At 70.0% G+C, this 112,991-nt stretch carries 107 protein-coding genes, 2 tRNA genes, 1 pseudogene and 1 riboswitch (2 of these 111 running past the window's edge); of the genes and pseudogenes, 60 read left to right on the top strand and 50 right to left on the bottom strand.

Going from position 1 to position 112,991, the window contains the following annotated elements; all coding sequences use genetic code 11:
- The 15 genes from sdhC to AB0K73_RS10995 form a co-directional block, all read left to right on the top strand.
- Positions 1-207: the end of a succinate dehydrogenase, cytochrome b556 subunit gene (gene sdhC / locus AB0K73_RS11065; protein ID WP_360512606.1), read on the top strand. 216 nt of this gene lie to the left of the window's left edge; 207 of the gene's 423 nt are visible here — the last part of the coding sequence; the start codon falls outside the window, past its left edge; its stop codon occupies positions 205-207.
- A 13-nt stretch (positions 208-220) separates the two neighbouring features.
- Positions 221-664, top strand: a complete 444-nt coding sequence (locus tag AB0K73_RS11060; RefSeq protein ID WP_360512608.1) for a succinate dehydrogenase hydrophobic membrane anchor subunit — start codon at positions 221-223, stop codon at positions 662-664.
- A 16-nt stretch (positions 665-680) separates the two neighbouring features.
- The gene (gene sdhA, locus AB0K73_RS11055) at positions 681-2,480 is read left to right on the top strand and encodes a succinate dehydrogenase flavoprotein subunit (RefSeq protein WP_360513016.1); all 1,800 of its coding nucleotides are present in this window, start codon (positions 681-683) and stop codon (positions 2,478-2,480) included.
- A gap of 1 nt (position 2,481) precedes the next feature.
- On the top strand, positions 2,482-3,240 hold the full coding sequence (locus AB0K73_RS11050; RefSeq protein ID WP_360512610.1) for a succinate dehydrogenase iron-sulfur subunit: 759 nt from the start codon (positions 2,482-2,484) through the stop codon (positions 3,238-3,240).
- 75 nt (positions 3,241-3,315) lie between these two features.
- Positions 3,316-4,476 carry a YihY/virulence factor BrkB family protein gene (locus AB0K73_RS11045; RefSeq protein ID WP_360512612.1) on the top strand — a complete coding sequence of 387 codons (1,161 nt, stop codon included), beginning with the start codon at positions 3,316-3,318 and terminating at the stop codon, positions 4,474-4,476.
- Between the two features lie 10 nt (positions 4,477-4,486).
- Positions 4,487-5,326, top strand: a complete 840-nt coding sequence (locus AB0K73_RS11040) for an exodeoxyribonuclease III (protein WP_360512614.1) — start codon at positions 4,487-4,489, stop codon at positions 5,324-5,326.
- Between the two features lie 28 nt (positions 5,327-5,354).
- The gene (trpS, locus tag AB0K73_RS11035) at positions 5,355-6,368 is read left to right on the top strand and encodes a tryptophan--tRNA ligase (protein WP_360512616.1); all 1,014 of its coding nucleotides are present in this window, start codon (positions 5,355-5,357) and stop codon (positions 6,366-6,368) included.
- 2 nt (positions 6,369-6,370) lie between these two features.
- On the top strand, positions 6,371-6,949 hold the full coding sequence (locus AB0K73_RS11030; RefSeq protein ID WP_360512618.1) for a GNAT family N-acetyltransferase: 579 nt from the start codon (positions 6,371-6,373) through the stop codon (positions 6,947-6,949).
- The gene (locus AB0K73_RS11025; protein WP_360512620.1) at positions 6,946-7,704 is read left to right on the top strand and encodes an HAD family hydrolase; all 759 of its coding nucleotides are present in this window, start codon (positions 6,946-6,948) and stop codon (positions 7,702-7,704) included. Before AB0K73_RS11030 ends, AB0K73_RS11025 begins: the two co-directional genes overlap by 4 nt.
- A 301-nt stretch (positions 7,705-8,005) precedes the next feature.
- The gene (locus AB0K73_RS11020; protein ID WP_360512623.1) at positions 8,006-9,193 is read left to right on the top strand and encodes a hypothetical protein; all 1,188 of its coding nucleotides are present in this window, start codon (positions 8,006-8,008) and stop codon (positions 9,191-9,193) included.
- 93 nt (positions 9,194-9,286) lie between these two features.
- Positions 9,287-9,432: riboswitch (FMN riboswitch) on the top strand.
- An 89-nt stretch (positions 9,433-9,521) separates the two neighbouring features.
- Complete coding sequence (gene ribD, locus AB0K73_RS11015) at positions 9,522-10,580, top strand: bifunctional diaminohydroxyphosphoribosylaminopyrimidine deaminase/5-amino-6-(5-phosphoribosylamino)uracil reductase RibD (protein WP_360512625.1); 1,059 nt, start codon at positions 9,522-9,524, stop codon at positions 10,578-10,580.
- Between the two features lies 1 nt (position 10,581).
- Positions 10,582-11,247 (top strand): riboflavin synthase, encoded by a 666-nt coding sequence (locus tag AB0K73_RS11010; RefSeq protein WP_360512627.1) that lies wholly within the window; start codon positions 10,582-10,584, stop codon positions 11,245-11,247.
- Positions 11,244-12,545, top strand: a complete 1,302-nt coding sequence (gene ribA / locus AB0K73_RS11005) for a GTP cyclohydrolase II (protein ID WP_360512629.1) — start codon at positions 11,244-11,246, stop codon at positions 12,543-12,545. The genes AB0K73_RS11010 and ribA overlap by 4 nt, the downstream gene beginning before the upstream one ends.
- Positions 12,542-13,012: a 6,7-dimethyl-8-ribityllumazine synthase gene (ribH, locus tag AB0K73_RS11000; protein WP_360512631.1), complete on the top strand. Its 471-nt coding sequence runs from the start codon at positions 12,542-12,544 to the stop codon at positions 13,010-13,012. The genes ribA and ribH overlap by 4 nt, the downstream gene beginning before the upstream one ends.
- Before the next feature lie 86 nt (positions 13,013-13,098).
- The gene (locus AB0K73_RS10995) at positions 13,099-13,455 is read left to right on the top strand and encodes a hypothetical protein (RefSeq protein WP_360512633.1); all 357 of its coding nucleotides are present in this window, start codon (positions 13,099-13,101) and stop codon (positions 13,453-13,455) included.
- A gap of 58 nt (positions 13,456-13,513) precedes the next feature.
- Here the strand turns inward: AB0K73_RS10995 and AB0K73_RS10990 are convergent, their stop codons facing one another.
- Entirely contained in the window at positions 13,514-16,099 is a 2,586-nt protein-coding gene (locus AB0K73_RS10990) for an AMP-binding protein (protein ID WP_360512635.1), read from the bottom strand.
- 284 nt (positions 16,100-16,383) lie between these two features.
- Here AB0K73_RS10990 and AB0K73_RS10985 point away from each other — a divergent pair, with 284 nt between their 5' ends.
- Positions 16,384-16,812 carry an aldehyde dehydrogenase gene (locus AB0K73_RS10985; RefSeq protein WP_360512637.1) on the top strand — a complete coding sequence of 143 codons (429 nt, stop codon included), beginning with the start codon at positions 16,384-16,386 and terminating at the stop codon, positions 16,810-16,812.
- Between the two features lie 6 nt (positions 16,813-16,818).
- On the opposite strand, the gene AB0K73_RS10980 is transcribed toward AB0K73_RS10985, so the two are convergent.
- Positions 16,819-17,205: a hypothetical protein gene (locus AB0K73_RS10980; protein WP_360512639.1), complete on the bottom strand. Its 387-nt coding sequence runs from the start codon at positions 17,203-17,205 to the stop codon at positions 16,819-16,821.
- A gap of 98 nt (positions 17,206-17,303) precedes the next feature.
- Between AB0K73_RS10980 and AB0K73_RS10975 the strand changes: the two genes are divergently transcribed.
- Entirely contained in the window at positions 17,304-17,618 is a 315-nt protein-coding gene (locus AB0K73_RS10975) for a hypothetical protein (protein ID WP_360512641.1), read from the top strand.
- Positions 17,619-17,649: 31 nt separating this feature from the next.
- Here AB0K73_RS10975 and AB0K73_RS10970 read toward each other — a convergent pair whose 3' ends face one another.
- The 3 genes from AB0K73_RS10970 to AB0K73_RS10960 are packed head-to-tail and all read right to left on the bottom strand — an operon-like array spanning position 17,650 to position 20,296.
- Complete coding sequence (locus AB0K73_RS10970; RefSeq protein WP_360512643.1) at positions 17,650-18,480, bottom strand: ABC transporter permease; 831 nt, start codon at positions 18,478-18,480, stop codon at positions 17,650-17,652.
- Complete coding sequence (locus AB0K73_RS10965; RefSeq protein WP_360512645.1) at positions 18,477-19,373, bottom strand: ABC transporter permease; 897 nt, start codon at positions 19,371-19,373, stop codon at positions 18,477-18,479. The genes AB0K73_RS10970 and AB0K73_RS10965 overlap by 4 nt, the downstream gene beginning before the upstream one ends.
- Positions 19,370-20,296 carry an ATP-binding cassette domain-containing protein gene (locus AB0K73_RS10960; protein WP_360512648.1) on the bottom strand — a complete coding sequence of 309 codons (927 nt, stop codon included), beginning with the start codon at positions 20,294-20,296 and terminating at the stop codon, positions 19,370-19,372. The genes AB0K73_RS10965 and AB0K73_RS10960 overlap by 4 nt, the downstream gene beginning before the upstream one ends.
- Before the next feature lie 79 nt (positions 20,297-20,375).
- On the opposite strand from AB0K73_RS10960, the gene AB0K73_RS10955 reads away from it, so the two are divergent.
- From AB0K73_RS10955 to AB0K73_RS10920, 8 genes are all read left to right on the top strand, one after another.
- Positions 20,376-21,293, top strand: a complete 918-nt coding sequence (locus AB0K73_RS10955) for a pseudouridine-5'-phosphate glycosidase (protein WP_360512652.1) — start codon at positions 20,376-20,378, stop codon at positions 21,291-21,293.
- Complete coding sequence (locus AB0K73_RS10950; RefSeq protein WP_360512654.1) at positions 21,277-22,215, top strand: PfkB family carbohydrate kinase; 939 nt, start codon at positions 21,277-21,279, stop codon at positions 22,213-22,215. The genes AB0K73_RS10955 and AB0K73_RS10950 overlap by 17 nt, the downstream gene beginning before the upstream one ends.
- A 40-nt stretch (positions 22,216-22,255) precedes the next feature.
- Positions 22,256-22,516 (top strand): AbrB/MazE/SpoVT family DNA-binding domain-containing protein, encoded by a 261-nt coding sequence (locus tag AB0K73_RS10945; RefSeq protein WP_360512656.1) that lies wholly within the window; start codon positions 22,256-22,258, stop codon positions 22,514-22,516.
- A 38-nt stretch (positions 22,517-22,554) separates the two neighbouring features.
- Positions 22,555-22,971, top strand: a complete 417-nt coding sequence (locus AB0K73_RS10940) for a type II toxin-antitoxin system VapC family toxin (RefSeq protein WP_360512658.1) — start codon at positions 22,555-22,557, stop codon at positions 22,969-22,971.
- Between the two features lie 38 nt (positions 22,972-23,009).
- The gene (locus AB0K73_RS10935) at positions 23,010-23,237 is read left to right on the top strand and encodes a hypothetical protein (RefSeq protein ID WP_360512660.1); all 228 of its coding nucleotides are present in this window, start codon (positions 23,010-23,012) and stop codon (positions 23,235-23,237) included.
- Positions 23,238-23,345: 108 nt separating this feature from the next.
- Positions 23,346-25,229: an ABC transporter ATP-binding protein gene (locus tag AB0K73_RS10930; protein WP_360512662.1), complete on the top strand. Its 1,884-nt coding sequence runs from the start codon at positions 23,346-23,348 to the stop codon at positions 25,227-25,229.
- Between the two features lie 138 nt (positions 25,230-25,367).
- The gene (locus tag AB0K73_RS10925; protein WP_360512664.1) at positions 25,368-26,222 is read left to right on the top strand and encodes a hypothetical protein; all 855 of its coding nucleotides are present in this window, start codon (positions 25,368-25,370) and stop codon (positions 26,220-26,222) included.
- Positions 26,223-26,261: 39 nt separating this feature from the next.
- A complete protein-coding gene (locus AB0K73_RS10920; protein ID WP_360512666.1) occupies positions 26,262-26,747 on the top strand; it encodes a 2'-5' RNA ligase family protein in 486 nt (161 codons plus the stop codon).
- Between the two features lie 17 nt (positions 26,748-26,764).
- On the opposite strand, the gene AB0K73_RS10915 is transcribed toward AB0K73_RS10920, so the two are convergent.
- The 3 genes from AB0K73_RS10915 to AB0K73_RS10905 all read right to left on the bottom strand — a co-directional run bounded on the left by AB0K73_RS10915 (position 26,765) and on the right by AB0K73_RS10905 (position 29,970).
- A complete protein-coding gene (locus AB0K73_RS10915; protein WP_360512668.1) occupies positions 26,765-27,163 on the bottom strand; it encodes a DUF1622 domain-containing protein in 399 nt (132 codons plus the stop codon).
- Positions 27,164-27,297: 134 nt separating this feature from the next.
- Positions 27,298-27,888, bottom strand: coding sequence for a dihydrofolate reductase family protein (locus AB0K73_RS10910; protein ID WP_360512670.1), 591 nt, complete (start codon positions 27,886-27,888; stop codon positions 27,298-27,300).
- A 216-nt stretch (positions 27,889-28,104) separates the two neighbouring features.
- On the bottom strand, positions 28,105-29,970 hold the full coding sequence (locus AB0K73_RS10905; RefSeq protein ID WP_360512672.1) for a phosphoenolpyruvate carboxykinase (GTP): 1,866 nt from the start codon (positions 29,968-29,970) through the stop codon (positions 28,105-28,107).
- A gap of 150 nt (positions 29,971-30,120) precedes the next feature.
- Here AB0K73_RS10905 and AB0K73_RS10900 point away from each other — a divergent pair, with 150 nt between their 5' ends.
- The 3 genes from AB0K73_RS10900 (at position 30,121) to AB0K73_RS10890 (ending at position 32,937) form a co-directional block, all read left to right on the top strand.
- Positions 30,121-31,563, top strand: a complete 1,443-nt coding sequence (locus AB0K73_RS10900) for a helix-turn-helix domain-containing protein (protein WP_360512674.1) — start codon at positions 30,121-30,123, stop codon at positions 31,561-31,563.
- A 70-nt stretch (positions 31,564-31,633) separates the two neighbouring features.
- Positions 31,634-31,975, top strand: a complete 342-nt coding sequence (locus AB0K73_RS10895; RefSeq protein ID WP_360512676.1) for a helix-turn-helix transcriptional regulator — start codon at positions 31,634-31,636, stop codon at positions 31,973-31,975.
- The gene (locus AB0K73_RS10890) at positions 31,972-32,937 is read left to right on the top strand and encodes a hypothetical protein (protein WP_360512678.1); all 966 of its coding nucleotides are present in this window, start codon (positions 31,972-31,974) and stop codon (positions 32,935-32,937) included. The genes AB0K73_RS10895 and AB0K73_RS10890 overlap by 4 nt, the downstream gene beginning before the upstream one ends.
- Positions 32,938-32,999: 62 nt before the next feature.
- Here AB0K73_RS10890 and AB0K73_RS10885 read toward each other — a convergent pair whose 3' ends face one another.
- The 3 genes from AB0K73_RS10885 to AB0K73_RS10875 are packed head-to-tail and all read right to left on the bottom strand — an operon-like array spanning position 33,000 to position 36,535.
- Complete coding sequence (locus tag AB0K73_RS10885; RefSeq protein ID WP_360512680.1) at positions 33,000-33,788, bottom strand: SDR family NAD(P)-dependent oxidoreductase; 789 nt, start codon at positions 33,786-33,788, stop codon at positions 33,000-33,002.
- A gap of 25 nt (positions 33,789-33,813) precedes the next feature.
- On the bottom strand, positions 33,814-34,989 hold the full coding sequence (locus tag AB0K73_RS10880; protein WP_360512682.1) for a thiolase family protein: 1,176 nt from the start codon (positions 34,987-34,989) through the stop codon (positions 33,814-33,816).
- 49 nt (positions 34,990-35,038) lie between these two features.
- Positions 35,039-36,535, bottom strand: coding sequence for a glyceraldehyde-3-phosphate dehydrogenase (locus AB0K73_RS10875; RefSeq protein WP_360512684.1), 1,497 nt, complete (start codon positions 36,533-36,535; stop codon positions 35,039-35,041).
- 175 nt (positions 36,536-36,710) lie between these two features.
- Here AB0K73_RS10875 and AB0K73_RS10870 point away from each other — a divergent pair, with 175 nt between their 5' ends.
- The 4 genes from AB0K73_RS10870 (at position 36,711) to AB0K73_RS10855 (ending at position 41,185) form a co-directional block, all read left to right on the top strand.
- Positions 36,711-37,463 (top strand): IclR family transcriptional regulator, encoded by a 753-nt coding sequence (locus AB0K73_RS10870; protein ID WP_360512687.1) that lies wholly within the window; start codon positions 36,711-36,713, stop codon positions 37,461-37,463.
- Between the two features lie 162 nt (positions 37,464-37,625).
- On the top strand, positions 37,626-37,790 hold the full coding sequence (locus AB0K73_RS10865) for a hypothetical protein (RefSeq protein ID WP_360512689.1): 165 nt from the start codon (positions 37,626-37,628) through the stop codon (positions 37,788-37,790).
- A gap of 108 nt (positions 37,791-37,898) precedes the next feature.
- Positions 37,899-39,332, top strand: a complete 1,434-nt coding sequence (locus AB0K73_RS10860) for an aldehyde dehydrogenase family protein (RefSeq protein ID WP_360512691.1) — start codon at positions 37,899-37,901, stop codon at positions 39,330-39,332.
- A gap of 203 nt (positions 39,333-39,535) precedes the next feature.
- Positions 39,536-41,185, top strand: coding sequence for a thiamine pyrophosphate-binding protein (locus AB0K73_RS10855; protein ID WP_360512693.1), 1,650 nt, complete (start codon positions 39,536-39,538; stop codon positions 41,183-41,185).
- Between the two features lie 105 nt (positions 41,186-41,290).
- Here AB0K73_RS10855 and AB0K73_RS10850 read toward each other — a convergent pair whose 3' ends face one another.
- Positions 41,291-42,670 carry an MFS transporter gene (locus AB0K73_RS10850; protein ID WP_360512695.1) on the bottom strand — a complete coding sequence of 460 codons (1,380 nt, stop codon included), beginning with the start codon at positions 42,668-42,670 and terminating at the stop codon, positions 41,291-41,293.
- A 160-nt stretch (positions 42,671-42,830) separates the two neighbouring features.
- Between AB0K73_RS10850 and hpaH the strand changes: the two genes are divergently transcribed.
- From hpaH to AB0K73_RS10805, 9 genes and pseudogenes are all read left to right on the top strand, one after another.
- On the top strand, positions 42,831-43,616 hold the full coding sequence (hpaH, locus tag AB0K73_RS10845; protein ID WP_360512697.1) for a 2-oxo-hept-4-ene-1,7-dioate hydratase: 786 nt from the start codon (positions 42,831-42,833) through the stop codon (positions 43,614-43,616).
- Positions 43,601-44,452, top strand: a complete 852-nt coding sequence (locus AB0K73_RS10840; RefSeq protein ID WP_360512700.1) for an HpcH/HpaI aldolase/citrate lyase family protein — start codon at positions 43,601-43,603, stop codon at positions 44,450-44,452. The genes hpaH and AB0K73_RS10840 overlap by 16 nt, the downstream gene beginning before the upstream one ends.
- A gap of 65 nt (positions 44,453-44,517) precedes the next feature.
- Positions 44,518-45,984, top strand: a complete 1,467-nt coding sequence (locus AB0K73_RS10835) for a fumarylacetoacetate hydrolase family protein (protein WP_360512702.1) — start codon at positions 44,518-44,520, stop codon at positions 45,982-45,984.
- Positions 45,981-46,715, top strand: coding sequence for a GntR family transcriptional regulator (locus tag AB0K73_RS10830; RefSeq protein ID WP_360512704.1), 735 nt, complete (start codon positions 45,981-45,983; stop codon positions 46,713-46,715). The genes AB0K73_RS10835 and AB0K73_RS10830 overlap by 4 nt, the downstream gene beginning before the upstream one ends.
- Positions 46,716-46,735: 20 nt before the next feature.
- Positions 46,736-48,271: a 5-carboxymethyl-2-hydroxymuconate semialdehyde dehydrogenase gene (gene hpaE, locus AB0K73_RS10825; RefSeq protein WP_360512706.1), complete on the top strand. Its 1,536-nt coding sequence runs from the start codon at positions 46,736-46,738 to the stop codon at positions 48,269-48,271.
- A gap of 67 nt (positions 48,272-48,338) precedes the next feature.
- Entirely contained in the window at positions 48,339-49,505 is a 1,167-nt protein-coding gene (hpaD, locus tag AB0K73_RS10820) for a 3,4-dihydroxyphenylacetate 2,3-dioxygenase (protein ID WP_360512708.1), read from the top strand.
- A gap of 34 nt (positions 49,506-49,539) precedes the next feature.
- Positions 49,540-50,817 (top strand): annotated as a pseudogene (locus tag AB0K73_RS10815) (FAD-dependent oxidoreductase); the annotation flags it as partial.
- Positions 50,818-50,837: 20 nt separating this feature from the next.
- The gene (locus AB0K73_RS10810) at positions 50,838-51,692 is read left to right on the top strand and encodes a glycosyltransferase (RefSeq protein ID WP_364775222.1); all 855 of its coding nucleotides are present in this window, start codon (positions 50,838-50,840) and stop codon (positions 51,690-51,692) included.
- Between the two features lie 74 nt (positions 51,693-51,766).
- Positions 51,767-52,354 carry a TetR/AcrR family transcriptional regulator gene (locus AB0K73_RS10805; RefSeq protein ID WP_360512712.1) on the top strand — a complete coding sequence of 196 codons (588 nt, stop codon included), beginning with the start codon at positions 51,767-51,769 and terminating at the stop codon, positions 52,352-52,354.
- A gap of 116 nt (positions 52,355-52,470) precedes the next feature.
- On the opposite strand, the gene AB0K73_RS10800 is transcribed toward AB0K73_RS10805, so the two are convergent.
- A complete protein-coding gene (locus AB0K73_RS10800; RefSeq protein ID WP_360512714.1) occupies positions 52,471-54,522 on the bottom strand; it encodes a primary-amine oxidase in 2,052 nt (683 codons plus the stop codon).
- Between the two features lie 72 nt (positions 54,523-54,594).
- Here AB0K73_RS10800 and AB0K73_RS10795 point away from each other — a divergent pair, with 72 nt between their 5' ends.
- Positions 54,595-55,131: a hypothetical protein gene (locus tag AB0K73_RS10795; protein ID WP_360512716.1), complete on the top strand. Its 537-nt coding sequence runs from the start codon at positions 54,595-54,597 to the stop codon at positions 55,129-55,131.
- Between the two features lie 18 nt (positions 55,132-55,149).
- Here the strand turns inward: AB0K73_RS10795 and AB0K73_RS10790 are convergent, their stop codons facing one another.
- Positions 55,150-56,685, bottom strand: a complete 1,536-nt coding sequence (locus AB0K73_RS10790) for an APC family permease (RefSeq protein WP_360512718.1) — start codon at positions 56,683-56,685, stop codon at positions 55,150-55,152.
- A gap of 217 nt (positions 56,686-56,902) precedes the next feature.
- Between AB0K73_RS10790 and AB0K73_RS10785 the strand changes: the two genes are divergently transcribed.
- A complete protein-coding gene (locus AB0K73_RS10785) occupies positions 56,903-57,871 on the top strand; it encodes a helix-turn-helix domain-containing protein (protein WP_360512720.1) in 969 nt (322 codons plus the stop codon).
- 17 nt (positions 57,872-57,888) lie between these two features.
- Here AB0K73_RS10785 and AB0K73_RS10780 read toward each other — a convergent pair whose 3' ends face one another.
- From AB0K73_RS10780 to AB0K73_RS10770, 3 genes are all read right to left on the bottom strand, one after another.
- Positions 57,889-58,692 carry an alpha/beta fold hydrolase gene (locus AB0K73_RS10780; RefSeq protein ID WP_360512722.1) on the bottom strand — a complete coding sequence of 268 codons (804 nt, stop codon included), beginning with the start codon at positions 58,690-58,692 and terminating at the stop codon, positions 57,889-57,891.
- On the bottom strand, positions 58,689-59,294 hold the full coding sequence (locus tag AB0K73_RS10775) for an isochorismatase family protein (RefSeq protein ID WP_360512724.1): 606 nt from the start codon (positions 59,292-59,294) through the stop codon (positions 58,689-58,691). Before AB0K73_RS10775 ends, AB0K73_RS10780 begins: the two co-directional genes overlap by 4 nt.
- An 86-nt stretch (positions 59,295-59,380) precedes the next feature.
- Complete coding sequence (locus AB0K73_RS10770) at positions 59,381-60,880, bottom strand: D-alanyl-D-alanine carboxypeptidase (RefSeq protein ID WP_360512726.1); 1,500 nt, start codon at positions 60,878-60,880, stop codon at positions 59,381-59,383.
- Between the two features lie 39 nt (positions 60,881-60,919).
- Here AB0K73_RS10770 and AB0K73_RS10765 point away from each other — a divergent pair, with 39 nt between their 5' ends.
- The gene (locus AB0K73_RS10765) at positions 60,920-61,123 is read left to right on the top strand and encodes a hypothetical protein (RefSeq protein WP_360512728.1); all 204 of its coding nucleotides are present in this window, start codon (positions 60,920-60,922) and stop codon (positions 61,121-61,123) included.
- 1 nt (position 61,124) lies between these two features.
- Here AB0K73_RS10765 and AB0K73_RS10760 read toward each other — a convergent pair whose 3' ends face one another.
- Entirely contained in the window at positions 61,125-62,108 is a 984-nt protein-coding gene (locus tag AB0K73_RS10760) for a Gfo/Idh/MocA family oxidoreductase (protein WP_360512730.1), read from the bottom strand.
- A gap of 123 nt (positions 62,109-62,231) precedes the next feature.
- Here AB0K73_RS10760 and AB0K73_RS10755 point away from each other — a divergent pair, with 123 nt between their 5' ends.
- Positions 62,232-62,585, top strand: a complete 354-nt coding sequence (locus AB0K73_RS10755) for a hypothetical protein (protein ID WP_360512732.1) — start codon at positions 62,232-62,234, stop codon at positions 62,583-62,585.
- A 24-nt stretch (positions 62,586-62,609) separates the two neighbouring features.
- On the opposite strand, the gene AB0K73_RS10750 is transcribed toward AB0K73_RS10755, so the two are convergent.
- Positions 62,610-62,933: a hypothetical protein gene (locus tag AB0K73_RS10750; protein ID WP_360512734.1), complete on the bottom strand. Its 324-nt coding sequence runs from the start codon at positions 62,931-62,933 to the stop codon at positions 62,610-62,612.
- Positions 62,930-63,256, bottom strand: a complete 327-nt coding sequence (locus tag AB0K73_RS10745) for an ATP-dependent DNA ligase (protein WP_360513018.1) — start codon at positions 63,254-63,256, stop codon at positions 62,930-62,932. The genes AB0K73_RS10750 and AB0K73_RS10745 overlap by 4 nt, the downstream gene beginning before the upstream one ends.
- Before the next feature lie 256 nt (positions 63,257-63,512).
- Between AB0K73_RS10745 and AB0K73_RS10740 the strand changes: the two genes are divergently transcribed.
- Positions 63,513-65,189, top strand: coding sequence for a thiamine pyrophosphate-binding protein (locus tag AB0K73_RS10740; RefSeq protein ID WP_360512736.1), 1,677 nt, complete (start codon positions 63,513-63,515; stop codon positions 65,187-65,189).
- 36 nt (positions 65,190-65,225) lie between these two features.
- Here the strand turns inward: AB0K73_RS10740 and AB0K73_RS10735 are convergent, their stop codons facing one another.
- Positions 65,226-66,464, bottom strand: a complete 1,239-nt coding sequence (locus AB0K73_RS10735) for a multidrug effflux MFS transporter (RefSeq protein ID WP_360512739.1) — start codon at positions 66,462-66,464, stop codon at positions 65,226-65,228.
- A 173-nt stretch (positions 66,465-66,637) separates the two neighbouring features.
- Between AB0K73_RS10735 and ilvD the strand changes: the two genes are divergently transcribed.
- Both ilvD and AB0K73_RS10725 read left to right on the top strand, forming a co-directional pair.
- Positions 66,638-68,398, top strand: coding sequence for a dihydroxy-acid dehydratase (ilvD, locus tag AB0K73_RS10730; protein ID WP_360512741.1), 1,761 nt, complete (start codon positions 66,638-66,640; stop codon positions 68,396-68,398).
- On the top strand, positions 68,395-69,762 hold the full coding sequence (locus AB0K73_RS10725) for an FAD-dependent oxidoreductase (RefSeq protein WP_360512743.1): 1,368 nt from the start codon (positions 68,395-68,397) through the stop codon (positions 69,760-69,762). The genes ilvD and AB0K73_RS10725 overlap by 4 nt, the downstream gene beginning before the upstream one ends.
- A 48-nt stretch (positions 69,763-69,810) precedes the next feature.
- Here the strand turns inward: AB0K73_RS10725 and AB0K73_RS10720 are convergent, their stop codons facing one another.
- The 4 genes from AB0K73_RS10720 to AB0K73_RS10705 are packed head-to-tail and all read right to left on the bottom strand — an operon-like array spanning position 69,811 to position 73,586.
- A complete protein-coding gene (locus tag AB0K73_RS10720) occupies positions 69,811-70,608 on the bottom strand; it encodes an IclR family transcriptional regulator C-terminal domain-containing protein (RefSeq protein WP_360512745.1) in 798 nt (265 codons plus the stop codon).
- 39 nt (positions 70,609-70,647) lie between these two features.
- Positions 70,648-71,100, bottom strand: coding sequence for a DUF126 domain-containing protein (locus AB0K73_RS10715; RefSeq protein WP_364775218.1), 453 nt, complete (start codon positions 71,098-71,100; stop codon positions 70,648-70,650).
- Between the two features lie 32 nt (positions 71,101-71,132).
- Entirely contained in the window at positions 71,133-72,413 is a 1,281-nt protein-coding gene (locus tag AB0K73_RS10710) for an aconitase X catalytic domain-containing protein (RefSeq protein WP_360512750.1), read from the bottom strand.
- A 42-nt stretch (positions 72,414-72,455) separates the two neighbouring features.
- Complete coding sequence (locus AB0K73_RS10705; RefSeq protein ID WP_360512752.1) at positions 72,456-73,586, bottom strand: NDMA-dependent alcohol dehydrogenase; 1,131 nt, start codon at positions 73,584-73,586, stop codon at positions 72,456-72,458.
- A 214-nt stretch (positions 73,587-73,800) separates the two neighbouring features.
- Between AB0K73_RS10705 and AB0K73_RS10700 the strand changes: the two genes are divergently transcribed.
- The 4 genes from AB0K73_RS10700 to AB0K73_RS10685 all read left to right on the top strand — a co-directional run bounded on the left by AB0K73_RS10700 (position 73,801) and on the right by AB0K73_RS10685 (position 77,367).
- Positions 73,801-74,808 (top strand): ABC transporter substrate-binding protein, encoded by a 1,008-nt coding sequence (locus AB0K73_RS10700; protein WP_360512754.1) that lies wholly within the window; start codon positions 73,801-73,803, stop codon positions 74,806-74,808.
- Positions 74,809-74,906: 98 nt separating this feature from the next.
- Positions 74,907-75,746: an ABC transporter permease gene (locus AB0K73_RS10695; RefSeq protein ID WP_360512756.1), complete on the top strand. Its 840-nt coding sequence runs from the start codon at positions 74,907-74,909 to the stop codon at positions 75,744-75,746.
- Positions 75,743-76,513, top strand: a complete 771-nt coding sequence (locus AB0K73_RS10690) for an ABC transporter permease (protein ID WP_360512758.1) — start codon at positions 75,743-75,745, stop codon at positions 76,511-76,513. The genes AB0K73_RS10695 and AB0K73_RS10690 overlap by 4 nt, the downstream gene beginning before the upstream one ends.
- Positions 76,510-77,367 carry an ABC transporter ATP-binding protein gene (locus AB0K73_RS10685; RefSeq protein WP_360512761.1) on the top strand — a complete coding sequence of 286 codons (858 nt, stop codon included), beginning with the start codon at positions 76,510-76,512 and terminating at the stop codon, positions 77,365-77,367. The genes AB0K73_RS10690 and AB0K73_RS10685 overlap by 4 nt, the downstream gene beginning before the upstream one ends.
- A 66-nt stretch (positions 77,368-77,433) precedes the next feature.
- On the opposite strand, the gene AB0K73_RS10680 is transcribed toward AB0K73_RS10685, so the two are convergent.
- From AB0K73_RS10680 to AB0K73_RS10670, 3 genes are all read right to left on the bottom strand, one after another.
- A complete protein-coding gene (locus AB0K73_RS10680; RefSeq protein ID WP_360512763.1) occupies positions 77,434-78,888 on the bottom strand; it encodes an aldehyde dehydrogenase in 1,455 nt (484 codons plus the stop codon).
- Positions 78,889-79,043: 155 nt separating this feature from the next.
- A tRNA-Thr gene (locus AB0K73_RS10675) sits at positions 79,044-79,116 on the bottom strand.
- Between the two features lie 48 nt (positions 79,117-79,164).
- Entirely contained in the window at positions 79,165-79,902 is a 738-nt protein-coding gene (locus AB0K73_RS10670) for a hypothetical protein (RefSeq protein ID WP_360512765.1), read from the bottom strand.
- A 168-nt stretch (positions 79,903-80,070) separates the two neighbouring features.
- Here AB0K73_RS10670 and AB0K73_RS10665 point away from each other — a divergent pair, with 168 nt between their 5' ends.
- Both AB0K73_RS10665 and AB0K73_RS10660 read left to right on the top strand, forming a co-directional pair.
- Entirely contained in the window at positions 80,071-81,225 is a 1,155-nt protein-coding gene (locus AB0K73_RS10665) for a sensor histidine kinase (RefSeq protein ID WP_360512767.1), read from the top strand.
- Complete coding sequence (locus AB0K73_RS10660) at positions 81,222-81,908, top strand: response regulator transcription factor (RefSeq protein ID WP_360512769.1); 687 nt, start codon at positions 81,222-81,224, stop codon at positions 81,906-81,908. The genes AB0K73_RS10665 and AB0K73_RS10660 overlap by 4 nt, the downstream gene beginning before the upstream one ends.
- Before the next feature lie 14 nt (positions 81,909-81,922).
- On the opposite strand, the gene AB0K73_RS10655 is transcribed toward AB0K73_RS10660, so the two are convergent.
- Genes AB0K73_RS10655 through topA form a run of 4 tightly spaced genes read right to left on the bottom strand, consistent with a single transcriptional unit; the run spans position 81,923 to position 88,111 of the window.
- Positions 81,923-83,485 carry an alpha/beta hydrolase gene (locus tag AB0K73_RS10655; RefSeq protein ID WP_360512771.1) on the bottom strand — a complete coding sequence of 521 codons (1,563 nt, stop codon included), beginning with the start codon at positions 83,483-83,485 and terminating at the stop codon, positions 81,923-81,925.
- Positions 83,482-84,657, bottom strand: coding sequence for a DNA polymerase III subunit delta' (locus tag AB0K73_RS10650; RefSeq protein WP_360512773.1), 1,176 nt, complete (start codon positions 84,655-84,657; stop codon positions 83,482-83,484). Before AB0K73_RS10650 ends, AB0K73_RS10655 begins: the two co-directional genes overlap by 4 nt.
- Positions 84,658-84,701: 44 nt before the next feature.
- Entirely contained in the window at positions 84,702-85,325 is a 624-nt protein-coding gene (tmk, locus tag AB0K73_RS10645) for a dTMP kinase (RefSeq protein ID WP_360512775.1), read from the bottom strand.
- Positions 85,322-88,111, bottom strand: a complete 2,790-nt coding sequence (gene topA / locus AB0K73_RS10640) for a type I DNA topoisomerase (RefSeq protein ID WP_360512777.1) — start codon at positions 88,109-88,111, stop codon at positions 85,322-85,324. The genes tmk and topA overlap by 4 nt, the downstream gene beginning before the upstream one ends.
- Positions 88,112-88,320: 209 nt before the next feature.
- On the opposite strand from topA, the gene AB0K73_RS10635 reads away from it, so the two are divergent.
- Positions 88,321-88,557: a hypothetical protein gene (locus tag AB0K73_RS10635; RefSeq protein ID WP_360512779.1), complete on the top strand. Its 237-nt coding sequence runs from the start codon at positions 88,321-88,323 to the stop codon at positions 88,555-88,557.
- 33 nt (positions 88,558-88,590) lie between these two features.
- On the opposite strand, the gene AB0K73_RS10630 is transcribed toward AB0K73_RS10635, so the two are convergent.
- From AB0K73_RS10630 to AB0K73_RS10615, 4 genes are all read right to left on the bottom strand, one after another.
- Positions 88,591-89,787, bottom strand: coding sequence for a bifunctional 2-methylcitrate synthase/citrate synthase (locus AB0K73_RS10630; RefSeq protein WP_360512781.1), 1,197 nt, complete (start codon positions 89,785-89,787; stop codon positions 88,591-88,593).
- 22 nt (positions 89,788-89,809) lie between these two features.
- A complete protein-coding gene (gene prpB / locus AB0K73_RS10625; protein WP_360512783.1) occupies positions 89,810-90,709 on the bottom strand; it encodes a methylisocitrate lyase in 900 nt (299 codons plus the stop codon).
- Positions 90,710-90,718: 9 nt separating this feature from the next.
- Positions 90,719-92,281: an MmgE/PrpD family protein gene (locus AB0K73_RS10620; protein WP_360512785.1), complete on the bottom strand. Its 1,563-nt coding sequence runs from the start codon at positions 92,279-92,281 to the stop codon at positions 90,719-90,721.
- 63 nt (positions 92,282-92,344) lie between these two features.
- Complete coding sequence (locus tag AB0K73_RS10615) at positions 92,345-93,046, bottom strand: GntR family transcriptional regulator (protein ID WP_360512788.1); 702 nt, start codon at positions 93,044-93,046, stop codon at positions 92,345-92,347.
- 215 nt (positions 93,047-93,261) lie between these two features.
- On the opposite strand from AB0K73_RS10615, the gene AB0K73_RS10610 reads away from it, so the two are divergent.
- Positions 93,262-95,232 (top strand): AMP-binding protein, encoded by a 1,971-nt coding sequence (locus AB0K73_RS10610; protein ID WP_360512790.1) that lies wholly within the window; start codon positions 93,262-93,264, stop codon positions 95,230-95,232.
- Here the strand turns inward: AB0K73_RS10610 and AB0K73_RS10605 are convergent.
- The 5 genes from AB0K73_RS10605 to AB0K73_RS10585 form a co-directional block, all read right to left on the bottom strand.
- Positions 95,201-95,584 (bottom strand): Rv3654c family TadE-like protein, encoded by a 384-nt coding sequence (locus AB0K73_RS10605; RefSeq protein ID WP_360512792.1) that lies wholly within the window; start codon positions 95,582-95,584, stop codon positions 95,201-95,203. The genes AB0K73_RS10610 and AB0K73_RS10605 overlap by 32 nt on opposite strands.
- Positions 95,584-95,892: a TadE family type IV pilus minor pilin gene (locus AB0K73_RS10600; RefSeq protein ID WP_360512794.1), complete on the bottom strand. Its 309-nt coding sequence runs from the start codon at positions 95,890-95,892 to the stop codon at positions 95,584-95,586. The genes AB0K73_RS10605 and AB0K73_RS10600 overlap by 1 nt, the downstream gene beginning before the upstream one ends.
- A 16-nt stretch (positions 95,893-95,908) precedes the next feature.
- Complete coding sequence (locus AB0K73_RS10595; RefSeq protein ID WP_360512796.1) at positions 95,909-96,166, bottom strand: DUF4244 domain-containing protein; 258 nt, start codon at positions 96,164-96,166, stop codon at positions 95,909-95,911.
- A 61-nt stretch (positions 96,167-96,227) separates the two neighbouring features.
- Positions 96,228-97,244 carry a type II secretion system F family protein gene (locus tag AB0K73_RS10590; protein WP_360512798.1) on the bottom strand — a complete coding sequence of 339 codons (1,017 nt, stop codon included), beginning with the start codon at positions 97,242-97,244 and terminating at the stop codon, positions 96,228-96,230.
- Positions 97,241-98,308: a TadA family conjugal transfer-associated ATPase gene (locus tag AB0K73_RS10585; protein ID WP_360512800.1), complete on the bottom strand. Its 1,068-nt coding sequence runs from the start codon at positions 98,306-98,308 to the stop codon at positions 97,241-97,243. Before AB0K73_RS10585 ends, AB0K73_RS10590 begins: the two co-directional genes overlap by 4 nt.
- 487 nt (positions 98,309-98,795) lie before the next feature.
- Here AB0K73_RS10585 and acs point away from each other — a divergent pair, with 487 nt between their 5' ends.
- Positions 98,796-100,751 (top strand): acetate--CoA ligase, encoded by a 1,956-nt coding sequence (acs, locus tag AB0K73_RS10580; protein WP_360512802.1) that lies wholly within the window; start codon positions 98,796-98,798, stop codon positions 100,749-100,751.
- Positions 100,752-101,019: 268 nt separating this feature from the next.
- Here the strand turns inward: acs and AB0K73_RS10575 are convergent, their stop codons facing one another.
- The 3 genes from AB0K73_RS10575 to AB0K73_RS10565 form a co-directional block, all read right to left on the bottom strand.
- On the bottom strand, positions 101,020-101,418 hold the full coding sequence (locus AB0K73_RS10575) for a DUF559 domain-containing protein (RefSeq protein ID WP_360512804.1): 399 nt from the start codon (positions 101,416-101,418) through the stop codon (positions 101,020-101,022).
- Between the two features lie 625 nt (positions 101,419-102,043).
- Entirely contained in the window at positions 102,044-102,514 is a 471-nt protein-coding gene (locus AB0K73_RS10570) for a RidA family protein (protein WP_360512806.1), read from the bottom strand.
- Entirely contained in the window at positions 102,514-102,741 is a 228-nt protein-coding gene (locus AB0K73_RS10565; protein ID WP_360512808.1) for a hypothetical protein, read from the bottom strand. The genes AB0K73_RS10570 and AB0K73_RS10565 overlap by 1 nt, the downstream gene beginning before the upstream one ends.
- A gap of 158 nt (positions 102,742-102,899) precedes the next feature.
- On the opposite strand from AB0K73_RS10565, the gene AB0K73_RS10560 reads away from it, so the two are divergent.
- The 3 genes from AB0K73_RS10560 (at position 102,900) to AB0K73_RS10550 (ending at position 106,616) form a co-directional block, all read left to right on the top strand.
- Entirely contained in the window at positions 102,900-105,482 is a 2,583-nt protein-coding gene (locus AB0K73_RS10560) for a transglycosylase domain-containing protein (protein WP_360512810.1), read from the top strand.
- Complete coding sequence (locus AB0K73_RS10555) at positions 105,479-106,456, top strand: metallophosphoesterase (protein WP_360512812.1); 978 nt, start codon at positions 105,479-105,481, stop codon at positions 106,454-106,456. Before AB0K73_RS10560 ends, AB0K73_RS10555 begins: the two co-directional genes overlap by 4 nt.
- Positions 106,457-106,539: 83 nt before the next feature.
- Positions 106,540-106,616: transfer RNA gene (locus AB0K73_RS10550), tRNA-Pro, on the top strand.
- A gap of 40 nt (positions 106,617-106,656) precedes the next feature.
- Here AB0K73_RS10550 and AB0K73_RS10545 read toward each other — a convergent pair.
- The 6 genes from AB0K73_RS10545 to AB0K73_RS10520 all read right to left on the bottom strand — a co-directional run.
- The gene (locus AB0K73_RS10545) at positions 106,657-109,326 is read right to left on the bottom strand and encodes a Tat pathway signal sequence domain protein (RefSeq protein WP_360512814.1); all 2,670 of its coding nucleotides are present in this window, start codon (positions 109,324-109,326) and stop codon (positions 106,657-106,659) included.
- A complete protein-coding gene (locus AB0K73_RS10540) occupies positions 109,320-109,958 on the bottom strand; it encodes a DUF1961 family protein (RefSeq protein ID WP_360512816.1) in 639 nt (212 codons plus the stop codon). The genes AB0K73_RS10545 and AB0K73_RS10540 overlap by 7 nt, the downstream gene beginning before the upstream one ends.
- A complete protein-coding gene (locus tag AB0K73_RS10535; RefSeq protein WP_360512818.1) occupies positions 109,955-110,629 on the bottom strand; it encodes a rhamnogalacturonan acetylesterase in 675 nt (224 codons plus the stop codon). The genes AB0K73_RS10540 and AB0K73_RS10535 overlap by 4 nt, the downstream gene beginning before the upstream one ends.
- Before the next feature lie 2 nt (positions 110,630-110,631).
- A complete protein-coding gene (locus AB0K73_RS10530) occupies positions 110,632-111,516 on the bottom strand; it encodes a carbohydrate ABC transporter permease (protein WP_360512820.1) in 885 nt (294 codons plus the stop codon).
- Positions 111,516-112,487 (bottom strand): ABC transporter permease subunit, encoded by a 972-nt coding sequence (locus AB0K73_RS10525; protein ID WP_360512822.1) that lies wholly within the window; start codon positions 112,485-112,487, stop codon positions 111,516-111,518. Before AB0K73_RS10525 ends, AB0K73_RS10530 begins: the two co-directional genes overlap by 1 nt.
- Positions 112,488-112,572: 85 nt before the next feature.
- Positions 112,573-112,991, bottom strand: partial view of an extracellular solute-binding protein gene (locus tag AB0K73_RS10520; protein WP_360512824.1) — the 3' portion only. Its footprint extends 1,105 nt past the window's final position; the window shows 419 of its 1,524 coding nt (coding positions 1,106-1,524); its start codon lies beyond the right edge, outside the window; its stop codon occupies positions 112,573-112,575.

Here is a 112,991-nt window from a genome sequence, read left to right as displayed (position 1 = left end):
CAGACGCCCATCATGGGCCTCGGCGAGGTCGCCCTCGTCGGCGCGATCGTGTTCCACGCCTTCAACGGTCTGCGCATCATCCTCGTCGACTTCTGGTCGTGGGCGACGCGTCACCAGCGCGTGCTGTTCTACATCGTCATCGCCCTCTGGGTCATCACGATGCTGGCCTTCACGCCGCGCCACCTGATCAACGTCTTCAGCCACTGAGGAGGCCCGCGACATGACTGCCATCGAAGCGCCTCGCACCCCGACCCGCCCCGCCCGCAAGCGGGGCGTGAACTGGGAGAAGTGGGGCTGGATCTACATGCGCGCCTCCGGCGTCGTGCTCATCGTGCTGATCTTCGGCCACCTGTTCGTGAACCTCATGGTCGGCGACGGCATCAAGGCGATCGACTTCGGGTTCGTCGGCGGCAAGTGGGCCGACCCGTTCTGGCAGTGGTGGGACGTGCTGATGCTCTGGCTCGCGCTCATCCACGGCGCCAACGGCATGCGGACGCTCGTCAACGACTACACCAACCCCGGCCTCGTGCAGAAGGTGCTGAAGGGCGCGCTCTTCGCCGCCGCGGCGGTGCTCATCGTGCTCGGCACGCTCGTGGTCTTCACCTTCGACCCCTGCCCCACAGGCGCCCCCGCCGACCTGCTTCCCTCGTTCTGCACCGCCTAGGAGAACCGTGAATCCAGTGAGCGCCCCCGTCGAGACGAAGGTCGTCGACGGTGTCCACTACCACCAGTTCGACATCGTCATCGTGGGCGCCGGGGGCGCCGGCATGCGGGCCGCCATCGAAGCGGGTCCCGGTGCGCGCACGGCCGTCATCTCGAAGCTCTACCCGACGCGGTCCCACACGGGCGCGGCACAGGGCGGCATGGCCGCCGCCCTCGCGAACGTCGAGGAGGACAGCTGGGAGTGGCACACCTTCGACACCGTGAAGGGCGGCGACTACCTCGTCGACCAGGACGCGGCCGAGATCCTCGCCAAGGAGGCCATCGACGCGGTCATCGACCTCGAGAACATGGGCCTGCCGTTCAACCGAACGCCCGAGGGCAAGATCGACCAGCGCCGTTTCGGCGGCCACACGCGCGACCACGGCAAGGCGCCCGTTCGCCGGGCGTGCTATGCCGCCGACCGCACGGGCCACATGATCCTGCAGACCCTGTTCCAGAACTGTGTGAAGCTCGGCATCGAGTTCTACAACGAGTTCTACGCGCTCGACCTCGTGATGACCGAGGTGAACGGCGTCCAGCAGCCGTCGGGCATCGTCGCCTACGAGCTCGCCACCGGTGAGCTGCACGTCTTCCAGGCGAAGGCCATCATCTTCGCCACCGGCGGCTTCGGCAAGATCTTCAAGACCACCTCGAATGCGCACACCCTCACGGGCGATGGCGTCGGCATCATCTGGCGCAAGGGCCTGCCGCTCGAGGACATGGAGTTCTTCCAGTTCCACCCGACCGGCCTGGCCGGTCTCGGAATCCTGCTCACCGAGGGCGCCCGCGGCGAGGGCGCGATTCTGCGCAACGCGAGCGGCGAGCGCTTCATGGAGCGGTACGCGCCGACCATCAAGGACCTCGCGCCTCGCGACATCGTCGCACGCTGCATGGTGCAGGAGGTCGCCGAGGGCCGCGGCGCCGGCCCCCACAAGGACTACGTGCTCCTCGACTGCACCCACCTCGGCGCCGAGGTGCTCGAGACGAAGCTGCCCGACATCACGGAGTTCGCGCGCACCTACCTCGGCGTCGACCCGGTGTACGAGCCGGTGCCCGTCATGCCGACCGCGCACTACGCCATGGGCGGCATCCCGACCAACGTGGCCGCCGAGGTGCTCCGCGACAACACGACGGTCGTTCCCGGCCTCTACGCCGCCGGCGAGTGCGCCTGCGTCTCGGTGCACGGCTCGAACCGCCTCGGCACGAACTCGCTGCTCGACATCAACGTCTTCGGCAAGCGCGCCGGCCGCAACGCCGTCGAGTACGTCAAGGGCGTCGACTTCACGCCGCTGCCCGCCGATCCGGCCGCCGCTGTGCGCCGGATGCTCGACGAACTCCGCGACTCCAACGGCACCGAGCGGATCGCCGCGATCCGCAAGGAGCTGCAGGACGAGATGGACAAGAACGCGCAGGTGTTCCGCACCGACGAGTCCCTCGCCCATGTCACCGAGGTCATCGCGGGCCTCCGCGAGCGGTACCGCAACGTCGCAGTGCAGGACAAGGGCAAGCGCTTCAACACCGACCTGCTCGAGGCCGTCGAGCTCGGGTTCCTGCTCGACCTCGCCGAGGTGGTCGTGTTCTCCGCACGCAACCGCAAGGAGAGCCGCGGCGGCCACATGCGCGACGACTTCCCGAACCGCGACGACGAGCAGTACATGCAGCACACCATGGCCTACCTGTCGGGTGACCCGCACTCCTCGCTCGCCGATGATCACATCCGGCTCGACTGGAAACCCGTGACCATCACCCGGTACCAGCCGATGGAAAGGAAGTACTGACGTGTCCACCGCCACGCTCGAGGCCCAGTCGACGGATGCCGCGCTGCAGTCGTTCACCGTCACCTTCCTGATCCGCCGGTTCGATCCCGATGTCGACACCGAGCCGCGCTGGCAGGACTTCGACGTCGAGATGTTCGCCACCGACCGCGTGCTCGACGCCCTGCACAAGATCAAGTGGGAGCAGGACGGCTCGCTCACGTTCCGCCGTTCGTGCGCGCACGGCATCTGCGGCTCCGACGCCATGCGCATCAACGGCCGCAATCGTCTGGCCTGCAAGACGCTCATCAAGGACCTCGACATCTCGAAGCCCATCTACGTCGAGGCGATCAAGGGCCTGCCGCTCGAGAAGGACCTCGTCGTCGACATGGAGCCGTTCTTCGCGAGCTACCGCGAGGTGCAGCCGTTCCTGATCGCGAACTCGCAGCCCGAGGCCGGCAAGGAGCGGGTGCAGTCGATCGCCAAGCGCGAGATCTTCGACGACACCACGAAGTGCATTCTGTGCGCGGCATGCACGTCGTCGTGCCCCGTGTTCTGGACCGACGGCCAGTATTTCGGCCCCGCGGCGATCGTGAACGCGCACCGGTTCATCTTCGACGACCGCGACGACGCCGCGAATGTGCGGCTCGACATCCTCAACGACAAGGAGGGCGTGTGGCGCTGCCGCACGACCTTCAACTGCACCGAGGCGTGCCCGCGCGGCATTGAGGTGACGAAGGCGATCGCCGAGGTCAAGCAGGCGATCATGCGCGGCAAGCCGTAGCGGCGAACCCAGATACGTCGACCCCTCAGCGAGCGAGGCCGCGGGCACTGCCTGCGGCCTCGCTAGTCTTGGGCCGTGAGCGAGCGCCAACGGATCCGCGACCGACTCGAGGAGCCGATCAGCACGGTGACCACGCTCACCCAGCGCACCATGGCGCTTTTCCCGGTGCGGGTGTGGCGCCACTTCCTCGCGCGGAACGGCTTCCTCCTCTCGGCCGGCATGAGCTACCAGGCGCTGTTCGCCATCTTCGCGGCGGTCTACGTGGCGTTCGCCGTCGCGGGCATCTGGCTCACCGGCAGCCGGGAGACGCTCCAGGCGTTCGTCCTGCTCCTCAATACGTACGCCCCCGGCCTCATCGGCGAGGAGGGCGTCATCTCGACCGACGAGCTCGTCGAGATCACCTCCAGCAGCACCAGCCTCTTCGGATGGACCGGGGCGGTCGCCCTCGGCGGCCTGATCTGGACGGCGATCGCGTGGATCACGTACACGCGGATGGCGGTGCGCAGCATCTTCGGCCTCCCGAAGGACACCCGCGCCTACGTCTACCTCAAGGCACGCGACTTCCTCGCGGGCCTCGCGTTCGGCGGGATCGTGCTCGCGGCCACGGTGCTCTCGGTCGTCGCGACGTCGCTGTTCGGGTGGATGCTCGGCCTGCTCGGCCTGGCCGGCGATCGCGGCTGGTCGAGCGGCCTCCTGCAGGCCGGAGCCCTCGTCGTCGTCTTCGTGATCGACACCCTCGCCCTCGCGGTGCTGTTCCGATTCCTCTCGGGGGCCTCGATGCCCTGGCGCCGGATGTGGGCGGGTTCGCTCCTGGGCTCGGCCGCCATCTCGGTGCTGCAGCTCGTGAGCGGCTATGTCGTGTCGGGCGCGAGCGGAAACCCGCTGCTGGCGACGTTCACGGTCTTCATCGCGCTCCTCCTGTGGTTCCGGCTCACGAGCATCGTCATGCTCGTGGCCGCGAGCTGGATCGCCGTGGAGGCGGCCGACAACCAGGAGACGCTCCGGCACGTGACCGCCGAGCAGCTCCTCGCCGAGGAGCGGGAGCGGGAGCGGCGCGCGCTCGTCACGGCGGCGCGAGTCCGGGTGCGCGAGGCGCGACGTGCGCTCGCCGCCGCGAGCTGGATCGAGCGGATGCCGGCGCGACGACGGTTGGCCCGGGCCGAGGAGGAACTCGCCCGCGCCGAGGCATCCGTCGCCGCTCCGCCGAGGCCGGGCGACGTCGGAGGGCTCCCTTAGGATCGAAGGCATGCCCCCCGCGAAACCCCTCCGTGTCGCCACCGTCAACGTGAACGGAGTGCGCGCCGCATTCCGCCGGGGCATGGGTGATTGGGTCGCGGGCCGCGACGTCGACATCCTCGCCATGCAGGAGGTACGGGCCTCCACCGAAGACCTGCAGTCGTTGCTCGGCGAGGACTGGGACATCCTGCACGACCCGGCCACGGCGAAGGGCCGCGCGGGCGTGGCCATCGCGAGCCGCAACCGGGCGAGCATCCACCGCGTCGAGTTCGGCGCCGCCGACTTCGACACGGCGGGCCGCTGGCTCGAGGCCGACTACGAGGTCGGCGACCGAGTGGTCACCGTGGTGAGCGCTTACGTGCACTCCGGCGAGGCCGACACCCAGAAGCAGGTCGAGAAGTACCGGTTCCTCGATGCCATGGAGGCGCGGCTGCCCGATCTGGCAGCCCAGTCCGAGCTCGCCCTCGTGGTCGGCGACCTCAACGTCGGCCACCGCACGCTCGACATCCGCAACTGGAAGGGCAACGTGAAGCGCGCCGGGTTCCTGCCCGACGAACGCGCGTACTTCGATCGCTTCGTCGGCGCCGAAGACGACCCCGAGTACAACCGGGGTGCCGGCCTCGGCTGGGTCGACGTCGGCCGGCGGTTCGCGGGTGAGGTCGACGGGCCGTACGCGTGGTGGTCCTGGCGCGGCAAGGCGTTCGACAACGACACCGGGTGGCGCATCGACTACCAGCTCGCGACGCCGAAGCTGGCCGAGACCGTCGTCGACTACTCGGTCGACCGCGCCGCCACCTACGACACGCGATGGTCCGACCACGCCCCCGTGGTCGTCGACTACGCCATCTGACTCCCCCGCTGACAAGGACTCCCACCGCATGGACACTTCAACCCGCCCCACCGTGTTCTCGGGCATGCAGCCCTCGGGCGACTCGCTCCACCTCGGCAACTACCTCGGCGCGCTCGTGAACTGGGTCGCGCTCCAAGACGAGGCCGACCCCATCTACTGCGTCGTCGACCTGCATGCCATCACGGTCGCCCAGGACCCGAAGGCCCTGCACGAGGCCACGCGACGCACGGCTGCGCAGTACCTGGCCGCCGGCGTCGACCTCGAGCGATCCACGCTGTTCGTGCAGTCCCACGTTCCGGCGCACACCGAGCTCGCCTGGGTGCTCGGTACGATCACGGGCTTCGGCGAGGCGAGCCGCATGACCCAGTTCAAGGACAAGTCGGCCAAGCAGGGCACCGAGGGCACCACGGTGGGCCTCTTCACCTACCCGGTGCTCATGGCGGCCGACATCCTGCTCTACGGCACGCAGCTCGTACCGGTCGGCGACGACCAGCGCCAGCACCTCGAACTCACCCGCGACCTGGCACAGCGCTTCAACGCGCGCTTCGGCGACACCTTCGTCGTGCCCGAGGCGCTCATCCCGAAGGAGTCGGCTCGCATCTACGACCTGCAGGACCCCACTGCGAAGATGTCGAAGTCCGCGGTCTCCGAGACCGGTCTCGTGAAGCTCCTCGACGACCCTGCGGTCACCGCGAAGAAGTTCCGCAGCGCCGTCACCGACACGGGGCGTGAGGTGCGCTACGACCCGGCCGAGAAGCCCGGCATCTCGAACCTCCTCGACATCCTCGCCGCGATCACCGGGCGTCCGATCACCGAGCTCGAGACCGAGTACGAGGGTCGCGGCTACGGCGACTTCAAGAAGGACGTGTCCGACGCGGTCGTCGACCGGGTCGCCCCGATCCGCGCCCGCACGCTCGAACTCATGGAGGACCCGGCCGAGCTCGACCGCCTGCTCGCGATCGGCGCCGAGCGTGCGGCCGAGCGAGCCGAGCGGATGCTCCGAACCGTCTACGAACGCGTCGGCTTCGTTCGCCGGGGCTGACCATGATCCCGGTCGTCATCCGCACGGAACGGCTCATGCTCGACGTGCCGGTGCCGGGCGACGCCGAGCTCGTCACGCACCACTGCCAGGATCCGCTCTTCGAGCAGTACCTCACGACCCCGTGGCCGTACACCCGCGCCGATGCCGACGCCTTCCTCGGCGAGCACGTGCCCGCGTCGTGGGCGAACGGCAGCGAGCTCACCTGGGCGCTCCGTCGCGACACGGGTGCGCCGCTCCTGGGCGTGATCAGCGTGCGCGACATCCAGCACGAGCTCGGCTTCTGGATCGGTGCCGAGCATCGCGGCGCCGGGCTCATGAGCGAGGCTGCGACGGCCGTCGCGGAGTGGACGCTCGCGGGCGGGATCCCCGGTGCCGAGACGGTGTTCTGGCGTGCGGTCGAGGGCAACGTGGCGTCCGCGCGGGTCGCACGAGCGGCGGGGTTCCGGCGCATCCAGCCCGAGCACGCCACCGTTCCGAGGCGAGACGGCACGACGCTTCCGGCGTGGTACGCGGTGCGCGAGGCATCCGTCGATCCGAGGGCCCGCGCCAGCTGGGACGCACTGCTCGGGGCCGCCGCGTGAGCGAGCATGCGTGGCACGACGCGACGCCCGTGGTGCTCTTCGACCTCGACGACACCCTGATGGCGCACCGAGAGGCGGTCGCCGCCGGCATCATGCTGCACATGCGCGCCCGCGACTACCGCGGCGACGAGACCGCGGCCGCCCGGCGGTGGCACGAACTCGAGGAGGAGCACTACCTCGCCTACCTCGACGGCGCGCTGACGTTCGAGGGCCAGCGGCGGGCGCGGGCGGCCGCGTTCGCCCGGTTCTACGGCGAGGAGCTCGACGAGCACGGCGCGAGCCGGTGGTTCGCGGAGTACTTCGAGCGATACCGCGAATCGTGGGCCCTGCACGACGATGTCGCCCCCACGCTCGACGCGCTCGCCGCCCGCTTTCCGGGCGTGCGCTTCGGCATCATCACGAACGGCGAGCTCGACTACCAGTCGGCGAAGATCGCGCGACTCGCGCTCGGCGGTCGTGTCGAGCACGTCATCGCATCCGGGGCCGTGGGCGTCACCAAGCCCGACCCCGCGATCTTCCGGTTCGCCGTCGATCGGTTCAGCGCGACGGCACCGGTCTCGGCCGCGGCCTACGTCGGCGACCGGTTGCACACCGACGCCATCGGCGCCGCGAGCGCGGGCCTCGTGGGCGTCTGGCTGAACCGGCGAGGTGAGACACCGCCGGACGAGGAGGCGGCGGCGGCCCGAGCCGCGGGAGTGATCGAGGTGAGCGGCCTCGCAGAGCTCCCCGACCTGCTCGGCTCGCACTTCCGCTGAGCGACTCGGCGCGGTGACGACACAGCGCAGCCCCGAACGGTCGCCGCGCAGCAGAACGGGCCGGACGCACCCCCATGCGCCCGACCCGTCGTCCAACCGTACCTGCCGTGCGACTCATCACCGACCTCGTCGTCGACGACGGCACCGCCCGCGCCCTCGCCGAGGCGCGACCCGATCGCCGACCCGATCATGGGATTCATCGCGTGACCCGATCGCGTGACCAGATCGAGATCCGGCGGGGCCGCGCGCCCGCTAGCGTGAGATCGACGCGAGTGGCCGAAGAGCAGTGAGGGCGGATGGGATGACGGCAGTGGTCGACGCACCGATGGAGGCACCGGTCGGGGCACCACGGAAGCCGCCGGTCTGGCCGGTCGTGCTGCTGATCCTCACGGTCGGGCTCGTCTCGGTCACGCTCGGCGCGCTCGTGCAGCATGCGCTCTCGTCGTGGGCCTACGAGCGCGCCCACGCCGAGTACGCCGCGGTGCAGGCCGTCGCCACCGATACCGCCGACGACTACGCCGCCCTCCTCGAGCGTGCCGAGCTCGCGAGCACGCAGGTCGAGGAACTCGAACTGGTGGCCGCACCGGCCGACGCCGACCCCATTGCGCTCGCCTCGCTGACGGATGCCTCGGACGCCCTTGCGTCGACCCTCGAGCGCGCGCCCGACGCGGAGCTCACCCCTCGACTCGGCATCGTCGAGCCCGACGAGCACGCCGGGGCGCCCTGGGACCGCTACGCCGACGCCGCACGACTGCTCGAGGTGCGTGAGCTCCGTGACGGCGAGGTGGTCGAGCTCGACTCGGCGAGCAGCGAGCTCTCGGCCGCCCGGGCCTCAGCCGTCGACGCACGGGAAGCGCTCTTCGCCGCCCTCGCGGCCAGCGGTGAGCAGGCGCTCGCCGACCATCCGTCGGCGAGCCACGTCGCGCGCATGGACCTGCGGCATGCGATCGACCAGTCGGGCGGCGCGTGGGGGCATCCCAAGGATTCGGCGGGCGCGTTCACGGCCACGGTGGCGGCCATCGAACAGGTGCGCGCGTCGCACGCCGCCGAGGAGGCGCGCCGGCTGGAGCATCCGCTGCGTGCCGAGATCGAGGCGTTCGCGCGATCGATCGCGGCCGGCGTCGAACTCGAGTTCGTCTGGGCCTACGAAGTCGCCGGGCTCTCGAGCGACGAATGGTACTCGGGAACTGCGGAGTTCATGCCCGACGACGACGACGGCTGGGGCCGCATCTCGCTCACCGAGAGCATCGAGCGCGAGTGGCACGCCGACGAGAACGCGAAGGCCGTGGTGGTGCACGAGGTCGGCCACACCCAGGTGCTCCGCGACGAGTGCTACGCCATCTTCACGGCCGAGCCGTTCGGCGGCGACCACGAGATGTGGGCGACCGCGTGGGCCATCGGCATGGGCTACGACCTTCCCGGTGCAGGCATCGAGGCGTACGGGCGGCCGTCGGACGCGCAGGTCGACGCCGCCGCGGGGTGCCGCTGAGGCATCCGTCGGCCGTCTCATGACCCCCTCATGACGGCCGACGTGACCGGGGAATACCCGACCCGCTCTCGCGTTGTCATAGAATCGACACGACAACGTGCTCCGGGGTCGGTGTAATTCCGAACCGGCGGTGACAGTCCGCGAGCCGCGAGCGCGAGGCCGAAAGGTCTCGGGCGAACGGTTGAACCGGTGGAATTCCGGTACCGACGGTGAAAGTCCGGATGGGAGGCGGCACGTGTCGGCGGCGCAGTGCGTCGCCGACGCCATGGGTGTTTCGGCACCGTGGCATCACCCGACATCCCCGGAGCCTGAGAGAACGGCACTGAGGATGATCACCGGCGAGCACACGATGGCGGATGTCGCCGCGATGCGCCGTGCCCTCGAGCTCGCCACCCGCGGACCGGCGAAGGGCGTGAACCCGCGCGTCGGCTGTGTCATCGTCTCGCCGCACGGCGACGTGCTCGCCGAGGGATGGCATCGCGGCGCCGGAACGGCGCACGCCGAGGTCGACGCGCTCTCCAGGCTCGCGCCCGGCGCTGCCGAGGGCGCCACCGCGATCGTGACGCTCGAGCCCTGCAACCACACCGGACGCACCGGGCCGTGCGCCGTCGCGCTCATCGACGCGGGCATCGCGCGCGTGGTCTACGCCGTAGCCGACCCAGGCGACTACTCCGCGGGCGGTGCCGACCGGCTGCGCGCGGCCGGGATCGAGGTCGTCGCCGGCGTGCTCGTCGACGAGTCCGAGGCATTCCTCGACGACTGGCTCTTCGCCGCGCGGCACCGCCGGCCGCACGTGACCGTCAAGTGGGCGGCGAGCCTCGATGGGCGCGCCGCGGCATCCGACGGCTCCAGCCAGTGGATCACGGGGCCCGCCGCCCGCGCCGACGTGCACCGCCGCCGCGCCGCGGTCGACGCGATCGCCGTGGGCACCGGCACGCTGCTCGCCGACGACCCCTCGCTCACCGCCCGCTCGGCGACCGGCGAACTCCTCGACGCGCAACCCGTGCCCGTGGTGTTCGGACGGCGGCCGATCCCCGACGGCGCCGCGCTCACCCGGCATCCCATCGCCCCCGTCGCGCTCGAGGGTGCCGACCTCGTGCACGACCTGCACGAACTGCAGCGGCGCGGCATCCGCTCGCTCTTCGTCGAAGGCGGTCCGACGCTCGCGAGCGCCTTCCTCGCGGCCGGGCTCGTCGACGAGGTGCTCGTCTACCTCGCGCCGATGCTGCTCGGCGGCCCACGCGTCGCCGTCGGCGACCTCGGCATCTCGGCCATCGCCGAGGCCCTCCACTTCGACTTCGCCGCCGTCGAGCGGCTCGGCGACGACCTGCTCGTCGTCGCCCACCCGGCCTCGAGAGGGCCACACAGCGTCAAGGAAGGGAACTGACATGTTCACCGGAATCATCGAGGAGCTCGGCACGATCACGCGCGTCGAGCGGAGCGCGGATGCCGCGCGCCTCACCGTGCGTGGGCCGAAGGCCGTCCAGGGCGTCCGGCACGGCGACTCCATCGCCGTCTCGGGGGTGTGCCTGACCGTCGTGGACTTCGACGACGAGTCGTTCACCGCCGACATCATGGCGCAGACCCTCGCGATGTCGACCCTCGACGAGGTCAGCGAAGGCCGGCCGGTGAACCTCGAGCGCGCGGCGCTCGTCGGCGACCGCCTCGGCGGGCACATCGTGCAGGGACACATCGACGGCACGTCGCGCGTGCTCGACGTACGCCCGGGCGACGCCTGGCGGGTCATCCGCTTCACGCTCGACGAGGCGCACGCCCCGCTCGTCGTCGACAAGGGCTCGATCACGGTCGATGGCGTGTCGCTCACGGTCAGCGCCCTCGGCGACGAGGCCGACGGTTCGTGGTTCGAGGTGTCGCTCATCCCCGAGACGCTCCAGGCCACGACGCTCGGTCGTCTCGAGGTCGGCGACTCGGTGAACATCGAGACCGACATCCTCGCGCGTCACGTCGAGCGGATGCTCCGACTCGACGCGCACCGTTCGCTGCCGTCGTCGCTCGCCGAACCGGCCGCAATTCCGACCGGGAGCCGTGCATGAGTCTCTCCAGCATCCCCGACGTGCTCGACGCGCTGCGAGCGGGCAAGCCCGTGATCGTCGCCGACGACGAGGCACGTGAGAACGAGGGCGACGCGATCATGGCCGCCGAGTTCGCCACCCAGGAGTGGCTCGCGTGGATGATCCGCCACACGAGCGGGTTCCTCTGCGCGCCGATGCCGAACTCGGTCGCCGACCGGCTCGAGCTGCCGCCCATGGTCGAGCGCAATGAGGACGTGCGCGGCACTGCCTACACGATCTCGGTCGACGCGGCCGACCGGGTGTCCACCGGCATCAGCGCCGCCGACCGCGCCCACACGCTGCGCGTGCTCGCCGATCCCGCATCCACGCCCGAGCAGCTGATCCGACCCGGCCACGTGATCCCGCTCCGCGCGGTCGAGGGCGGCGTGCGCGAGCGCGCGGGCCACACCGAGGCCGCTGTCGACCTCATGCGCCTGGCCGGCCTCGAGCCGGTCGCCGTGATCGGCGAACTCGTGCAGGACGACGGCGACATGATGCGCCTGCCCGGCCTCATCGAGCTCGGGGCACGTGACGGGCTGCCCGTCACGACGGTCGCGGCCCTCATCGAGTGGATGAACGAGTGGCACGCCGGCCAGAGCCTCGAGTCCGGCGAGCGCATCGCCGTGCCCGAGTCGTCGCGCGTCGCGTTCGAGGTCGAGACCTCGCTGCCCACCGACCACGGCGTCTTCCGCGTGCGCGCCTACCGCGACCGCTCCACCGGCGCCGACCACGTGGCGATCATCTCGGGCGAGCCGTCGCTCGACCCCGATGGCGCCATCGTGCGCGTGCACTCGGAGTGCCTGACGGGTGAGGCGTTCGGCTCGCTGAAATGCGAGTGCGGCCCGCAGCTCGACGCCGCGCTCGAGGCGATCGAGGACCGCGGCGGCGTCGTGGTGTACCTGCGCGGCCACGAGGGCCGGGGCATCGGCCTCATCAACAAGCTCCGCGCCTACCGCCTGCAGGAGGACGGCCTCGACACCCTCGACGCCAACCTCGCGCTGGGACTGCCCATCGACGCGCGTGATTACGGCGCCGCGACCGCGATCCTCGCGGACCTCGGCATCACGCGGGTGCGCCTGCTCACCAACAACCCCGAGAAGGTGCGCCAGCTCGAGGCGCGAGGCATCCGCGTGACGGAACGCCTGCCGCTCGTCGTCGGCGTCGGCGCGGGCAATGCCGGGTACCTCGACACCAAGCGGCACCGCATGGGCCACACGATCGATGACCGGCAGCTGACGGATGCCGCGGCCGAAGCACTCCTGAAGGGACACGCATCATGAGCGGACAGGGCTCCCCCGAACTCGATGTGGACGGACGCGGCCTCAGGGTCGTGATCGTGGCCGGCAGCTGGCACGACGAGATCACGAACGGGCTCATCGCCGGAGCGACACGCACCCTCGAGGCATCCGGTGCCGACTTCGACCTCGTGCGAGTACCCGGCAGCTTCGAGCTGCCCGTGGTCGCCAAGGCCGCGCTCGACCTCGGCGCCGACGCGGTGGTGGCCCTCGGGGTCATCATCCGTGGCGGAACGCCGCACTTCGAGTACGTGTCCTCGGCCGCGACCGACGGGCTCACGCGGGTGGCACTCGACACCGGCAAGCCCGTCGGGTTCGGCGTGCTCACCCTCGACGATGAGCAGCAGGGACTCGACCGAGCCGGTCTCCCCGGCTCCAAGGAGGACAAGGGGCGCGAGGCTGCCGAGGCCGCGATCGCGACCGTGCGCGCCATCCGCGCCCTCTCACGCTGACCGCGGCATCCGTCTTTCGATTGGCTTCCGCCGGAACCGCGGTGCTCAGGTGGCGCCGGCAGGGGCCCGACTCCTAGGCTCGTGCCATGGACATCCTCCGCATCATCCTCGTCATCCTGCACTTCGTCGGCCTCTCCATGCTGCTCGGCGGATTCCTCGTCCAGGTGAAGGCGATCGGGCAGGGCAAGGGCACCGTGGTGCGGGCCATGATCGATGGAGCGCTCACCCAGCTGATCACCGGCCTGCTGCTCGTGGCGACCATCGAGATGGGCGATCTCTACGACGTGGACAACTGGAAGATCACGGTCAAGCTCGTCATCGCGATCATCATCACCGTGCTCGTCTTCGTGTACCGCAAGAAGAACCCGGCCCCGAGCTGGGCGCTGTGGGCCGTCGGCGCGCTCACGCTCGTCAACGTCGTGGTGGCGGTTGCCTGGCGCTGATCCCGGCCGCTCATCGCACGGGGCGGATGCTGCGGCTGCGGCATCCGCCCCGCTCGTTTCATGTCCGCTCCCACCGGCGCCCGCATCGCTTCACCGACAGGGACCAGAGGTCGCGGGCACGACGCTCGAGCAGGCCGTAGCCGCGCCACGCGAGGATCCCCACCGCGAACGACGCGAGGATGGCGAGGGCGGGCGAGACCTCCTCGATCGGTGGGTAGACCTGCCAGTGCGTGAGATAGACGAACAGCGACGCCGACGCGATGGTGCCGAGGGCGCCCGCGAGGACGGCGGGCACGGGAATCGTGGGGAGCCAGAGCAGCAGCAGGAGTCCGGCAACGACGATCCCCTCGCGGAGCGGATCCCCGAAGAACCCCGGGGTCGTCGCGAGGATCACGGCGGTCGTGACCAGGCGATGGGCCGTCGTGGAGGAGCGCGCGACGAGCCAGCCGAGGGCGACGAGCCACACCACGACGGGCAGCGCGTATCGCTCAGGCGACCCTGCCGTGACGCCGCCCGCCGCGACGAGGCGCAGCGCGAGGGCGGCCCCGACGACGGCGAGCGCGAAGCTGAAGCGGTGACGCCGCTCCAGGGCGTCGAGCCGCGGCACGAGGAGCAGCACGGCGAGTGCGAGGATGGCCCACACCAGCGCCTCCAGGAACCAGAACTGCCATTGCTCGCCCCAGCGCTCGTGCTGGCCGAAGAGGTTGTTCAGGAGGAAGACCGTCGCCGGATCGTAACTGCGGGCGATGAGCGCGACGCCCCCGATCCAGAGCACGGCGGGAACGCTGATCTGCGCCGCAGCCCGCAGGAGCCCCCGAACGCGATCACGGCGCGGGACCTCGGTGAGCTTGAACCGGGCGAGGTTGAAGCCCGCGACGCCGAGCAGCAGGTGGGCGCCGCCCTTGACGGCGATGAGATCAGCGTGCGTGGCCACGATGAGCAGGATCGCGACGGTGCGGAGAACCACGGATGTCTCGACCCGCCCCACCCACGAGCGCCGCGTTCGGCGAGGCTGCGCGACCGCGACGTCCTCCTCCACCTCAGCATCATCGCCTTCGACCTCGGCCTCGACGTGCGCCAGCATGCGGATGCTCCGACTCGGCCAGTCGGGCGGAAGGCCGCCGATGAGGCGCTCCAGCCGGAGCGACACCTCGATGTAGCTGAGCGAGTCCCCGCCGAGCGTGACGAAGCTGTCGTCGGGGCCCGCATCGGGCCGGCCGAGGAGTTCGGCATAGAGCTCCCGCACCCCTTCGACGGAGATCGAGGCGGTGGCGTCCGCTCCACCCGAACGCTCGAGCAGGGCCGCGTGCCGCACGAGGGCGGCGAGGTCCGACTTGCCGTTGGGGGTACGGGGGAACTCGGCGATCGCGTGCACGGTCACGCCATGGGATGGAAGCCCGGTGGAGTCGGCGATGATCGTCGCGGCCGTACGCACCTCGCGCTCGGTGCGCACGAAGACGGCGAGTCGCTCGTCGTGCCCGACCGCACGCGCGTCGATGCCGTTCTCGATGAGCAGTTGCTCGACGCGGTCGAGATCGATGCGAAGGCCGAAGGCCTTCACGAACCGGCTGCTGCGGCCGACGATCTCGTAGAGCCCGTCGTCGGCCCGTCGTGCCAGGTCACCCGTGTGCAACTCCTCGAGCGTGGCACCAACCGCGAAGTCCTCACTGGTCTCGGCATAGCCCATCATCACGTTCGGACCTGCGTACACCAGCTCGCCGACACCGGGCTCGCCACTGCCCGCGGTCTCGTCGATGCGGAACCGGCCGCCCGGGATGGGGATGCCGATCGAGCTCGGGCGGTCCTCGGCGAGGTCGGGCGGGAGGTAGGCCATGCGAGCGGTCGCCTCGGTCTGGCCGTACATGACCACGAAGTCGAATCCGCGTTCCTGCCCGAGGCGGGCGTAGCGGCGCACCTGATCAGGGGCGAGCCGGCCGCCCGCCTGGGTGACGGTGCGGAGGCGCGGCGGCGTGCGCTCGTCGAAGCCCGAGGCGTCGAGCAGTTCGAAGGTGAAGGGCACCCCTGCGAACGAGGTCGCCTCAGCCTCGTCGAACTCGCGCCAGAAGGCGGGTTCGACGACGGAGCGTTCCGTGAGGAAGAGGCTCGCCCCGGCGAACAGATGACTGTTGATGACCGAGAGCCCGTAGCAGTACTGCATCGGCAGGGCCGTGGCGGCGCGATCGTCGGTCCGGAGTCCGAGATACGTCGCGATGCTCGCCGCATTGCTGAGGAGGTTGTCATGGGACAGGCGAACGAGCTTCGGGGCCCCCGTCGAGCCCGACGTGCTCGACAGCATCGCCAGCTCGGGGTGCAGTTCGTGCCGAGTGCCGTCGCGGCGCTCCTCGAGCGCCCAGCCCTGCTCGCCGCGCCCGAACACCACGTCGGGGTCGTACCGCTCGAGCAGCGCACGACGGCTCGACGCCTGCCCGGCATCACCGTCGACGAGCAGCACGGGGTGTCCACCCTCGCGAGCCGCCAGGTACGTCACGAGCGGCTCCACCTCGTTCGCGCAGGAGACCATGACGAGACGCCGCACGTCACCCAACTGCTCGCGCCGCTCCCGCACCCGCTCATCGAGCTCGCCGTAACTGAGACTCCCGTCGACGGTGCGCACCGCGGGGGCACCGGGGTCGCGTCGGGTCAAGTGGAGCGGACTCGGGATGGCGATCTGGCGCACGGGTCGGGATCTCGAATTCAATCGGCTGGGACTCGGGTAGGTGAGGTGAGGTGAGGTGAGGTGAGGTGAGGTTTACCTTACCTGCCCAGAAGGTTGAGGAAAAATCGCGAAGTGGTGGGCGAGGGTACGCGCCGACCGTCGCGCAACCCCTGTCGGCCCCGGAAGGCCCCGCGTAGCATGACAGCGATCAGGGCCGCCGAGTCATCCGCCGGCACCGTCGGCGCTCGGTCTCCCGGAACGGCGAGGCGCAGATGAACATGACCATGGACATGATGAAGAACGCCATGTCGACGTCGGAGATGCCGATGCAGGGCGTGGATCCGGCGATGATGCAGGAGACCATCGAGGCGCTGTCGGCGTGTATGCAGGCCTGCGTGATGTGCGCCGATGCCGACGCTGCCGAGAACATGGCCCGGTGCGCCGGGCTGTGCTCCAACTGCGCCGACGTGTGCAACACCATGATGCGGATGATGCTCCGCATGAACGGCTGGGACATGCAGGTGATGTCCTCGATGATGCAGAGCACCGTCATCATGATGCGAGCCTGCTCGGCGGAGTGCCAGATGCACGCCGACATGAGCGAGCACTGCCGCATGTGCGCCATGGCGTGCGATCAGGCGGTCATGGCGATGGAGAAGATGATGGGCTCGATGAGCGGGGCGACGCCGACCTCGGCGTAGTCGCGCTCAGGCGTCGGCGACGCTGAAGCGCTGCCGGCCCCGGGCCAGCACACCGTAGAGGGCGTGGATGGCGACCGGCTCACCCGGCGCCAGCGCGCCCTCGAATCCGTCGTGGTGCCAGACGCGTCGGACAGCCGCTTCCGCGTCATCACCGCCGACGTTGCCGTCGCCCGCCGCGAACTCGACCAGCGTGGCGAACCCGAGCTCATCGATGTCGATCACGATCGCGTCGACCCACTTCGACGCCGTCGTCACGGCGAGCCGCTCCTGCATGGCGTGCAACCCGTGCCCCGGGCGGTCGCTCCGGCACTCCGCCGCGCGCTCGCAGCCGCGCATGCCCATGACCGCGCCCGGGCGGGGCTCGGTGGCGGCGTGCGGCTCGCGGTGCGACATGAGGGCTCCTCGGTGTTCGATTCCGCCACGATACGCTCGGCGGTTCCGGATGTCCCGCAGGGTCGTCATACGCGGAAACACTCGCTAGCGTGGGGCGCATGTTCATCCAGATGTCGATCCACGTGCCGAACCCGGGCCACGAACGCGAAGTGCTCGACGCATTGAACCGGATGCGCTTCGCGGCACTCGGCACACCGGGACTCGACCAGGTAGGTCCCTGGCGCGAGGTCGGCGACGGGCGCATCGTGGGGATCGCCATGTGGGAGTCGCGACGTCACTGGGAGGCGGCCATTCCGATGCTGTCCGACGTGACCAGCGCCGACGATCCCGACGGGCTCTGGTACGCCCAGCCGCCCGAACGCCTCCTGCTCGAGGATGTCGGTGTGCTGCCGCCCGACGGCCTGTTCGACTAAGCGGACAACGAGCGCCGAACCCGGCGCCGAGTCAGTCGAGGAACAGCGTTCGCAGCCGCCTCGTGGTGAACACGAGACCCACCGCGATCATCACGGCGTAGTAGAGGACGTGCCAGAGCATGCCCCAGCCGACGTCGCCCGTGGTGAGTCCGCGCACGAGTTCCACGCCGTGCCAGAGCGGCAGTGCCTGGATGACCTGCTGGAGCCACTCGGGATACACCGTGAGCGGGTAGAAGGTGGCCGAGAACAGGAACATCGGCAGCATCACGAAGTTGATCCAGTCCATCTGCTGGAACGTCTTCATGTAGCTCGTGATCGCCATGCCGAGGCTTGCGAAGCCGAACGCGATGAGGAGCACCGCCGGGAGGGCGAGGAGCGCCCACCACGAGAGGTTGAGGCCGAGCGCCTGCATCACCAGCTGGAACCCGGCAGCGTACAGGGCGCCGCGCAACAGGGCGAGGAGGATCTCGCCGAGGGCGACGTCGAGGGGGCCCAGGGAGGTGGAGAGCATGCCCTCGTACAGCTTCGCGAACTGCATCTTGAAGAACACGTTCCACGTGGAGTCGTAGATCGCGCCGTTCATCGCGGCGACGGCGAGCAGGGCGGGGGCGATGAACGCCGCGTACTCGACCTCGCGCCCGCTCGCGGTGGTGACGGTGCCGACGAGGGTGCCGAGTCCGATGCCCATGGCGAGCAGGTAGAAGATCGGCTCGAAGAAGCCGCTCAGCATGACCAGCCAGTTGGTGCTGCGGGTGGCGCGCCAGCCGCGCAGCATCACGGCACGGGCATTGCCGGCGTAGAGCGAGCGCACCGGGCGGGGCCGGGAGCCCGGCTGGGTGCGATCGTGTTGCGTCACGGTCATCGGCCGAGCCTCCGCACCGCGATGCGCCGGGCCCATACCCAGCCCGCCGCGGCGAGCACGACGAGGTAGGCGACGTGCACGACCGTGAGCCAGATGGGCTCGCCGTAGCCGTAGGAGAACACCCGCGCGAGCTCGGTGCTGTGCCAGAGCGGCGAGACCCACCCGATCCACTGCAGCCACACCGGGAACACCGACAACGGGAAGAACGTGCCCGAGAACAGGGTCATCGGCAGCACGACGAAGCGCATCACCATGGCGAGCTGGCCGGTGTCCTCCTCGAGCGTCGAGGTGTACGCCATCAGCACCGTGCCGAAGGCGAGGCCGCCGAGGAGCCCGGCCACCACCATGAGCGCCGCGATGGCCGACGGCGCGGCGCCGAACAGCACGATGAGCGCGAAGAAGAGCACGAGGTTCACAAGCATGCGGATCGCGACCGAGATGACGATGCCGTCGACGATCTGGGTCGGGCGCAGCGGCGACGCGCTCATGCCCGTGAAGGTCGGGTTCCACTTGTAGCCGAGCATGATCGGGTACGTGAACTCCTCGCTCGACACCGTGATCGCCGCACTCGCGAGCAGGGCGGGCGCGACGAACACGAGGTAGCTGACGCCGCCGACCGCCTGGTCGTCGACGTTCGCGTCCACGATGGTCGCGAGCCCGACGCCGAGGGCGTACAGGTAGACGAGCGGGTTGCCGATGCCGGCGACGACGACCGTGCCGGTGTAGCTCTTCATCACTCGGAATCGGTGCAGCGCCACATACCAGGCGCCCCAACGGCGCGGCCGCCGCCCGGCGGCGATCGCGGCGCGGGTGTCGTCGGCCGCGGCATCCGTCGGCCGGGTCACGAGGGGGCCGTTCGGGTCTCCTCGACCCGCTGAGGCGAGGCCGCTCATTCGATGAGGGTCCGTCCGGTGAGGCGGAGGAACACGTCTTCGAGGCTGGAGCGACGCACGAGGCTCGTGATGGGGTGCAGTCCGGCCTCGGTGATCTTCACCAGTTCGGCTTCGCCGTCGCGGCTGTACACGAGGATGCGGTCGGGCAGAACCTCCATGCGGTCGCCGATGCCCTCGAGTCGCGCGGCGACCTCGCTGTTGCGGTCGCTGCCGAAGCGCACCTCGAGCACCTCGCGCGAGGAGTAGCGACGGATGAGCTCGGCCGGAGACCCTTCGGCCATGATCGCGCCCTTGTCGACCACGACGAGCCGGTCGCAGAGCTGCTCGGCCTCGTCCATGTAGTGGGTGGTGAGCAGCAGCGTGGTGCCCTGCTCCTTGAGCCGGAACAGCCGGTCCCACAGGATGTGGCGCGCCTGCGGGTCGAGACCGGTGGTGGGCTCGTCGAGCAGCAGCACCCGCGGGTCGTTGATGAGCGCACGCGCGATGGTGAGCCGGCGCTTCATACCGCCCGAGAGCGAATCGACCTTGGCCTTGCCCTTGTCTTCGAGCTGCGCGAACGCGAGCAGTTCGTCGGCGCGCTTCGCGACCAGCCGGCCGGGAAGCCCGAAGTACCGGCCGTAGACGAGCAGGTTCTCGCGCACCCGGAGCTCGGTGTCGAGGTTGTCGGCCTGCGGCACCACGCCCAGCTGGGAGCGGATCTCGGGCCCGTAGGCATCGGGGTCGAGCCCGAGGATCGAGAGGTCGCCCGCCGTGCGCGTGGAGACCGCGCCCACCATGCGCATCGTGGTCGACTTGCCGGCACCGTTCGGCCCCAGGAGGCCGAACGACTCCCCCGGCGCGACCTCGAACGAGATGCCGTCGACCGCGGCGAACCCCCCGTAGCGCTTCACGAGGTCTCTGGCGACGATCACTGGTTCCGACACAAGGAATCACGATAGACCCGGCCGCCGACATCCGCCTCCGATCCCGGCGACGGACGGCGGAGCCTCCTACGATGGCGGCATGCAGACTCCTCCACCCGGCATTCGCGTCGCCGACGAGGTGCGCGACGCACTCGAGGCCGGCGCACCCGTGCTCGCCCTCGAGTCCACCATCCTGAGCCATGGCCTGCCGAGCCCGCGCAACCTCGAGGTCGGCCTCGAGTCCGAGGAACAGGTGCGGTCGGCGGGCGTCGTGCCGGCCACCATCGGGGTGATCGACGGCGTCGCCACGGTGGGCCTCTCCCCGGCCGAGATCGAGCGGCTCTGCGCATCCGGGGGTGTCGTGAAGGTGAGCGTCCGCGACCTGCCCATCGCCCGGGCCCAGGGGCTCGACGGTGGCACGACCGTCGCGGCGACCGCGTGGCTCGCGCACCGCGCCGGCATCCGCTTCATGTCGACCGGCGGCCTCGGCGGCGTGCACCGCGGCGCGAGCGAGACGTTCGACGAGTCGGCCGACCTCACGACGCTCGCGACGACGCCGATCACGCTCGTGAGTGCGGGCGTGAAGTCGATCCTCGACATCGGCGCCACGCTCGAGCGCCTCGAGACGCTGAACATCCCGGTCGTGGGCTATCGCACGAACCGGTATCCGGGCTTCTACGTCGCGGACTCCGGATTCGCGCTCGACTACCGCATCGAGAGTCCAGCGGATGCCGCGGCGCTCGCGCGTGCCCGCGACGAGTTCGGGTTGACCGCCGCCGTGCTCGTCGCCAACCCGGTCGACGAGGCGCTGCAGCTCGATCCCGCCTTCCACGACCGCGTACTCGACGAGGCGCTGGCCGCGGCATCCGCTGCCGGCATCTCGGGGCACGACACGACGCCGTTCCTGCTCGACTTCGTGCAGCGCGCGACCGAGGGGCGCAGCCTCGAGGTGAACCTCGAGGTCTACCGCGGCAACGTGGCGCTCGGCGCGGAGATCGCACGTGCCGCCGCCGGCTGACCGAGCCGACCTCGCCGCCGGCGCCGGCGGCCACAGCGTGCTCGCGGTCGTCGGCGACCTCGTCGAGGACATCGTCGTGTGGGTGGGCGAATCCGTGCGCACGGCGACCGATACGGCCGCACAGGTCTTCCGGTCGCGCGGCGGCAGCGCGGCGAACGTGGCAGCGCTCGCGGCCCCCCACGTGCCGACCCGGTTCATCGGCCGGGTGGGGCCGGATGCCGCGGGCGCGGCCCTCGCGGCCGAGCTCGCGTCGCACGGCGTCGACGTGCGCCTCCAGCACGAGGGCCGCACGGGCACGGTCGTGCTCCTCGTCGACCCCGACGGCGAGCGCACGATGTTCCCCGATCGCGCCGCCTCCGCCGAGCTCGTCGGAGTCGACCCCGCCTGGCTCGACGGCGTGGCCTGGTTGCACGCGCCGGCGTACGGGTTCGAGCGGGAGCCCATGCGCGGCGAGCTCATCCGGCTCGCTGGGCTCACCCGCACCGCGGGGGCGCGGGCCTCGCTCGACGCGTCCTCGACGGGTCTCATCGCCGGACTCGGGGTCGAGGTCGCGCTCGACCTCATCCGCGCGTTCGCGCCCGACGTGCTGTTCGCGAACGAGGACGAGGCGGCGCTCCTCGGCCTCACGGGCGGCGGCCCGCTCGCGGCATCCGTCGCCCCCATGGTGGTCGTGAAGCACGGGCCGTTGCCGACCGACGTGATCGTTCGCGGGGAGCTCGCGGTTCGTGTCGACGTGCCGGCGGTGTCGGGCATCCGCGATCTCACGGGCGCGGGTGACGCGTTCACTGCGGGTTACCTCGCGGCCACCCTGCAGGGGGCGGATGTCGCGGCGGCGTGCCGAGCCGGGCACGCGAGCGCGGCATCCGTGCTCACCAGCCCGGGAGCGCGAACGCGCTCGCGTTCGCCGTTTCCTTACAGATAGTCATTTGGTAATCTGAGGGCCGGAACGAAAGGATTCCGAAATGCCCGTCGCGACGATGACCAGCAAAGGCCAGATCACCATGCCCAAGGAAGTGCGGGACGACCTGCATCTCACCGCCGGCTCGAAGGTCATGTTCGTCAAGCTCCCGAACGGGCAGTATCGCGTCGTCCCCCGGACGGGAAGCGTCGAGGACTTCATCGGCCTCCTGCATGATCCCCAGCGCAAGCCGATGACGATCGAGGAGATCAACGACGCCATCGCGGAGGGCGGCGCCCAGAGCGGGATCCGAGGCATGGCGTGATCGGGTCCGGCACGCGGCTGGTCGGGATCGATACGAACGTGATCCTGCGTGCTGTCCTCGATGACGACCCCGTCCAGTCGCCCGAAGCCAAACACCTGTTCCGAGAGCTGACCAGCGAGACGCCCGGCTTCATCACCCAGGTGTCACTCGTCGAGACCTACTGGGTGCTCGCGCGGTCGATCCGGATGCCGCGTACGACCTGCCTCGCGGTCATTCGCGCGCTCGTCGAGACCGAGGTCCTCGAGTTCGACGACGGCGAGAGCGTGGTGCGCGCGCTCACCCTCGCCGAGGAAGGCGCCGACTTCGCGGACGCGCTCATCGAGGGCACGATGGATCTCTTCGGCGTCACCGAGACGGTCACGTTCGATCGCTCGGCCGCCGACCGACTCGGCTGGCGGATCCTCGGCGGCCCGATGCCCATGCAGACCTCAGGCGAATCGCAGACGTCAACTTGAGTTGACACTCGGGTCGTGCGTCAACTACGGTTGACGCCATGGACGACCGAACCCTCCGCACCGCCATCGCGGCGGCCGACGGCGACGACCCGTATCGGGCGCTGCGCGACCTGCACCATGCGCGCATCGAGCTCAACCGCGAGCTCGACCGCGCCGAGGCGATCGCCGTGCGCCGGGCGCGCACCGCCGGTGCAAGCTGGCAACTCATCGCCCTCGCCCTCGAGGTGTCGAAGCAGGCGGTGCACAAGAAGTACGGGCGCGGCTAGGCGGCCTCACCTTCGATGCAGGCCCGGCACGTATGCTGCAAGGCGGCGACGGCGCGGCATCCGGGGCGGATGCGGCATCCGCTCACCGCGCGAAAACAGGAAGAGACCATGAGCGACAGCACCACCCGCAGGCGACGGAGCCCCTTCGCACGCCCCGAGGCGACCCCCGGCCCGCGCGCGACGTTCTCGCAACTGCTCCCCTTCATCTTCGAGCACCGTCCGGTGCTCGTCTGGGTGGCTGTGCTCTCGGTCATCGGCGCGCTCGCGAGCCTCGCCCAACCGCTCCTGGTGAGCCAGGTCATCTCGATCGTCGAGGCCGGTGATCCGCTCGGCTGGATCGTGTGGGGCCTCATCGCGCTCGTCGTGGTGAGCGGGGTCATCTCGGGGTACCAGCACTACCTGCTGCAGCGCACGGGCGAGGGCGTCGTGCTGTCGAGTCGCAAGCGGCTCGTGGCCAAGCTCCTGCGCCTGCCGATCGCCGAGTTCGACACGCGTCGCACGGGCGACCTCGTCTCGCGTGTCGGCAGCGACACCACGATGCTGCGTGCCGTGCTCACGCAGGGACTCGTCGAGGCCATCGGCGGCGCCGTCACGTTCTTCGGCGCGCTCATCGCCATGCTCATCATCGACCCGGTGCTGCTCGGGCTCACGGTGCTCGTCGTCGCGATCGCCATCACGACGGTGACGCTGCTCTCCCGGCGGGTGCGCGAGGCGTCGCACCGGGCGCAGGCGAAGATCGGCGACGTGGCTGCCGCGGTCGAGCGTGCGATCAGCTCGGTGCGCACCATTCGGGCCGCCGGGGCGACCGAGCGCGAGATCAGCGCGGTCGAGGGCGAGGCCGAGGGCGCGTGGGAGGCGGGCGTGAAGGTCGCGAAGATCTCGGCGCTCATCGTGCCGATCGCGGGCATCGCCATGCAGGTCTCGTTCCTCGTGGTGCTCGGCGTCGGCGGCTTCCGGGTCGCGAGCGGGGCCATCACGGTCGCGAACCTCGTGGCGTTCATCCTGTTCCTGTTCATGATGATCCTGCCGCTCGGCCAGGCGTTCGGCGCGATCACCTCGGTCAACCAGGCGCTCGGCGCGCTCGGCCGCATCCAGGAGGTCCTCGACCTGCCCGACGAGGACGCGCACGACCGCGAGCTCGCTCCCCTCGCGCTCGTGGTCGGCGAGGCCAACGCGGGCGCGCTCCCGGATGCTCCGGCCATCGAGTTCGACGACGTGCACTTCTCCTACGCGGTCACCCGGCAGGACCCGGCCGATCCCGCGAACGACTCCCCCGACGAGCACCTCCCCGAGCCGAACGTCACCGAGCGCCAGCCGGTGCTGCGGGGTGTCTCGTTCCAGGTGCCCCGCGGGCAGCGCATCGCACTCGTCGGACCGTCGGGCGCCGGCAAGTCCACGATCCTCGCCCTCATCGAGCGCTTCTACGACCCGAGCGTGGGAACCGTGCGCATGGGCGGACTCGACCTGCGCTCCCTCGACCGCACCCGACTTCGCGCCCAGATCGGCTACGTCGAGCAGGACGCGCCCGTCCTCGCCGGCTCGTTGCGCGACAACCTCAAGCTCGGCAGTCCCGACGCCAGTGATGCGCAGTGCGAGCGGGTGCTGCGCGCGGTGAACCTCGGGGACGTGCTCGATCGCGACCCCGCGGGCCTCGACGCGGCCGTCGGCGAGTCCGGCATCATGCTCTCGGGCGGCGAGCGCCAGCGCCTCGCCATCGCCCGGGCCCTCCTCGCCGCGCCGCCGATCCTCCTCCTCGACGAGTCGACGTCGTCGCTCGACGGCGTCAACGAGCGCATGATGCGCGAGGCGATCGACGCGGTGTCCGAGGGGCGCACGCTCATCGTGATCGCGCACCGCCTCTCGACCGTCGTCGACTCCGACCGGATCTTCGTCATCGACGACGGCCGGGTCATCGGCGACGGCACGCACGGTGAGCTCGTGGCATCCGTCCCGCTGTACCGCGACCTCGCGGCGCATCAGCTGCTCGTCTGAGGCCGCGGCGCATTTCAGGGTCGCCATGAGCGAACCTCAGGGTCTGCTCGGATGGCCGCGCCCGGTGCCCTTCGTAGCGTGGGAATTCGCAACCGCTTCCGGATGCCCCGAGAGCACGCCCCGACCGAAGGACCTGTCATGACCATCGCGACCGTCACCCGCGCCCGCGACCTCAGCCGCCTCGACGAGCTGCCCGTCGACCTCATCGACGACCTGCCGAACGCCGCCGAGCGATCGGCGCCGACCGAGTCGGCCACGTCGTCATCGTCGTCCTCTCGGGCCGGCCTCGGCGACTCGTTCGACCGCATCCAGGCCGGCATCCAGGGCTGGCTTCGCCACTGGGAGCCGCAGCGCCTGCCCGCCTTCACGCCCGTGCGCGACGTCGCGCCCGAGGGTGCGTCAGGCCGCGGCGGCCTGCGCTCCGGCGAGCCGCACGCCGACGGCGCCGTGCGCGTCACCGCCGCGCTCTACGACCCGCCGAACCGCGACGGCGGGCCGCTCAGCTGGTCGCGCAACTGGGCGACCATGGCCGTGCTGCCGCCGGCTCGTGAGGCGGGGCGGCTGTACTACCGCTTCCGCGCAGCCAGCCGGCTCGTGCTCGACGGGCAGGCCTCGCTGAGCCTCGTCTCGACGAGCGTCAACTTCGGTGTCGTCGCGGATGCCGCGAAGGCGAGCCCGTTCCACGCTCCCGGCTTCACCACCCCGGTCGCGCGCCCGCTCGTCGGCGTGCAATGCCGCGAGGACCAGGATGCCGAGTCGTCGCACGTCATCGAGGGCTCGATCACCGTACGCCAGGGCGACACCCCCGCGATGGCGTTCGTGGTCGGCACCGACCTGCTCTTCGAAGACGGCTGGGTGCGCGTGCACGAGGGATCGAGCACGTGGATCGGCCCCGCCGGCCCTGGCGCGAGCGGCACCATCGAGTTCCGCTACGCTCCGGCCGCAATGTTGCGGCTACTCGACCGGCTCGACGAGGGGCACCGGGTCGCCTGAGGCACGCGTGGCCCGACGACGCGCGATTAGACTCGCCGGATGGCGCGTTTCGTCGTCGTCCTGCCGCTCGTCCCGCTCGTGGCGGACGACACGTTCACCGTCGCCCAGTGGCCGCTCCACGTCACGCTCGTCGAGCCGTTCGAGACCGAGGTCGACGTCGACGCGCTGCAGGCCGCCATCGCACCGGTCGCCGCCGACGCGGCGCCGATCACCGCCGACGTCGGGGCGGACGCGATGTTCGGCCCTCGGCGGAACATCCTCGTGTCGCTCATCGACGACGACGGCGCCGCACTCCTCGCCCTCCGCGCCGCCGCGATGGCGGCGCTGCGCGAGCGGGCCATCGACCTCGGCCACACCCGAACCGACTATCGCCCGCACGTGACCGCCAAGCAGCACGGGCGCGTGCACGAGGGCGATCGGCTCGTGTTGGACTCCGTCGCCCTGGTGCGGCTGCGGCCGCCCGAGACCTCGCACCACGGCCGCATCGTCGGATCGTGGCCCTTGGGCGCTGCCCGGCCCGCGTAGCAGCGTCAGCGCCCGGGTCAGATTGCGTCGACCCGCGCCGCGTCGGGCGTCACGTCGGGCGTCGGGTCGTCATCGGGAGCGACGCGCTTCTGCCACGGCCAGCGACCCGTGATCTCGAGCTCGAGCGAGAAGCTCAGGAACGTCCGGATGAGCACGATGATGCCGAGCACCACGACGGACTCGAGCGTCGGGGTGACGGCGACCGTCTTGATGATGTCGGCGGCGACGAGGAGTTCGAGCCCGAGGAGGATCGCCCGCCCGAGAACGCGTCGGAATCGCGTGTACACCGGGCTTCTGCGGCGCAGGCCACGCAGCGCCGCGTCCAGCGAGGCGTACAGCACGCCCACGACGATCGCGACGACGCCGAGCACGTCGATGATCTCGCCGACCCGTTCGATGATCGCGCCGAAGTCCATGCCGCCCCCTCGCGGCACAGGCTAGCGCCGCGACACGCTCGGCGAGGCGCGACCTGCCGGTGATGGGGACCTTCGCGGTTCGTGGCGAATCGACCTGTAGCGGGGTGTTCACGCTGCGACGCCCGTCGGCGCGCTCAGATCGGTCGACGGCGCACCGGATAGCGCAGGTGGAGTACCCGGTCGCCCTGTAGCACCACATCAGGATCCTCCAACAGGTGCTGCGCGTGGACCGACCCGAAGTAGCGCTTGCCGGACCCGAACACGACGGGAACGACGTCCATGCGCACTTCGTCGACCAGGCCCGCGGCGAGCGCCTGGCCACCGACGTCGCCGGCGGCGACCTCGACGATGCGGTCACCCGCAAGCTCCTGCGCCTTGGCCACGGCTGCCTCGACGCCGTCGACGAAGTGGAACGGCGCCGCTGCGTCCCAGCCCTCGGGCTCCGGCCGGTGCGTCACGACGACCACGTGGTCGACCCCGCTCGGAGGTTTCCCGTCCCAGCCGTCCGTCATGTCGAAGACGTGGCGACCGGCGATGGTCACCCCGATCTGGTCCCAGTACGTCCGCGTGTAGTCGTAGGACGTCTGCGACACCTTGAGCACTCCGCTCTCGTCCAACGGGACGTCACCGCTGGTCAACCAGTCGAACAGGGGTCCGGGCTGGTCGTTCTCGTCCGCGATGAAGCCGTCCACCGACATCGAGCTGTACATGACCACCTTGCCCATGGGAATCTCCTCACCTTTGGATGCCCCCAAAATTAGCGCCTCTTCGCGTTCTCAGGATCGGCGGTCTCCAGCACACATCCACGGACCTCGAAGGGCCGGTGGTGCGAACGACGGATGCCGCGGGCCGGCGCACCTTCCCGTGCGCGCCGGCTCGCGGCATCCGTCGTCGACATGCCGGGGCGCGCCCCGCCTCGGCGGAGCGCACCTCGGATGGCGCTAGTCGTCCTGGTGCTGCAGGTGGTAACGCAGGCTCGCCAGCTCGGAGTTCAGGGCCGCGGGAACGCGGTCGCCGAACTGCGCGAAGTACTCCTCGGTGAGCTCGCACTCCGCGAGCCACGTCTCGTGGTCGACCTCGAACAGCTGGTCGAGCGTGTCGTCCGAGATGTCGAGGCCCTCGACGTCGAGCGAGCCCGGCGCGGGCAGCAGGCCGATGGGCGTCTCGACGGCATCCGCCTCGTCTTCGACACGACGGACGATCCACTCGAGCACGCGCGAGTTCTCACCGAACCCGGGCCACAGGAACGAGCCGTCGTGCCCCTTGCGGAACCAGTTGACCTGGAAGATCTTCGGCGCCTTCTCACCGAGGATGCGGCCCATCTTGACCCAGTGACCCCAGTAGTCGGCCATGTTGTAGCCGCAGAACGGGAGCATCGCGAACGGGTCGCGCCGGAGCTCGCCCACCGTGCCCTCGGCCGCGGCGGTCTGCTCCGACGAGATCGTCGCACCCATGAACACGCCGTGCTTCCAACTGCGCGCCTCCGCGACCAGCGGGACGTTCGTTGCGCGACGTCCGCCGAAGAGGATGGCGTCGATCGGCACGCCGTCGTGGGCCTCCCAGTCGTCGGCGATCTGCGGGCACTGGGCGGCAGCGACCGTGAAGCGCGAGTTGGGGTGAGCCGCCGGGCGACCGGATGCCGGCGTCCAGTCGTTGCCCTGCCAGTCGATGAGGTGGCCCGGCACGTCGTCGGTGAGGCCCTCCCACCACACGTCGCCGTCGTCGCGAAGCGCGACATTCGTGAAGATCGTGTTGCCCCACAAGGTCTGCACGGCGGTCGGGTTGGTGGTCTCGCCGGTGCCGGGCGCGACGCCGAAGAAGCCGGCCTCGGGGTTGATCGCGTAGAGGCGGCCGTCGTCGCCGGGGCGCATCCAGGCGATGTCGTCGCCGATGGTCTCGACCTTCCAGCCGGGGATGGTCGGACGCAGCATCGCGAGGTTCGTCTTGCCGCACGCCGACGGGAATGCTCCGGCCACGTGGTACGCCTTGCCCTCTGGCGACGTGATCTTGATGAGCAGCATGTGCTCGGCGAGCCAGCCCTCGTCGCGCGCCATCACCGAGGCGATGCGCAGCGCGAACGACTTCTTGGCCAGCAGGGCGTTGCCGCCGTAGCCAGAACCGTACGACCAGATCTCACGCGAGTCGGGGAACTGCACGATGTACTTCGTCTCGTTGCAGGGCCACTCGACGTCGGTGCGCCGATGGCCGACGCCGTCGACGAGCGGATAGCCGACCGAGTGCACGGTGTGCACCCACGGCTCGCCGGCCTCGATGAGGCGGTACACCGCGTCGCCCATGCGGGTCATGATGCCCATCGAGAGCACGACGTACGGCGAGTCGGTGATCTCCACGCCGAGCTGCGAGATGTGGCCGCCGAGCGGGCCCATCGAGAACGGCACGACGTACATCGTGCGGCCCTTCATCGAGCCGTCGAACACGTGGGTGAGCTCCTCGCGCATCGCGTGGGGGTCGCGCCAGTTGTTCGTGGGGCCGGCGTCCTCCTCGTAGGTGGAGCAGATGAACGTGCGGTCCTCGACGCGGGCGACGTCGCCCGGGTCGGTTCGCGCGAGGAAGCTGTTCGGCCGCCACTCGGGGTTCAGTCTGATGAGCTTGCCCTCGGCGAGCATCTGCTTCGTGATGAGATCGGCCTCCTGCTGGGAGCCGTCGCACCAGACGATCTCGTCGGGCTTGGTCAGGGCCGCGATCTCGTGGACCCACGCGATCAGATCGGGGTCGGTGGTGCCGCGCCGGGTGCCGCCAGCCGCAGCGGAGGCGTCGGTGCCGATCGAGAAGTCGGAGATCGTCATCTTCGTCCCTTTCCAGAGTGCTCGACCACCGGTCGGAGATGTTCACGACCGTGGTCGGAGTGGTCGGTACTTCAAGGATGCGCCTCTTTCACGCAGATGTTGAGCCCTCTCGCGTGTTAAGAACGTGAAAACTTTCGGTATTCTTAAGCCATGAAGGCAGGCACCCCCGACCTGGCGATCCTCGGCCAACGCATCCGACATTTCCGCGGCGAACGCGGTCTCACGCTCGACCAGCTCGGCGAGGCGGTGGGACTCGCCGGCAGCCAGCTTTCCCTCATCGAGAACGGCAAGCGGGAGCCGAAGCTGTCGACGCTCGACGCCCTCGCCCTGGCGCTCGACGTCGGCCTGCCCGAACTCCTCGCCCGCGAGGCGCCGAGTCGTCGTGCGGCACTCGAGCTCGAACTCGGACGCGCACAGGCGAGCCCGCTGTACGCGAGCCTGGGCCTTCCGCCGATCCGACCGGGCCGCGGCATCAGCGACGAGTCGTTGGAGGCGATCGTCGGGCTGCACCGGGAGCTGCAGCGGCGAGCGAGCGAGGCCATCGCGACCCCCGAGGAGGCACGGCGCGCGAACACCGACCTGCGCGAACGCATGCGCGAACAGGCCAACTACCTGCCCGACATCGAGGAGCTTGCCGAAGAGCAGGTGCGGGCGTCGGGCCACCGTACGGGCGCCCTCACCCACCGCGAGGTGAGCGTGATGGCCGAACGGCTCGGGTTCCAGCTGATCTACGTGAACGACCTGCCCGACTCGACCCGCTCCATCACCGACTTCGCCACGGGGCGCATCTACCTGCCGCCAGCGTCGATCCCCGGCGGTCACGGCCTGCGGTCGATGGCGCTGCAGGCCATGGCGCACCGGCTCCTCGGCCACACACCCCCGGCGAGTTATGACGAGTTCCTGTGGCAGCGGCTCGAGATCAACTACTTCGCCGCCGCCTGCCTCATGCCGCAGGAGGCATCCGTCGCATTCCTGCAGGCCGCGAAGAAAGAGCGGCGGCTCGCGATCGAGGACTTCCGCGATGCGTTCGGCGTGACGCACGAGGCCGCCGCGCTGCGGTTCACGAACCTGGCGACGAGCCAGCTCGACATGACCGTGCATTTCCTGCGGGTCGCGGGCGACGGCGCCCTGCTGAAGGGCTACGAGAACGACGGGCTGCCCCTGCCGACCGACGTCACCGGGTCGATCGAGGGCCAGTGGGTGTGCAAGAAGTGGAGCGCGCGCCGCGCCTTCGAGCACACCAACCGCACCACGGAGAACTACCAGTACACCGACACTCCGGCGGGCACCTTCTGGGACGCCACGCAGACCGGGCTGACGGATGCCGCGCAGTTCTCGATCACGGTCGGGGTGCCGTTCAATCAGGCCAAGTGGTTCCGCGGGCGCGAGACCACCGTGCGTGCCGTCTCGACGTGTCCCGACGAGGCGTGCTGCCGCCGCGCCCCCGATGAGCTCGCCGAGCGTTGGGCCGGTCAGGCGTGGCCGAGCGCCCGGCTGCACGCCCACGTGCTCTCGCCGCTGCCGTCGGGCACGTTCCCGGGCGTCGATGACGCCGAGGTGTACCAGTTCCTCGAGGCGCACGCCGACCACTGAGCGCCGGTGACCACGTCACCCTATGAAGTGACAGTTGCATTAGTGTGTGTCACACAGTAGCGTGTGTCGCATGAACGATGACGACCTCACCTCGGGGCACGTGCAGGAGTTGCGCCGCGGCACCGTCGTGCTCGCGTGCCTCGTGCGTCTGCGGACGCCCGACTACGGGTATGCGCTGCTCGAGTCGCTCAACGCGATCGGCATCACCGTCGACGCGAACACCCTCTACCCGTTGCTCCGCCGACTCGAGAAGCAGGGCCTGCTCACGAGCGAGTGGAATACCGACGAGGCGCGTCCGCGCAAGTTCTATCGCACGAGCCCGGCCGGCGAGGACCTCGCCGCCGAATTGACCGCCGACTGGCGCCGCATCGACGACGCCCTCACCCGACTCACGACTGGAGACGAACGATGACCACCCTCGCCGACCGCTACGTCTGGGCTGCCGCCCGCAGCGTCCCCGAGGCGCAACGCCCCGAATTCGAACGCGAGTTGCGCGAGCGCATCGGCGACGCGATCGACGGCCACATCGCGCGAGGCGCCGCGCAGGCCGACGCCGAGCACGCCGCCCTCGCCGAACTCGGCGACCCCTGGCAGCTCGCCGCTCGCTACGTCGACCGCCCATTGCAGCTCATCGGTCCCCGATACTTCCCCACCTGGTGGCGACTGCTGAAGCTGCTGCTCGTCATCGTGGTGCCGATCTCGGCAGCGGGCGTGGCGCTGGGCCAGGTGCTCTCGAACGCGCCGATCGGGGAGATCATCGCAGAGCCGATCACCGTCGGCCTCTCGGTGGCGGTGCACCTCGCCTTCTGGACGACGCTCGTCTTCGCCATCGCCGAGCGCACGCCGTCGAGCGTGCCGATCGCCACGTGGACGCCCGAGCAGCTGCCCCAGATCCGCGACGACGCCCGTGCCGGCCGGATCGGCGATCTGATCGCCTCGGTCGTGTTCCTCGTGGTGTTCGCGGGCGCGATCGTCTGGCAGCAGGCGGGCGCCGTGTTCCGCGACGGCGAGCGCCTGCCGATCCCCGTGCTCGACCCGGCGCTCTGGTCGTTCTGGATCCCGTACTTCCTCGTCCTGCTCGCCCTCGAGGTCGTCTTCGCGGTGCTCATCTACCTCCGCGGGTGGACGTGGACGCTCGCCGGCATCAACGTGCTGCTGAACGTCGCCTTCACCGTGCCGGCACTGTGGCTCTTCGCCACCGGGCAGCTGTTCGCGCCCGAGTTCCTCGAGGCCATCCGATGGCCGTGGGAGGGCGCTGACGTGGTCGCCACGGTCATCGCCATCGTCGTCGTCGGCGCGAGCCTGTGGGACGTCATCGACGGATTCCGCAAGGCCGCTGCCAACCGCGGCGCCCCGGTGGTCGTCGCCGCCTGATCACGGAGTCGGATGTCGCGGCGCCCATGTGTCAGAGCATGGGCGGCGCGGCATCCGCTCGGTCACTTCGGCTGCATGCGGATCGCGCCGTCGAGTCGGATCGTCTCCCCGTTCAGCATCGGGTTCGCGATGATCGAGCGCACGAGCGCCGCGTACTCGGTGGGATGGCCGAGGCGCGACGGATGCGGCACCTGCGCCTCGAGCGAGGTGCGCACGTCGTCGGGCATGCCGGCCATCATCGGCGTCTCGAAGATGCCGGGGGCGATCGTCATGACGCGGATGAGGAGCTTCGACAGGTCTCGCGCGATCGGCAGCGTCATGCCGACCACGCCGCCCTTCGACGCCGAGTAGGCGGCCTGGCCGATCTGCCCGTCGAACGCGGCGACCGAGGCGGTGTTGATGATCACCCCACGTTCGGCCGTCTCGGGCCCGCCGGGAACTCGGCCCCGCACCGGCTCGGTCGCGGCCATGGCCGTGGCCGCGAGCCGGATCACGTTGAAGGTGCCGATGAGGTTCACCCGGATCGTGCGCTCGAACGCGTCGAGGGGCCCCGGTCCGTCGCGCCCGACGGTGCGGTTCGCGGTGACGATGCCGGCGCAGTTCACGGCGACGCGGAGTGGCGCCAGCGCGGATGCCGCGTCCACGGCGGCCTGCACCTGCGCCTCGTCCGCGACATCCGCCCCGACGAAGGTCGCGCGATCGCCGAGCTCGGCCGCGGCCTCCTCGCCGCGGGGGCCGGGCAGGTCGACGAGCACGACGGATGCCCCGCCGTCGAGGAGTGCGCGGGCGGTGGCCTTGCCGAGGCCGGATGCCCCGCCCGTGACGATCGCTGCGGCGCCGTCGAGTTCCATGTGTCTCCTCGTGTCGTCGGGTGGGTCAGAGCCGTTCGATGACGGTGGCGTTGGCCATGCCGCCGCCCTCGCACATCGTCTGCAGGCCGAGACGCCCGCCAGTGGCCTCGAGCTGGTTCACGAGCGTTGTGAGCAGGCGCGTGCCGCTCGATCCGAGCGCGTGGCCGAGCGCGATGGCGCCGCCCCGAGGGTTCAGCTTCGCGGCATCCGCCCCCGTCTCGCGGAGCCATGCGAGCGGCACCGACGCGAACGCCTCGTTGACCTCGTAGGTGTCGATGTCGGCGTGCACGAGCCCGGCGCGGGCGAGCACCTTCTCGGTGGCCGGGATCACGCCGGTGAGCATGTAGAGGGGGTCGTCGCCGACGACCGAGAACGCGCGGAACCGGGCACGTGGCGTGAGGCCCAGCTTCTCGGCAGCCTCGGCGCTCATGATCAGCGCAGCGGAAGCCCCGTCGGTGAGCGGTGACGAATTGCCGGGCGTGACCCGCCAATCGAGCTCGGGGAAGCGCTCGGCGAGCGCGTCGGTGCGGAACGCGGGGTTCAGTCCGGCGAGCGATTCGACCGTCGTGGCCGGTCGGACGGTCTCGTCGACGAGCGAGTCGATGCCCGGCACCGGGACGACCTCGGTCGCGAACGCGCCCGTCTCCCCCGCCACCGAGGCGAGCAGGTGCGAGCGCGCCGAGAACGCGTCGAGCTCCTCACGCGAGAATCCCCACTTCGCCGCGATGAGCTCGGCGGAGACACCCTGGTTCACGAGCCCCTCGGGGTATCGGGCGCGCAGGCGCGAGCCGTAGGGGTCGGCGCCGACCGCGCTCGAGCCGAGCGGCACGCGGCTCATCGACTCGACACCGCATGCGATCACGATGTCGGCGTGCCCGGCGAGCACGGCCTGCGCGGCGAACGTCGCTGCCTGCTGGCTCGATCCGCACTGGCGGTCGATGGTGGTGCCCGGAACGGTCTCGGGGAAACCCGCCGCCAGGACGGCGTTGCGGGTGATGTTGTAGCTCTGCTCGCCGATCTGGCTGACGCATCCGCCGATCACGTCGTCGACGAGCGCCGGATCGAGGTCATTGCGCGTGACGAGGGCGTCGAGGACGCCCGCGAGGAGGTCGACGGGGTGGATGCCCGAGAGGAGGCCTCCGGGCTTGCCTCGTCCCACGGGCGTGCGGATGACGTCGACGATGACGGCTTCGGTGCTCATGCGTTCCAGCCTACGACCCACGCGAGCACCCGTGGATCGAACGGACTGGCTACTCGACCAACGTGGAGACGGGCTCGACGACGCGCTCAAGCACGACCGGCTCGCGCTCGGGGAGCACGACCGGGTGGGTTCCGGCCATCGCCTCGATGACGCGCACCACCTGGCAGCTGTAGCCGTACTCGTTGTCGTACCAGACGTAGAGCACGGCGTCGGTGCCGTCGGCGATGGTGGCGAGTCCGTCGACGATACCGGCACGGTTCGAGCCCACGAAGTCGGTGGAGACCACCTCGGGCGACTCGATGTAGTCGACCTGCTGGCGCAGCGGAGACGTGAGCGACACCTGCCGGAGGTACCGGTTGAGCTCGGCCTTCGAGGAGGGCCGCTCGAGCTGCAGGTTCAGGATCGCCAGCGACACGTCGGGGGTGGGCACCCGGATGGCGCTGCCGGTCAGCTTGCCGGTGAGCTCGGGCAACGCCTTCGCGACGGCCTTGGCGGCGCCGGTCTCGGTGATGACCATGTTCAGCGCGGCGGACCGGCCGCGGCGGTCGCCCTTGTGGAAGTTGTCGATGAGGTTCTGGTCGTTGGTGTACGAGTGCACGGTCTCGACGTGCCCCCGCACGACGCCGTAGGCGTCGTTGACGGCCTTGAGCACGGGCGTGATGGCGTTCGTCGTGCACGAGGCGGCCGAGAGGATGCGGTCGTCGTCGGTGATGTCGCCGTGGTTGATGCCGTGCACGATGTTCTTCAGCGGGCCCTTGCCGGGCGCGGTGAGCAGCACCCGTGAAACGCCCTTCGCGCGCAGGTGCTGGCCGAGGCCCTCCTCGTCGCGCCAGCGGCCGGTGTTGTCGACCACGATCGCGTCGTCGATGCCGTAGGCCGTGTAGTCGACCGATGCCGGGTCGTTCGAGTAGATGACCTGGATGAGCGTGCCGTTGGCGAGGATCGTGTTCGCCTGCTCATCGACCTCGATGGTGCCGGCGAACGGGCCGTGCACCGAGTCGCGGCGGAGCAGGCTCGCCCGCTTCACGAGGTCGTTCTCAGCGCCCTTGCGCACGACGATGGCGCGAAGTCGCAGGCCCTCTCCGTGGCCGGCGTGCGCGATGAGGATACGCGCGAGCAGCCGGCCGATGCGTCCGAAGCCGTAGAGCACGACGTCGGTGCCCTGCGTGGGTTCGGCCTCGGGGTCGACGAGGACCGGCGCGAGCTCGCTGCGGAGGAAGTCGACCAGGGGAACCTGCTCGCCCGACGCGCGGTAGCGAGCGACGAGGCGGGCCACGTCGACGGAGGCCGGCCCCGGGGCGAGTTCGCGGAGCGCCTCGAGCACGCGCATCGTGTCGTCGACGGGGAGCTCCTCGTCGCCGGCCTGACGCGCGAACCGGTGCGCCTTCAGCAGTTCGATCGCCGAGCGGTTGATCAGTCGCCGGCCGTGGATCGAGGTCACCACTCCGTGCTCTCGGTAGAGGCCGCCGATGAGCGGGATCATCCGCTCGGCCAGCGCCTCTCGGGCGATCCATTCCTCGCGTCGGGCGTCGAACTCGTGGGTCACGTGGTTCCTCCTCGACCGAGCGCGCCTGGCGTCTTCGGCCTCGATTGGCTGTGGGGGATGCTTCGATTGTACGGAATGCTCGATGCCGTCGCGGGTATGCCGTGTTGCAGGCCCGAACAGTGCCATTCTATTATCGAACATTCAGTTCCATAATTGATCCGTCCGAAAGGGATCGATGATCATCGACGAGGAGCGCGCGGTCACGGCGGCGACGCCTCCGGAGAAGGGACCGTACTCGCAGACCCTCTCCCGCGGCATCCGGATCCTCGAGGTGCTGGCCGAAGCCGACGGACCGCTCACGATCGCGGAGCTCGCCGCCGCCATGGGCGTGCACCGTTCGATCGTCTACCGACTTCTGCGCACCCTCGAGGACCACGGACTCGTCGGACGCACGGCGGCCGGTGGCATCGAGCTCGGAGCACGGCTCGCCGCGCTCGCCCGCAGTGTGTCCCGCGACCTCCAGTCGGCCGCGCTCCCCGAGCTGACCGCCGTCGCGAACGACCTCGGCATGACCGCGTTCGTGGGCATCTTCGATCACGGCGAGGTCGTGACCCTCGTGAGCGTCGAGCCCCGTCATGCGCACGCGACGGTCGCCCAACGACCGGGCACTCGGCATTCGCTCGCGGTCGGCGCCCCCGGAGTCGCGATCCAGACCCTGCTCACGCGCGACCAACGCCGGCGGGCACTTCCTCCCGGGGTGGAGCTCGAACTCGCCGACGACCGCGTCACCGAGGCGCACGAACGCGGCTACGCGGTGAGCCGCGACGAGGTCATTCCCGGCATGGCATCGGTCGCCGTGCCGCTCGCCGTTCCCGGCCAGCCGCTCGCCGCCCTGGCCGTCGTGTACATCGGAATGCCGGCCGAGCTCGACACGATCGGCGCGCGGCTCGACCGTGCCGCCCATGCGGTGCGCGCCGAGTTGAGCTGAGGCAGCCCGCCGACGCGGCCGATCCGCAGCACGGCGCCCATAGCGGAGAGTCGACACGCCACGCAAGCGGTTGTACAGACCGGGGTTTCCGTGGTCGAGTGGCCCCATGATCCCGGCCTGCGAACCCGCAGGACGAAGGGTCATCCGTGGAAGGGAAGATCCGTGAACATCCTCCTGATCATCGTCGCCATCATCGCCGTCATCCTGCTCTTCACGGGCGGGTTCGTCGAGTCGCTCAACTTCCTGTTGTGGGTCGGCATCATCCTGCTCGTCATCGCGGTCATCGTGTGGCTGGTGCGGATGATGTCGGGAAGTCGTCGCGTCTGAAACCGGTGCCGCTTCGTGCGCGGTGGGTCAAGCCCACCGCGCCGACGGGCAAGTGGGCTGTCGCACGGCTGCCTAGCGTTGGAGTCCCAGACTCAACGTGGAGGAGCTATGGACAGCCCAACCCCAGTCCTCGAGGAGACCTACGCGCGTCTTCTCGCCGAGATCACGCCCGACGAAGGCGAACGCCGCGAGATCCTCGACCCGGCGACCGGTGAGGTCGTCGGGCACGCGCCCGTGCACACCGTCGACGACCTGGAGCGTGCCGTCGCGACGGCGAAGGCCGCGCAGCCCGAGTGGGCCGCGCTGGGCCACGAGCGCCGCAGCGAACTCATGATGCAGGCGGCCGACGCCATCGACGCGAACGCCGAGGCGCTCGCCCGGCTCCTCTCCCGCGAGCAGGGCAAGCCGCTCAACGGCCCGAACGCGCGCTTCGAGGTCGGCGGTGCGTCGGGCTGGATGCGAGCGGCAGCCGCGACGCCCCTCGAGGCCGAGGTGGTGTTCGACGACGGGGAGACCCACGCGGAACTCCACTACCGCCCGATCGGCGTCGTCGGCGCGATCGGCCCGTGGAACTGGCCCCAGATGATCACCGTCTGGCAGATCGCCCCGGCGCTGCGCATGGGCAACACCGTGGTGATCAAGCCCTCGGAGTACACGCCGCTCAGCGTCCTCGCGCTCGTCGCCGTGATCAACGAGGTGCTGCCCGAGGGCGTCGTGAACATCGTCTCGGGCGGACGCGACGTGGGCGCCGCCCTGTCGAGCCACCCCGACGTGGGCAAGGTCATGTTCACCGGATCGACGGCGACGGGCAAGGCGATCATCCGCAGCTCCGCCGACACCGTCAAGCGGCTCACCCTCGAACTCGGCGGGAACGACGCCGGCATCGTGCTGCCCGATGTGGATCCGAAGGCGATCGCTGAGAACATCTTCTGGGGCGCGTTCATCAACACCGGGCAGACCTGTGCCGCGCTCAAGCGCCTCTACGTGCACGACGACGTCTACGACGCCGTCTGCGACGCACTCGTCGGGGTTGCGGGCAACGTTCCCATGGGCGTGGGCGTCGACGAGCAGAACGTGCTCGGGCCGCTGCAGAACAAGCAGCAGTTCGACATCGTCGACCGCCTCGTCGAGTCGGCGAAGGCGTCGGGCGCGCGGGTGCTCGTCGGCGGCGAGCCCGACCGCGACCAGCCCGGCTACTTCTACCCGACCACGCTGGTCGCCGACGTCGACAACGACAATCCCCTCGTGGCCGAGGAGCAGTTCGGTCCGGCGCTGCCGATCATCCGCTACCACGACCTCGAGGAGGCCATCGCCATGGCCAACGGCCTCGAGGTCGGTCTCGGGGCATCCGTCTGGTCGAGCGACCGCGACCGCGCACGCGAGATCGCCGCGCGCATCGAGGCGGGCACGGTGTGGATCAACTCGCACGGCGGGGTGCACCCGATGGTGCCGTTCGGCGGCGCGAAGCAGTCGGGCTACGGCCTGGAATTCGGCGTCGAGGGGCTGAAGGCGCTCGGCGTGCCGCAGGTCGTCAACGGCTGACGGGGTGAGCGCTGACGGCGGCCGGGACGGGTCGTGGTCCCGGCCCGGCCGCCGTCGCCGTGCCACACGAGCCGGTAGACTCATCGTGTCCAGGCGCCACGGGCGCCGGTGCTCGAAAAATGGGCACGAAGCCGAGCCGCCACGAGCGGCTCGAGCGAGACACACACGGATCCACTCTCCGTCACCGTCTCGAAGGACTTCGCATGGCCTCGGTCTCCGCGCACGTCGCGCACGCCCTCTCCGCCCGCATCGACCACGTCTTCGGCGTCATGGGCAACGGCAACGCCGCGCTCCTCGATGCCCTCGACCGCACGCCGACCCACTACACCGCGCTCCGGCACGAGGCCGGCGGCGTGGTGGCCGCCGACGCGCACTACCGCGCCTCGGGCCGCATCGCCGCGGCGACGGCGACCTATGGCGCGGGCTTCACGAACACCCTGACCGCACTCGCCGAGTCGGCCCAGGCCCGCGTCCCGGTCGTGCTCGTCGTCGGCGATGCGCCGACCACCGGCGCACGCGCGTGGGACGTCGACCAGGCGGCCATGGCGGCGGCCATGGGCGTGCCGACGCTGACGGTGGACCGAGCGGATGCCGCGGCCACGACCCTGCGCGCGATCGAGCACGCGCTCGCCCACCGCACCGCCGTCGTGCTCGCGATTCCGTACGACCTCGCCACGGCCGACGCCGGTGACCTCCCCCCGATGTCCGAGCTTCCAGCGGTCGTGCTGCCGGCCCCGCTCGAACCCGACGCGGCCCGCCTCGACATGGCGGCCGAGCTGCTCGCCGGCGCCCGCCGGCCGTTCCTCCTCGCCGGCCGCGGCGCGTGGCTGGCGGGGGCGGGCGACGCGCTCGGCCGGCTCGCCGAGCTCACGGGCGCGGTCACCGCGTCGACCGCGCTCGCGCGAGGCGTCTTCCCCGATCAGCGTTTCGACCTCGGGGTCACGGGCGGGTTCGGCCAGGAGGACGCGATGGCGCTCGTGCACGAGGCCGATGTGGCGGTCGTCTTCGGCGCCGGGCTCAACCAGTTCACGATGCGATTCGGGCAGCTGTTCGCGCCCGGCACCCGGGTCATGCAGGTCGACCTCGTCGCCGAGGCGACGAACCCCGTCGTCACGGAGTTCGTTCCGGGCGACGTGCGGCTCGCGGCAACCGGGATCGCCGACCGACTGCAGCGAGCGGGCACGACGCCGAGCGGATGGCGCGAATCGGTCGACTTCGCCCCGCTGCGCCGGCTCCACCCGGGCGACGACGTCGCTCCCGACGGTCGCCTCGACCCGCGCCGGGTCGCCGCGCGGCTCGGTGAGCTCCTGCCCGAGGACCGCGTCGTCGTGTCGGACGGCGGGCACTTCATCGGCTGGGCGAACATGTACTGGCCGGTGGCGTCGCCCGACCGCATGCTCATGGTGGGCACGGCGTTCCAGTCGATCGGGCTCGGGCTGCCGAGCGTGCCGGGCGCAGCAGCGGCGAAGCCCGACGCCGCCATCGTGCTGACCACCGGCGACGGCGGCGGCCTGATGGCCCTCGCCGACCTCGAGAGCGCCGTGCGAACGGCGGGCGGCCGCGGCATCGCCGTCGTGTGGAACGACGCCGCCTACGGCGCCGAGGTGAACCTCTACGGACTGAAGGGCTACGCCGAGGCGCCCATGCTCATTCCCGAGGCGGACTTCGCGGCCCTCGCCGCGGCCGTCGGCGCCGAGGGCGTCGTGGTGCGCGAGCTCGCCGACCTCGAACGACTCGCATCCTGGTCGTCCGAGCCGGTCGCCGAGCGCCGGTTCCTGCTGCTCGACTGCCGCATCTCGGGTCGGGTCATCGCGCCGTACCAGCACGAGGTGATCGCGGTCAACAGCCGCTGAGCGCCGACGCCCTCCGGGCGTCAGCGGCCGCGGGCACGACGACGGGGGCGGATGCCGCGCGCTCGCGACATCCGCCCCCGTCGTTCAGGTCGGCAGGACCCCCGACTACTTCTGCCAGACGAAGTGCTTCGCGGACTGCTCCTGCTCGTGGTCGGGACCGAGCGGGATGCCCGTGCGGTCGCGGAGCAGCAGGGTCGCGGCGAAGGCGATCACCATGACGCCCGCGATGTAGAACGCCACCGACGTCGCGGTGCCCGTGGACTGCACGAGCCACGCGGCGATGGTCGGTGCGAACGCGCCACCGAGGATGGCGCCGATCGCGTAGGTGATCGACACGCCCGAGTAGCGGATGGAGGCCGGGAACAGCTCGGTGAAGTACGCCGCCTGCTGGCCGTACGTGAACCCGTTGCCGATCGCGAAGAGCGAGACGCCGAGGAAGAGCAGCCACGGGTTGCCCGTGGTCGCGAGCGGGAACAGCAGGAACACGGTCGCAAGGAACGCGATCCAGCCGATGATGTAGGTGTTGCGGCGTCCGATACGGTCGGAGACGACGCCGGCCGCGAAGGTGCAGATCAGCCAGATGACGGATGCACCGGCCACGGCGAGCAGCACGGGGGTACGCTCCATGCCCACCAGGCCGCCCTCTTCGATGGGCATCGTCGCGTAGTTCTGCAGATAGCCACCCGTGGTCATGTAGCCGGCGGCGTTGTTGCCCGCGAAGGTCAGCGCCGCGAGCACGACGAGCAGCCAGTGCTTGCGGAACAGCGTGAAGATCGGGGTCTTCGCCTTCTCCTTCTTGGCGGCGATCTCCTTGAAGACCGGGCTCTCGTCGACCGCGCGGCGCACGATGATGCCGACGATGATGAGCACGAAGCTGAGCAGGAACGGAATGCGCCAGCCCCACTCGAGGAACGCGTCGCCGGGCGAGATGACCCCGGTCATGAGCGCCAGGATGCCCGAGGCGAGCAGGAGGCCGATCGGCACGCCGATCTGCGGGAACGCGCCGTAGCGGCCGCGCTTGCCGTCGGGTGCGTGCTCGACGGCCATGAGCACGGCGCCGCCCCACTCACCGCCGGTCGAGAGGCCCTGGAGGATGCGCAGCAGTACCAGCAGCACTGGTGCCGCCATGCCGATCTGCTCGTAGGTCGGCAGGGCGCCGATGAGCGTCGTGGCCGCACCCATGAGGATCAGGGTGACGACCAGCATCGCCTTGCGGCCGATCTTGTCGCCGAAGTGCCCGGCGAGGAACGCGCCGAGCGGGCGGAACAGGAAGCTCACGCCGACCGTGGCGAACGCCAGGATCGTCGCGAACTGCGGCCCTGCCGGCGCGAAGAAGAGCGCGCCGAAGACGAGGCCGGCGGCGCTCGCGTACAGGAAGAAGTCGTACCACTCGATGGTGGTGCCGATCACGGTGGCGAAGGCGACGCGGCGGAGCTCGCGTTGCCTGGCCTGGCTGGGTGGTGCGGTGGTGGACGCCGTCGTCATGGCGCGTCGACTCCTCTGTCGTGTCGCTGGGTGTGGGAGTTCCCGACCGGGATCCGGACGAGGTTCCGAGCTATCATATATGATTTCAAATACCAAGTGTGACACCCGGATCGAATACGATCAGAGGCGTCCCTCCTCGACAACGAAGTGGAGCCCCGGCTTGCTCGACCCAGCACGTATCGCCGCCATCGCCGACGAGCTCGTCGCCGCCGACCGCGATCGATCCACCGTCCCCCTCCTCACTGCTCGGAATCCCGACATGACGGTCGAGGACGCCTACGCCGTGCAGCAGCTCTGGGCCGAGCGCGGCATCGCCGCCGGCCGACGCCTCGTCGGCCGCAAGATCGGCCTCACCTCGAAGGTCATGCAGGTGGCCACGGGCATCACCGAGCCCGACTACGGCGTCATCTTCGACGACATGGTGTTCGAATCGGGTGCGAGCGTCGAGTTCGACCGGTTCTCGAACGTGCGCATCGAGGTGGAGCTCGCGTTCGTGCTCGCCACGCCGCTGCGCGGCCCCGACACGACGATCTTCGACGTGCTGGATGCCACGGCCTACGTCGTGCCGGCACTCGAGATCCTGAACTCGCACATCGAGATGGACGGGCGCACGATCGTCGACACCATCTCCGACAACGCCGCGATGGGCGCCATGGTCGTCGGCGGCAACCCCGTGAAGGCCGACGCCGTCGACCTTCGCTGGATCTCCGCGCTGCTCTACCGCAACCAGACGATCGAGGAGTCGGGCGTGGCGGCGGCCGTCCTCGGCCACCCGGCCATGGGGGTCGCGTGGCTCGCGAACAAGCTCGCGCAGCACGGGCAGTCGCTCGGTGCGGGCGAGATCATCCTCGCCGGGTCGTTCACCCGCCCGATGTGGGTGGAGCGGGGCGACACGGTGCACGCCGACTACGGACAGCTGGGAGCCATCACATGCCGATTCGAATGACGCTTCCGCCGACGTTCGCCGAACGGCTCGCGGCATCCGACCGACCGCTCGCCGGCATGTGGGTGTGCTCCGGCAGCCCGCTCATCGCCGAGATCGCCGCGGGCAGCGGCCTCGACTGGCTGCTCATCGACGGCGAGCACTCCCCCAACTCGCTCGAGTCGATCCTCGCCCAGCTGCAGGCCGTCGCCGCTTACCCGGCCACGTCGCTCGTGCGTCCGCCGTACGGCGACGTCGTGACGATCAAGCAGTACCTCGACCTCGGCGTGCAGAACCTGCTCGTGCCCATGGTCGACTCGGCCGCGCACGCCGCCGAGATGGTGCGCGCGGTGCGCTACCCGCCGGCCGGCGTGCGCGGCGTGGGCAGTGCGCTCGCCCGCGCGTCGCGCTGGAACCGGGTGCCCGAGTACCTGGCGGATGCCGCGAGCACGATCTCCCTCACGGTGCAGATCGAGTCCGCCGCCGCGGTCGAGCACGTCGAGGAGATCCTCGCGGTCGACGGCGTCGACGCGATCTTCGTCGGCCCGTCCGACCTCGCCGCCTCGATGGGCCTGCTCGGGCAGCAGGAGCACCCCGACGTGGTCGCCGCGGCCGAACGCTGCATCCAGGCGGCCGTCGCGGCAGGCAAGCCCGCCGGAGTCAACGCGTTCGCGCCCGCGGTCGCCGACCGCTACCTCGACGCCGGCGCCTCCTTCGTGCTCGTGGGCGCGGATGTCGCGATGCTCGCGCGTGCCTCGGAGGCGCTCGCCGATCGCTTCATCACGGAGCGCTCCGGCGGTGCAGCGGGCTCGGAAGGCTCCGCGCGCGAGGACGCCACGGCGCCGCGCGCGAGCTATTGAATCCGGCGCTTCCGCAGCGCCGCAAGATCGTATATCATTTCAGATACAACGAGACGAGGACGTCAATGAGCCCCACCGACGAGATCGCCACCCCCGGCAAGATCATCGCCGTGCACCTCAACTACCGGTCACGCGCGGCGCAACGCGGCCGCACGCCCGCCGCACCGAGCTACTTCCTGAAACCGGCGTCCTCGGTCGCGGCATCCGACAGCACGCTCGAACGCCCCACCGGCACCGAACTGCTCGCCTTCGAGGGCGAGATCGCGCTCATCATCGGCGAGCCCGCCCGCCGCGTCTCCCCTGAGGACGGCTGGAAGCACGTGGCATCCGTCACCGCGGCGAACGACTTCGGCCTCTACGACCTGCGGGCCGCCGACAAGGGGTCGAACGTGCGCTCCAAGGGCGGCGACGGGTTCACGCCCCTCGGACCCCTGGCCATCTCCGCGACATCCGTCGACCCGGCCGGCCTGCGAGTGCGCACGTGGGTGAACGGCTCCCTCGTGCAGGACGACACCAGCGACACGCTCCTCTTCCCGTTCGGCCAGCTCATCGCCGACCTCTCGCAGCTCATGACCCTCGAGACCGGCGACATCATCCTCACCGGCACGCCCGCCGGGTCGTCGGTCGTCGTGCCCGGCGACGTCGTCGAGGTCGAGGTCGACGCACCGGATGCCCCGGGCGCGCCGTCCACCGGACGACTCATCACCACCATCACCGAGGGCACGGTACCGTTCGGCGACTTCGGCACGAAGCCCGCGGTCGACGACCTGCAGCGTGAGGAGGCCTGGGGTTCTCGCGAAGCCGCCGGCCTGCCGCCGCAGGACGCCGCGTTCGAGCTCACCGACGAACTCCGTCGGCGGTTCGCCGACGTGGCCGTCGCGACCCTGTCGGTCGCGCTGCGCAAACGCGGTTACCACGACATCTTCATTGAAGGCGTCTCGGCGAACCACGAGGGCGACCGCATCGTCGGCCGCGCCAGGACGCTCCGTTTCATCCCCTTCCGCCCCGACCTCTTCACGGCCCACGGCGGCGACTTCAACGCGCAGAAGCGCGCGTTCGATTCCGTCGAGCCCGGCGAGGTACTCGTGGTCGAGGCCCGCGGCGAGCGCGGCACCGGCACGGTCGGCGACGTGCTCGCCCTGCGCGCGCAGGTGCGCGGCGCCGCCGGGATCGTGACCGACGGCGGCGTGCGCGACTACGACGCCGTGCACGGCTTCGAGATCCCCGTGTTCTCGCAGGGCGCCCACCCGTCGGTGCTCGGCCGCCGGCACGTGCCGTGGGAGACCGACGTGACGATCGCGTGCGGCGGGGCCGCGGTGCAGCCCGGCGACGTCATCGTGGGCGACGGCGACGGTGTGATCGTCATCCCGCCCGCGCTCGTCGAGGAGGTGCTGGCCGAGGCCGAGATCCAGGACCGCGAGGACGCATGGGTCGCCGCGCAGGTCGCGGCCGGGGCATCCGTCGACGGGCTGTTCCCCATGAACGCCGAATGGCGCGCCCGGTACGAGGCGGCTCAGGGGTCGACCTCATGACCTCGGCAAGCAAGTCGCAGCAGGCCTACGAGTACCTGCGCGCCCGCATCGACGACGGCCGATTCGTGCCGGGGTACCGGCTCGTGCTCGGCCAGATCGCGCGCGAACTCGACGTCTCGGTCGTTCCCGTGCGCGAGGCGATCCGCCGGCTCGAGGCCGAGGGCTACGTCACGTTCGAGCGCAACGTGGGCGCGCAGGTGGCGCTCATCCAGGAGACCGAGTACCTGCACACCATGCAGACGCTCTCCATCGTCGAGGGCGCGGCGACGTCGCTCTCGGCGCCCTTCCTCACCGCCGAGCAACTGCAGGACGCCCGGCGGATCAACGAGCGGATGCGGCGCGTGCTCGACGACTTCGACCCGCACCGCTTCACCGCGCTGAACATCGAGTTCCACGCGGCGCTCTACGAGGCGTGCCCGAATCCGCACATCCTCGACCTCGTGCACCGCGGCTGGAACCGTCTGAACCTCCTGCGCGACACGTCGTTCAGCTTCGTGCCCGGACGCGCAGCCGAGTCGGTCGCCGAGCACGAGCACATCCTCGAGCTCATCGAGGCGGGCGCCGAGCCGCTCGAGATCGAGCTCACCGCCCGTGCGCACCGCACCGCGACCCTCGACGCCGTGCTCGCCTTCACCGCCGAGCACAAGCACCCCACCGCCGCGGCCCCGGCCGCTCCGGCCGCACCCCCGTCACCGGTCGCCGAGCGCCAGCTCGCCTCCACCACCGACTGACCCAACGAACGAGGAACACCATGACGCATCACATCCCCGAGGGCCTGCCCGACCGCATCCGCCACTACATCGACGGCGAGTTCGTCGACTCGGTCGGCGGCGAGACGTTCGACGTACTCGACCCGGTCTCGAACGAGACCTACGTGCAGGCTGCGGCCGGCCAGAAGGCCGACATCGATCGCGCCGTCGCCGCGGCCACCCGCGCGTTCCGCGAGGGCCCGTGGCCCCGGATGCTGCCGCGCGAGCGCTCGCGGGTGCTGCACCGGATCGCCGACCTCGTCGAGTCGCGCGACGCGCAGCTCGCCGAGCTCGAGTCGTTCGACTCGGGACTGCCCATCACGCAGGCGCTCGGCCAGGCCCGTCGCGCCGCCGAGAACTTCCGGTTCTTCGCCGACCTGATCGTCGCGCAGGCCGACGACACCTACAAGGTGCCCGGTCGCCAGATCAACTACGTGAACCGCAAGCCGATCGGCGTCGCCGGACTCATCACGCCGTGGAACACGCCGTTCATGCTCGAGTCGTGGAAGCTCGGACCCGCCCTCGCCACCGGCAACACCGTGGTCCTGAAGCCCGCCGAATTCACGCCGCTGTCGGCGTCGTTGTGGGCGGGCATCTTCGAGGAGGCCGGCCTGCCGAAGGGCGTGTTCAACCTCGTCAACGGCCTCGGCGAGGAGGCGGGCGACGCGCTGGTGAAGCATCCGGACGTCCCGCTCATCTCCTTCACCGGCGAGAGCCGCACGGGGCAGATCATCTTCGGCAACGCCGCGCCGTTCCTCAAGGGCCTCTCGATGGAGCTCGGCGGCAAGAGCCCGGCGGTCGTCTTCGCCGACGCCGACCTCGACGCGGCCGTCGATGCCACCATCTTCGGCGTGTTCTCGTTGAACGGCGAGCGCTGCACCGCGGGCAGCCGCATCCTCGTCGAGCGGGCGATCTACGACGAGTTCGTCGAGAAGTACGCCGCGCAGGCCAAGCGCGTCATCGTGGGCGACCCGCACGACCCGAAGACCGAGGTCGGCGCGCTCGTGCACCCCGAGCACTACGAGAAGGTCATGAGCTACGTCGAGATCGGCAAGAGCGAGGGCCGCCTCGTCGCCGGCGGCGGCCGCCCCGACGGCTTCCCGACGGGCAACTACGTCGCCCCGACGGTGTTCGCGGATGTCCCGAAGGACGCCCGCATCTTCCAGGAGGAGATCTTCGGCCCGGTCGTCGCGATCACGCCGTTCGACTCCGACGAGGAGGCGCTCGAGCTCGCGAACGGCGTGAAGTACGGCCTCGCCGCCTACATCTGGACCAACGACCTCAAGCGTGCGCACAACTTCTCGCAGGCGGTCGAGGCGGGCATGGTGTGGCTGAACTCGAACAACGTCCGCGACCTGCGCACTCCCTTCGGCGGCGTGAAGGCCTCGGGCCTCGGCCACGAGGGCGGCTACCGCTCGATCGACTTCTACACCGACCAGCAGGCCGTGCACATCACCCTCGGCGCCGTGCACAACCCCACGTTCGGCAAGCAGGACCCCCACGAGGCGACCGACCTCGAGGATCCCGACCCGCGCTGAGCCCTCCGACAGGCTCGGGAACCGACATCCACTTCACTCGAAACCGATACCAGGCAAGGACGCTGACATGACCGCCAAGGAAGACAAGACCCTCACCTCCTCGGGCTTCTACGTTTCGCAGGAGGCCCCGATCCACACCGACAACCCCATCCCGACGCCGTCGGCGCCCGCCCCCGACATCCTGCGCTGCGCGTACATGGAGCTCGTCGTCACCGACCTCGCACGCTCACGCGAGTTCTACGTGGACGTGCTCGGGCTCACCGTGACCGAGGAGGACGAGAACACCGTCTACCTCCGCTCGCTCGAGGAGTTCATCCACCACAACCTCGTGCTGCGCAAGGGTCCGGTGGCCGCGGTCGCCGCATTCTCGTACCGTGTTCGCACCCCTGAGGACCTTGACAAGGCCGTCGCCTTCTACGAGGAACTCGGATGCCGCGTCGAGCGCCGCGCCGAGGGCTTCACCACGGGCATCGGCGAATCGGTGCGCGTCGAGGACCCGCTGGGCTTCCCGTACGAGTTCTTCCACGACGTCGAGCACGTCGAGCGCCTCGCCTGGCGCTACGACCTCTACACCCCCGGTGCGCTCGTGCGGCTCGACCACTTCAACCAGGTCACCCCTGACGTGCCGCGCGCCACGAAGTTCATGCAGGACCTCGGGTTCCGCGTCACGGAGGACATCCAGGACGAGGAGGGCACCGTCTACGCCGCGTGGATGCGTCGCAAGCCGACCGTGCACGACACCGCTATGACCGGTGGTGACGGGCCCCGCATGCATCACGTCGCGTTCTCGACGCACGAGAAGCACAACATCCTCGCGATCTGCGACAAGCTCGGCGCGCTGCGCCAGAGCGACCGCATCGAGCGCGGCCCCGGGCGCCACGGCGTCTCGAACGCGTTCTACCTCTACCTGCGCGACCCCGACGGCCACCGCGTCGAGATCTACACGCAGGACTACTACACGGGCGACCCCGACAACCCCGTGGTCACCTGGGACGTGCACGACAACCAGCGCCGTGACTGGTGGGGCAACCCGGTCGTGCCGTCGTGGTACACCGAGGCCTCGCTCGTGCTCGACCTCGACGGCAACCCCAAGGAGGTCGTCGCCCGCACCGACGCCAGCGAGATGGCCGTGACCATCGGCGCCGACGGGTTCTCGTACACCCGGCCCGAGCAGGGCGAGGAGTCCATGCCCGAGTGGAAGCAGGGCGAGTACAAGCTCGGCCACCAGCTCTGACCCTCGATCGGGAGGTGCACACCGCGCCTCCCGACCGCCGGCGGCAGGCTACAGTGCTGACCATGCCGACCGTCACGCTCGACACCGACGCCACCATGATCACGTCATGAGGAGACGCCGGGTCGCCGTCCTCGGGGCGGGCATCATGGGCAGTTCCGTGGCGATCGAGCTCGCGCGCCGCGGGTGCGACGTGACGCTGATCGACCAGGAGCCGGCGCCGATGGCCGCCACGAGCCGCTGGAACGAGGGCAAGATCCACCTCGGCTACCTGTACGGCGGCGACCCCACCCTCGCGACGGCGCGGCACATCCTCCCCGGCAGCCTGCGGTTCGCCGAGCGGGCACGGGAGCTGATCGGCGACGACCTCGACGGTCACACGACCACCACCGATGACGTCTACCTGATCCACCGCGACTCGGTGGCCTCCCCCGCGCAGCTGCGCGAACGGTTCGCTGCCATCAGCGAGCTGATCCGGGAGCATCCGGATGCCTCCCGCTACCTCGTGGATGTCTCCGATGCACGGGCGACGGAACTCGGGTCGGACGAGTTGCATGCCGTCTCGGGAATGGACATCGTGACCGGCTTCCGGGTGCCCGAGCGCTCGGTCGACACCCGGTGGTTCGCAGGCCGATTGGCCGGTGCCGCGGCATCCGAGCCGGGTGTCGAGCTCAGGATGAGCACGCGGGTGACGGCGGCCGAACCGGTGGAGGCGGTCGACGGACGGTGGCAGGTGCGCGGTGCCGACGGCTACGAGGAGCGTTTCGACCTCGTGGTGAACGCGCTGTGGGGCGGCAGGCTCCCCGTCGACGTCGCCGCGGGCCTCACGCCCGAGCCGCCGTGGACCCATCGCTATCGGTTGTGCGTGTTCATCCGCACCCGCCGCGAGCTCGACGTGCCGAGCGCGATCGTCGCGACCGGGCCGTTCGGCGACGTCAAGAACTACAACGGCCGCGACTTCTACCTGTCCTGGTACCCCGTCGGCCTGCGCGCCGAAGGCGCGGGACTCGAGTTGGAGGCGCCGCCGATGCCGAGCGGCGCCGATGCCGACGCGTTCGTGGAGCGCGTGCGAGCGGCACTGCAACGCGTGATGCCGTGGACCGCAGGGGTGTTCGACGACGCGGAGTCCACCATCGTGCACGGCGGGTTCGTCTTCGCGCGCGGCGCCGGGGCGCTCGACGACCCGGCTTCGGGGCTGCACCGCCGCGACCGCTACGGCGTGGCGCGACGGGGCAGCTACCTCTCGATCGACACCGGCAAGTACTCGACGGCCCCGTGGCTCGCCCGGTCGCTCGCCGACGAGATCGCCGGGTGAGCGCCGGAGGGCGGAGGACCATGGAAGCCGGCGAATCACCCCCCCTCGTGACGGCTTTGGTGCCGACCTACAACGGCTCCCGTTTCATCCAGCGCACGCTCGACAGCCTCGCCGCCCAGACCTGGCCGAACCTCGAGATCCTCATCGGCGACGACCGCTCCACCGATGACACCCTCGATGTCGTGCGCCGCTTCGCCGAGCATCACCCGAACGTGCGCATCGTCGAACGAGAATCCAATCTCGGGTGGCTCCGCAACTCGAACGACCTGATGGCGCGCGCCCGCGGCGAGCTGATGTTCTTCGCGTTCCACGACGACGTCGTCGCACCCACCTACGTCGAGCGACTGGCGGAGGCCCTCCGCACCAACGAGCGCGCCGTGCTCGCGTTCAGCGACATGAACGTATACGAGGTCGACGGTCCGGGCCGCCTGCACGTGTTCGACGAGCTCGAGGGACTCCGGTCGAGCGTCGAGCGAGGCCGCGTGATGGTTCGGCGACCCGGCAACTGGTGGGTGCCCAATCGCGGTCTCTTCCGGTCGTCGGCCTTCGCGACGGTGGGCGGCATCCATCCGAACGAACAGGGCGAGTACTCGGCCGACTGGACCTGGCTCCTCGGTCTCTCCCTCATCGGCGAGTTCGTGCGCGTGCCAGAGATGCTCTGCGAGAAGTACTACACGAGGGGGAGCCTCTCCAAGCGGTGGCCGCACGACGAGACGCAGTTGCTGGCGCTCCGCAAGTCGGGTATCGCCGAGATCAGGCGGAGCAGTCTCGGCCCCATCGCGAAGACCCGCCTGACGGGCCACCTCTGGCGGCGCGTGTACGGGCGGCGACTGCCCGGTTGGGTGAAGCGCGTCTTGCGCCGCCTCGGGCTCTGAAGCGCGGGGGCAGGACGGCCCCGCCCGCCCGCGTATCGTGGAGGTCGACACCGCCCCGACCGCTTGAGGAGACCATGCCGAAGATCGTCGATCACGACGAGCGTCGCCTCTCGATCGTGCACGCGACCTGGCGACTGATCGCCGCCAAGGGGTTCCGTGCGACCACGATGCGCGAGATCGCCAAGGCGTCGGGGGTCGCGAACGGCGGCCTGTTCCCGTACTTCCGCAATAAGGAAGAGCTCATCGGGGCGACGTTCGAGCACGTCTTCACCGCGACGAACGAGCGCTTCGCCGCCGTGCGGGCCGACCTTGAAGGGCTTCCTGCCCTCCGTGAGCTCATGCTGCAGATCTTCCCGCTCGACGAGGAGCGCGTGCTCGAGGCTCGCATCGTCATTCCGTTCTGGGAATATGCCGCGAACGAGCCCGAGCTGAGAACCCTCCACGAGCGCACGATGCTGAGCTGGCACACCGAGTTCACCGCGCACCTCGACGACGCGAAGCGGCTCGGCGAGATCCGCGGGGACGTCGACGTCGCGCGAGCCGCCGACCAGCTCATGGCCATGCTCAACGGCGTCCAGGTCGTCGCGGTGCTCTCCCCCGAGGGCGCGTCGCCGAAGCGACTCACGGCGATGCTCGACGACTACTTCGCCCTGCTGCGCTGAACACGTACGAGGGCGGGTGCCGCGCCTGAGACATCCGGTAGTGCAGGGGAATGGGCGCCATCCCGCCCTGAGAGCGAGGATGGCGCCCATTCTCCTGCACGAGCTGAGGCTCAGTGTCAGTGCCCGTGGCCCGAGCACGTGCAGGCGCCGGGCGCGCAGTGGCACCCGCCGTCGCGGCGTGAGGCATCCGTGTGGCAGGCCATGCCGAGCGACTCCGACGATGGCACGTTGAGGGTGGGGTTGCGCCCGAAGAAGCCGTACGGCTTCAGCGTGAACTTCGCATAGTCGACGGGCATCACGGGCCAGTCCTCGACGCGGGGGAAGTGGGTAGGCCCGAACGTGTGCCAGAGCACGATGTCCTCGCCGTCGATCGAGCGGTCGGCCTCGGTGTAGCGGGGCAGCCCGTCGCCGCCGGGGTTCTGGTTCACGAGGTCGCCGGCCGGGTACCGCTCGGCCTGGTCGTAGCGGGTCACCCAGAGGTGCTTGCGCGTGAAGCCCGCGCGCTTCGCGATCACCGACTCGGGGTCGGCCATGAGGGTCGGCGTGCCCTGCGCGAGGAGCTCGTACGCCACGGGCTGGCCGAGGCGGTTCTGCTTCTCGGTGTTCACGATGTGCCACGCGCGACCGACGTTGAGGTCGGCGTCGCGGGCGCCCTCGGACTCGGTGCGGAGCCGCGTGCGCTGCTTCGTGAACGCGTTGCCGTACTCGTTGCCCTCGCCCATCGGCAGGCGCACCGCGTCGACCTCGTCGACCGCGTTGGCGACGCCGTCGACCATCATGTCGAGGCGGGCGCTGAAGAGGTGCTGGTGATAGGGGGCACCGAGGCCGGGCGCGACCTCGCTGGCGTAGTCGCCGGCCTCGGGGTTGTAGGCCGAGGTGAACAGCACGCCAGTGAGCTTCGCCTCGCACTCGATGGTGCCGTCGAGGTAGAGGTACCAGTAGAAGCCGTAGTCGTAGTTGCCGACGGTCGTGAAGAAGCTGATCACGAGGCGCCGCTGGCGTCGCACCTCGTTCGAGCCCGTGTAGATGTCGGTGTGCTTCCAGAGGGTGCCGTAGTCCTCCTCGTGCATGCAGATCGCGTTCGGGATGACGCGCGGGTTGCCGAGCTCGTCGGCGAGGGTCGCGTCGAAGTATCGGATCTCGCCGAGGCAGTCGCAGCCGAGCACGAGCGAATTGGCGTAGCGCCCGTAGACGTACTCGCCCGTGTCGAAGTAGTTCTGCCAGAAGCGGGCGGGCGAGGGGTCGCCGTAGGGTACGACCATCTCGGCGATCGAGGCCCGGTAGATGATGTCGCGCTCGGCACCGCCCTGGTCGGCGTCGACGTAGCGGAGGCGTCGCAGCACGAGTCCCTCGCGGGCGTCGAACGCGATCGAGAACCGCCAGTTCGCCCATGACACCTCGTCGCCCTCGACCGTGAAGCTCGGGCCCTCGGGCTGCGTGATGGTGATCGGCTTCAGCGTGTCGAGGGGTGCGCCCTGCACCTCTGGGTCGTTGAAGTTGCCGCCCTCGGCCGGGATGTCGAAGACCTGCTCGTCGACGAGCTTGAACATGCGTCCTTCGATCATGTCGACGTACGCGCAGAGGCCGTCGACGGGGTGCGCCCAGCAGTGGTCCTGCGCGAACTGCTGCATGAAGGCGAGCACCCGGATGACGCGGCGGCCGCGTTCCTCCTCGAAGCCGTAGTTGCCCGCCGAGAGCGGCGCGAGCGCGACCTGGTCGTGGGTGATGCCGCGCTTCGCGAGCGCCGCGTGCCACTCTTCCTCACGGCCGAGCATGTCGTAGATCGCCTCGAACTCGAGGTCGAGGATGGGCGCCTGCCCGTTGGCGCCGTCGATGGCGTCGGCGCGCACGACCTCACGTGAGGTCAGCGAGACGCGCACGTCGCGCGAGACGCCCGTGCCCTGGTCGAGGAGGATCGCCCGCACCGCGCGCGGCAGTTCCACGCCTGCCAGCACGTCGGCCTTGGCCGGCTCGTCGACCCCCACGTAGACGAAGCGGGTGGTCTCGGTCACATGGCCGGCCGCCGCGAGGATCTCGCGTGCGGCGGTGATCTCGTCGGCCGTGAGGCCTCGCAGTGGGTCGGCGCTCACGGTCGGTGAAGCGGATGCCGCGGCCGCGGCATCGTGGCCGTGCGCGTGCGTCTCGTCCTGGGCAGACAACGTCGTCATGCTGAGCTCCTCGTTTTTCTCTACAGTTGTTGAGTAATATAGCCCGCGATCTCACGACACGGAAGTCTGGACATGGGCGAACTCGCACACGGCACGATGCTCGTCGGCGCGCTCGCCGGAACCGCGTGCACGATGGCGGGTCTCCGCGGCCGCCAGGCACTCGACCTCGCCGCCGCGGCCGTCATGCTCGCGGCCATGCTCGACATGGGGTTCATCGGATTCCTCCCCTCCCTCGTGTGGGCGATGCTGCTGCTCGTGACCGGCCTCGCGCTCGGCGCCCGACTGCGCGTGCTCCGCGGGGACGCCGGCCGCGGCATCCGCGACCACCGCGCGTCGCGCGAGCTGCACCGCGCGCTGGCCTTCATCGTGGGCGCGTGGGCGTTCGCCGGATCCGCCGTGCCCGGCGCAGCGGCATCCGCCCACCATGGCACCGCCGACGGTCTCGCGTTCGGCGCTGCGGTCGTCGCGATGACGGTGTTCGGCGGATGGCTCGCCATCAGCCACCTGCGCCGGGGACACGGCAACCGGCTCCACGCCGCCGAGGCGGCGAGCACGACCGTCATGCTCGCCGCCATGGCATTGCCGGCGCTGTTGCCGGCGCTCGGCTGAACGAACGGGGCCGGCCGATCAGATCCCGCGGCGCTGCGGCTCGACCTCGACGACGGCCGCCTCGGCCTCCTCGATGCCGTGGCCGATGCGCTCGTACAGCTCGGGGTTGCGCTTGCGGATCGCGAATCCCCAGATCACGCCGAGGATGCCGGGCACGATGAGCAGGGCCGGAAGCACGAAGGTCACGGCGGTGGTCTCAGCCTGTCCGAGGAGCACGTTGAAGTTCAGCACGATGAGCACGAAGACCGTGAACAGCACGACGGCCGAGATGCCCGGCGCGATGAGCGTCGGCCAGGCCCCGAGGCCCCGACGGTCGCGGCGGAAGAACCCGATGACCGCGATGGCGATGATGCACATGAGCAGCACGAGGCCCATCGCGCCCGTGTTCGTGAGCCACGTGAACATGGTCAGCACCGGATAGAGGAACTCGACCGGGGCGAAGTCGTTCTTGAGGCCCATCACCTCGCCCGCGATGACGAAGCCGATGGTGACGACGACCGCGATGACGCTCTGCGTCACCGAACCGGCCCACGGCGCCCGCGAGACGGTACGCACCGACCCCAATCTGCGGTGCAGCACGCCCTCGCGACCGAGCGAGAAGAGGTAGCGCGCCACCGCGTTGTGGAACGACTGCAGCGCGGCGAAGAGGCTCGTGAGGAACAGCACCTGCATGAGGTCGCTGACGATCACGGGTGCGTGCTCGTTCATGAATACGAACATGAGGTCGGGGCCGTAGGCCTGCGACGCCTCGACGATCTGCGAGGGTCCGACGCCGACGGTGAACGCCCATGCGCTGAAGGCGTAGAAGACGCCGATGATGGCGACGGCCGCGAAGGTGGCCCGGGCGACCGTGCGCTTCGGGTCCTTGGACTCCTCGCCGTAGATGGCGGCGGACTCGAAGCCCATGAACGCCGCGATCCCGAAGGACAGCACCGCGCCGATTCCCGGCACGAAGAAGTTGGCGGGATCGACGCCCGCCGTGCTCACGCCCTCGGGCGCCGCGATGAACGAGACGATGTCGAACACGATGACCGCGAGGAACTCGAGGGCCACGAGGGTGCCGAGCACCTTCGCCGAGAGGTCGACGCGGTTCACGCCGAGGACGCCGACGAGCACGATGCAGGCGAGGATCCACACCCACCACGGGGTCACGAGTCCGAACTTCGCCTCGAGGAACATCGACAACTGGAAGCCGAAGAGCCCGTAGATGCCGACCTGCATGGCGTTGTACGCGACCAGGGCGACGAGCGAGGCGCCGACGCCGAACGGTCGGCCGATGCCCTGCGCGATGTAGGCGTAGAAGGCGCCGGCGTTGGTGACGTAACGGCTCATCGCCGCGTAGCCCACCGCGAACACGGCGAGTGCGGCGGCGAGCACGATGAATCCGACCGGTACGCCGATGACTCCGGTCACGGCGAAGGTGGTGGTGACACCGCCGGCGACGACGGTGAGCGGTGCGGATGCCGCGATGATCATGAGGGTGACGGATGGCACGCCCAATCGGCGGTGGCTGAGCTCACCGGTTGCGGGCGACGTCGTCGGCGCTGAGGTCATGGCAGGGGGTCCCTTTGTCTCGACGGGGCGAGCCACAGCGGCGTCGCCCGATTCGGCCCATGTTCGTCGAACGGCCGCTCCGCGGATTGACCCAGAGCGTACGTCAGTTGACCGCGACTGCAGGACTCGACTGTCATTCTTCTCACAACAAGCGTAGAGTTTCCCTCACGCGCGACGGCAACGGTGCTGTCGTGCCCGTGAGAGACGAGGTATCCCCGTGCCCCAGGTCCTCCGAAGGTCCGCCCCCGACATCGACACCGCCGCGCTTCCGCTCGACTTCGCGCAGTTCAGCACGCTCGTGTCGCAGTCGTTCGTGCCGCTGCGCGTGCAGTCCGACCGTCCCGAGCCGTTCCGCGGCGACATCCGGGCGGCGGGCACCGACGACGTGCACCTCTCGGTCGTCACCGCCGACGCGCACGAGATCCAGCGCACCCCCGAGCTCGTCGCCCGAAAGGAGAATCGATGCTTCAAGCTCGGGCTGCAGCTGTCGGGCACCGGGCTGCTCATCCAGGGCAACCGCGAGGCGGTGCTCCGCCCCGGCGACCTCACCATCTACGACACGAACTCGCCCTATTCGCTCGTCTTCGAGGAGCGCTTCAGCACCGTCGTGCTGATGGTGCCGCACCGGCTCGTCGAGCTGCCCACCGACGCGCTCTGCGGCATGACCGCCACCACCGTGCCCGGCATGCACGGCCTCGGCCGCGTCGTCGCGCGCTTCCTGGGCGACCTCGCCGAAGAGCTCGGCCAGCTCGAGGGCCCGGTCGGCGGCCGGCTCGCCCGCAACGCCGTCGACCTCGTGACCACCCTGTACGCCCAGGAGCTCGACGTCACGCGCGACGCCGACAAGCCGCACCGCCCGATGCTCCGACGCGTGCAGGCCTACATCGACGACCACCTCCCGTCGCCCGAGCTCAGCCCGTCGAACATCGCCGCCGCGCACTTCATCTCGACCCGGCACCTGCACGCCATCTTCCACGAGGAGGGGCTCACGGTCTCGAGCTGGATCCGCGCCCGGCGCCTCGACCGTTGCCGCCGGGAGCTCAGCGACCAGCTGTCGGCGCACCGCCCCGTGGGTCAGGTCGCCATGCGGTGGGGATTCACGGATGCCGCGCACTTCAGCCGTGCGTTCCGCGCCGAGTTCGGCGAGCCGCCGACGGCCGTGCGCGCCCGCGCGATCGCCGCCTAGTCTGCGCGGTCGCTGCCTCAGTCCTCGTCGGGCACCGACGTGTCGACGGCCAGGAAGTCGATTGCCGCCTGCTTGAACGCGCGCGACGTGAGCGTCGACACGTGATCGCGACCGGGGATCGTGACGAGGTCGCTGTCCCACTCGAGCGCGAGCTCCTGCACGCCCACGGGCACGGGGTCCTGTTCGCCGACGACGAAGAGCGTGGGGATGCTTCCCGGAATCGACAGCGGTGCGCCCCGCACACCCTCGACGCAGGCGAGCATGGCCTCGCGGTCGACGCCGGCGGCGATCGCCGGACGCAGCACCTGCTCGAGATGCGGGTTGCTCGACGGCTCGTCGCGGAGCAGCACCCCGCGGGCCTCCTCGAGATCCCACGTGGCGAACCACTCCCGCGGCCCCGCGCCGCCGATCACGACGCGCCGGACGCGCTCGGGCGCCAGTTCGGTCAGGCCCGAGATGACGCGGTTGCCCATGGAGTAGCCGATCAGGTCGGCGCGTGCCGCACCCGCCGAGTCGAGCACCGCGACGAGGTCTGCGCCCTGTCGCTCCGGCGTGTACGCGTCGGCGTCGGTCGGCTTGTCGCTCTCGCCATGGCCGCGGAGATCGACCGTGATGACCGTGCGATGCGCTTCCAGCAGTGCTCGCACCCAGCCCGTGCCCTCCCAGGTGTTGCCTGAGTTCGAGGCGAATCCATGCACGAGCAGCACGGGCGGCAGCGAGGCATCCGAGTCGCCGTCATCGTGGACCCGGTAGGCGATGAGCACGCCGTCTGACGACTCCGCGTGGAGCGTTGGGGCCGACGAAGCCGCGGCCCCGATCACGCCTCGTGCTCCGTGCGGGCGCCGGACTCGGTGATGATCGCGCCGGCGTGCCCGACCTCGGCGAGCGCCGTCTCGGACGACTCGGGCGCGACACCGGCGATGAGGTCGGTGAACACGCGCACGTGCTGCCCGTGCTCGAGCGCGTCGAGCACACTCGCCCGCACGCAGTAGTCGGTCGCGATGCCGACGACGTCGACGTCGGTGATGCCGCGTGAGGTGAGCAGTTCGCTCACCGTGGACCCCGAGTCATCCGTGCCCTCGAAGATCGAATAGGCGGGCACGCCCTGCCCCTTGCGCACGTGCACGTCGACGAGGCTCGTGTCGAGCGCAGGATGGTACTCGGCACCCTCGGTGCCCTCGACGCAATGCGGCGGCCAGGAGTTCACGAAGTCGGGCTCCGCGTCGCCCACCGCGAAGTGACCGCCGTTGTCGTTCTCGCCCGAATGCCAGTCGCGGGATGCCACCACCACGCTGTAGTCGTCACGGTGCCCACCGAGGTACTCGGTCACCCCGGCGGCCACGGCCGCTCCCCCGTCGACGCCGAGCGCACCTCCCTCGGTGAAGTCGTTCTGCACGTCGATGATGAACAGCGCCCGGGTCATGGTGTGCTCCTTCGCTCGTCGTTCCTTCGTCGGTCACGCGGTCGCGTGCCGTCGTGCTCCCATTCTTCCAGCCCGCGCGAACGCGGTCACTGGTTGGAGAGGTTGTCGCCGCAGAGGAAGAACCCGGTGGTGAGCGTGTCGATGGCCTGCTTGGCGTCGTCGGAGACGTCGCCGAGGGCGTAGATCGCGAAGGTGAGCGTGGCGCCGTCCTGCGAGCGGATGACGCCCGAGAGCGTGTAGCCCGTCTCGATCCAGCCGGTCTTCGCCGAGACCGCCCCGTCGGCGACCGCGTTGTCGCCGGCGAAGCGATCGCTGTACGAGAGCGACCCTCGCTGTCCGGACACCGGCAGGCCGTCCATGATGACGCCGAGGTGGCTCTCGCGTGCGTTGATCTTCACGAACAGGCGGGTGAGGTACGACGGCGGCACGGCGTTGTCATCGCTCAGGCCCGACCCGTCGACGACGTTGATCCCGGTCGTGTCGAGGCCGTACGCCGCGAGGCCCTGCAGCACGCCCTGGTTGATCGCGCCGAACGTGTTGCCTGCGCCGGTCTCGATCGCGACCAGGCGCGCGAGCATCTCGGCGACGGAGTTGTCGGAGACGACGAGCGCCTTGTCGACGAGTTGGGCGGCCGTCGGCGAGAACACCTGGCCGAGCTGCGCCGCACCTTCGGGCGCCGTGCCCCGTTCGATCACCGAGATGCCGCCGAGTTCGCCGGCGAACGCGTCGCCCGCCCGACCGATCGGGTCGGCACTGCGCCACGACGTCTCATCGCCGGGATCGTCGCGATCGCCGTCGACCTGCAGCGCGGTGATGTTCGACATGTAGCCGAACTCGCGCTCGACGAGGTCCCAGCTCGGCTGCCACTCGTCGCCGCCGAAGAAGCTCGCGTCGAGTACGAGCTTCGTGAGCGGCGGGTTCGCCGGATCGGCCTCCCACGCCTCGCGCACCTGTGCCGCGAGCTCGTCGAGGTGCGCGGCACCCGGGTACACCGTCTCGGTGCCGCTCGGAGTGCGGCTCAGGGTGACGTCGCCGCCGCCCACGAGCACGACCGAGCCTGGTTCAGAGCCCTTCACGACGGTTGTGGCCGCGCGGTACTCGGGTCCGAGCACCTGGAGCGCGGCCGCCGACGTGAGGACCTTCATGACACTGGCGGTGCGCGACGGAGTGGTGCCACCGCGGTCGTAGAGCACCTCGCCCGTGGCGGCGTTCATGACCTGCGCCTGCAGGTTCGCGAGGCGCCCGTCGGCCGCGCGGTCGGCGACCGAGCAGGTGCGGATGCGGCTCGGTGCCACGGCGGCGGCCGGTGCGGGCCTCGCCGGCTCAGCGGTCGGAGTCGGGGTCTGCGTCGAGGTGGCCGCGACGCGCGCCTCGGCGGGAGCGTTCACCGCTGCTCCGGCAGCGAGCGCGCCGGTGCCGAGCAGGGCGACGGCTAGGGCGCCGCCGGTGGCCGCGACCGCGACGCGGTGCTTCCGTGCGAAGGCGGCCACGGATGCTCCGAACCCGCCCTTCGCGGGCGCATTCGCCCCCTGCTCGGGGTCGCCGGGCGTCGTGGGCGAGCCCGCGGCATCCGTCTCATCGATCACCCGGGAATTGTACGCGGCGTGCTGGAGCGGTTCCTGAGGATGCCCCAGCATCGCGCGGCCACGCAGGCGGGCGTGAGCTTCGCCGCCTACCGCGTACTCTTCGCGACCAGGTCGGCCACCAACCGGCGGGAGCACGAGTGGGTGCAGGGACTGGAGCCGGGCGAGCGGATGCTGCTCGTCGAGCTCCTGCGCACCTGGCTGCGATTCCGGCCGGCGACGCGCGCCGCGGCATCCGCCGACTGAATCACTCGCCCGGGTAGCGGAGCCCGATCTCCTCGCGGATCGCGTCGAGCGTGCCCATGATCGCGACGGTCTCGTCGATCGGCAGCACGTCACCCGTGAGGTTGCCCTCGCCGACGAGCCGCTCCACGGCCTCGGCCTGGAAGTGCATGCCGCGGCCGGTCACCTCCGAGCGGAACTCCTCGAGCACCGAGCCGTCGGGCGCGACCACCCGGAACGTTGTCGGCGTGTACCAGACCGCGTCGATCTCGATGCGGCCGTCGGTGCCGAGCACCGACGCGGTGTTGGGGCCGAGGGTGTGGCTCGCCGAGAGCGTCGTGGCGATGCGGTCGCCGTCGTAGCCGAAGATCGTCGCGATCTGGGCGTCGGCGCCGGTCGACTTGAACGTGGCGGTCGTCTGGATGGTGAGCGGGGCGCCGAACAGGTCCCACGCGAACGAGATCGGGTAGATGCCGAGGTCGAGGAGCGCCCCGCCGCCGAGTTCGAGCGCGTTGATCCGGTGCTCGGGGTCGTCGGGAAGCAGTTGGGTGTGGTCCGCGATGAGGGAGCGGAGCTCGCCGAGCGTACCGTCGGCGATGATCTCGCGGATGCGGACCATGTGCGGCAGGTACCGCGTCCACATGGCCTCGAGGAGGAGGACCCCGCGTTCCGCGGCGAGGTCGGCCAGTTCCTGCGCTTCGCGTGCGTTGACCGTGAACGGCTTCTCGACCAGCACGTGCTTGCCCGCCTCGAGCGCGAGGCGGGCGTTCGCCGCGTGCAGGGGATGCGGGGTCGAGACGTAGATCACGTCGACCTCGGGGTCGGCGACGAGCGCCTCGTAGCTGTCGTGCGCGGTCGGGATGTCGAACTTCCGGGCGAACGCCTCGGCCCCGTCTCGCGACCGCGAGCCCACCGCCTGCACCGTGAAGCCGTTGAGCTTGAGGTCGTTCGCGAAGAGTCGGGCGATGCCTCCCGTGGCCAGGATGCCCCAGCGCAGTCGATCCGTCATGTCCGGAAGCCTAGCGTCGGGTCGCCGCCCGGCGTGCTGATGCGACATCCGGTGACAACCGACTCCTCGTCGGCGCCGAGTCAAGGGATTGATCCGAATCGCATCCCACGATTACCTGTGAGGATGGACCGCATCTACTACGCCGGCGATCAGTTCCTCACGGGCACGGAGATCGCGGACGCACTCGTGGCGTACGCCGCCGCCCTCGGCCGTCGTGGCAGCACGAACTCCGTCGAGATCCCCGTTCGGCACCCGGAGGACGGCCGCAGGGGGGTCGTGAACTTCCTGATCGGTCCCGCGAGCCAGCTCGTGACCGAACGCGTCGGCGGGGCCGCCGCCGACGAGATCCGCGACCAAGAGCTCGTCAAGCGCCTGCAGCAGCTCACGGCGGAGCTGGCCCCGATGCATCCCATCACGAACCGAGGCGTACCCGACGCCGAACGCCAGGCCGACTTCGACTGGACCGACGAGGTCTAGCCGGCGAGGCTCACCCGGGGCCGCTCACTCGCGGTTGCTCCCGGACGGGAAGTCGGGCTCGAGGGCGGAGTGGACTTCGGCGTCGGGGGCGTCTGCACCGTGACTCACGGCGTCGTCGGCCTCGTCGGCCGCCGTGGGCGGGTCGTCGGGAATGGGCAGGAGCGCGATCGGGATACCCGGACCGACCAGGATGTCGGCCGGTTGCGGCCGGCCCTCCCCGTAGTTGACGCGCACCCAGACGGAGCGACCGTCGCGATGCGCCGCCTCGACGTCCGACTTCATGCGGTCGAAGTCCTGCTGGCCGATCGAGAACTCCCGGCCGCCGTAGATGATGGCGATGCGCTTCATGGCTCCCGCTCCCCGTTCGTGGCGGTGTCTTCGGGCTCGGGCATGAGGTGCAGCCCGCTCGGCGAGTTCGCCGAGGTCATGAGCAGGTCGATCCATGCGCGATTGATGGAGGGCTGGCGTCCGCCCGCGTACTTGAAGTACAGCGGGATCGTCGGATGTATCCAGAGCGTCGACCGCCCGTCGCCGACGGCCGGGTCGTCGCGCCAACTGAAGTAGAAGGACTCGCCGCGTCGGAGCTTGGCGCCGATCACGAGTTGCAGGTGCGCGAGGACACGGTCGTCGAAGTCCACCGTCAACGTCGAATCGTAGTTGAGTTTGCCCACCACGCCTCCGAAGCTCGAGAGCCCGGCATCCGGGCGCCGGGTCATTGCGCCCAACACTAGCCGCGCCCGGAACCTGCCGCGCCCCCTTGACGAGGGTGCCGCAGCGACCCGCTTCCGGCGTCGGACCCGCGAACCGGGCCGACCTCTTCCACTGGCTGAACAGCTCCTTCCGCCGGATGCCTCACGCGGGTAGCGTGCGCATCGCCGCGCTGCCCGCCCTCGGGCCCGCCGGCGACAGACGAGGAGGTCTGCACGAATGGCACGACGCATCACGGTCGCCGACGCGATCGGACGCACGATCGCCGCACTCGACGCCGCACACATCTTCGGGGTCGTCGGCAGCGGCAACTTCCACGCCACGAACGCGGCGATCGCGGCAGGCGTGCCGTTCACCGCCACACGGCACGAGATGGGAGCCGCCACCATGGCGGACGCGTACAGCCGCGCGACGGGCCGCGTGTCGATCGTCTCGGTGCACCAGGGCTGCGGACTCACGAACGCGCTGACCGGCATCACCGAGGCCGCGAAGTGCCACACGCCGATCCTGGTGCTGACCGGCGACACCGCCGCGGGCGATACCACCTCCAACTTCCACATCGACCAGGACGCCGCAGTGCGTGCGATCGGCGCGACGCCCGCTCGCATCCGCTCGGCGGAGACCGCGATCGCCGACACCGCCGACGCGTTCCGGACGGCCCAGCACGAGCGCCGAACCGTGGTCCTGTCGATGCCGGTCGATCTCCAGGACGAGTTCGTCGAGTGGGATGACGCATCCGTTCCATCCGCGGGAGAGCGGATGCCGCGGACGGCCGACCCCGAATCGATCGCGCGACTCGTCGAGCTCCTCGCTGGGGCCGAACGGCCCGTCATCGTCGGCGGTCGCGGCGCCTGGGGGGCGAAGTCGCAGCTGCGTCGGCTCGGGGCGGCCAGTGGCGCGCTGCTCACGACGTCGGCCGCCGCCCGAGGGCTCTTCGTCGGCGACGAGTGGGCGCTCGACATCATGGGTGGCTTCGCGACCGAGGGTGCGGCGCGGCTCATCGCCGACGCCGACGTCATCGTCGGCTTCGGCGTCGCGTTCAACACCTGGACGACGCGCAACGGCGCCCTCCTCGAGCGTGCGACGGTCGCGCAGGTCGACGACCGTGAGGAGGCGATCGGACTGCATCGGTCGGTCGATCTTGCCGTGCTCGGAGATGTGGCGCTCACGGCCGCGGCCGTGGCCGACGCACTCGAGGCCCGCGGCGCGCAGACGGGCTACCGCAGCCCCGAGATGCACGAACGGGTGCAGGCGGTACGGTACTGGGTCGACCAGCCGTTCGAGCCGCGCGAGGAGCCCGGCCGCATCGACGCGCAGGTGCTCGTGAATGCGCTCGACGCCCTGCTGCCGGTGGAGCGCGTCGTGGTGCCAGACGGCGGCAACGTGAACTGCTACGCGGGAGCGCACCTGCGGGTGCCCGACGAGCGGGGGTACTGCATCCCGCTGTCGTTCCAGGCGATCGGCATGGGCCTCGCGGCGGGCATCGGGGCGGGCGTCGCACAGCCGAACCGGCTCCCGGTGGTCGGCACGGGCGACGGCGCGTTCCTGATGTCGCTCGTCGAGCTCGACACGGCGATCCGGCTCGGACTCGGCATGGTCGTGATCGTCTTCAACGACGAGGCGTACGGCGCCGAGGTGAACCTCTTCCAACGCGACACCGCCCAGCTCGACACGGTGCGATTCCCGGAGACGGATGTCGCCGCCATCGCGCGTGGGTACGGATGCGACGCCGCCACCATACGGAGTCTCGACGACCTCGCACCGGTGGCGTCGTGGCTGGACGGCCCGCGCGACCGTCCGCTGGTCATCGACGCGAAGATCGTCCGCTATCCGTCGTGGATGATGCTGCGGACCCCGAGCATCCGCGAGGGCGCCGAATCGCCGGCCCGCGTGTGACGCGGCTGGGCTGACACCAGGGGTCGGCGTCCGGGCTCAGCGCGGAGCCGCCGACAGGCGACGCTCCCAGTACCGGGCGAAGATGCGCGCGACGAGACTCAGCGCGAAGCAGACGAGCATGGTCGCCGCCATGGGCACCGCCGTGTACGGCCCCCAGAGCCCGCCGATCGGCGAGGCCACCGCACCGGTGGCGAACTGGATGCTGCCCATGAGGGCGGCCCCCGAGCCGGCCGCGAACGCTGCCCGCACGAGGGTGAGGGTGGTCGCGTTGGCCATGATGCCCGTCGCGCTGCCGCAGGAGAGCGCGATGAGCACGAGGTACGACGGGATCGAGAGCCATCCGACGGCACTCAGCACCGTGAGCACCGCGGAGCTCACGATCGCGATCACGAGTTCGATGGCCTGCATCCTGGCGGGGCCGAATCGCGCCGAGAGCGGCGCGTTCGCCATTCCGCCGACGAGCACCGACAGGGCGTAGACCGTGAACATGGCCCAGAAGCCCCAGACGTCGGCGCCGAGGACGTCCTGCGCGACGAACGACGACGCACTCACGTGCGCCATGATCCCGCCCAGGGCGAACGCCATGGTCAGGGCGTTGCCGAGATAGGCGGGGTCTTTCAGAAGGCGCCCGTACGTCGCCACCATCCTGCCCGGCCGCAGCGAGGCGCGCCGTTCGGGGACGAGCGTCTCGGGCACCCGCCAGATTGCGAGCACCAGGAAGAGCGCGCAGATCACGGTGATGCCGACGAGGATGAGCCTCCAACCGCCGACCTGGAGGAGTACGGTGCCGAGGAACGAGGCGACGAGCGGTCCGATGGCGAGCGTGCCCGTCAGCAGGCTGTACGCGCGTGTGACCTGCGGACCGACGCCGACATCGGCGATGATGGCTCGGATCACGACCACTCCGGCCGAAGCGCCGAGCCCCTGGAACACCCGGCCGACGACGAGCAGTTCGAGGTTCGGTGCCGCTGCCACGAGCACGCCGGCCGCGGTGAGCACCGTGAAGCCGATCACGATGATCCTGCGGCGACCGAGTGCATCCGAGAGGGCGCCGACGATGAGCTGACCCACCGCGACCCCGGCGAGGAAGGCCGTGAGGGCCACCTGGATACCGGCGATCGTGGTGCCGAGGTCGTCGGCCATGATGCCGAGCGCCGGCAGGTACATGTTGGCGACGATGGGATTGAGGATCATGATGGCGCACAGCACGACCAGCAGGGCGCTGTTCAGCTCGGGCGCGGCGCCCGTGCCGGCGACGCGGCGCGTGTACACCACCTGCGACCTCCTCGAACCGGGTGGCAAGCCTCCGCACCCGTGTGGGCGGCGCCGCTCCCGCAGATACCCAAGACTACGCATTGCGACATATCGCCCGCAATGCGTACACTGAAGGGGTCGCGACGACGCACCGTGATGACGGGCGCCCGCGGCCGATGAAGACGAGGACGACGATGCCCGAACTGCGCAGCAACCTTCCCCCCACCTCCGCCCTGGCGATCGCACGACGGGCGTACTACACGGCCATGGGCATCCCCAAAGCGGACTGGACGAAGCCCAAGGTGGCCATCGTCAACACGTCCTCCGAGCTCGCGACCTGCTACTCGCACCTCGACGAGATCGCAGCCAGGCTCAAGGACGAGCTGCGTGCGGCCGGACTCCTGCCGTTCGAGATCCGCACCACGGCGCCGTCCGACTTCATCACGAGCGCCGGGCGCGCCGGTCGCTATATCCTGCCCAGCCGCGACCTCATCGTCGACGACATCGAGGCGGCCGTCGAGGGCGCCAAGCTCGACGGCATGATCTGCCTGAGTTCGTGCGACAAGACCACTCCGGGGCACCTCATGGCGGCCGGCCGACTGAACATCCCCACCGTCATCGTGCCGTGCGGCTACCAGCACTCCGGCCTCGCCGAGGGTCGCGAGGCCGACATCGAAGAGATCTTCCTGCGCGCCTCGAAGGCCGCCGTCACGGGCGAGCCGACCGACGAACTGGAGGAGCTCGCCGAAGACGCCATCCTCGGTCCGGGCGTGTGCGCCGGGCTCGCCACCGCGAACTCCATGCACATCCTCGCCGAGGCCATCGGCATGGCCCTTCCGGGCTCCGCGCCGGTGCGAGCGCTGAGCGAGCCGATGTGGGACAACGTTCGCCGCTCGGCCGTCGCGCTCGCCGACCTCATCGAGCGCGACATCCGCCCGCGCAGCATCATCACCGAGGGCTCCGTGCGCAACGCCGCCCGCGCCATGCTCGCGATCGGCGGCTCGATGAACACCATCAAGCACCTGCAGGCGATCGCCGTCGAGTCCGGCCTCGATGTCGACGTCTGGGAGGCGTTCCGGCAGCTCGGCCGTGAGACGCCGCTGCTCTGCTCCGTACGCCCCAACGGGCCGCGCCTCACCGAGGAGTTCGAGGACGCCGGCGGCGGGGCGACGATCATCCGCGAGCTCCTGCCGCTGCTCGACGGCGACCAGCTCACCGTGAGCGGGAAGACGGTCGCCGAGAACGCGGAACTCGCCCCTCCGGCCGACGGCGACATCATCCGCGGCATCCACGACCCGTTCGGCACCGACCCGGCGATCAGCGTGCTCAAGGGTTCGCTCGCACCGGGCGGCGCCGTCGCGAAGCGTCCCGTGCCCGATCCCGGTCCGCGTCGGTTCGTCGGCCCCGCCCGCATCTTCGCCAACCGCGAGGAGGCCATCGCGGGCATCTCGAGCGGGCGCCTGCGCGAGGGCGACGTCGCCGTGATCCGCGGCATCGGCGTCTCGGGCGCGCCCGGAATGGGGCTGACCTCGGCGTTCATCTTCGCCCTGCACGCGCGCGGCCTGGCGGAGAAGGTCGCGTTGGTCACCGACGGCCAGTTCAGCGGCCTCGTCAACCAGGGGATGACGGTGGGCGAGGTCTCCCCCGAGGCCGCCGCGCCCGGCGCGCCGCTCGGCCTCGTGCGCGACGACGACCTCATCGAGATCGACCTCGAGCGTGGGGCGGTCGACCTGCTCGTGGACGCCGCGGAGCTCGCCGCTCGGCCGCCGTACCAGGCGCCCGCCGACCGCGACAGCGGCGGCGGATATCTCGACCAGTACGAGCAGCTCGTGCAGCCCCTCAGCTGCGGCGCCGTGCTCTGCGCGGGCCTGTGCGAACGCGACGACACCCGTCATCCCGAACCTGTCGCAGCAGCCCCGCGGCATCCCGTCACCGCTCCGGAAGGGACCCGATGAGCACCGCAACCGTCCACGAGCCCTCGCGTGAGATCCCCGTCATCGGCGAGTACGACGTCGTCGTCTGCGGCGGAGGGCCGGCGGGCCTGCTCGCCGCCACCGCCGCGTCCCGCGCCGGGCGCTCGACCCTCCTCATCGAGAAGTACGGGTTCCTCGGCGGCGCGGGCACCATGGGCGGGCTCGCAACGTTCTGCGGCGTGCACGCGCGTTCGTACGGCACCGACATCCAGTCGGTGCACGGCTACGTCGACGAGCTGCTCGAGCGCATGGCCGCGATGGACGGCCTGAACCTGCCGCACCTGTCGGTCGACGACCGGATCGCGGCGCTGTCGTACGACATCTCGGCGTTCAAGATCGCCGCCGACGAGCTCGTGCTCGCGGGGGGCGCAGAACTGCTGTTCCACACCTCCGTGGTGGGCGTCGTGAAGGCCGACGATGCCACGATCGACGCCGTCATCGTGGAGTCGAAGTCGGGGCGTGGCGCCATCCGCGGGCGGGTCTTCATCGACGGCACCGGTGACGCCGACCTCGCAGCGTGGTCGGGCGCGCCCTACGAGCGCTCCGAGCGCCTCATGTACCCGTCGCTCATGTTCCGCATCAACGGCGTGCACCCCGACGAGGCCGGCGAGGCGTGGAAGACCGTGCGCCGACTCATGGAGCAGGCGGAGGCGGCCGGCACCCACCGATTCCCCCGAAAGAAGCCGATCGTACGGCCGCAGCGCAACCCGCTCGAATGGCGCTCGAACCTCACCCAGCTCTCCAACGACGACGGCTCGCCCGTCGACGGCACCGACGCCTTCCAGATGACCCACGGCGAGATCCAGGGCCGACGCCAGGTGAAGGACGCGTTCGCGTTCATCAAGGAGCACACGCCGGGCTTCCAGGACTCGTACATCGTCGACATCGCCCCGTCCATCGGCATCCGCGAGACGCGGCGCATCGTGGGGCATTACCAGCTCACCGAGCAGGACGTGCTCGGATGCGCCGACTTCGACGACACCATCGGCGTCAACGGATGGCCCGTCGAGGCCCACGTCGTGGGCGACGTGGAGTTCCGGTTCGCGCCCGAGGACTCGCGGGGCTTCAACCAGCTGCCGTACCGGATGCTCCTGCCGCAACTCGTCGACAACCTGTTCGTCGTGGGTCGCTGTGCCTCGATGACCCAGGGCGGCCAGTCGTCGGGCCGGGTCACGGGTCCGTGCTTCGCCATGGGGCAGGCCGCCGGCACGGCCGCCGACCTCGCGCTCGCGGGCGACGGAACGGCCGCGAACGTCGACGTGCCGACGCTGCAGCGCCGCCTCGAGGCGGACGGCGCCTACCTCGGTACCACGGCTCCCGAGGGCATGGAGATCGCCGTCTCCTGATCGCCTCGCGAGCCGAGGAGGACGCCCGCCTCCGGCTCGGAACCGGTCTCAGCGCGAGCGGAAGATCTGCGGATTGGCGTTGCGGTAGGCCCCCGCGATGCCGGCCGCCGCGCGCTGCAGCACGGGCATGACCGTGTCGCGCAGCGTGGCCTCCGTCTCACGCACGGTCGTCGACGACGCCGCGAGACCGCCGACCGCACGGTCGTCGACGAGGATGGGCACCGCGACGGCGACCCGGCCGGGATGCAGCTCCTCCATCGACACGTCGTAGCCGCGCTCCCGCACGACGTCGAGGCGCTCCCGGAGCAGGGCGGGGTCGGTGAGCGTGTTCGGGGTGTGCTCCTCGAGCCGGGACTTCGTGAGGTACCGCTTGAGCTCGCGTTCCGAGAGGTGCGCGAGCAGCACCTTGCCGATCGCCGTCGCATGGGCCGGCAGCCGCGTGCCGATGCGGATGGCGTCGGGCAGCGGACGGCGGTCCTCGACACGCGCGACATGGATGACCTCGATCCCGTCGAGCACGCCCACGCTGCAGGTCTCGCCGGTCGCCTCGACGACGTCGGCCATGTAGGGGTAGGCGACCTCGGGCAGCGAGGACCGCTGGAAGTACCCGGCGCCGAGTTCGAGGATGCGCGGCGTGAGGCTCCACTGCCCGCTCTGCGAGACGGCATAGCCGAGGTGCTCGTAGGTGAGCAGGATGCGCCGCACCACGGGCCGCGACAACTTCACGCGCGTGGCGATGTCCGCGACACTCAGCGTGGCGTCACGCTCACCGAACGCGCGCAGCACCTCCACTCCGCGCTCGATGCTCTGAATGCGATCGCGCGACCGCTCCGTCGTCACCGCCACCCCCACATTTGTACGCTCTGCGTTCAGGACGTCACCATCCTAGGGGGTGGTCGGCGCGACATCCGACACCGCCCGACGAAGGAGGGTCACGACGCCGGTGTCGCCGTCCACGCGCACGAGGTCGCCCGTGCGGATCACGTCGAGGGGATCGGGAGTGGCCTCGACGACGGTGGGCACGCGGGTGACGATCGCCCCGAGCACGGCCTTCGTCGTGAGCACGTTGAACACCATCGCCGCGGGGCCCGTGCCCATGAGTCGGGTGCTCTGGAAGTAGCCCGACCACCCCGATGAGCCCTTGGCCCCGGGGAAGACGAGCACCTTGCCCGTGAAGCACACGCCGAACAGCTCGTGGCGGGGCTCGATCACGGTGCCCGTCGCGACGTCGATGCCACCGAAGCCCGAGATGGCGTCGTGCGTCACGAGCGCCTCGGCCTCGACGACGCCGGGCACGATGCCCCGGCCGCGCAGCTCGGCGAGCGGCGCGGCGGACAACGGCCCCGGCCGTGGCCCCGGCTCCCCCGGGTTCATCGGAGCCCGCCCCGCCAGGTGCCCGTGACGGCCGCGTCGATGCACTCGTCGAGGGTGCCGAACCACGCCTCGATGCCGAGGATCGCCGGCAGGTAGTGCGCCTGCTTCGCCGAGTCGGTGGCGAACACGCGGGTTCCGGGCGGAGCGGCCTTCGACATGGCCGGACACGAATCGGTGAGCACGCGGCCACCGGCCCGCTCGATGGTGCGGGTGTACCCGTTGCGATCGGCCATGGTGCGCAGCGCCCCCGGGGTCATGACCCAGAGCTCGGTGCCCGGGTGGAGCCGGCGATCCTCCAGGAGGAACGCGATGCGCGCAACCTGGTCGAGCGACGCGTGCGGGCAGCCGAGCAGCACGAAATCGACATCGGTGCTCGTTCCCCGGGCGTTCAGGGTCTCGTAGACCCACTCCCGCTCTCGCCGGCCGTACCGGATCGGCGCGGGCGCCGCACGGCCGCCGAAGGCCGCATCGAGGCTCGGGGCCTCTGGCGTGATGCCGGGGATGTGGTACAACTCCACCCCGCCCGAGGTGGCCGTCGCGGCGCCGAAGTGCTTGAGGTCCGCGAGGTCGGGCTGCCCCAGGTCGCCGATCACGGCCGGGCGCGCCTCCTCCACCTGCTCACCGACGAAGTAGCCGAACATCCCCCACTCCTGGAAGCTGTCGATCGGCACGTCGGCCTGCACCAGGTGGCTGGCGAAGCGATTCTCCGTCAGGTGGTTGCCCCAGTAGGGGATCCTGCCGGTGAGGCTCGCGGCGCCGGTGGATGCGCCGCCCTCGCAGTTGGTGCGGGCGCCGAGCACCGAGTTGGCGTACACCACCGCGGATGACTCCATCCACGCCACGTGCTCGCCGCGCACCGGCAGATTGCCCACCTGATACGGGGTGCACGTCGCCAGGATGTTCACGCCGCGTTCGCTGTAGTACGACTCGGCGCTGCCCTGCAGCTCGATGAACTGCGGCGAGTACCCGGTCAACCCCGCGGCATCCGGACCGAACCCGTGCTGCAGCTGGCAGGTGGGCACCTTCATGCGCGGGATCTCGATGTCGCGGTCGCAGTCGAGGTTGATGACGGCGTAGGCCCTGGCCCATCCGCCCTCCTCGACGAGCTTCTGCTTCGCCGGCGACGGCTGCGTCATGGTGCCCGCGACGTTGCGCGTCTCCACCAGCCGTTCGGCACCGAGGGCCTCGCCGTAACGGATCAGCAGGTCCATCGCGGCGACGACCGCCTCGCCTTCGGCGCCGTCGCGCATCCCCTTCTCCTCGTCGGTCAGGAACATGGCGACCTTCTCTCTTCTCGTGGCACGCTTCTCGTGGCGTATTCAGCGGTGCAGGATGCCGCCGCGAACGTTGCGACCCGCCAGGAGGTCGGTGTACCCCTGGTTGAGGTCGTCGAGGTCGTACGTCGCCGAGATCAGCTCGTCGAGCTTGAGCTGTCCGGCCTTGTACATCGCGTACTGGCGGGGGATGTCGGCACGCGGGTTGCTGCCGCCGTAGATCCCACCCATGATCTTCTTCTGGTAGCGGGTGAGGTCGAGCGGCGGGATCGGGATGCTCCGCTCGCTCTCGGGGGTGATGCCGGTCAGCACCACGGTGCCCGCCTTGCGGATCGAGTAGAACGCGTCCGCGACATCCTGACCCGAGACCACGCCGACCGTGATGATCGCCTTGTCGGCACCCTGGCCGTTGGTGATGCTCTTGGCGAACTCCGTGGCCTCGGCGATGTTGTCGAAGGCGTGCGTGGCCCCCACCTCGAGCGCCGTGGTGCGCTTCAGCTCCACGGGGTCGACCGCGATGATCGTGGTCGCGCCGGCGTGCCTGGCGCCCTGCACCGCGTGGATGCCGACGCCCCCGACACCCATGACGATGATCACGTCGCCGGGCGCGGTCTCGGCGAGGTAGACGGCCGAGCCCCAGCCGGTGCCCACGCCGCATCCGAGCAGCCACGTCTTCTCGAGGTCGGCGTCGTCCGGGAGTTTCACCGCGGAATCGACCGACACCACGGTGCGTTCGGCGAACGTGCCGAGACCGCACATCTGACCCACCGGCGTGCCGTCGGGCAGGGCGAGCCGGTAACTGTCGAGGTCATCGAAGCGGCTGCCCCGCATGAGGTAGGCGCCGAGGTCGCAGAGGTTCTGCATGCCCTCGGCGCACCAGCGGCACTTGCCGCAGCTGGAGATGAACGAGAACACGATCTTCTCGCCGACCTCCCAGTCGGGGGTGTTGGGGCCGACCGCCTCGACGATGCCGGTGCCCTCGTGGCCGCCCACCATCGGCAGGTGGTGCGGGACGCTGTCGCCCGTGAGGAGGTGGTAGTCGGAGTGGCAGAGCCCGCTGGCGACCATCTTCACCAGGATCTCCCCCTGGCGCGGGTCGTCGAGCTCGAGGTCGACGATCTCGAACTCGGTCGCTGGCTGCTGTCGCACGATGGCCGCTCGGGTCTTCACAGGCACTGGGATTCTCCTTTGAATTCGTACCGCACAGCGTACATCTTGCACGCATTGTGACAAGATCACTCTAGACAACAGAACACGGTTGTGGAACTATCGCCAGCGCGGTGCAACGTCGCATCGGACGTGACGAGCGGCCTCCCGGGGCCGCTCGTCCGGCCGGCGACACCACTCGCGCAACAGCGCACAGCAGTGTCAACTGGCAACGGAGGCAGTCATGGCAATCACCCTCACCCGCCCGATCCTGGGCACGATCGGCGCGGTCCTCGCGCTCGGCCTGGTCGCCTGCGGCGGCCAGCCATCCGGTACGACCGAGACCGAGACCGGCGGAGCGCCCGAAGCGTCGGAGCCCCAGGCGGTCGTCGCCGGCGTCATCCCCGTCACCGACATCGGTCCCGTCTTCATGGCGGAGAAGAACGGGATCTTCGAAGAGAACGGCTTCGACCTCACGCTGCAGAAGGCGGGTTCGTCCACCGAGATCATCCAGGCCATGCAATCGGGCCAGGTGCAGATCGGCTACGGCGGCACGACCGGCGTGTTCCAGGCCGTCGAGGGCGGTGTCGACCTCGTGATCATCGCGGCCGCAAGCTCGACCCCCGAAGACCCCGACAACGGCATCAACGACCTGCTGGTCACCGCCGACAGCCCGCTCACGTCGGCCAAGGACCTCGAGGGCAAGAAGGTCGCGGTGAACGCGCCGGGCGGCTACACGCAGCTCCTCGCCGACATCGCCATCAAGGCCGACGGCGGCGACCCCAAGCAGGTCCAGTACGTGCAGATGGCCGTGCCCGACCAGCCCGCCGCGCTCGAGAGCGGCGCGATCGACTCGTTCGTCGCGGGTGAGCCGTTCGGCACGCTGGGTCGCGAGGAGAAGGGCTTCCGCACCCTCGCCAACCCGTTCGAGTACCTCTCCGAGGAGCCGGTCGTGGCGGGTGTCTGGTACGCCCTCCGCTCCGAGGTCGAGGCGAACCCCGAGATGTACGAGAAGCTCGTCGAGACCATCAACGCCGCCAACACGTACGCCCTCGAGAACGACGAGGAGCTTCGCGAGAACATCGCGGAGTTCACGGGCATCGACCCGGCCCTCGCCGAGCGCATCCGCCTCGGGACCTACGGCAAGTACGAGCTCAGCGTCGAGAACGTGGAGCCCATCGCCGAGTGGTCGCTCGAGCTCGGGTACATCAAGAACGAGGTCGACTTCGACACCCTCATCTGGGAGCCGTGAGCGACCAGTTGACCCGGTCCGCCGCGGACCCCGCCACCGGGGTCCGCGGCGACACGGCCGAGAACGACCCTCGACCACCCTGGAAGCGGAGGACGCGCATGGCAGCACTCGCCGCCACACGCCCGGCGGGCTCACGGCGGACGGCGTTCCTCCGCGGACGATGGTCCAACGCCGTGCTGGGTGCCGTGGGCGTGATCGCCATCATCGCGATCTGGGAACTCACGTCCCGGCTCGGCATCGTCAACCCCAGTTACCTCCCGCCGTTCTCGACCGTGATGGTCGAGGTGCTCGACCTCCTCGGCGGGCAGCGCAGCGGCGAGTTCTGGACCGCGCTCGGCATGACCATGTACGGCTGGAGCGTCGGCCTCGTGATCTCGCTGGTGCTCGGCATCGTGCTCGGCGTGCTCATCGGCTCCAGCCGCTGGCTCCGCGAGTACACCAACTCGACCATCGAGTTCCTTCGGCCGATCCCGTCGGTGGGTCTCATCCCGATCGCGATCGTGGTCTTCGGCGTGCGGCCCACCGCCACGATCGCCGTCGTCGTCTGGGCGTGCTTCTGGGTCATCCTGATCCACGTCATCGCGGGCGTCGCCGACGTCGACCCGGTCGCCGATGCCACGGCGCGCAGCTACGGCCTCAAGTTCTTCCGGCGGGCGCGCCATGTCGTCTGGCCCACCGTGCTGCCCTACCTGATGACCGGGTTGCGGCTCTGCGGCACGATCGCCCTCGTCGTCGCGATCACCATCGAGATCGTCGTGCAGGCGCCGGGTATCGGGGCCATGATCGCGACGTACCAGTCGGCCGCGAACGTCACGGTCGTCTACGCGCTCGCCCTCCTCACCGGTGTGCTCGGCCTCGCGATCAACCTGCTCATGCGGCTCCTCGAGAACTCGGTGCTCGCCTGGCACTCGTCGGTGCGAGCGGAGGTGGAGAAATGAGAGCGCTGAAGGTCACCTCCGCGGCGCTCGCGCTGCCCGTCGTCATCGTGATCGTCTGGTGGCTCGGCACGATGAACGAGACCAATCCGTTCGTGCCCAAGCCCGGGCAGATGGTGACCGACCTCTTCACGGTCTGGGTCGGCCCGCTCATGGCCGAGCAGGTGGTCCCCTCCCTCTACCGACTCGCCGTCGGCCTCGGAGCCGCGATCGTGGTCGGCGTCGCGCTCGGCCTGATCATCGGCTCCAGTCGCCTCGCCCGATCCCTCACCGGCCCGGCCTTCGAGTTCGTCCGCGCCGTACCGCCGCCCGTGCTGCTGCCGGTACTGCTGCTCATCCTCGGCATCGACGACAGTTCGAAGATCTTCCTCATCTTCCTCGGCTGCCTGTGGCCCATCCTGCTCAACACGATCGATGGGGTGCGATCGGTCGACTCCGTGCTCGCCGACACGACGAGGACGTACGGAATGCACGGCTGGGCACGATTCCGCTGGTTCGTCTTCCCCGCGGCCCTGCCGCGCATCATGACCGGCATCCGCCTGGCCCTGCCGATCTCGATCATCCTGATGGTCGTGTCGGAGATGTACGCCGCCCTCGACGGGCTCGGCTACCGCATCATGCTGTTCAAGCAGACCTTCCAGATGGGGCCGATGTGGGCCGGCATCCTCATCATCGGCCTCATCGGAATCCTCATGGCCGGGCTCTTCCGCCTCGTCGAACGACGGGTGCTGGCCTGGTACTACGGTCAACGAGAGATGGAGAAGCAGTGAGCACGGATGTCACGGGCGCCACGCCGAAGGGCGACGTACTGCTCTCGGTGCAGGGCGTGCAGAAGGTCTACACGACGTCGGCCGGCCCCGTCGAGGCGGTGCGCGACCTCACGTTCGACCTCGGCAAGGGCGAGTTCGCCTGCCTCGTCGGACCGTCGGGATCGGGCAAGACCACGCTCCTCAAGGTGATCTCCGGCCTCATGCCGGCCACCTCCGGACGCGTCATGCTCGACGGCAAGGTGATCGACGGGCCGCCGCGCGACATGGCGCTCGTCTTCCAGGAGTACGGCCGCTCGCTCTATCCCTGGATGCGTGTCGCCGAGAACGTCGACCTGCCGCTCAGGGCTGCCGGCGTGCCGAAGGCCGAGCGGCATGCACGCGTCGAGGAGGCGCTCGAGCAGGTCGGCCTCTCCCACGTGCCGCGGTCCTACCCCTGGCAGCTCTCGGGCGGCATGCAGCAGCGCGTGGCGATCGCCCGCGCCATCGCGTACCGACCCGAGATCCTGCTCATGGACGAGCCGTTCGCCGCGGTCGACGCGCAGACCCGTGCCGACCTCGAGGATCTCCTGCGCAAGATCTGGAAGGACCTCGGCGTCACGGTGCTCTTCGTCACGCACGACATCGACGAGTCGGTGTACCTCGGCGAGCGCGTCATCATCCTGTCGTCGTCGCCGACGATCATCCTCGAGGACGTGCACATCAACCTGCCCGTCGAGCGGGACCAGCTCGAGACCCGGTCGATGCCCGAATTCGTCGAACAGCGCCATCACGTCTACGAGCAGATCCAGAAGGCCAAGCGCGGCTACAACGCCGACACCGCGAGCATGCCCGCGGTCGCGGCATCCGGGGACTGACTCCCGCGCCTCTGCAGGAGGATGGGGCCCATTCTCCTGCACCAGCTTGAAGTGGAGCCCCAGGGCTCAGCGCCAGATCGACTTGGTCTCCTGGAAGTTGCCGATCGCCTCGGGGCCGAACTCGCGACCGAGCCCGGACTCCTTGTAGCCGCCGTACGGGTGGTTGAGGTCGGGCTTGTAGCCATTGAGGCCGATCGAGCCCGTGCGGATACGGCGGGCGACGGGCAGCACTTCGTCGGGGTCGCCGTAGACCGCGCCGGCGAGCCCGTACCGCGAGTTGTTCGCGATCTCGATCGCCTGCTCCACACCGTCGTACGGGAGGATCGTGACGACCGGGCCGAACACCTCCTCCTGCGCGATGAGGCTGTCGGGCGAGACATCGTCGACGATCGTCGGCGCGAAGTAGTACCCGACGTCGGGCAGCGTGGTGTCGCCCGCGAGGATCGTCGCACCCTGCGACCGGGCCGTGTCGACGAGGCCCGAGACGCGGTCGTGGATGCGCTTCGAGACGAGCGGCCCGAGCTCGGTGGCCTCGTCCTCGGGGTCGCCCACGCGCAGGTCGCGTGCGAGGTCGACGAGCCGGTCGCGCACGGTGCCGTAGAGGCTGCGCGGCACGACCACGCGGGAGAGCAGCGCGCACGTCTGGCCGGTGTTGTCGAATGAGGCGTTGCGCAGGCTCGTGAACATCTCGTCGAGGTCGGCCGACTCGAGCACGATCGCGGCCGACTTGCCGCCGAGCTCGAGCGTGACCGGGATGAGCCTCGCGCCGGCCGCCGCGGCGATCAGCTTTCCGGCCTCGGGAGAGCCGGTGAAGCTCACCTTGTCGATGCCGGGGTGCGCGACCAGGGCCCGGCCCGTCTCGCGGCCGCCCGGGACGATGTTGATCACGCCCGGCGGCATTCCGATCGCGAGACTGGCCTCGGCGAAGTGGTACGCGTCGAGGGGCGTCTCCTCGGCGGGTTTCAGCACGATGGTGCATCCGGCGGCGAGGGCCGGCGCGAGCTTCAGCGTCGTCGAGGCCTGCGGCTGGTTCCACGGCACGATGAGCGCGGCGACGCCGAGCGGCTCCTTGCGGATGATGGAGGTGCCCTCGCGGCGGACGTTCGGCCGTACCTCCTCCTCCTCGTAGGTCTTCGCGATGTTCGCGTAGTACCGCACGTGGTTCACGGGGATGACCTGGGCCCACGGCCGGGAGAGCCTCACCGGCTGGCCTATCTCGTCGGTGATGAGGGCGGAGGTCTCGGCCCCGCGCCGTTCCATCTCATCGGCGAGCTTGAACATCCACTCGGCGCGCTCGGCGAAGGTCATCCTCGGCCACGGACCGTGGTCGAACGCCTCCCGTGCGGCGTGCACCGCGACGTCCACGTCGCGCTCGGATGCATCGGGGGTGCGACCCACCTCGCTCAGGTCTGCGGGGTTCTGCACCACGATCTCGTCGCGGGCAGCCGGGCTGATCCATTCGCCCCCCGCGAAGATGCGGTCGCGCTGCACCGATGTCGTCGTCGCCGTTCCTTGCGTCATCTCGGCTCCCTTGCCTTGGATTCCACCTCGTTCAGGGTAACTCAGGTCAGGGCAACTCTGCACGTCCTGCGTTCGTAATGAACGCATTGCGTACATGGAGCGGGTGTCTCGGAAACCACGAAAGCCCCGGTCGATGACCGGGGCTTTCGCTTCGGAGCCGCCTGTGGGAATCGAACCCACGACCTATTCATTACGAGTGAATCGCTCTGCCGACTGAGCTAAGGCGGCGTGACCGCCGGACTCGCCTGGGCGGTTCGGCTGGCACGAGAAACAATATTAGCGGGTTCCGCGAGCGTCGTTGACCACCACCGACGGCTCGGCATCGGCATTCGACGCACGCTCCAGCACGGTCGTCCACGCTCCAGGCCCACCGCGCAGGACGGCCACGCCGGCCCCGACGAAGGCGACCACTCCGACGACGAGCGACGTGTACATCACCCACACGCCCGTGACGAAGTTCGGCAGCACGAACTCGACCACCGTCCACGCGATCAGGGCGATCGGCACCCACAGCGGCGCGATCCGCGAGCGGATCAGGGCGACGGCGAGGAGGATCATGCCGAGAATCGTTCCGAACAGCCCGCAGACCAGGTACGGGATGAAGGCGTCGCCCTGCGTGGACGAGATTGCGGCGCGTGCCGCATCCATATCCCCGGAGTCGGCGGCGTAGCCGGCGACGGCGAAGGTCACCAGGTTCGCGCCGCCGTAGACGGCGTGGCCGAACGCACCGAGCGCGCTGAACAGCGCGCCCAGCGACCCGAAGACCGGCGAGCGGCGGCTCGCCGCGTGGCCGAGGCCGACGAGGCCGACCACCCAGAACACCTGCGAGGCGACGAACAGCTGCAGGCCGAGGTGAGCCGACGCGGAGCCGGCGATCAGCTCGACGTACTCGGTGGGATCGTCGGGGAACTTCGGCTGCAGCAGCACACTGATGACAGCGAGCGCGATGCCGATCACCAGCGAGACTCCGACGGTCGTGCGACGGACGGCCGGAAGGACACGGGACGTGGACATGGTGACTCCTTCGATGTGGCGCGGGCGGTCCGCGGCGGATGACCCGAACGTAGGAGTCGGTGGTCGTCGACGTCATCGCCCCCCGGTACCCGCCGCGTCACCGGATGTGGACCGTCCGATCGACCACGGGTGATTCCCCCGGACCTCGCGGGCGGTTAGCCTGCGATTGTGGAGGCTCGCGACCGCTGGCACCTCGCCCAGGACTCGGCCCTCGCCGCGACCGTGGCGTTGATGGGCATCGCCGAGGTCTGGGTCCCGTTCGAGTCGGTGGAAGGAACAGGATCCCCGATCGTCAGCTCGGTCGTCATCCTCGTGTCCGCGGCGCTGATCGCGCTGCGACGAACGCGGACCGGGCTGTTGGCCGGCGTGCCGCTCGCCTGGATCATCGCCACGATCGCCAGCGACGGACATCCGCAGGTCCTGTTCTTCGGCGGGTTGGTGCCGCTGATGCTCGCGCTCTACAGCGGCGTCCGCCACGGCACCGTCAGGGTGGCGGCAATCGTGTGCGGCTCCGTGCTCGCGACCATCCTCCTCGGGGACCTCTTCATCCCGGAACTGCAGGAGCCGAGCGAGATCCTCTTCCACTGGGGCGTGACCATCGCGGTGTTCCTGGTCGGCTTCGGGCTCCGCCTCTCGGAGCGTCGGGCCGTGGATGCCGCGCTGCGTGCGGCCGCAGCCGAGGCGGAGGCCGAACGGGCCTCCCTTCGCGCCGTCGCCGAGGAGCGAACCCGGATCGCCCGCGAGCTGCACGACATCCTCGGCCACTCGCTGAGCGTCATGGTCGTACAGGCGGGCGCGGCCGCGCAGGTGGTCGACGAGGACCCCGAGACCGCACGACGAGCCCTGGAGGCGATCCGCGCCACCGGCAGCGAATCGCTCGCCGAGATCCGCCGCGTCGTGTCACTGCTGCGGGAGGATCGGCCCGACCTCTCGCCGCAACCCGGCATCACGCGAATTCCCGAACTCATCGATCAGGCGCGAGCCGACGGACTCCAGGTCGAGTACACCGTCGACGACGACGCGTTCGAACTCTCGGCAGGTCGGCAGCTGGTGGTGTATCGGGTAGTGCAGGAGTCCCTCACCAACATCCGGCGGCACACGCGTGCCACGGCGGCGAACGTCTCGGTCCGGCGTCGCGACGGTGAGGTGCTGATCACGGTGACGGATGACGGGCACACGAGTTTCGACGCGCCGGCCACGACCGGTCACGGCCTGCTCGGCATGCGCGAACGCGTCGCGCTCTACGGCGGGACCCTCGAGACGGGGCAGGAACAGGGCGGCTGGCGCGTCCACGCCGTGGTGCCGGTAGGAGTCGTCTCATGACCGCCGGCGACGGCGGCGGTATCCGGCTCGTCCTGATTGACGACCAGGAGCTCGTCCGGGCTGGATTCCGGCTCATTCTCGAGCGAGCCGGCCTCGAAGTCGTCGGTGAGGCCGAGAACGGCGAGATCGGGGTCGCGATCGTGGCCGACACCGCTCCCGACGTGGTGCTCATGGACATCCGGATGCCGCTCATGGACGGGATCGAGGCGACCCGAAGGATCGTCGCCACCGACGATCCGCCCCGAGTGCTCGCGCTCACGACCTTCGACGACGACGAATACGTCTACGCCGCCGTTCGCGCCGGGGCATCCGGCTTCATGCTCAAGGACGCGCCGCCGGCCGACCTCGTGCACGCCGTCGGCGTGGTCGCCCGCGGTGAGGCGATGCTCGCGCCCCCGCTCACGGCTCGCCTGCTCGACCGCTTCGCCGCCGCGCCCGGTGGGCCGGGGGTCAACGCCGATGCTCGCCTCTCCGACCTCACGGAGCGAGAGCTCGAGATCGCGCGCCTCGTCGCTCGCGGACGCTCCAATGCGGAGATCGGTCGGACGCTGTTCCTCAGCGAGTCGACCGTGAAGACCTACGTCTCGCGCCTCCTCGGCAAGCTCGGCGCGCACGACCGCGTTCAGATCGCGATACTGGCCTACGAGTCGGGACTCGTGCGCCCCGGCGAGGGCGCAGGCTGACCCGCTCGATCACGTCAGCAGCGGGGATCCTTCTCGGGTACGGTGCCCTCGATGAGGAACGCCTCGACGGTCTCGTCGACGCACGCGTTGGACTTGTTGTAGGCCGTGTGGCCCTCGCCGTCATAGCTCACGAGCACCCCCCTCTCGAGCTGGTCGGCGAGTTCGACCGCCCAGTCGTAGGGGGTCGCGGGGTCGCCGGTGGTGCCGATCACGAGGATCGGCCCAGCCCCTTCAGCGCGGATCGGCGCACGCTGACGGTCGCTCTGGTGCGGCCAGTTCACGCACGACAGGTCGCCGAACCCGAAGTACGGCCCGATGACCGGTGCGGCCTCGGCGACGGATGCGGCCTTGTCGCGCATGACGCCGACATCGGACTGGTACGTGTAGTCGAGGCAGTTGATCGCCCGGAACGACTCCGTGGAGTTGTCGCGATAGGTGCCGTCCTCGTTGCGCCCGTTGTAGCCGTCGGCGAACGAGAGTGCGTAATCGGCCTCGCCGAACATCACGGACTCGAGCATCTCGCTGAGATACGGCCAGGAGCCGGGGCTGTAGAGCGGGTAGATGATGGCGGTCAGGAGCGTGTCGGCGCCGACCATCCGGCCGTCGGTGCCGCGCAGCGGGCTCGCGTCGACCGAGGCGAGCAGGCGGCCAACCTCGGCCATGCCCTCATCGGCCGTGCCGTCGAACGGGCACTCGGACGCCGACAGGCAGTCCTCGAGGTAGGCGTGCAGCGCCTGCTCGAACCCGATCGCCTGCGCCTCGGTGACCTCGGCGTCGCTGGCCGACGGATCGATCGCCCCGTCGAGCACGAGCCGGCCCACCTTCTCGGGATACAGGTCGGCGTAGGTGGCGCCGAGGAACGTGCCGTACGAGTAGCCGAGGTAGGTGAGCTGCTCGTCGCCGAGGATGGCCCGCAGCAGATCGAGGTCGCGCGCCGCGCTCACGGTGTCGACCTCGCCGAGGAGCTCGCCCGTGCGTTCGGCGCACGCACGGCCGAACTCGGCGTTGCCTGCTCCGACGGCTTCGACCCACTCGTCGCTGCCGCGCTCCGCCGGCACGATGCCGTAGAGGAATTCGTCCATCTGCTCGGCGTCGTAGCAGGTGACGGCCGAGGACCGCCCGACGCCCCGAGGGTCGAAGCCGACCACGTCGAATCGCTCCTGCAGCGGCTCCCCCACCGCGTACTCGAGCGATTCGGCGATGAACTCGTACCCTGAGCCGCCTGGGCCGCCGGGATTCACGAGCAGCGAGCCGAGCCGGTCGCCGCTCGCGACGTGCCGCACGAGCGCGAGCTCGATCTCGCCACGTTCGGGATCGTCCCAGTCGAGGGGCGCCGATGCGGTGGCGCAGCCGAGGCCGTCGCCGCACGGCTCCCACTCGAGCACCTGCGTGTAGAACGGGCGGAGCGCCTCCTCGACGTCCTCACCGGTCGGCGTCGACCGCGGATTCGTGGGATTCAGGAACGTCGGCATGCAGCCCGTGAGGGCCAGGAGCGCGACCAGCACGCCGGCGACGACGCCGGAGCGGATGCGTCGGGGCATCCGCCGGGTCGTCGTGCTCATTCGTGCGCCGGTCATGCGGCCCCCCGTTCGGTCGTGGTGGTGCGGATCGCGGTCACGAGCATCGCCTCGAGCGCGAGCGCCGGTTGCACGTTGCCGTCGATTCGCTCGCGCGCGATCTGGATGGCGTCGAGCGTCGCGAGCGTCGTTGCAGGCACCGCGGATGCCGCGGCCCGGCGCATGTCGGGTTCGAGTTCGCGGTTCACGAGGTCGACGCGCGCGTCGAGCTGGATGAGCAGGATGTCGCGGTAGAGCGACGCCAGGTCGACGAGGATCCGGTCGATGCCGTCGCGGAGGCTCCTCGTGGCCCGGCGCTTCTGGTCGTCTTCGAGCGCCTTCAGCTGGGGCCGAAGTGCGGCGGGCACGGCCTGCCCGGGCGCGAGGCCCAGCGAATGCAGGGCGTGCGCACGCTCCTCGGCGTCGCGCAGCTCGGTGATGGCCTTGGCGTCGTCGCCGGCGATCTCGAGGAAGCGCGCCGCGGTGGCGACGGCGGTGGCCGCCGATCGCACGGTGAGGGCGAGGCGCAGGGTCTCGGCACGGCGCAGCCGGGCCTCCTCGCTCGTGGCGAGCCGATGCGCCATGCCGATGTGGCACTGCGCCTCGCGTGCCGAACGCTCGGCGAGTGCGGGTTCGATGCCGTCACGCCGCTCGAGGAGCGCGGCCACCTCGGCCACCGAGGGCATCTGCAGTCGCACGGTACGCACGCGCGAGCGGATGGTGGGGATGAGGTCGGCCTCGCTCGGCGCGCAGAGGATCCAGACCGTGCGCGTCGGCGGCTCCTCGAGCTCCTTGAGCAGGAAGTTCGACGTCTGCTCGGTCATGCGGTCGGCGTCCTCGACGATGATCACGCGGTGGCGGCCGACCGACGGCGAGTAGTGCGAGCGTCGCACGATCTCGCGCACGTCGTCGCGCTTGATGATGACGCCCTCGGTCGCGAGCACCTGCAGGTCGGGATGGCTGCGAGCCTCGACCTGGATGCGGGTGGCCTCGTCGCCATCGGGAGATCCTGCGATGAGCGCCGTGGCGAACGCGTAGGCGAGGTTCGACCGCCCCGACCCGGGCGGGCCGGTGATGAGCCACGAGTGCGTCATCTGCTGCGAGGTCACGGTCGACGCCTCGGCGGACTCGGCAGCCGCGCGGAACACGGCGATCGCCTGCTCCTGCCCGGTCAGATCGCTCCACACGCTCACGAGACCACGCTACCTTCCGCCGCCGACCGTGGATCCGCGACGGCTCAGACGAGGCCCGCGACGCGGTCGCGGATCGCCGACGCGATGTCATCGACGGCGAGCGTCGCGTCGACGACGAGGAACCGCTCGGGTTCGGCGGCGGCCAGGTCGAGGTAGGCGCTGCGAACGCGGTCGTGGAAGTCGGATGCCTCGGCCTCGAGCCGGTCGTACCGGGTGCGTGCCACGTCGAGGCGGTCGCGCGCGGCCTGCGCGTCGAGGTCGAGGAGGATCGTGAGATCGGGTCGCAGCCCCTCGGTCGCCCACTCGGAGACGAGGCGCACCTCTTCGGGGTCGAGCACGCGGCCGGCACCCTGGTAGGCGACGGACGAGTCGATGTAGCGATCCTGGATCACGATGTCACCGCGTTCGAGTGCGGGTCGCACGACCGTGGCGACGTGGTGCGCCCGGTCGGCGGCGTACAGGAGCGCCTCGGCGCGCGGGGCGATGTCGCCGCGATGGTGCAGCACGATCTCGCGCACCTCGACGCCGACGTCGGTTCCGCCGGGCTCGCGCGTGCGCACCACGGTTCGGCCCCGGTCGGCGAGCCACCCCTCGAGGAGTTCCGCCTGCGTCGTCTTGCCCGAACCGTCGCCGCCCTCGAGCGTGATGAAGACGCCGTCGCGCGTCACGTGGCGCTCTTCTTGGCCGGCTTCTTGGCCGGCGCCTTCTTCGCGGTGGAACGTGTCGTGGTGCGCTTGGACTTCGGGGTGGCGGGGCCCTTGTCACGCTTCAGCTGGAGGAGTTCCACCGCCCGCTCGAACGTGATGTCCTCGACCGACTCGGCGCGCGGGATCGTCGCGTTCGTCGTGCCGTCGGTGACGTACGGGCCGAACCGGCCGTCCTTCACCTTGATCGGCTTGCCGCTCACGGGGTCGGCGTCGAATTCCTTGAGTGCGCTCGACGCACGGCGGGCGCCGTACTTCGGCTGCGCGAACAGCTCCTGAGCCCCTGCGAGGTCGATCTCGAAGATCGCGTCCTCACTGGGCAGCGTGCGGGTGTCGGCACCCTTCTTGAGGTAGGGGCCGTAGCGGCCGTTCTGCGCCGTGATCTCGTCGCCCGACTCGGGGTCGCTCCCGACGACGCGCGGGAGATCGAGCAGCTTCAGGGCGGCGTCGAGGTCGATCTCCTCGATCTGCATGCTCTTGAAGAGCGAGGCGGTGCGCGGCTTCGGCGCGGCGGCCTTCTTGGTGCCGCGCTTCGGCTTCGCCGGTTCGACGACCTCGCCGGTAGCCGCGTCGACGGATGACTCGGGCTCGGGCTCCACCTCGGTCACGTACGGCCCGAAGCGGCCGTCCTTGACGACGACCTCCTTGCCGTTCTCGGGGTTGACGCCGAGCACCCGGTCGCCCTGCACGGGCGCCTCGATGAGCTCGCGCGCCTTCGCCTCGGTGAGTTCGTCGGGCGCGAGGTCCTGCGGAAGGTTGACGCGCCGCGGGGGCGCGTCGGGCGCGGCATCGGGATCCACCGTCTCGAGGTACGGGCCGTACTTGCCGATGCGCAACGTGATGTCGGGCGAGATCGCGACCGAGTTGATCTCGCGCGCGTCGATGTCACCGAGGTTGTCGACGACCTGCCGGAGCCCGCGGTGCTTGTCGGAGCCGAAGTAGAAGCTCGAGAGCCAGTCCACCCGGTCGGCCTCGCCCGCGGCGATGTGATCGAGGTCGTCCTCCATCTCGGCGGTGAAGTCGTACTCGACGAGGTCGCCGAAGTGCTCCTCGAGCAGGCGTACGACCGAGAACGCCACCCAGCTGGGCACGAGGGCCTGGCCGCGCTGGGTCACGTAGCCGCGGTCGAGGATCGTCGAGATGATCGACGCGAAGGTCGACGGGCGGCCGATGCCGAGCTCTTCCAGGCGCTTGACGAGGCTCGCCTCGGTGAAGCGCGGCGGCGGGCTGGTCTCATGTCCCTTCGCCTCGAGGGCTGCGAGTCCGACCGACTGGCCCTCCTTGAGCGGCGGCAGCTTGGCCTCGCCCGGCGTGTCGTCGGCGTTCCGCTCCTCGTCGTGTCCCTCCTCGTACGCGGCGAGGAAGCCGCGGAACGTGATGACCGTGCCGCTGGCCGTGAACTCGGCGATGGTGCCGGCGACGGCGACGGATGCCTCAGCCGGGGCCGGGGCATCCGTCGCCGTCGGCCCGACCTCGATCGTGACGGTCGCGGTCTGCCCCTTCGCGTCGGCCATCTGCGAAGCGACCGTGCGCTTCCAGATGAGGTCGTACAGCTTGAACTCGCTGCCGCGCAGCACGTTCTGCAACTCGGAGGGCGTGCGGAACACGTCGCCCGAGGGACGGATCGCCTCGTGCGCCTCCTGCGCGTTCTTCGACTTGCTCGCATAGACGCGGGGCTTGTCGGGAATCGAGTCCGCGCCGTAGAGGGCGGTCGCCTGCTTCCGCGCGGCGGTGATCGCCTGCTGCGACAGCGACGTCGAGTCGGTGCGCATATAGGTGATGTAGCCGTTCTCGTAGAGCGACTGCGCGACGCGCATGGTGTCACGCGCGGAGAGCCGGAGCTTGCGGGCCGACTCCTGTTGCAGCGTCGACGTGGTGAACGGCGCGGCGGGGCGGCGCGAATACGGCTTCGACTCGACCTTGGCCACCGTTCGGGCGACGCCGTCGGCCCGCAGCGCCTCGACGAGCGCCTCGGCCACCCGCTCGTCGAGCACGACCGCCTTCGACTTGAGCCTGCCTGCGTCGTCGAAGTCGCGGCCGGTGGCGACGCGCTCGCCGCCGAGTCGTACGAGTCGCGCTTCGAATGACGGCGACTGCGAGGCATCCGTCGCTCCACTGAACCGGCCGATGAGGTCCCAGTACCCCGCCGCCACGAACGCCAGCCGCTCGCGCTCGCGGTCGACGACGAGACGGGTCGCGGCCGACTGCACACGCCCCGCGGAGAGGCCGGGACCGACCTTGCGCCAGAGCACCGGCGAGACCTCGTAGCCGTACAGCCGGTCGAGGATGCGGCGCGTCTCCTGCGCGTCGACGAGCGCCGTGTCGAGTTCGCGGGTGTTGTCCTTCGCCTTCTCGATCGCGTCCTTCGTGATCTCGTGGAAGACCATGCGCCGCACCGGGACCTTGGGCTTCAGCTCCTGCAGGAGGTGCCACGCGATGGCCTCGCCCTCGCGGTCCTCATCGGTGGCGAGCAGGAGTTCGTCGGCGTTCTTCAGTGCGCGCTTGAGTTCGGCGACGGTCTTCTTCTTCGCGTCGGAGACCACGTAGTACGGCTCGAAGCCGTGCTCGACGTCGACCGAGAACTTGCCGAGCGAACCCTTCTTGAGCTCGGCGGGCAGGTTCTTGGGCTCGATGAGGTCACGGATGTGGCCGACCGACGAGAGCACCTCGTAGCCCTCGCCCAGGTACTGGGCGATCGACTTCATCTTGGTCGGCGACTCCACGATGACCAACTTCTTCGCGCCTGCCACGGACTCCTCTTAACTGCTCGCATTTGGGGTGAACGCACAGACCGGGCTCGGCCCCCGAGCGGTGTGCCGTCGATCGGCGATGGGTCGCGCCGACAGCCACACCATACACACACTCACCGTGAGTGCACCCACTCGAGGTCACGAACGAGGCGCGGGAAACGCCCTGCGCCACCCCTTGCACAAGACCGGCCGCAGAGGAGAATGGCGGAATGGACACCTCTTCCACGAGCTCGTACACCGCCAAGCTGATCGACGGACCGCTCGAGGGCAAGACGGTCTCGACCGCCTTCCTCGACTCGGGCGACCCGCGCCCCCGGCTCGAGTTGAGCGGGGACCACGGGAAGCGCTACATCTACTCCCGCTCCGCCGGACTCGAGTTCGCCGGAGAGGACGACGACCGGCCGACGGCCGTCGAGTACCGGTTCATCGAGACGGTCTTCGACTGAGCGGCCGGACGGCCGGGTGCCGCGGCGGGTACGTCACACGTGGCGCTCGTCGACCCCGTTGTAGGTCGACAGCGGCCGGATGAGGGCGTTGGATGCCGCCTGCTCGACGATGTGCGCCGTCCAGCCCGTCACGCGTGACGCCACGAAGAGCGGCGTGAACGTGAGCGTGTCGAAGCCCATGAGATGATACGCCGGGCCCGACGGGTAGTCGAGATTCGGGTGGATGCCCTTGCGGGCCACGAACTCGGCCGAGAGGGTGTCGTAGAGGTCCGCGACATCCGGCCGGTCGTAATACGCGATGAGCGTGTCGAGCGCGGCCTTCATCGTGGGCACCCGCGAGTCGCCGTTCTTGTACACGCGGTGGCCGAAGCCCATGATCTTGCGCTTCTCCGCCAGCGCGGCGTCGAGCCACGGCACCACGTTCGAGGCGGTGCCGATCTCGTCGAAGATGTGCATGACGGCCTCGTTCGCGCCACCGTGCAGCGGGCCCTTGAGTGCCCCGATGCCGCCGACCACGGCCGAGTACAGGTCGCTCAGCGTCGACGTGATGACGCGTGCCGTGAAGGTCGACGCGTTGAACGAGTGCTCGGCGTACAGGATCATCGACGCGTCGAACGCGTCGACCACGAGCTGGTCGGGCACCTCGCCGAACGTCATGTTCAGGAAGTTGGCCGAGTAGTCGAGGTCGTCGCGCGGGGGCACGACCTCCTGTCCGCGGCGACGCCGTTGGTCGTACGCGACGACGGCCGGCAGGGCCGCGAACAGCGCCTTCGCCTTGGCCAGGTTCGCCTCGGGGCTGGCGTCGTCGACGGCGGGGTCGGATGCCCCGATCACGCTCACGGCCGTGCGCACGACGTCCATCGGGTGCGCCGTCGTCGGCAGCAGGTCGATCGCGGCCTTCACGTTCGGCTCGAGGGCCCGGCCGGCACGCTCGGCCGCGCGGAACTCCGCGAGCTGCGCGGCATTCGGAAGCTCGCCGTGCCAGAGCAGGTACGCGACCTCCTCGAACCGCTTGGACGCCGCCAGTTCCTGTACGGGATACCCCCGGTACAGCAGCGAGTTGCTCTCGGGGTTGACCTTCGAGATCGCCGTGCGGTCGACGACGACGCCGGCGAGGCCCTTGCGGATCTCGGGCTCGCCGGGGGCAGGGGTCGCGGCCGCGGCTGCGGCTGCGGCTGCGGACGTCGCGGCGGACGCGGGCGAGGCGGACGCGGTGGTGGTGTCGGTCATGCGGGGTCGCTTTCTCGAGGCCTCAGCGCGCGACGCTGAAGTTGAAGATTGAGGTGTCGAAGTGGTTGTAGCCCTCGTAGTCGATGAGCTCGTACAGGTCGGCGCGGTGCTGCATGCGGTCGAGCATGCCGTTGAGGGAGCCGGTGGCGTCGAGCTCGTCGAGGCCCCGCTCGGCGGCGCCCATCGCGAGACGGAGCAGCGACACCGGCCAGATGACGATGTTCATGCCGACGTTCGCGAGCTGCTCCACCGAGAAGAGCTCGCTCTTGCCGAACTCGGTCATGTTCGCGAGCAGGGGCACGTCGACGGCCGCACGGATCGCGGCGAACTCCTCGAGCGAGGCCATCGCCTCGGGGAAGATCGCGTCGGCACCGGCGTCGACGAGCTTCTTCGCGCGGTCGACCGCGGCGTCGAGTCCGTCGACGGCACGGATGTCGGTGCGGGCCATGATGAGGAAGTTCTCGTCGCGGCGGGCATCCACCGCGGCGCGGATGCGCTGCAGTGCGGTGGACTCGTCGACGACCTGTTTGCCGTCGAGGTGCCCGCAGCGCTTGGGGTTCACCTGGTCCTCGATGTGGAGGCCCGCGAGCCCGGCGTCCTCCAGTTCCTGCACGGTGCGGGCCACATTCATGGGCTCGCCGAAGCCCGTGTCCGCGTCGATGATCGCGGGCAGCTCGGTCATCCGGGTGATCTGCTTGCCGCGGCCGGCGACTTCGTTGAGGGTGGTCAGGCCGATGTCGGGCAGGCCCAGGTCGGCCGACAGCACCGCACCCGAGATGTAGACCCCGTCGAAGCCCTTCCGCTCGATCAGGCGTGCCGACAGCGGGTTGAACGCGCCCGGGAATCGGAGGAGCTCGCCGGTGGCGAGACGCTCGCGGAACCGGCGACGCTTCTCGTGGGCGGGTGTCTGTGCGTACAGCATGGTGACCTCCTAGAAGATGCCGACGGGCGAGTCGAACTGGGCGAGCACGCCGGGTGCGGCGACGATGGTGAGCTGGCCGAGCTCCTCGGGCTCGAGCTCGGGGAGCCGCTGCGCGACGTCGAGGAACCGCTGGATCTCGGCGGGCTCCAGCACGTCGGCGGCGAGGGTGCGGAACTTCTGCACGTACTGTTCGCGGCCGAACGGGCGAGCGCCCAGCGGGTGCGCGTCGGCCACGGCGATCTCGTCGACGATCTCGCCGCCGTCGGCGAGCGCGATCACGACCCGGCCGCCGAACGCCTTCTCGGCGATGTCGAGCGAGTGGTAGCGGCGGGTCCACTCGGGGTCCTCGACGGTGGTCACCTTGCGCCACAGTTCAACGGTGTCGGGCCTGCCCGCGCGCTGGGGAGCGTACGAGTCGACGTGGTGCCAGGCGCCGTCCTGCAGGGCGACCGTGAAGATGTAGGGAATGGAGTGATCGAGCGTCTCGCGCGAGGCATTCGGATCGTACTTCTGCGGGTCGTTGGCCCCCGAGCCGATCACGTAGTGCGTGTGGTGCGAGGTGTGGATCACGATGCTCGCGATCTTCGACGGGTCGGCGACGAGCTCGGGGTGCTCGCGGTGGAGCCTGCGGGCCAGGTCGATCCACGCCTGCGCCTGGTACTCCGCCGAGTGCTCCTTCGTGTACGAGTCGAGGATCGCGCGTTTCGCCTCGCCGCGCTCGGGCAGCGGCACCTCGTACGCGGCATCCGGGCCGTCGAGGAGCCACGCGATCACGCCGTCCTCGCCCTCGTAGATGGGAGTGGGGCTCGTCTGGCCGCGCATGGCCCGGTCGACCGCCTCGACGGCCATCTTGCCGGCGAACGCCGGGGCATGCGCCTTCCAGCTCGAGATCTCGCCCTTGCGCGACTGGCGGGTCGCGGTGGTCGTGTGCAGGGCCTGGCCGATCGACTGGAAGATGGTCGTGACGTCGAGGCCGAGCAGCGTGCCGATGCCGGCGGCGGCCGACGGCCCGAGGTGGGCGACGTGGTCGATCTTGTGCTTGTGCAGCGAGATCGCCTTCACCAGGTCGATCTGGATCTCATAGCCTGTCGCGATGCCGCGCACGAGCTCGCGGCCGGTGAGGCCCCGGCTGCCGGCGAGGTGCTGCGCCACGGCCACGATGGGCGGGATGTTGTCGCCCGGGTGCGAGTACTCGGCGGCGAGGAACGTGTCGTGGTAGTCGAGTTCGCGCACGGCGACCCCGTTGGCCCACGCGGCCCACTCGGGGCTCGTGCGGCGCGCGGCGTCGAGGCCGAACACGGTCGCGCCCTCGCCGTGGATCGAGACCGGGTGCGACGTCGCCTGCGACCGCGCGGCCACGACCGGCTCACGCGTGAGGGAGGCCGCCGCCACCGCGGCGTTGTCGATGACGCGGTTGATCACCATCTCGGTGACCTCCTCGGTCACCTCGACCGGGTCGGCGGCGACCTCGGCGATCTTCCAGGCGAGCTGGTCTTCGCGCGCCAGGTTCTCGTCGCTGCGGTGGACGCGCACGTGGTGGAGCTGCACGGCGGGGGTCTTCAGGTCGGTCATGTCGCTCTCGTCGCTTCTGTCGTGGTCGGTCAGGTGGGATCGATCGAGTGGGTGTCGGATGCCTCAGGCCACCCTGGGCCCGAGCGTGGCACCTTCGTCGGCGTCGCTGGCGCTGGTGCCGGCAGGCGCGTCGGCGGGCGCCGTCGCGAGGGCGTTCGTGAGGCTCATGTGCAGGTGCACGTGGGTGGCGTGGGAGGCGAGTTCCGCATCGCGCGCGAGGATCGCCTCGACGATGAGCAGGTGTTCGCCGGCGGCCGCGCGCAGTCGTTCGGGGTTGTGCCGCGAGAGGCGGCGGATGCGCGCGGAGTGCAGCTGCACGCTGCGCAGGGCCGTGGCGAGGAACGGGTTGCCGGCGGCCTCCTCGATGGCGTCGTCGAGATCGTCGACGATCTCGAAGTACGGCGCGAGCCCCGGCTCGCCCTGTGCGAGGAGCTGCGGCGCGCCGAGGAGCCGATCGCGGATGAGGAGGAACGGAATCGCCTCGCCTCGCTGCGCCGCGAGTGCGGCCGCCTTCGCCTCGAGCGCCTCGCGCAGCTCGTAGAGCGAGACGATGTCGTCACGGGACACCGCGGTGACGACGGCTCCACGGCCTGAGGCGTCGACGAGCCCGTCGGCGACGAGTTGCCGGAGCGCCTCGCGCACGGGCGTGCGACTCACCCCGAGGCGGGTGGACTGCTCGACTTCCTGCAGCACGGTGCCGGGCTCGAGCGTGCCGTCGAGGATCTCGGTGCGAAGGGTCCTGTAGGCGCGGTCGCTGGCTCGCATGGCACTCCTCCCGTCGACCTCGGCGTTCGGGTTCATGTATACACGGCGTTCCACGATGCGGCAACTCACTCTCGCATTTCCTGAGACTTTCCCAAGCAGAGTGGCGCTTCTCGTAATCAGTGTATACATTGGAGCTCTCACGCCAGAGTCGGCGTGACACGACAGCACGTCCCGAGGCATGGCATCGTCGCCCGCCTCGATGGGGAGGAGCGGCGATGAGCACCAGCACGACGCGCGGGTATGCCGACGAGTACCGCCGCAGCATGGAGCATCCCGAGGAGTTCTGGCTCGAGGCATCCGGGCTCGTCGACTGGGACAACCCGCCCAGCCGCGCGCTCGACGACAGCGCCGCACCGGTCTACCGCTGGTTCCCCGACGGCACGCTCAACGTGAGCGCGAACGCCCTCGACCGGTGGGTTGCGGCCGGGCGCGGCGACCAGGTCGCGCTCGCGTACGACTCGGCCATGACCGGCTCGAAGCGCACCTTCACCTATGCCGAACTGCTGCACGAGGTCGCACGGTTCGCGGGCGTGCTCCGGAACAACGGTGTCGAGCAGGGCGATCGCGTCGCCATCTACCTGCCGATGACGCCTGAAGCTGTGATCGCGATGCTCGCCTGCGCACGCATCGGTGCCGTGCACTCGGTGATCTTCGGCGGTTTCGCGGCGAACGAGCTCGCAGTACGAATCCAGGACGCGGAGCCGAAGCTCATCGTGACCTCGTCGGGCGGCCTCGAACCCGGTCGGAGTGTCGAGTACCTGCCGATCATCGAGAAGGCGCTCGCCATGATTGTGGGCGATCGTTCGGTGACGGATGCGACGACCACGTCGATCAGCGTCATCCCCGAAGACGAACTCAGCGTCCAGGGTGTGATCGTGCGCAACCGCGAGGCGGTGGCGGGCAGCGCCGCCGAGTTCGACGGCCGCATCGGCATCGATTGGCTCGACTGGGAGGAGGAGCTCGCGGAGGCCGAGCCTGTCGGCCCGGTGGAGCTCGCCGCGACCGACCCGCTCTACATCCTGTACACCTCGGGCACCACCGGCACGCCGAAGGGCGTCGTGCGGGACCACGGCGGCTACGCGGTCGCGCTCGCCTGGTCGATGCGGAACATCTACGACATCCACCCCGGCGACGTCATGTGGACGGCCTCCGACGTGGGCTGGGTGGTCGGCCACAGCTACATCGTGTACGGCCCGCTGCTCGCCGGGGCGACCACCGTGCTCTACGAGGGCAAGCCCGTGGGCACGCCCGACGCCGGCGCGTTCTGGCGCATGGTCGAGGAGTACCGCGTGAAGGTGCTCTTCTCGGCGCCCACGGCCATTCGCGCGATCCGCCGCGAGGACCCGAACCTCGAGCACCTGAAGCGCTACGACACGTCGAGCCTCGAGGCGCTGTTCCTCGCCGGCGAGCGGCTCGACACCGAGACGTATCACTGGATCAACGACGCGCTGCATTGCCCCGTGGTCGACCACTGGTGGCAGACCGAGACCGGTTGGGCGGTCGCCGCGAACCCCCGCGGCATCGAGCCGCTGCCGGTGAAGCCCGGCTCCCCGACCGTGCCGGTGCCCGGCTACCGCGTGGCCATCGTCGACGGCAGGGGTCGGCCGGTTCCCGTCGGCAAGGAGGGCAACATCGTGCTCGAGCTGCCGCTCCCGCCGGGCAGCCTGCCGACGCTCTGGGGCGGCGACGACCGGTACGTGTCCTCCTACCTGACCGCGTTCCCCGGCCACTACGCCACGGGCGACAGCGGATACCTCGACGAGGACGGCTACGTCTACGTCATGGGACGCACGGACGACGTCATCAACGTCGCCGGACACCGCCTCTCGACCGGCACGCTCGAGGAGGCGATCAACCATCACCCGGCGATCGCCGAGGTCGCCGTGATCGGCGTCAAGGACGAACTCAAGGGACAACGCGCCGCCGGCTTCGTGACCCTCAAGCACGGCACCGACATCGACCACGCCCGGCTCGTGAAGGAACTCGTCGCGCTCGTGCGCGAGACCGTCGGCCCGGTCGCCGCCTTCCGCGACGTGACGGTGCTCGAGCGTCTGCCGAAGACGCGTTCGGGCAAGATCCTCCGGAAGACCATGCGGCAGATCGCCGACGGCGAGACTTACAAGGTGCCCGCCACCATCGAGGATCCCGCCGTGCTCACGGCACTCGAGGCGGCGCTGCGCGGGTAGGCGGCGGCCCGGCACGGGCGACGGCGCTGAGTGTCGTTCCCAGCGAGCCGATCGTGACTCCCACAGTCGCCACGACGCCCTCGACCGCGCACGACGTCAGGGACGCGCCGTTGCGCGCGGCAGCCTCGGCGGCGAGCGTGCACGGAACCCCCGACACCGCCCCCGAGGCAGCGTCGGCGGCGGCGAGCGCGGCGGCGTCCGCCGCGTTCGCCGCCCGCTGCGATGCGACGAATGTGGCCGTCACGGGCACCACGAGCGCGGTGAGCGCGACGACCGCCCCCACGATGCCGACGGCGAGCACGGATGCCGCGCCGCGCTCGTCGCCTGAGCGTGCCCGCCCTCGCCCAGGCATCAGCGCCCACCCGCGACGGCGCACGACTCCGTCCGGAGCACGACCGCGGCAAGCAGTCCGTGTGCGGGCGCTTGCAGGGTGACGCACACGAACTGTCCGTCCTCGGCGACCGCGAGCGACGCACCGCCCGACACGCGGTCGGCGATCGCGCTCGCCTCGGCCGCGGACTCACCGCGCCCGAGCGCTCGCGCCGCATCGGCCGCGGCATCCGTCAGGCGCACGTGCTGCCCCACGAGTTGCACCGAGGCGAGGCACGCAGCGAGCACGAGCGCGATCGCGGGCAGCGCGACGGCGAATTCCGCCGTCACGCTGCCCCGATCCCGGTCAGCCGACCGTGAGCGCATTCCGGACGAGGTCGGTGAGGATGCCGCGAACCTCGTCACCTCGGAGGATGACCACGAGGAGCCCGGCGAACCCGACCGCCGCCATCGTCGCCACCGCGTACTCCGCGGTGGCAGCCCCGCGCTCTCCGGCGACGCGTCGGAGCGCCCTGCGAAGGGTTCGGCGAAGCGGCGGGAGACGACGAGATACCCCGCCCGGTGCGGCCCGCTCGGAAGCGGGCGAGGTGTGCTGGTGCTGCATGATGATGTTCCTTCCTGTTGTGCCGGTGTCCCGGCGGATGGGCGGCACGAGTCTGAGGGCCTCACGCGCCACCGCCGAGTGTGACCGAGACGACGGAGACGAGCAGCGGCACGACGCCGAGGAGCACGAAGGCCGGCAGCACGCACGCCCCCAGCGGCAGCATGAGCCGCACGCCGAGAGCGGCGGCGCGCGCGGCACCCTCGGCGCGAGCCACCCGACGGAGTCGGAGCGCCTCCGCGCGAAGCAGCTCGGAGACGGGCGCTCCGGCGCGTGCCGCGAGCGCGATCACGGCGTCGGCGGTGCTGCGGTCGTGCGCCGGAATGCCACGCGCTCGCAGGGCGTGACGAACTACGTCACGGGCGCGCTCGATGGAGGCGCCGCCCGACATCGCGATGGCGAGGAGCTCCAGCTCGAGTCCGGCATCGGCGTGCGAAGCCGACGCCCGAGCGGCGAGACGCGCGCTCCAGTTGCGCCCCGCCCACATGAGGAGTCCGGCGAGCACGACGCACGCGAGGCCGATCGGATTCCCGAACAGGACCGACGCGGTGTCGAAGCCGAGCAGCGCGCCGAACGCGACCGCGATGAGCGGCAGGGCCATGACCAGGCGCGCGCTTGCGACGGGACCCGCGAGGGCCGTACGCACCTCTCGTCGGAGCTGTGCCTCGTCGCGGAGGGCGGCAGCCAGGTCGCGAAGGCTCGAGGCAAGCGGCGCCCCCGACTCGGCGGCGACCGACCATGCAGCGGCGAGCACCGACCACGCGCCAGCGGCGACGGGGTCGAGCCGCGTCGTTTGCGCGATCGCGTCGGCGACGGAACGACCGTCGGCCGCCGCCTCCGCCGCGGCTGCGAGCACAGGCCGGTCGCCGACGTGCGCCCACGCCGTCGGCGCCGGCACGCCTGCCGAGAGCAGCACCGCGAGTCGCTCGGTGACGGCGGCCACCGCGTCGATGCCTTCGGCCGGGTCGGGACATCGTCGCAGCATGGCGACACGCTCGGCGAGACGGGCGAGACGGGCGAGCGGGGCGAGCCGGGCGAGCGGGCCGAGTCGGGCGAGCGGCTGCGGCATCCGCGCGGTCATGCGAGCTCCACCGCGAGCCGGTCGCCCTGCAGCCGGAACCGACCCACTTGCGCGAGGCGCCTTCGCCCGTCGACGCGCTCGAGGTGGAGCACGAGGTCGAAGGCGCTCACCGTCTGTCGGGCCACGGCGTCGGCGCCCATGCCCGCGGTCGAGCCGAGTGCTTCGAGTCGCGCCGGCACGTCGTCGAGAGAGTTCGCGTGCAGCGTGCCCGCACCGCCGTCGTGGCCGGTATTGAGTGCCGCGAGGAGCTCGCGCAGTTCCGCCCCGCGACACTCCCCCACGACCAGCCGGTCGGGGCGCATGCGCAGCGCCTCGCGGAGCAGCGCATCGAGACCCAGGCGCCCGGCGCCCTCGAGGTTGGCCTGGCGGGCCTCGAGCGAAACCACGTGCGGGTGGTCGATCGTGAGCTCCGCGACGTCTTCGATGAGCACGATGCGCTCACGGTCCGAGGCCTCGCCGAGGAGCGCAGCGAGGAACGTCGTCTTGCCCGCGCCGCCCGCGCCCGTGACGAGGAGGTTCTTCCGCGTCGCCACGGCATCGCGAAGCATCGCCTCCTGCCCCGAGTCGACCATGCCCGCTCGGGCGAGTGCGGCAAGCGGGAAGCCCGCGGCACGTGGCACCCTGACCGACAGCAGCGTGCCGCGGGTCGAGACGGGCGGGAGCACGGCGTGCACGCGGATACCCCGCCCCAGCCGCACGTCGACCGCAGGCGACGCCTCGTCGATGTGACGACCGCCCCGGCCGATGAGCCGCACCGCGAGCGCGCGCACCTCGGCCTCGTCGGCCGTCCACGAGGGTTCGATTTCGGGGCCGGAGCCGCGGTCGACCCAGAGGCCGTCGGGGCCGTTGACGAAGAGGTCGGTCACCGGTCCGGATGCCGCGAACGGCGCGAGTGGCCCGAGCACCGCGAGCGCGTCATCGGTTCCGTCGCGGGAGGCGGGCCAGGCGCGCTCGAGGGCGCCAGCGGTTGGCGCCTCGACGACGCCGGCCGCGTCGGCGGAACGCGGCGCCGGGAGCCGCGGTTCGCGCTCCCACGACGGGGTGGCGACGAAGGGGATGGTCATGCAGCGACCGTAGGCGGCAGCGCGTCGACCGCGGCATCCGCTCAGCTGCAGGTGAGGAAAGAGCCTCCCCCACCCCGTTGTGGAGGAGAACTCGACCTGCTGGGCCCGCCGGAGCGATGCCCCGTTAACGAAAAGGGGGCGGCACCCATTGGGGGGAACAGGTGCCGCCTCGGCAGCGCAAGGATTGGGGGGAATCACAAGCGCTGCAGGCCTCGAAACGAGTGTTCGGGCGGTACTCAGTGTATTGCCTGAGGAAGGATGCGCAAGCTTTTTTGTCCTCATTTGTGCCGACACACAGATTTCTCTGCGCAAAGCCACAGGGGCGCTCGCCGCAACGCCACAGTAGTGCCTCTCGGCGCATCCGAGGAACCGTATGCGACGGAGCGTGACCCACCCGTTACGAGCACGTCACGGCTGCGAGGTATGGTGCTGGGTGGGGCAGGCGACCCATCCGATGAACCAATCGCGAAGGAGCGACCGGACAATCATGACCGTTCAGATCGATCACGCGCTCGAGGAGATCAGGCGTTTCCGCCCGAGCCCCGAGTTCGCCGCCCAAGCCGTCGCCGACGAACAGCTGTACGAGGCCGCCCGCACCGACCGCCTCGGGTTCTGGGGCGACCAGGCCCGCGAACTCCTCCAGTGGGAGAAGCCGTTCACCCGCACCCTCGACTGGTCCAACCCCCCGTTCGCGAAATGGTTCGACGACGGCGAGCTCAACGTCGCGGTCAACTGTCTCGACCGCCATGTCGAGGCCGGCCTCGGCGACCGCGTCGCCCTGCACTGGGAGGGTGAGCCCGGCGACCGCCGCGACGTCACCTACGCGGAGCTCACCGACGAGGTCAAGCGCGCCGCGAACGTACTCGCCGAACTCGGCATCGGCGAACAGGACCGGGTGGCGATCTACCTTCCGATGATCCCCGAGGCGGTCGTCGCGATGCTCGCCTGCGCGCGCATCGGGGCCATCCACTCGGTCGTGTTCGGCGGGTTCAGCGCCGACAGCCTCGCCTCCCGCATCGACGACGCCGAGGCATCCCTCGTCATCACCGCCGACGGCGGATGGCGCAAGGGCAAGGTGTTCCCCCTGAAGCCCGTGGTCGACGAGGCGCTGGCGAAGGCCGACGGCGGAACGGTGCGCAACGTCCTCGTGGTGCGCCGAGGCGAGAACGAGGTCGACTGGACCGATGGCCGTGACCTCTGGTGGCACGACACGGTGGCGAACGCCTCGAACGAGCACGTCGCCAAGGGCTTCGATGCGGAGCATCCGCTGTTCATCCTCTACACGTCGGGCACCACCGGCAAGCCGAAGGGCATCCTGCACACGTCGGGCGGCTACCTGACCCAGGCGGCGTTCACGCACAAGACGGTCTTCGACCTGCACCCCGAGCGCGACGTCTACTGGTGCACGGCCGACGTCGGCTGGATAACCGGGCACTCGTACGTCGTCTACGGCCCGCTCGCGAACGCGGCCACCCAGGTGCTCTACGAGGGCACGCCCGACACGCCCCACCCGGGCCGCTGGTGGGAGATCGTCGAGCGCTACAAGGTGTCGATCCTCTACACGGCGCCCACCGCCATCCGCTCGTTCATGAAGATGGGTCGGCAGATCCCGCACGCGTTCAACCTGCGCTCGCTGCGCCTGCTCGGCTCGGTCGGCGAGCCGATCAACCCCGAGGCGTGGATCTGGTACCGGCACGTGATCGGCGGCGGCTCCATCCCCGTGGTCGACACGTGGTGGCAGACCGAGACCGGCGCGATCATGATCTCGGCGCTACCCGGCATCACCGACCTCAAGCCGGGCAGCGCACAGGTGCCGATCCCGGGCGTCTCGATCGACATCCTCACCGACGAGGGCGATCCCGTCGACGGCGAGAACGGCGGCCTCCTCGTGGTCACCGAGCCGTGGCCCGCGATGCTCCGCGGTATCTGGGGCGACCCCGAGCGGTTCAAGGAGACCTACTGGGAGAAGTTCGGCGACAAGTACTTCGCCGGCGACGGCGCACGGCGCGACGAGGACGGCGACATCTGGCTGCTCGGCCGGGTCGACGACGTCATGAACGTGTCGGGCCACCGGCTCTCGACGGCCGAGATCGAGTCGTCGCTCGTCGCCCACCCATGGACGGCGGAGGCCGCCGTGGTCGGCGCCGCCGACGAGACCACCGGCCAGGCGGTCGTGGCATTCGTCATCCTCAAGCAGAGCCAGGAAGACGCCCTGTCGACGCTCGAGGACGTGAGCGAGGTGCTGCGCAAGCACGTGGCCACGCAGATCGGTGCGATCGCGCGCCCGCGTCAGGTGTTCGTCGTCAACGAGCTGCCCAAGACGCGCTCGGGCAAGATCATGCGGCGCCTCCTCCGCGACCTCGCCGAGGGCCGCGAGGTCGGCGACACCACCACGCTCGCCGACACGTCGATCATGCAGGTGATCAGCTCGCAGGTGCGGTAGCGCCCAGCGGCGCTGGCTCTGAACGACGGATGCCGCGGCCGGGATCGCTCCCGCCGCGGCATCCGTCGTCTCAGCGCGTCGGCCCTCGTGCGGCACGGCGCAGGTCCGCAGGAGAACGCACGATTGACAGGTCACATCAGCCCAAGGCCTCCTGCACGCCGAACGATCTCCTGTGGAACGGGGTGCAGGGCCGACGGGCCAGTCCAGAGGTGCAATCCTTGCGCCACGGCCGAGAGGATCTGCTCCTCGGTTGCGGCCCACGTCTCCATCACATCGGGAGTGCGTAGCGAAGCACCGTGAACCCCTGCAGCACAAGCCGCGCATCGTGCCTGCGGTCCCGCTGCCGGTCGTGCTTGGTGGAATGGAACCGGTCGCCGTCGAACTGGAGGACGAGGCGCTCGCCGACGAGCCCGTCGACACGATGTCCGTCGATTTCGACCTGCGGCGTCATGCGCACCCCGCGCTGCGCGAGCCGGACCCTGGGCAACGTCTCGAGTCCGCTGTCGGCGCGCGAATCGGATGCAGCCACCGCCTCCGCGAAGCGTCCGCCGACCGTGGCCGCCAAGCGCGCGAGTTGCCCTCGGGCAACGCGCTTCATGTTGAGTGCGGAGTCGATCACGGCCACCGCGTTCTCATGCGGCTGACAGCGCGCGACGGCGATCAGCACATTCTCGAGCGGGTCGATGGCGGTGCGCGCGGAGACCTGCACGGCAGGCTTCGACCAGTGCACGACCTCGGCAGCTCGCTCACCGTGCCGCGTCGGCGTCAGCCGGAGACGACTCGCCGACGGTGGCGCCGCGACGTGAAACCGGCCGTCGGCGATCGTCCACAGCCCGAGATGCTCTGCGGCGGAGAGGCAACTCAGCCGTGCACCGATCTCGACGGCCCGCCGAAGGGCCGGCGAACACTCTGGCACCGCGACCCAGTCGCGCCGCACCGGTACCACCTTGCCGGATCGGAGCGATGCTTGAATCGCATACCGCGTGAGGCCCGACGCCTGCAGTTGTGCGCGGTGGGCGATCCCGCCCAGCCTGGCAACCACCGTTTCCACATCCACCACCCCAGCCTGTCGGCGATCGCCGACGGGTCCGACGCGCGGGATGGACGTGTGAGATCTCCGTGGGCTGATCGTGCTGTCGAGGACGGGTCGGCGTGGGTCCCGCAGCGCGCTCGCCGACGGTCATGCAGGGGAACGGACGACCGACAGGACGAGATCGGCGTCTCCATGCTGCAAATCGAACGTTCTCCTGCAAACCAAGGTCAGGGTGCTGAGGCCGCCGGCCGCGGCGGGGCTAGGCGAACTCGACCACGAGCTCGAGCTCGACGGGGGCGTCGAGCGGCAGCGCCGCGACGCCGACGGCCGAGCGGGCGTGGCGCCCGGCCTCGCCGAAGATCTCGCCGAGCAGCTCGGAGGCGCCGTTCACGACCCCGGGCTGTCCGGTGAACGAGGGGTCGGATGCCACGAAGCCGACGACCTTCACGATGCGCGTCACCCGGTCGAGCGACCCGATCTCGGAGCGAACCGCCGCGAGGGCGTTGAGCACGCACGTGCGGGCGTACCCCTTCGCGTCGTCGGCGGCGACGAGCCCTTCGCCGTCGCCGACCTTGCCGGTCGCGGGCAGCGAGCCCGACTCGAAGGGCAACTGACCCGAGGTGTACACGTACTGGCCGGTCACGACGGCCGGCACGTACGCCGCGACGGGGGGTGAGACCTCGGGCAGCTCGATGCCGAGCTCGGCGAGACGGTCTTCGTAGGCGGGCATCACTGCTCGCCCTCGAACTGCTTGGCGGCCTGTGCCGCCGCAGCGGCGCCGGCGGATGCCGCAGCCGAAGACTCGTCGGCCTTCGGGCGCTTCAGGTAGGCGACGAGACCACCCTCGGGGCCCTGGACGACCTGGACGAGCTCCCACCCCTCCGACCCCCAGTTGTTGAGGATGGCGGCGGTGTTGTGGATGAGCAGCGGGGTGGTGATGTACTCCCAGGCCGGCATGCGGTTCCTCGTCTCTGATGTGCGGATCCGGCGGCGGACTCCGCGCGCGAATCCGGATGGTGGGGCGATCGGGCTGGAATCTCCGCCTTCGGGCGCGCGCACGCGCAGCGCCGCCTGCGTAGCGGGTTTTGCCAGCCTTCTCCGTTAGGCTCCACTATATGTCTGCCCAAAATCGCGCGCTGAGCGACATCGGCACCGGAATCCTGGGTTTCGTCGGCTTGAGCGCACTCGCCGGCGTGCTCGTCACGGCCGCCGTCACCCCTGCCCTCGCCGTCACCGGCATGGCCGCCAACAACGGCATCTCGATGTTCGAGAACCTCCCCGGCTACCTCGATGTCGGCGAGCTCTCCGAGAAGACGGACATCTACGCCACCCAAGCCGACGGCTCGGCGCTTCTCCTCGCGTCGTTCTTCGACGAGAACCGTGAGGAGGTTCCCTGGGAGTCGATCAGCCAGTACGTGAAAGATGCCGCGATCGCCGGTGAGGACCCGCGCTTCTACGAGCACGGCGGCGTCGACATCCAGGGCACGATCCGCGGTGCCCTGAGCACGTATGTGCTGAACCAGGACGTCCAGGGCGGATCCTCCATCACGCAGCAGTACGTGAAGAACGTGCTCATCAACAACGGCATCCGCGAGGCGGAGACCGAGGAGGAGAAGGAGGCCGCGTACGACGCGGCCACCGAGACCTCACCAGAGCGCAAGCTCAAGGAGATGCGCTACGCCATCGCCCTCGAGAAGAAGTTCTCGAAGGACGACATCCTCCGCGGCTATCTCAACATCGCGGCGTTCGGCGGCCGCGTGTACGGCATCGAGTCCGCGGCCCAGTACTACTTCGCCAAGCACGCATCCGACGTCACGCTCGCCGAGGCGGCGAGCCTCATCGCGATCGTGAACCACCCCGAGAAGTTCCGCCTCGACTACCCCGAGAGCGAGACGAACGGCGCCGCCACGGTGGTCGACGGCCAACCGGTGCCGTACGCCGACAACAAGGAGCGTCGCGACTACATCCTCGGCGAGATGCTGAAGGAGAAGAAGATCACGCAGGAGGAGCACGACGTCGCGGTGGCGACGCCCGTGACTCCGATCATCACCGAGCCCAGCACCGGCTGCCAGACGGCGAACGGCAGCGCGTACTTCTGCGACTACGTCACGTGGGTCATCAAGAACCAGTTCGACGACCCGGCCACGGCCGACGTCGACGAGGGCGTGCAGCTCCTGCAGCAGGGCGGCCTGCAGGTCTACACCACGCTCGATCTCGAACTGCAGAGCGCGGCCGAGACCGCGATCGCCGAGAACGTCCCGTTCGTCGATGACCGGTTCAACGTCGGCTCGGTCGCCGTCACCGTGCAACCCGGAACCGGGCGCATCCTGGCGATGGCGCAGAACAAGAAGTATTCCAACGATCCTGACGTGCTTGCCGCGAGTGCCGAGTACAGCGCGGTGAACTACAGCACCGATTTCAACTACGGCGGCTCCAGCGGCCTGCAGCCCGGATCGACGTACAAGGTGTTCACGCTCGCCGAATGGCTGAACTCCGGGCACTCGCTTCGCGAGACGTTCAACGGGGCACGCCGCGGCTTCTCGTCGTTCACCGACAGCTGCAACGGCAACTGGAGCGGCGAGCCGTACAATCCCCGCAACGACGACGGCCGTATCGCGAACAACGCCGTCGACGCCACGAAATGGTCGGTGAACTCCAGCTTCATGGCGATGGCCCAGCAGCTCGACCTGTGCAAGATCAAGCAGACCGCGCAGGCGTTCGGGATCCACCGCGCCGACAACTCCGACCTTCAGATGAACCCGTCCGACGTACTCGGCACCCAGGAGATCGCACCGGTCACCATGGCGGCGGCGTTCGCCGGGATCGCGAACAACGGGCTCACGTGCACGCCCATCGCGATCGACAAGATCGTGAAGGCCGACGGCACCGAGGTCCCCCCGCCCGCGTCCGCGTGCACGCAGTCTGTGACCCCCGAGGTCGCACACGCCATGGCATACGCCATGCAGCAGACGTTCACCGGCGACGGCACCGCCCGGGCCTCCAACACTGGCACGGGCATCGCCCACATCGGCAAGACCGGAACCACCGACGGTGCGAAGGACACGTGGATGATCGGGGCGAGCACCAAGGCCGCCACGGCGGTCTGGGTCGGCAACGTCGTCGGTGCCGCCAACCTCCGCGACCTCGAGTTCGAGAGCGGGGATGCGGCGACGGCCCGCCACCGCATCTGGCCGATGATCATGGAGGTCGCCGACAACAAGTTCGGCGGCGACGACTTCCCCGAAGCCGACGATGCCTTCTTCAAGCAGGTGCTCGTCGACGTCCCGCAGGTCGTGGGTCTCTCCCTCGAGGAGGCCAAGAAGGCACTCGAGTCGGCGGGCTTCATCTTCGAGGACGGCGGTCAACAAGACTCGAACCTGCCCCAGGGCACCGTCTCCGGCACCGACCCGTCGGGCCAGGCGGCGCGTGGCGCGAACATCCGCGTCTTCACGAGCAACGGCAGCGGCACGACCGTTCCCGACCTCACCGGGATGACCCAGCCGCAGGCGAAGGCCGCCCTCGACCAGGCAGGGCTGAAGATGAAGACCTCGGGCAACATCGACCCGACTGCGGTCGTCGAGAGCCAGGACCCGGCACCGAACACCGCCATCAAGCGCGGGGAGACCGTCACGGTCGCATTCTCCGGCGCGATCGGCGGCAACCCTCCGGGCGGCGACAGCGCGCCCGGCGACGGGTGAGCGGCGCCGGCCTGACGCCTGCTGCGCGGATCGCGAGCGCGATCGGCGTGGCAGGCGCCGCCGCGCTCGCATGGGGCAGCCTCGTCGAGCGGAAGCGCTGGACGCTGCGAAAGGTCGCCGTACCGGTGCTGCCGGCCGGCGCGGCCCCCGTTCGCGTGCTGCACCTCTCCGACCTCCACATGGCGCCGTGGCAGCGCGACAAGCAGGAATGGGTGCACGCGCTCGCCGAACTCGAGCCCGACCTCGTCGTGAACACCGGAGACAACCTCGGCCACGAACGCGGCCTCGAGGGAGTGCGGCGGGCGTTCGACTCGTTCCGCGGTGTGCCCGGAGTCTTCGTCAACGGTTCGAACGACTACTTCGGCCCGGTGCTGAAGAACCCGTTCACCTACTTCGGCGGCCCCTCGAAGCACCGCGGGCACGTGAAGCGACTCGACATCGGCAGCCTGCACGCGTACTTCGCCGAGCTCGGCTGGCACGACCTCGACAACACGGCCGCGAGCCTCGACCTGCGCGGCACGCACTTCGAGTTCTTCGGCGTCGACGACCCGCACAAGGGGTACGACCGTCTCGACCTCATCGCGGGCGCGATCGACGAACTGCGCGCCGAGGACCCGCTCGGCGATGAGCATTGGCCCGACGCGGCATCCGTCGTCCCCCGCCGGCCCACGGTCACGGTCGGCGTCGCGCACGCGCCGTACCAGCGCGTGCTGAACTCGTTCGTCAATCACGGTGCCCAGCTCATGCTGGCCGGGCACACCCACGGCGGCCAGGTCTGCGTGCCCGGGTACGGCGCGCTCGTGACCAACTGCGACATCCCGCGTCGTCAGGTGAAGGGCCTGAGCACGTGGCGGCACGGCCTCCGGTCGGCCTATCTCAACGTCTCGGCCGGACTCGGCACGTCGATCTACGCACCCGTGCGATTCGCATGCCCGCCTGAGGCGACGCTGCTCACGTTGGTGCCGACGGAGTAGCAGGCCGACGGATGCCGCGGCCTTCGCCGTGGTCGGCCCGCCGCGATTTTTCGGCTATCCTTGTGGAGGCCCGTGAGGGCCACCGGGGTGTGGCGCAGCTTGGTAGCGCGCTTCGTTCGGGACGAAGAGGTCGCAGGTTCAAATCCTGTCACCCCGACCACGTGAAGACCCCCTCCTTCGTGGAGGGGGTCTTCTGTCGCTCATCGCACGCCGGGCAGCGCCGAGCCGATGAGCGAGAGGTTCTGGATGGCCGCGAGTCCGTACTGCGATGCGTCGTTCGTCGAGACCGTCAGCGCCTCGTCGACCGGGTTGAGCACGTACGGCGGCTCGACCCTCTGGAGCACGAAGTCACGGCGGTGTACGAGCCACTCCCCCGTGCCCTCGAACGCGGCCCACGCCCGGTCCGCGAGCGCGCGATCGCCCAGCCGGTTCGCGGCGAACGCGGCGAGACGACTGTGCGCCTGCTCGAGCATGGTTCCCGTCAGCGCTTCGCCGACCGCCTCGACCTGCTCGGACGCGTCGGCGAGGTAGAGCCGGCAGTACTCCGTCCAGGCGTCGGCGAAGCCCGGCACGTCCACGAGGTCGCAGAGCTCGCTGCAGACCTCGACGAGGCCGAACACGGCGCTGAGGTGCGACACCGCGACGCGGTCGCGTGTCGTGTCGAACCGGCCCGTGTCGAGGTCGTACAGCGCCTCGCCCGTGAGGAACCCCTTCGGCAGCGCCGCGATATCCGCCATCGTGCCGAGGAGCCGGTCGCGCGAGCGTGGATTGCCCGTACGCTCCCAGTCCGCGAGCCACGTCGCGGCGAGGGCGCTCCAGTCGGTGCCGAGCCCGACGGCGAGCGCGGTGCGCTCGGGTCGGTACGTCGCGGCATCCGTTCGCACCTTGCGCGTCGGATCGAGGTCGAGGAACCGCTCGTCGGAGTCGCGCAGTTCGTCGAGCAGGTCGCCGATTCGCTCGTCGGCCGTGAGGTAGTGGAGGTATCGCCGGTAGACGGGTGAGCTGATGCGCAGTTGCTTGGCGCTGCACCCCCAGTGCTGCACGTTGTGGCGCGAGCCGAGACCGCGGAACCGGCCCGCGTGGTACACATCGACCTCGCCCGTGTGGCGAGTCATCGCCTCCGCCATGCGGAAGACGTCGGCGCGGCCCGTGCGCAGGTACGAGCTCCACAGCCAGAGGTCGGGCGACAACTCGGAGTTGTCCCACGCATAGCCGCCCACGTCGTAACGCCACACGTGGCGGTCGGGGTCGTACGCGTGCATCACGTCGCCGAAGTCCCAGAAGCCGTACCAGCGGCGCTGCTCGACCTGACGGAGGTAGAAGTCGAGCAGGAAGTCGATGCTGTCCTCGATCTCGGCACGGAGCGGGGTCGCCCGGTCGACGGGCGCCCAGTCGCCGAAGACGCCGACCGAGTGCAGGTACTGCGGTGTGGGCTGCAGCAGGGGCGGGCGCCGCACCGCACCGACCTCGTCGACGACGCGTTCGATCGGCGGCGTCGCGTCGTAGGCGGACAGCGTCAGCTCGTGCGTGCGTGCGATCCCATGCGGGTCGCCGAAGCCCGGCTCGTAGTCCTCGTACGTGATCTCGAGGCCTTCGAGCTGGCTCGCGAAATCGTCCTGCCCGAGGCCGCCGTGGTAGAACCGCAGGTCCATCGGGCGGGCCTCGGGCGAGTGCAGCCAGGCCGTGATCGTGGGGCGATCTGACGCCGCGCCGCGGACGTCCAGCTGACCGGGGAACGACTCCCAGAACGACCGGACCGTCACGCCGAGGCCGCCCTCGGGGTCGGACAACGCCACATGGCCCTCGGAGCGCGTCCCGCCACCCACCGCGACCCAACCATGTCCCGGCTCCGTGCGCTTGCGCAGCGTGAAGCCGTCGGCGCTGAGTTGGGAGAGGGTCACGTCGCCCCAGGCCGGGATGAGGGAGAGCCGCTCCGAGACCTCCGGATTCCACGTCGCGGGCGGCGGCGTGCGTCGTCCCGCGACCTGGGCGGCACGGACCTCCGCACCGGGATCCCGGCGGAGTCCGGTCAGCCCGCGCACGGCCTCGGCGTGGAACCCGCCGTCGGCGCCGGCCACGCGCACGTGCCGGTCGTGCAGCGGGGCGCGCAGCGGCACATCCGCGCGGAATCCGAGCCCGGCGAGGAAGTCGCGTTCCGCGTCTCCGTCCCACACGAATGAGTGCACGAGCCGCACCTGCCGCGACCCGGCGAGCACCACGAGGCGCACGGTGAACGGGAGCCATTCACGGTCGCCATCCTCGGCACGATGGACGCCCTCGACGCGCACGACCGCGCGCACCGGCCCGCGCTGTTCGACGACGACGACGCGGACGTCGGAGGTGAAGGGATGCCGCCGAACCGAGCCCTCCTCGTCGGGGAGCTCGTGCTGCACGAGGCTCACGAGGCGTCCTCGCTCGGCGGCCGTCACGCCGCCGCGACGCAGTTCGCGGAAGATCGCGGGATTCCGACCCGATGACGACCCGCGCCCGTCGGCCGTGGCCCGCACGTCGACGACGAGCTCGAGGCATCCGTTGTCGACGACGATTCGGTCGTCCGCCTCGTGGACGCGCACCGTCGCGGACTCGTCCGCGACCGCGGCATGCGTCGGTGCCCCGTCGCGCAGGACGACCGCGAGCTCCCGCCCCTCGCTCGCGCCGATGGCAGCGCCGACCCACTTGAGTGATCCGTCGGGCCACGTCGCGAGCGGCCAGAACTGGGCGGGCACCTCGTCGCCATGTCGGTCCGCCACGGCGAGCTTCGTCGTCCCGCGCAGCGCGCCCCGCGGGACCGGGAATCCCCAGGTCACGCCCTCGTGCCGATCGGGCGCCCGCTCGTCGAGCCAACGCAGCGGTGCGAGCACGTTCACCATTCCTCCACCTCCAGGTTGCGGTACGCCGCGATGAGCGGCGCCATCTGACGGAACCCGATGCGGCCGCCGCGGATGCGAGGCCCGCCCGCTTCGTCGTCGTCCCACGTGAACAGCCGCAGGCCGTCGATCGAGAACTCGACGTGGCCGACATCCTTCACGACCTCGACCCGGTAGAACGCCTCGCACGCATCGACCACGGGCGGCAGCGGGTCGGCGCCCTGCGCGACCAGGTGGAAGCCGGGCGACTTTCGGAGGTTCGCCGTGTGGAACGCGCGTTCATCCTCCCAGCGCCGCCGGAAGTAGGACACGTGCAACGTGCGGATGTCGCCCGAGTGGTACTGCGGGTAGGCGCCCGTGCGTGGCGCGACGCCCTCGTCGAAGATGTCGCCGTCCACGACGGATGCCGCGCCGAAGAACAGCATCGCGAGCCCCGGCTCGGACCGGGGCGAGAAGTCCCAGCTCACCCGGATCCGGTCGCCGAAGACCTCGGCGCACCAGATCGTGAAGTGCTCGTCGAGGCCCCCTGAGCCCGAGAACTCGAGCGCGTCGACGATCGGCCGCGCGGAGAACGGCCCCTCGGGGCGCCAGTCGGCGATGTCGTCGAGGCTGGTGAGGGGGTTGCGATACGTCATGGGACACTTCCTGCTCGTCCGTGCGGGGTGAGATGTGCGTCACGGTCGGCGAGGCCCGCCAGTGCCCACGCCACGTACGCCGCGATCGCGTCCGCACCGTGGTCGCGGAAGTGCGTGTCGTCACGCAGCCCGTCCGGCCACGCGGGCGCCTCACCCGGCTCGAGGTGGGTGAAGAGGCGAACGGATGCCGCTTCCCCGAGCCACTCGTAGAGCCACGACGTGAACCCGGTGAGATCGATCACGGGGACCGCCTCACGACGTCCGAGCGCGCGAACGGCCGCGGGGTACGGGCCATGCGACGGCGCGAGGCGCCCCGATCGGAATCCGCGGCGCTCCACCGAGGTGCAGAGCACCGGCGTCGCCCGACATGCTCGGACGTCGCGCAGCATCCGCTCGAGTCGTTCGGTGTAGCCGCCGGCGGCGTCGAGTACGCCGGGGTGCTTCTGGTCGTTGTGCCCGAACTGGATCACCACCGTGTCGCCGGGCTCGAGGGCCTCGATGAGCGCCGCCCACCGTCCGTCGTCGATGAAGGTCGCGGTGGTCGCGCCGCCGATCGCATGGTTCACGACGGGAACGTCGACATGGTGGCCGAGGCATCCCCCCCAGCCCTCCATCGGCCGCTCCGCCGGCAGTCCCGACGCGACCGTCGAGTCACCCGCGAGGTGGATCACACTCACCCCTTCACCGCCCCGATCAGCATCCCCTTCGCGAAGTGCTTCTGCAGGAACGGGTAGAACAGCAGGATCGGCAGGGTCGCGACGACGATCACGGCGAACTTGATGCCCTGCGCAGGCGGCAGCTGCGTCGTGTCGCCCTCGACGATCGACAGGTCGGTCGCGACGGTGACCTGCCGCAGGAACATCTGCAGGGTCCACATCGAGCTGTCGTTGAGGTAGAGCAACGGCGACATGAAGTCGTTCCAGATGCCGACCGCGTAGAACAGCGCGAACGTCGCAAGGACGGGCTTCGAGAGCGGGAGGATGACGCTCCAGAGCGTCTGCAGCTCGTTGGCGCCGTCGATCTTCGCCGACTCCTCCAGCTCGGCCGGGAGCTGCTGGAAGAAGTTCTTGATGATGATGAGGCTGAACGGGTTGATCGCCATCGGCAGGACGAGCGCCCAGTACGTGTCGAGCAGCCCGAGATCCTTCACGACGAGGAATGTCGGGATCATTCCGCCGGAGAACACCATCGTGAACACGACGAGCGAGAGGATGACCCGCCGCCCGGGCAGGTTCGACTTCGACAGCGGGTAGGCCATCGCCGCGGTGAGCAGCAGTTGGATCGTGGTGCCGACCGCGGTCACCAGGATCGTCGTGACGAGCGCACGCGTGAACGCCGGGCTCGTGAAGATCGCCCTGTATGCGTCGATGCTGAACGTCTCGGGCCAGACGAAGAAGGAACGCGTGGCGAGCTCGGCCTCGGTCGCGAAGGAGCCAGCGATCACGTAGACGAACGGCAGCAGCGCGACCACGCCGACGACGACGAGCAGCGCGACGTTGACGACGTCGAACGCCCGCCCTGCGGGCGTGTTGAATCGGGAGAGGTTCGAGGCGGCCATCAGAAGATCCCCGTCTGGTTGAAGCGGCGCGCGACCCAGTTCGCACCGAAGATGAGCACGACGCCGACGATCGCCTTGAAGAGGCCGACCGCGGTGCTGTAGCTGTACGAGCCCTGCGTGATGCCCATGAAGTACACGTAGGTGTCGAACACGTCGGCGACCTGGCGGTTGAGCGCGTTGGTCATGAGGTAGATCTGCTCGAACCCGGTGTTCAGGACCTGCCCCATCTGCAGCACGAGCATCACGACGATGGTCGGCATGATCGACGGCAGCGTGACGTGCCACACCCGCTGGAAGCGTCCGGCACCGTCGATGATCGCGGCCTCGTACTGCTCCTGGTCCACCGACGCGAGGGCGGCGAGGAAGATGATCGTGCCCCAACCGGTGTTCTTCCAGATGTCCTGCAGCACGATGAGCGGCCGGAACCACGCCGGATCGGTCAGGAAGTCGATGTCGGTGCCGAGGAGGCCGTTGATCAGCTGCGTCATCGGGCCGACGTCGAGCGCGAACAACAGGTACGTCAGCGACGCCACCACGGTCCACGACAGGAAGTGCGGGATGTAGATGAGCGTCTGCACCGAGCGCTTCAGGAGCATCAACCGGAGCTCGTTGAGCAGCAGCGCGACGACGATCGTCAGCGGGAATGCGATCACGAGGCTGAGCAGCGCGAGGACCAGCGTGTTCGCCAACAGGCGCGGGAAGTCGGGACTCGAGAAGAAGTCCTCGAAGTGCTGGAATCCCACCCAGGCGCTGTCCGCGATGCCGAGGAACGGCACGTAGTCCTTGAAGGCGATCACGGCACCGAACATCGGCCAGTAGCGGAACACGAGGAAGTAGAGCGCGCCCGGGATCAGCAGGAGGTAGAGCCACTTGAACTGCGTGACGTGGGTGCGGATGCCGCCGCGCCGACGTGCCTCGGGGACGACGATCGACTCGGTCGATTCGACCGCGGTCTTCTCGAGCAGGGTCATGATTGTCCTCTCGCCTCGGAGACATCCGAGGAAGAGCGACGGGGAGGCGAGCGGAACCGAGCGTGATGCCCGCCTCCCCGGCCGCTCAATCGGCGTCGCGCAGCTCGTTGATCTCCGAGATGACCTGGTCGCCACCGGCCGAGCGCCAGCGCTCGACGGCGTCCTCCAGTCCGGCGAGGTCGATCTGGCCGGCAAGGTACTGGATGCGGGCGTCGCTCACGATCACGTCGAGCTGGGCGCCCTTCGACACGTAGGTCTCCGAGACGTACGGCGCGGAGGGATCGAACTCGGCGAACTCGAGGTCGGCCTGTTCGATCTCCAGGCGCTTGTCGTACATCTCCTGCTCGTACTCGCTCGCCTGCTTCGGCCGGTACCCCTGGAAGCCGGTGACGTTCGTGCCGAGCTGGGCGTAGCTCAGGACGTCGTCCTTCAGGGTCTGCGGCGCGTCGTCGTTGCCGACGGCGAGGTCGCCGTCGAGCTCGTAGGTCACGCCCTCGATGCCGT

Source organism: Agromyces sp. NPDC052230 (assembly GCF_040679595.1).
In the GTDB taxonomy this organism is placed as follows: domain Bacteria; phylum Actinomycetota; class Actinomycetes; order Actinomycetales; family Microbacteriaceae; genus Agromyces.
The sequence above is the reverse complement of the archived record's forward strand: the minus strand, read 5'-3'. Positions and strand labels throughout refer to the sequence as shown.

What these genes read in the sequence shown, in the direction of transcription:
- ribD (WP_360512625.1), top strand. Translation starts at nt 9,522, where the DNA reads ATGATCACCGGCGAGCACACGATGGCGGATGTCGCCGCGATGCGCCGT.
- AB0K73_RS10635 (WP_360512779.1), top strand. Translation starts at nt 88,321, where the DNA reads ATGGACACCTCTTCCACGAGCTCGTACACCGCCAAGCTGATCGACGGA.
- AB0K73_RS10900 (WP_360512674.1), top strand. Translation starts at nt 30,121, where the DNA reads ATGAAGGCAGGCACCCCCGACCTGGCGATCCTCGGCCAACGCATCCGA.
- AB0K73_RS10860 (WP_360512691.1), top strand. Translation starts at nt 37,899, where the DNA reads ATGGACAGCCCAACCCCAGTCCTCGAGGAGACCTACGCGCGTCTTCTC.
- AB0K73_RS10755 (WP_360512732.1), top strand. Translation starts at nt 62,232, where the DNA reads ATGGACCGCATCTACTACGCCGGCGATCAGTTCCTCACGGGCACGGAG.
- AB0K73_RS10530 (WP_360512820.1), bottom strand. Translation starts at nt 111,516, where the DNA reads ATGGCCGCCTCGAACCTCTCCCGATTCAACACGCCCGCAGGGCGGGCG.
- ribH (WP_360512631.1), top strand. Translation starts at nt 12,542, where the DNA reads ATGAGCGGACAGGGCTCCCCCGAACTCGATGTGGACGGACGCGGCCTC.
- AB0K73_RS10810 (WP_364775222.1), top strand. Translation starts at nt 50,838, where the DNA reads ATGGAAGCCGGCGAATCACCCCCCCTCGTGACGGCTTTGGTGCCGACC.
- AB0K73_RS11040 (WP_360512614.1), top strand. Translation starts at nt 4,487, where the DNA reads ATGCCCCCCGCGAAACCCCTCCGTGTCGCCACCGTCAACGTGAACGGA.
- AB0K73_RS10850 (WP_360512695.1), bottom strand. Translation starts at nt 42,670, where the DNA reads ATGACGACGGCGTCCACCACCGCACCACCCAGCCAGGCCAGGCAACGC.
- AB0K73_RS10775 (WP_360512724.1), bottom strand. Translation starts at nt 59,294, where the DNA reads ATGACCCGGGCGCTGTTCATCATCGACGTGCAGAACGACTTCACCGAG.
- acs (WP_360512802.1), top strand. Translation starts at nt 98,796, where the DNA reads ATGACCGTTCAGATCGATCACGCGCTCGAGGAGATCAGGCGTTTCCGC.
- AB0K73_RS10570 (WP_360512806.1), bottom strand. Translation starts at nt 102,514, where the DNA reads ATGCCCGCCTACGAAGACCGTCTCGCCGAGCTCGGCATCGAGCTGCCC.
- AB0K73_RS10750 (WP_360512734.1), bottom strand. Translation starts at nt 62,933, where the DNA reads ATGAAGCGCATCGCCATCATCTACGGCGGCCGGGAGTTCTCGATCGGC.
- AB0K73_RS10765 (WP_360512728.1), top strand. Translation starts at nt 60,920, where the DNA reads ATGCCCCAGCATCGCGCGGCCACGCAGGCGGGCGTGAGCTTCGCCGCC.
- AB0K73_RS10905 (WP_360512672.1), bottom strand. Translation starts at nt 29,970, where the DNA reads ATGACGATCTCCGACTTCTCGATCGGCACCGACGCCTCCGCTGCGGCT.
- AB0K73_RS10680 (WP_360512763.1), bottom strand. Translation starts at nt 78,888, where the DNA reads ATGACGCAAGGAACGGCGACGACGACATCGGTGCAGCGCGACCGCATC.
- AB0K73_RS10895 (WP_360512676.1), top strand. Translation starts at nt 31,634, where the DNA reads ATGAACGATGACGACCTCACCTCGGGGCACGTGCAGGAGTTGCGCCGC.
- AB0K73_RS10840 (WP_360512700.1), top strand. Translation starts at nt 43,601, where the DNA reads ATGCCGATTCGAATGACGCTTCCGCCGACGTTCGCCGAACGGCTCGCG.
- AB0K73_RS10835 (WP_360512702.1), top strand. Translation starts at nt 44,518, where the DNA reads ATGAGCCCCACCGACGAGATCGCCACCCCCGGCAAGATCATCGCCGTG.
- AB0K73_RS10915 (WP_360512668.1), bottom strand. Translation starts at nt 27,163, where the DNA reads ATGGACTTCGGCGCGATCATCGAACGGGTCGGCGAGATCATCGACGTG.
- AB0K73_RS10955 (WP_360512652.1), top strand. Translation starts at nt 20,376, where the DNA reads ATGCAGACTCCTCCACCCGGCATTCGCGTCGCCGACGAGGTGCGCGAC.
- AB0K73_RS10630 (WP_360512781.1), bottom strand. Translation starts at nt 89,787, where the DNA reads ATGACCGACACCACCACCGCGTCCGCCTCGCCCGCGTCCGCCGCGACG.
- hpaE (WP_360512706.1), top strand. Translation starts at nt 46,736, where the DNA reads ATGACGCATCACATCCCCGAGGGCCTGCCCGACCGCATCCGCCACTAC.
- AB0K73_RS10885 (WP_360512680.1), bottom strand. Translation starts at nt 33,788, where the DNA reads ATGGAACTCGACGGCGCCGCAGCGATCGTCACGGGCGGGGCATCCGGC.
- AB0K73_RS10700 (WP_360512754.1), top strand. Translation starts at nt 73,801, where the DNA reads ATGGCAATCACCCTCACCCGCCCGATCCTGGGCACGATCGGCGCGGTC.
- AB0K73_RS10620 (WP_360512785.1), bottom strand. Translation starts at nt 92,281, where the DNA reads ATGACCGACCTGAAGACCCCCGCCGTGCAGCTCCACCACGTGCGCGTC.
- AB0K73_RS10740 (WP_360512736.1), top strand. Translation starts at nt 63,513, where the DNA reads ATGGCACGACGCATCACGGTCGCCGACGCGATCGGACGCACGATCGCC.
- AB0K73_RS10870 (WP_360512687.1), top strand. Translation starts at nt 36,711, where the DNA reads ATGATCATCGACGAGGAGCGCGCGGTCACGGCGGCGACGCCTCCGGAG.
- AB0K73_RS10985 (WP_360512637.1), top strand. Translation starts at nt 16,384, where the DNA reads ATGAACATGACCATGGACATGATGAAGAACGCCATGTCGACGTCGGAG.
- AB0K73_RS10855 (WP_360512693.1), top strand. Translation starts at nt 39,536, where the DNA reads ATGGCCTCGGTCTCCGCGCACGTCGCGCACGCCCTCTCCGCCCGCATC.
- AB0K73_RS10995 (WP_360512633.1), top strand. Translation starts at nt 13,099, where the DNA reads ATGGACATCCTCCGCATCATCCTCGTCATCCTGCACTTCGTCGGCCTC.
- AB0K73_RS10800 (WP_360512714.1), bottom strand. Translation starts at nt 54,522, where the DNA reads ATGACGACGTTGTCTGCCCAGGACGAGACGCACGCGCACGGCCACGAT.
- AB0K73_RS10695 (WP_360512756.1), top strand. Translation starts at nt 74,907, where the DNA reads ATGGCAGCACTCGCCGCCACACGCCCGGCGGGCTCACGGCGGACGGCG.
- AB0K73_RS10615 (WP_360512788.1), bottom strand. Translation starts at nt 93,046, where the DNA reads ATGCGAGCCAGCGACCGCGCCTACAGGACCCTTCGCACCGAGATCCTC.
- AB0K73_RS10670 (WP_360512765.1), bottom strand. Translation starts at nt 79,902, where the DNA reads ATGTCCACGTCCCGTGTCCTTCCGGCCGTCCGTCGCACGACCGTCGGA.
- AB0K73_RS10930 (WP_360512662.1), top strand. Translation starts at nt 23,346, where the DNA reads ATGAGCGACAGCACCACCCGCAGGCGACGGAGCCCCTTCGCACGCCCC.
- AB0K73_RS10610 (WP_360512790.1), top strand. Translation starts at nt 93,262, where the DNA reads ATGAGCACCAGCACGACGCGCGGGTATGCCGACGAGTACCGCCGCAGC.
- AB0K73_RS10525 (WP_360512822.1), bottom strand. Translation starts at nt 112,487, where the DNA reads ATGACCCTGCTCGAGAAGACCGCGGTCGAATCGACCGAGTCGATCGTC.
- AB0K73_RS10690 (WP_360512758.1), top strand. Translation starts at nt 75,743, where the DNA reads ATGAGAGCGCTGAAGGTCACCTCCGCGGCGCTCGCGCTGCCCGTCGTC.
- AB0K73_RS10605 (WP_360512792.1), bottom strand. Translation starts at nt 95,584, where the DNA reads ATGCCTGGGCGAGGGCGGGCACGCTCAGGCGACGAGCGCGGCGCGGCA.
- AB0K73_RS10970 (WP_360512643.1), bottom strand. Translation starts at nt 18,480, where the DNA reads ATGACCGTGACGCAACACGATCGCACCCAGCCGGGCTCCCGGCCCCGC.
- ilvD (WP_360512741.1), top strand. Translation starts at nt 66,638, where the DNA reads ATGCCCGAACTGCGCAGCAACCTTCCCCCCACCTCCGCCCTGGCGATC.
- AB0K73_RS10590 (WP_360512798.1), bottom strand. Translation starts at nt 97,244, where the DNA reads ATGACCGCGCGGATGCCGCAGCCGCTCGCCCGACTCGGCCCGCTCGCC.
- AB0K73_RS10945 (WP_360512656.1), top strand. Translation starts at nt 22,256, where the DNA reads ATGCCCGTCGCGACGATGACCAGCAAAGGCCAGATCACCATGCCCAAG.
- AB0K73_RS10935 (WP_360512660.1), top strand. Translation starts at nt 23,010, where the DNA reads ATGGACGACCGAACCCTCCGCACCGCCATCGCGGCGGCCGACGGCGAC.
- ribA (WP_360512629.1), top strand. Translation starts at nt 11,244, where the DNA reads ATGAGTCTCTCCAGCATCCCCGACGTGCTCGACGCGCTGCGAGCGGGC.
- AB0K73_RS10920 (WP_360512666.1), top strand. Translation starts at nt 26,262, where the DNA reads ATGGCGCGTTTCGTCGTCGTCCTGCCGCTCGTCCCGCTCGTGGCGGAC.
- prpB (WP_360512783.1), bottom strand. Translation starts at nt 90,709, where the DNA reads ATGCTGTACGCACAGACACCCGCCCACGAGAAGCGTCGCCGGTTCCGC.
- AB0K73_RS10710 (WP_360512750.1), bottom strand. Translation starts at nt 72,413, where the DNA reads ATGTTCCTGACCGACGAGGAGAAGGGGATGCGCGACGGCGCCGAAGGC.
- AB0K73_RS10760 (WP_360512730.1), bottom strand. Translation starts at nt 62,108, where the DNA reads ATGACGGATCGACTGCGCTGGGGCATCCTGGCCACGGGAGGCATCGCC.
- AB0K73_RS10890 (WP_360512678.1), top strand. Translation starts at nt 31,972, where the DNA reads ATGACCACCCTCGCCGACCGCTACGTCTGGGCTGCCGCCCGCAGCGTC.
- AB0K73_RS10565 (WP_360512808.1), bottom strand. Translation starts at nt 102,741, where the DNA reads ATGCCGGCCTGGGAGTACATCACCACCCCGCTGCTCATCCACAACACC.
- AB0K73_RS10545 (WP_360512814.1), bottom strand. Translation starts at nt 109,326, where the DNA reads ATGGTGAACGTGCTCGCACCGCTGCGTTGGCTCGACGAGCGGGCGCCC.
- AB0K73_RS11010 (WP_360512627.1), top strand. Translation starts at nt 10,582, where the DNA reads ATGTTCACCGGAATCATCGAGGAGCTCGGCACGATCACGCGCGTCGAG.
- AB0K73_RS10965 (WP_360512645.1), bottom strand. Translation starts at nt 19,373, where the DNA reads ATGAGCGGCCTCGCCTCAGCGGGTCGAGGAGACCCGAACGGCCCCCTC.
- AB0K73_RS10880 (WP_360512682.1), bottom strand. Translation starts at nt 34,989, where the DNA reads ATGAGCACCGAAGCCGTCATCGTCGACGTCATCCGCACGCCCGTGGGA.
- AB0K73_RS10540 (WP_360512816.1), bottom strand. Translation starts at nt 109,958, where the DNA reads ATGACGTATCGCAACCCCCTCACCAGCCTCGACGACATCGCCGACTGG.
- AB0K73_RS10805 (WP_360512712.1), top strand. Translation starts at nt 51,767, where the DNA reads ATGCCGAAGATCGTCGATCACGACGAGCGTCGCCTCTCGATCGTGCAC.
- hpaD (WP_360512708.1), top strand. Translation starts at nt 48,339, where the DNA reads ATGACCGCCAAGGAAGACAAGACCCTCACCTCCTCGGGCTTCTACGTT.
- AB0K73_RS11020 (WP_360512623.1), top strand. Translation starts at nt 8,006, where the DNA reads ATGACGGCAGTGGTCGACGCACCGATGGAGGCACCGGTCGGGGCACCA.
- AB0K73_RS10980 (WP_360512639.1), bottom strand. Translation starts at nt 17,205, where the DNA reads ATGTCGCACCGCGAGCCGCACGCCGCCACCGAGCCCCGCCCGGGCGCG.
- AB0K73_RS10595 (WP_360512796.1), bottom strand. Translation starts at nt 96,166, where the DNA reads ATGCAGCACCAGCACACCTCGCCCGCTTCCGAGCGGGCCGCACCGGGC.
- AB0K73_RS10560 (WP_360512810.1), top strand. Translation starts at nt 102,900, where the DNA reads ATGTCTGCCCAAAATCGCGCGCTGAGCGACATCGGCACCGGAATCCTG.
- AB0K73_RS10790 (WP_360512718.1), bottom strand. Translation starts at nt 56,685, where the DNA reads ATGACCTCAGCGCCGACGACGTCGCCCGCAACCGGTGAGCTCAGCCAC.
- AB0K73_RS11060 (WP_360512608.1), top strand. Translation starts at nt 221, where the DNA reads ATGACTGCCATCGAAGCGCCTCGCACCCCGACCCGCCCCGCCCGCAAG.
- AB0K73_RS11030 (WP_360512618.1), top strand. Translation starts at nt 6,371, where the DNA reads ATGATCCCGGTCGTCATCCGCACGGAACGGCTCATGCTCGACGTGCCG.
- AB0K73_RS10660 (WP_360512769.1), top strand. Translation starts at nt 81,222, where the DNA reads ATGACCGCCGGCGACGGCGGCGGTATCCGGCTCGTCCTGATTGACGAC.
- AB0K73_RS10655 (WP_360512771.1), bottom strand. Translation starts at nt 83,485, where the DNA reads ATGACCGGCGCACGAATGAGCACGACGACCCGGCGGATGCCCCGACGC.
- AB0K73_RS10925 (WP_360512664.1), top strand. Translation starts at nt 25,368, where the DNA reads ATGACCATCGCGACCGTCACCCGCGCCCGCGACCTCAGCCGCCTCGAC.
- AB0K73_RS10795 (WP_360512716.1), top strand. Translation starts at nt 54,595, where the DNA reads ATGGGCGAACTCGCACACGGCACGATGCTCGTCGGCGCGCTCGCCGGA.
- AB0K73_RS10585 (WP_360512800.1), bottom strand. Translation starts at nt 98,308, where the DNA reads ATGACCATCCCCTTCGTCGCCACCCCGTCGTGGGAGCGCGAACCGCGG.
- trpS (WP_360512616.1), top strand. Translation starts at nt 5,355, where the DNA reads ATGGACACTTCAACCCGCCCCACCGTGTTCTCGGGCATGCAGCCCTCG.
- AB0K73_RS10725 (WP_360512743.1), top strand. Translation starts at nt 68,395, where the DNA reads ATGAGCACCGCAACCGTCCACGAGCCCTCGCGTGAGATCCCCGTCATC.
- AB0K73_RS10830 (WP_360512704.1), top strand. Translation starts at nt 45,981, where the DNA reads ATGACCTCGGCAAGCAAGTCGCAGCAGGCCTACGAGTACCTGCGCGCC.
- AB0K73_RS10975 (WP_360512641.1), top strand. Translation starts at nt 17,304, where the DNA reads ATGTTCATCCAGATGTCGATCCACGTGCCGAACCCGGGCCACGAACGC.
- AB0K73_RS10910 (WP_360512670.1), bottom strand. Translation starts at nt 27,888, where the DNA reads ATGGGCAAGGTGGTCATGTACAGCTCGATGTCGGTGGACGGCTTCATC.